Source organism: Pseudomonas sp. PvP089 (genome assembly GCF_017875165.1).
GTDB classification, from domain to species: domain Bacteria; phylum Pseudomonadota; class Gammaproteobacteria; order Pseudomonadales; family Pseudomonadaceae; genus Aquipseudomonas; species Aquipseudomonas fortuita.
Genome location: NZ_JAGGME010000001.1, coordinates 1,874,556 through 1,989,379 on the forward strand (window position 1 = coordinate 1,874,556; position 114,824 = coordinate 1,989,379).

The 114,824-nt window shown below is 62.1% G+C and carries 104 protein-coding genes and 1 pseudogene (2 of these 105 cut by a window edge); 85 read left to right on the forward strand and 20 right to left on the reverse strand.

Going from position 1 to position 114,824, the window contains the following annotated elements:
• From flgE to J3A71_RS09045, 63 genes are all read left to right on the forward strand, one after another.
• Positions 1–689: the 3' portion of a flagellar hook protein FlgE gene (flgE, locus tag J3A71_RS08735; RefSeq protein ID WP_095117252.1), read on the forward strand. 634 nt of this gene lie to the left of the window's left edge; only the last 689 of its 1,323 coding nucleotides appear in the window; its start codon lies beyond the left edge, outside the window; the stop codon is at positions 687–689.
• A gap of 74 nt (positions 690–763) precedes the next feature.
• Complete coding sequence (locus J3A71_RS08740) at positions 764–946, forward strand: hypothetical protein (protein ID WP_096426600.1); 183 nt, start codon at positions 764–766, stop codon at positions 944–946.
• Between the two features lie 160 nt (positions 947–1,106).
• Positions 1,107–1,847 carry a flagellar basal body rod protein FlgF gene (locus tag J3A71_RS08745; protein WP_016488461.1) on the forward strand — a complete coding sequence of 247 codons (741 nt, stop codon included), beginning with the start codon at positions 1,107–1,109 and terminating at the stop codon, positions 1,845–1,847.
• 47 nt (positions 1,848–1,894) lie between these two features.
• Entirely contained in the window at positions 1,895–2,680 is a 786-nt protein-coding gene (flgG, locus tag J3A71_RS08750) for a flagellar basal-body rod protein FlgG (protein WP_012273525.1), read from the forward strand.
• A 36-nt stretch (positions 2,681–2,716) separates the two neighbouring features.
• A complete protein-coding gene (gene flgH, locus J3A71_RS08755; protein WP_016488460.1) occupies positions 2,717–3,412 on the forward strand; it encodes a flagellar basal body L-ring protein FlgH in 696 nt (231 codons plus the stop codon).
• A gap of 6 nt (positions 3,413–3,418) precedes the next feature.
• Positions 3,419–4,534, forward strand: a complete 1,116-nt coding sequence (locus J3A71_RS08760; protein WP_016488459.1) for a flagellar basal body P-ring protein FlgI — start codon at positions 3,419–3,421, stop codon at positions 4,532–4,534.
• Between the two features lie 11 nt (positions 4,535–4,545).
• Positions 4,546–5,697: a flagellar assembly peptidoglycan hydrolase FlgJ gene (gene flgJ, locus J3A71_RS08765; RefSeq protein WP_096426599.1), complete on the forward strand. Its 1,152-nt coding sequence runs from the start codon at positions 4,546–4,548 to the stop codon at positions 5,695–5,697.
• Between the two features lie 12 nt (positions 5,698–5,709).
• Entirely contained in the window at positions 5,710–7,752 is a 2,043-nt protein-coding gene (gene flgK / locus J3A71_RS08770; RefSeq protein WP_096426598.1) for a flagellar hook-associated protein FlgK, read from the forward strand.
• Between the two features lie 13 nt (positions 7,753–7,765).
• Positions 7,766–9,328 (forward strand): flagellar hook-associated protein 3, encoded by a 1,563-nt coding sequence (locus J3A71_RS08775; RefSeq protein WP_209952825.1) that lies wholly within the window; start codon positions 7,766–7,768, stop codon positions 9,326–9,328.
• Positions 9,329–9,732: 404 nt separating this feature from the next.
• Positions 9,733–10,662: a ketoacyl-ACP synthase III gene (locus tag J3A71_RS08780; RefSeq protein ID WP_016488455.1), complete on the forward strand. Its 930-nt coding sequence runs from the start codon at positions 9,733–9,735 to the stop codon at positions 10,660–10,662.
• A 399-nt stretch (positions 10,663–11,061) separates the two neighbouring features.
• Positions 11,062–12,504, forward strand: a complete 1,443-nt coding sequence (locus tag J3A71_RS08785) for a flagellin (protein ID WP_016488454.1) — start codon at positions 11,062–11,064, stop codon at positions 12,502–12,504.
• 76 nt (positions 12,505–12,580) lie between these two features.
• Entirely contained in the window at positions 12,581–12,931 is a 351-nt protein-coding gene (locus tag J3A71_RS08790; protein ID WP_016488453.1) for a flagellar protein FlaG, read from the forward strand.
• A gap of 83 nt (positions 12,932–13,014) precedes the next feature.
• Positions 13,015–14,403, forward strand: a complete 1,389-nt coding sequence (gene fliD / locus J3A71_RS08795; RefSeq protein WP_209952827.1) for a flagellar filament capping protein FliD — start codon at positions 13,015–13,017, stop codon at positions 14,401–14,403.
• Positions 14,404–14,530: 127 nt separating this feature from the next.
• A complete protein-coding gene (fliS, locus tag J3A71_RS08800; protein WP_016488451.1) occupies positions 14,531–14,932 on the forward strand; it encodes a flagellar export chaperone FliS in 402 nt (133 codons plus the stop codon).
• Positions 14,933–14,948: 16 nt separating this feature from the next.
• Complete coding sequence (locus tag J3A71_RS08805) at positions 14,949–15,242, forward strand: hypothetical protein (protein ID WP_024717756.1); 294 nt, start codon at positions 14,949–14,951, stop codon at positions 15,240–15,242.
• 168 nt (positions 15,243–15,410) lie between these two features.
• Positions 15,411–16,886: a transcriptional regulator FleQ gene (fleQ, locus tag J3A71_RS08810; protein WP_016488449.1), complete on the forward strand. Its 1,476-nt coding sequence runs from the start codon at positions 15,411–15,413 to the stop codon at positions 16,884–16,886.
• Between the two features lie 406 nt (positions 16,887–17,292).
• Positions 17,293–18,063 (forward strand): glucose-1-phosphate cytidylyltransferase, encoded by a 771-nt coding sequence (gene rfbF / locus J3A71_RS08815; protein WP_016488448.1) that lies wholly within the window; start codon positions 17,293–17,295, stop codon positions 18,061–18,063.
• Positions 18,054–19,121: a CDP-glucose 4,6-dehydratase gene (gene rfbG / locus J3A71_RS08820; protein WP_096426596.1), complete on the forward strand. Its 1,068-nt coding sequence runs from the start codon at positions 18,054–18,056 to the stop codon at positions 19,119–19,121. Before rfbF ends, rfbG begins: the two co-directional genes overlap by 10 nt.
• Positions 19,114–20,439 (forward strand): lipopolysaccharide biosynthesis protein RfbH, encoded by a 1,326-nt coding sequence (rfbH, locus tag J3A71_RS08825; protein WP_096426595.1) that lies wholly within the window; start codon positions 19,114–19,116, stop codon positions 20,437–20,439. Before rfbG ends, rfbH begins: the two co-directional genes overlap by 8 nt.
• Positions 20,439–21,968, forward strand: a complete 1,530-nt coding sequence (locus tag J3A71_RS08830; protein ID WP_016488445.1) for an N-acetylneuraminate synthase family protein — start codon at positions 20,439–20,441, stop codon at positions 21,966–21,968. Before rfbH ends, J3A71_RS08830 begins: the two co-directional genes overlap by 1 nt.
• 1 nt (position 21,969) lies before the next feature.
• Complete coding sequence (locus tag J3A71_RS31730; protein WP_016488444.1) at positions 21,970–23,799, forward strand: thiamine pyrophosphate-binding protein; 1,830 nt, start codon at positions 21,970–21,972, stop codon at positions 23,797–23,799.
• Positions 23,799–24,434, forward strand: a complete 636-nt coding sequence (locus J3A71_RS08840; RefSeq protein ID WP_016488443.1) for an HAD hydrolase-like protein — start codon at positions 23,799–23,801, stop codon at positions 24,432–24,434. The genes J3A71_RS31730 and J3A71_RS08840 overlap by 1 nt, the downstream gene beginning before the upstream one ends.
• 47 nt (positions 24,435–24,481) lie before the next feature.
• On the forward strand, positions 24,482–25,465 hold the full coding sequence (locus J3A71_RS08845; protein ID WP_231995285.1) for a class I SAM-dependent methyltransferase: 984 nt from the start codon (positions 24,482–24,484) through the stop codon (positions 25,463–25,465).
• Positions 25,452–26,495 carry an NAD-dependent epimerase/dehydratase family protein gene (locus J3A71_RS08850; protein WP_060519398.1) on the forward strand — a complete coding sequence of 348 codons (1,044 nt, stop codon included), beginning with the start codon at positions 25,452–25,454 and terminating at the stop codon, positions 26,493–26,495. Before J3A71_RS08845 ends, J3A71_RS08850 begins: the two co-directional genes overlap by 14 nt.
• Positions 26,492–27,835, forward strand: a complete 1,344-nt coding sequence (locus J3A71_RS08855) for a polysaccharide pyruvyl transferase family protein (protein WP_023047010.1) — start codon at positions 26,492–26,494, stop codon at positions 27,833–27,835. The genes J3A71_RS08850 and J3A71_RS08855 overlap by 4 nt, the downstream gene beginning before the upstream one ends.
• 74 nt (positions 27,836–27,909) lie before the next feature.
• Positions 27,910–29,076 (forward strand): class I SAM-dependent methyltransferase, encoded by a 1,167-nt coding sequence (locus J3A71_RS08860; RefSeq protein ID WP_224372372.1) that lies wholly within the window; start codon positions 27,910–27,912, stop codon positions 29,074–29,076.
• Positions 29,077–29,081: 5 nt separating this feature from the next.
• Entirely contained in the window at positions 29,082–30,023 is a 942-nt protein-coding gene (locus J3A71_RS08865; protein WP_224372370.1) for an FkbM family methyltransferase, read from the forward strand.
• The gene (locus tag J3A71_RS08870; RefSeq protein WP_023047007.1) at positions 30,020–31,423 is read left to right on the forward strand and encodes a glycosyltransferase family 2 protein; all 1,404 of its coding nucleotides are present in this window, start codon (positions 30,020–30,022) and stop codon (positions 31,421–31,423) included. The genes J3A71_RS08865 and J3A71_RS08870 overlap by 4 nt, the downstream gene beginning before the upstream one ends.
• A 78-nt stretch (positions 31,424–31,501) precedes the next feature.
• Positions 31,502–36,364, forward strand: coding sequence for a glycosyltransferase (locus tag J3A71_RS08875; protein ID WP_231995284.1), 4,863 nt, complete (start codon positions 31,502–31,504; stop codon positions 36,362–36,364).
• Between the two features lie 211 nt (positions 36,365–36,575).
• Positions 36,576–37,793, forward strand: a complete 1,218-nt coding sequence (locus J3A71_RS08880) for an ATP-binding protein (RefSeq protein ID WP_060519401.1) — start codon at positions 36,576–36,578, stop codon at positions 37,791–37,793.
• Entirely contained in the window at positions 37,793–39,148 is a 1,356-nt protein-coding gene (locus J3A71_RS08885; RefSeq protein ID WP_095117238.1) for a sigma-54 dependent transcriptional regulator, read from the forward strand. Before J3A71_RS08880 ends, J3A71_RS08885 begins: the two co-directional genes overlap by 1 nt.
• 229 nt (positions 39,149–39,377) lie before the next feature.
• Positions 39,378–39,710 (forward strand): flagellar hook-basal body complex protein FliE, encoded by a 333-nt coding sequence (gene fliE / locus J3A71_RS08890; RefSeq protein ID WP_003254438.1) that lies wholly within the window; start codon positions 39,378–39,380, stop codon positions 39,708–39,710.
• A gap of 15 nt (positions 39,711–39,725) precedes the next feature.
• On the forward strand, positions 39,726–41,504 hold the full coding sequence (gene fliF / locus J3A71_RS08895) for a flagellar basal-body MS-ring/collar protein FliF (RefSeq protein WP_096426594.1): 1,779 nt from the start codon (positions 39,726–39,728) through the stop codon (positions 41,502–41,504).
• Positions 41,497–42,516, forward strand: a complete 1,020-nt coding sequence (gene fliG / locus J3A71_RS08900) for a flagellar motor switch protein FliG (RefSeq protein WP_016488432.1) — start codon at positions 41,497–41,499, stop codon at positions 42,514–42,516. Before fliF ends, fliG begins: the two co-directional genes overlap by 8 nt.
• A gap of 164 nt (positions 42,517–42,680) precedes the next feature.
• Positions 42,681–43,475 carry a flagellar assembly protein FliH gene (gene fliH / locus J3A71_RS08905; RefSeq protein ID WP_095117236.1) on the forward strand — a complete coding sequence of 265 codons (795 nt, stop codon included), beginning with the start codon at positions 42,681–42,683 and terminating at the stop codon, positions 43,473–43,475.
• The gene (gene fliI / locus J3A71_RS08910) at positions 43,465–44,820 is read left to right on the forward strand and encodes a flagellar protein export ATPase FliI (protein ID WP_060519404.1); all 1,356 of its coding nucleotides are present in this window, start codon (positions 43,465–43,467) and stop codon (positions 44,818–44,820) included. Before fliH ends, fliI begins: the two co-directional genes overlap by 11 nt.
• A 6-nt stretch (positions 44,821–44,826) precedes the next feature.
• A complete protein-coding gene (fliJ, locus tag J3A71_RS08915) occupies positions 44,827–45,276 on the forward strand; it encodes a flagellar export protein FliJ (protein ID WP_016488429.1) in 450 nt (149 codons plus the stop codon).
• A 220-nt stretch (positions 45,277–45,496) separates the two neighbouring features.
• Positions 45,497–45,802: an STAS domain-containing protein gene (locus tag J3A71_RS08920; protein ID WP_023049336.1), complete on the forward strand. Its 306-nt coding sequence runs from the start codon at positions 45,497–45,499 to the stop codon at positions 45,800–45,802.
• 8 nt (positions 45,803–45,810) lie between these two features.
• Positions 45,811–47,502, forward strand: a complete 1,692-nt coding sequence (locus tag J3A71_RS08925; RefSeq protein ID WP_016488427.1) for a fused response regulator/phosphatase — start codon at positions 45,811–45,813, stop codon at positions 47,500–47,502.
• 48 nt (positions 47,503–47,550) lie between these two features.
• Positions 47,551–47,898 carry an Hpt domain-containing protein gene (locus tag J3A71_RS08930; RefSeq protein WP_016488426.1) on the forward strand — a complete coding sequence of 116 codons (348 nt, stop codon included), beginning with the start codon at positions 47,551–47,553 and terminating at the stop codon, positions 47,896–47,898.
• A gap of 72 nt (positions 47,899–47,970) precedes the next feature.
• Entirely contained in the window at positions 47,971–49,227 is a 1,257-nt protein-coding gene (locus J3A71_RS08935) for a flagellar hook-length control protein FliK (protein ID WP_096426592.1), read from the forward strand.
• Between the two features lie 158 nt (positions 49,228–49,385).
• A complete protein-coding gene (gene fliL, locus J3A71_RS08940) occupies positions 49,386–49,883 on the forward strand; it encodes a flagellar basal body-associated protein FliL (RefSeq protein WP_016488424.1) in 498 nt (165 codons plus the stop codon).
• A 9-nt stretch (positions 49,884–49,892) separates the two neighbouring features.
• Positions 49,893–50,861: a flagellar motor switch protein FliM gene (fliM, locus tag J3A71_RS08945; RefSeq protein ID WP_013973595.1), complete on the forward strand. Its 969-nt coding sequence runs from the start codon at positions 49,893–49,895 to the stop codon at positions 50,859–50,861.
• A gap of 47 nt (positions 50,862–50,908) precedes the next feature.
• Complete coding sequence (fliN, locus tag J3A71_RS08950; protein WP_023048288.1) at positions 50,909–51,376, forward strand: flagellar motor switch protein FliN; 468 nt, start codon at positions 50,909–50,911, stop codon at positions 51,374–51,376.
• Between the two features lie 12 nt (positions 51,377–51,388).
• Positions 51,389–51,823, forward strand: a complete 435-nt coding sequence (gene fliO, locus J3A71_RS08955; RefSeq protein ID WP_033734953.1) for a flagellar biosynthetic protein FliO — start codon at positions 51,389–51,391, stop codon at positions 51,821–51,823.
• Positions 51,823–52,578 (forward strand): flagellar type III secretion system pore protein FliP, encoded by a 756-nt coding sequence (gene fliP / locus J3A71_RS08960; RefSeq protein WP_016488421.1) that lies wholly within the window; start codon positions 51,823–51,825, stop codon positions 52,576–52,578. Before fliO ends, fliP begins: the two co-directional genes overlap by 1 nt.
• Positions 52,579–52,599: 21 nt before the next feature.
• Entirely contained in the window at positions 52,600–52,869 is a 270-nt protein-coding gene (gene fliQ / locus J3A71_RS08965) for a flagellar biosynthesis protein FliQ (RefSeq protein ID WP_016488420.1), read from the forward strand.
• A 7-nt stretch (positions 52,870–52,876) separates the two neighbouring features.
• Entirely contained in the window at positions 52,877–53,653 is a 777-nt protein-coding gene (fliR, locus tag J3A71_RS08970) for a flagellar biosynthetic protein FliR (RefSeq protein WP_016488419.1), read from the forward strand.
• Positions 53,654–53,655: 2 nt separating this feature from the next.
• The gene (gene flhB, locus J3A71_RS08975) at positions 53,656–54,798 is read left to right on the forward strand and encodes a flagellar biosynthesis protein FlhB (RefSeq protein ID WP_096426591.1); all 1,143 of its coding nucleotides are present in this window, start codon (positions 53,656–53,658) and stop codon (positions 54,796–54,798) included.
• Positions 54,799–54,997: 199 nt separating this feature from the next.
• The gene (gene flhA / locus J3A71_RS08980) at positions 54,998–57,127 is read left to right on the forward strand and encodes a flagellar biosynthesis protein FlhA (protein WP_016488417.1); all 2,130 of its coding nucleotides are present in this window, start codon (positions 54,998–55,000) and stop codon (positions 57,125–57,127) included.
• 11 nt (positions 57,128–57,138) lie between these two features.
• Positions 57,139–58,446, forward strand: a complete 1,308-nt coding sequence (gene flhF / locus J3A71_RS08985; protein ID WP_016488416.1) for a flagellar biosynthesis protein FlhF — start codon at positions 57,139–57,141, stop codon at positions 58,444–58,446.
• Positions 58,447–58,539: 93 nt separating this feature from the next.
• Positions 58,540–59,373, forward strand: a complete 834-nt coding sequence (fleN, locus tag J3A71_RS08990; RefSeq protein ID WP_016488415.1) for a flagellar synthesis regulator FleN — start codon at positions 58,540–58,542, stop codon at positions 59,371–59,373.
• Positions 59,370–60,110 carry an RNA polymerase sigma factor FliA gene (gene fliA / locus J3A71_RS08995; RefSeq protein WP_209952830.1) on the forward strand — a complete coding sequence of 247 codons (741 nt, stop codon included), beginning with the start codon at positions 59,370–59,372 and terminating at the stop codon, positions 60,108–60,110. Before fleN ends, fliA begins: the two co-directional genes overlap by 4 nt.
• 120 nt (positions 60,111–60,230) lie before the next feature.
• Entirely contained in the window at positions 60,231–60,605 is a 375-nt protein-coding gene (locus J3A71_RS09000; RefSeq protein WP_161775562.1) for a chemotaxis response regulator CheY, read from the forward strand.
• A gap of 20 nt (positions 60,606–60,625) precedes the next feature.
• The gene (locus J3A71_RS09005) at positions 60,626–61,414 is read left to right on the forward strand and encodes a protein phosphatase CheZ (protein WP_016488412.1); all 789 of its coding nucleotides are present in this window, start codon (positions 60,626–60,628) and stop codon (positions 61,412–61,414) included.
• Between the two features lie 12 nt (positions 61,415–61,426).
• Positions 61,427–63,670: a chemotaxis protein CheA gene (locus J3A71_RS09010; RefSeq protein ID WP_096426590.1), complete on the forward strand. Its 2,244-nt coding sequence runs from the start codon at positions 61,427–61,429 to the stop codon at positions 63,668–63,670.
• 46 nt (positions 63,671–63,716) lie between these two features.
• Complete coding sequence (locus J3A71_RS09015; protein ID WP_060519418.1) at positions 63,717–64,841, forward strand: chemotaxis response regulator protein-glutamate methylesterase; 1,125 nt, start codon at positions 63,717–63,719, stop codon at positions 64,839–64,841.
• Positions 64,841–65,581 (forward strand): flagellar motor protein, encoded by a 741-nt coding sequence (locus tag J3A71_RS09020; protein ID WP_096426589.1) that lies wholly within the window; start codon positions 64,841–64,843, stop codon positions 65,579–65,581. The genes J3A71_RS09015 and J3A71_RS09020 overlap by 1 nt, the downstream gene beginning before the upstream one ends.
• Before the next feature lie 3 nt (positions 65,582–65,584).
• The gene (gene motD, locus J3A71_RS09025; protein WP_016488408.1) at positions 65,585–66,442 is read left to right on the forward strand and encodes a flagellar motor protein MotD; all 858 of its coding nucleotides are present in this window, start codon (positions 65,585–65,587) and stop codon (positions 66,440–66,442) included.
• Between the two features lie 203 nt (positions 66,443–66,645).
• The gene (locus J3A71_RS09030) at positions 66,646–67,434 is read left to right on the forward strand and encodes a ParA family protein (protein WP_016488407.1); all 789 of its coding nucleotides are present in this window, start codon (positions 66,646–66,648) and stop codon (positions 67,432–67,434) included.
• A complete protein-coding gene (locus tag J3A71_RS09035; RefSeq protein ID WP_060519422.1) occupies positions 67,434–68,327 on the forward strand; it encodes a CheW domain-containing protein in 894 nt (297 codons plus the stop codon). Before J3A71_RS09030 ends, J3A71_RS09035 begins: the two co-directional genes overlap by 1 nt.
• Before the next feature lie 43 nt (positions 68,328–68,370).
• Positions 68,371–68,850, forward strand: a complete 480-nt coding sequence (locus J3A71_RS09040) for a chemotaxis protein CheW (RefSeq protein WP_003254393.1) — start codon at positions 68,371–68,373, stop codon at positions 68,848–68,850.
• Position 68,851: 1 nt separating this feature from the next.
• Positions 68,852–69,247, forward strand: a complete 396-nt coding sequence (locus J3A71_RS09045) for a DUF2802 domain-containing protein (RefSeq protein ID WP_016488405.1) — start codon at positions 68,852–68,854, stop codon at positions 69,245–69,247.
• An 83-nt stretch (positions 69,248–69,330) separates the two neighbouring features.
• On the opposite strand, the gene J3A71_RS09050 is transcribed toward J3A71_RS09045, so the two are convergent.
• The 4 genes from J3A71_RS09050 to J3A71_RS09065 all read right to left on the reverse strand — a co-directional run bounded on the left by J3A71_RS09050 (position 69,331) and on the right by J3A71_RS09065 (position 76,982).
• Positions 69,331–72,126: a DUF6543 domain-containing protein gene (locus tag J3A71_RS09050; protein WP_102667875.1), complete on the reverse strand. Its 2,796-nt coding sequence runs from the start codon at positions 72,124–72,126 to the stop codon at positions 69,331–69,333.
• A 175-nt stretch (positions 72,127–72,301) separates the two neighbouring features.
• Positions 72,302–75,025: a DUF6543 domain-containing protein gene (locus tag J3A71_RS09055; RefSeq protein WP_096426587.1), complete on the reverse strand. Its 2,724-nt coding sequence runs from the start codon at positions 75,023–75,025 to the stop codon at positions 72,302–72,304.
• A gap of 59 nt (positions 75,026–75,084) precedes the next feature.
• Positions 75,085–75,429: an EscU/YscU/HrcU family type III secretion system export apparatus switch protein gene (locus J3A71_RS09060; RefSeq protein ID WP_023049037.1), complete on the reverse strand. Its 345-nt coding sequence runs from the start codon at positions 75,427–75,429 to the stop codon at positions 75,085–75,087.
• Entirely contained in the window at positions 75,426–76,982 is a 1,557-nt protein-coding gene (locus J3A71_RS09065) for a flagellar hook-length control protein FliK (protein WP_016488401.1), read from the reverse strand. The genes J3A71_RS09060 and J3A71_RS09065 overlap by 4 nt, the downstream gene beginning before the upstream one ends.
• A gap of 203 nt (positions 76,983–77,185) precedes the next feature.
• On the opposite strand from J3A71_RS09065, the gene ccmA reads away from it, so the two are divergent.
• The 17 genes from ccmA (at position 77,186) to J3A71_RS09150 (ending at position 90,425) form a co-directional block, all read left to right on the forward strand.
• A complete protein-coding gene (gene ccmA / locus J3A71_RS09070) occupies positions 77,186–77,818 on the forward strand; it encodes a cytochrome c biogenesis heme-transporting ATPase CcmA (RefSeq protein WP_016488400.1) in 633 nt (210 codons plus the stop codon).
• The gene (gene ccmB / locus J3A71_RS09075; RefSeq protein WP_012273477.1) at positions 77,815–78,483 is read left to right on the forward strand and encodes a heme exporter protein CcmB; all 669 of its coding nucleotides are present in this window, start codon (positions 77,815–77,817) and stop codon (positions 78,481–78,483) included. The genes ccmA and ccmB overlap by 4 nt, the downstream gene beginning before the upstream one ends.
• A 46-nt stretch (positions 78,484–78,529) precedes the next feature.
• Positions 78,530–79,297, forward strand: coding sequence for a heme ABC transporter permease (locus tag J3A71_RS09080; RefSeq protein WP_012273476.1), 768 nt, complete (start codon positions 78,530–78,532; stop codon positions 79,295–79,297).
• A complete protein-coding gene (gene ccmD / locus J3A71_RS09085) occupies positions 79,294–79,470 on the forward strand; it encodes a heme exporter protein CcmD (protein WP_012273475.1) in 177 nt (58 codons plus the stop codon). The genes J3A71_RS09080 and ccmD overlap by 4 nt, the downstream gene beginning before the upstream one ends.
• The gene (gene ccmE / locus J3A71_RS09090; protein ID WP_016488399.1) at positions 79,467–79,922 is read left to right on the forward strand and encodes a cytochrome c maturation protein CcmE; all 456 of its coding nucleotides are present in this window, start codon (positions 79,467–79,469) and stop codon (positions 79,920–79,922) included. Before ccmD ends, ccmE begins: the two co-directional genes overlap by 4 nt.
• Positions 79,919–81,907 carry a heme lyase CcmF/NrfE family subunit gene (locus J3A71_RS09095; RefSeq protein ID WP_096426586.1) on the forward strand — a complete coding sequence of 663 codons (1,989 nt, stop codon included), beginning with the start codon at positions 79,919–79,921 and terminating at the stop codon, positions 81,905–81,907. Before ccmE ends, J3A71_RS09095 begins: the two co-directional genes overlap by 4 nt.
• Positions 81,904–82,440, forward strand: coding sequence for a DsbE family thiol:disulfide interchange protein (locus J3A71_RS09100; protein ID WP_016488397.1), 537 nt, complete (start codon positions 81,904–81,906; stop codon positions 82,438–82,440). The genes J3A71_RS09095 and J3A71_RS09100 overlap by 4 nt, the downstream gene beginning before the upstream one ends.
• The gene (locus tag J3A71_RS09105; RefSeq protein WP_023048719.1) at positions 82,437–82,913 is read left to right on the forward strand and encodes a cytochrome c-type biogenesis protein; all 477 of its coding nucleotides are present in this window, start codon (positions 82,437–82,439) and stop codon (positions 82,911–82,913) included. Before J3A71_RS09100 ends, J3A71_RS09105 begins: the two co-directional genes overlap by 4 nt.
• Positions 82,906–84,102 (forward strand): c-type cytochrome biogenesis protein CcmI, encoded by a 1,197-nt coding sequence (gene ccmI, locus J3A71_RS09110; RefSeq protein WP_095117223.1) that lies wholly within the window; start codon positions 82,906–82,908, stop codon positions 84,100–84,102. The genes J3A71_RS09105 and ccmI overlap by 8 nt, the downstream gene beginning before the upstream one ends.
• A gap of 12 nt (positions 84,103–84,114) precedes the next feature.
• Complete coding sequence (locus tag J3A71_RS09115) at positions 84,115–84,531, forward strand: hypothetical protein (RefSeq protein WP_016488394.1); 417 nt, start codon at positions 84,115–84,117, stop codon at positions 84,529–84,531.
• A 660-nt stretch (positions 84,532–85,191) separates the two neighbouring features.
• Positions 85,192–85,488, forward strand: coding sequence for a hypothetical protein (locus tag J3A71_RS09120; protein WP_210021990.1), 297 nt, complete (start codon positions 85,192–85,194; stop codon positions 85,486–85,488).
• A 28-nt stretch (positions 85,489–85,516) separates the two neighbouring features.
• Entirely contained in the window at positions 85,517–86,455 is a 939-nt protein-coding gene (locus J3A71_RS09125; RefSeq protein ID WP_023047692.1) for a 2-hydroxyacid dehydrogenase, read from the forward strand.
• Between the two features lie 51 nt (positions 86,456–86,506).
• Positions 86,507–87,295: a PhzF family phenazine biosynthesis protein gene (locus J3A71_RS09130; RefSeq protein ID WP_095116897.1), complete on the forward strand. Its 789-nt coding sequence runs from the start codon at positions 86,507–86,509 to the stop codon at positions 87,293–87,295.
• 193 nt (positions 87,296–87,488) lie between these two features.
• Positions 87,489–87,896 (forward strand): GFA family protein, encoded by a 408-nt coding sequence (locus J3A71_RS09135; RefSeq protein WP_096426584.1) that lies wholly within the window; start codon positions 87,489–87,491, stop codon positions 87,894–87,896.
• An 82-nt stretch (positions 87,897–87,978) separates the two neighbouring features.
• Positions 87,979–88,317 (forward strand): FKBP-type peptidyl-prolyl cis-trans isomerase, encoded by a 339-nt coding sequence (locus J3A71_RS09140; RefSeq protein WP_016488389.1) that lies wholly within the window; start codon positions 87,979–87,981, stop codon positions 88,315–88,317.
• Between the two features lie 207 nt (positions 88,318–88,524).
• Entirely contained in the window at positions 88,525–89,187 is a 663-nt protein-coding gene (locus J3A71_RS09145) for a hypothetical protein (RefSeq protein ID WP_016488388.1), read from the forward strand.
• A 44-nt stretch (positions 89,188–89,231) separates the two neighbouring features.
• Positions 89,232–90,425, forward strand: coding sequence for a D-amino acid dehydrogenase (locus J3A71_RS09150; RefSeq protein WP_102668045.1), 1,194 nt, complete (start codon positions 89,232–89,234; stop codon positions 90,423–90,425).
• A gap of 58 nt (positions 90,426–90,483) precedes the next feature.
• Here the strand turns inward: J3A71_RS09150 and J3A71_RS09155 are convergent, their stop codons facing one another.
• From J3A71_RS09155 to J3A71_RS09165, 3 genes are all read right to left on the reverse strand, one after another.
• Positions 90,484–91,212, reverse strand: coding sequence for an aspartate/glutamate racemase family protein (locus J3A71_RS09155; protein WP_096426583.1), 729 nt, complete (start codon positions 91,210–91,212; stop codon positions 90,484–90,486).
• Positions 91,213–91,228: 16 nt separating this feature from the next.
• Positions 91,229–92,761, reverse strand: coding sequence for an NCS1 family nucleobase:cation symporter-1 (locus tag J3A71_RS09160; protein ID WP_060519372.1), 1,533 nt, complete (start codon positions 92,759–92,761; stop codon positions 91,229–91,231).
• A gap of 555 nt (positions 92,762–93,316) precedes the next feature.
• Positions 93,317–93,754, reverse strand: a complete 438-nt coding sequence (locus tag J3A71_RS09165; protein WP_019473363.1) for an Lrp/AsnC family transcriptional regulator — start codon at positions 93,752–93,754, stop codon at positions 93,317–93,319.
• Between the two features lie 133 nt (positions 93,755–93,887).
• Here J3A71_RS09165 and J3A71_RS09170 point away from each other — a divergent pair, with 133 nt between their 5' ends.
• Together J3A71_RS09170 and J3A71_RS09175 are read left to right on the forward strand one after the other, a co-directional pair.
• The gene (locus tag J3A71_RS09170; RefSeq protein ID WP_095116901.1) at positions 93,888–94,784 is read left to right on the forward strand and encodes a DMT family transporter; all 897 of its coding nucleotides are present in this window, start codon (positions 93,888–93,890) and stop codon (positions 94,782–94,784) included.
• A 146-nt stretch (positions 94,785–94,930) separates the two neighbouring features.
• Positions 94,931–95,857, forward strand: coding sequence for a class I SAM-dependent methyltransferase (locus J3A71_RS09175; RefSeq protein ID WP_016488382.1), 927 nt, complete (start codon positions 94,931–94,933; stop codon positions 95,855–95,857).
• A gap of 119 nt (positions 95,858–95,976) precedes the next feature.
• On the opposite strand, the gene J3A71_RS09180 is transcribed toward J3A71_RS09175, so the two are convergent.
• The 3 genes from J3A71_RS09180 to J3A71_RS09190 form a co-directional block, all read right to left on the reverse strand.
• On the reverse strand, positions 95,977–98,001 hold the full coding sequence (locus J3A71_RS09180; RefSeq protein ID WP_070086967.1) for a mechanosensitive ion channel domain-containing protein: 2,025 nt from the start codon (positions 97,999–98,001) through the stop codon (positions 95,977–95,979).
• Positions 98,002–98,174: 173 nt separating this feature from the next.
• Positions 98,175–99,173: a sulfate ABC transporter substrate-binding protein gene (locus tag J3A71_RS09185; protein WP_016488380.1), complete on the reverse strand. Its 999-nt coding sequence runs from the start codon at positions 99,171–99,173 to the stop codon at positions 98,175–98,177.
• Between the two features lie 217 nt (positions 99,174–99,390).
• Entirely contained in the window at positions 99,391–100,212 is an 822-nt protein-coding gene (locus J3A71_RS09190; RefSeq protein WP_095116905.1) for an ion transporter, read from the reverse strand.
• Between the two features lie 208 nt (positions 100,213–100,420).
• Between J3A71_RS09190 and J3A71_RS31345 the strand changes: the two are divergent.
• Positions 100,421–100,654: pseudogene (locus tag J3A71_RS31345) on the forward strand (RHS repeat-associated core domain-containing protein); the annotation flags it as partial.
• Positions 100,655–101,100: 446 nt separating this feature from the next.
• Here J3A71_RS31345 and J3A71_RS09200 read toward each other — a convergent pair.
• From J3A71_RS09200 to gcl, 6 genes are all read right to left on the reverse strand, one after another.
• Complete coding sequence (locus J3A71_RS09200) at positions 101,101–101,976, reverse strand: urea transporter (protein ID WP_016488378.1); 876 nt, start codon at positions 101,974–101,976, stop codon at positions 101,101–101,103.
• A 195-nt stretch (positions 101,977–102,171) separates the two neighbouring features.
• Entirely contained in the window at positions 102,172–103,587 is a 1,416-nt protein-coding gene (pyk, locus tag J3A71_RS09205; protein WP_060519360.1) for a pyruvate kinase, read from the reverse strand.
• Positions 103,584–104,858 (reverse strand): glycerate kinase, encoded by a 1,275-nt coding sequence (locus J3A71_RS09210; protein WP_024717675.1) that lies wholly within the window; start codon positions 104,856–104,858, stop codon positions 103,584–103,586. The genes pyk and J3A71_RS09210 overlap by 4 nt, the downstream gene beginning before the upstream one ends.
• A gap of 178 nt (positions 104,859–105,036) precedes the next feature.
• Entirely contained in the window at positions 105,037–105,930 is an 894-nt protein-coding gene (locus tag J3A71_RS09215) for a 2-hydroxy-3-oxopropionate reductase (protein WP_016488375.1), read from the reverse strand.
• An 89-nt stretch (positions 105,931–106,019) separates the two neighbouring features.
• Positions 106,020–106,844 (reverse strand): hydroxypyruvate isomerase, encoded by an 825-nt coding sequence (hyi, locus tag J3A71_RS09220; protein WP_016488374.1) that lies wholly within the window; start codon positions 106,842–106,844, stop codon positions 106,020–106,022.
• Between the two features lie 54 nt (positions 106,845–106,898).
• Positions 106,899–108,674: a glyoxylate carboligase gene (gene gcl, locus J3A71_RS09225; RefSeq protein WP_016488373.1), complete on the reverse strand. Its 1,776-nt coding sequence runs from the start codon at positions 108,672–108,674 to the stop codon at positions 106,899–106,901.
• A gap of 257 nt (positions 108,675–108,931) precedes the next feature.
• Between gcl and J3A71_RS09230 the strand changes: the two genes are divergently transcribed.
• The gene (locus tag J3A71_RS09230; RefSeq protein ID WP_016488372.1) at positions 108,932–109,372 is read left to right on the forward strand and encodes a heme-binding protein; all 441 of its coding nucleotides are present in this window, start codon (positions 108,932–108,934) and stop codon (positions 109,370–109,372) included.
• A 135-nt stretch (positions 109,373–109,507) separates the two neighbouring features.
• Here J3A71_RS09230 and J3A71_RS09235 read toward each other — a convergent pair whose 3' ends face one another.
• Entirely contained in the window at positions 109,508–110,119 is a 612-nt protein-coding gene (locus J3A71_RS09235) for a TetR/AcrR family transcriptional regulator (protein WP_010955036.1), read from the reverse strand.
• A 132-nt stretch (positions 110,120–110,251) separates the two neighbouring features.
• Here J3A71_RS09235 and J3A71_RS09240 point away from each other — a divergent pair, with 132 nt between their 5' ends.
• Complete coding sequence (locus J3A71_RS09240; protein WP_016488371.1) at positions 110,252–111,166, forward strand: DUF808 domain-containing protein; 915 nt, start codon at positions 110,252–110,254, stop codon at positions 111,164–111,166.
• A 130-nt stretch (positions 111,167–111,296) separates the two neighbouring features.
• Here the strand turns inward: J3A71_RS09240 and J3A71_RS09245 are convergent, their stop codons facing one another.
• The 3 genes from J3A71_RS09245 to J3A71_RS09255 form a co-directional block, all read right to left on the reverse strand.
• Positions 111,297–113,240 (reverse strand): LTA synthase family protein, encoded by a 1,944-nt coding sequence (locus J3A71_RS09245; RefSeq protein ID WP_016488370.1) that lies wholly within the window; start codon positions 113,238–113,240, stop codon positions 111,297–111,299.
• Between the two features lie 258 nt (positions 113,241–113,498).
• Positions 113,499–114,281 carry an outer membrane protein OmpK gene (locus tag J3A71_RS09250; protein WP_016488369.1) on the reverse strand — a complete coding sequence of 261 codons (783 nt, stop codon included), beginning with the start codon at positions 114,279–114,281 and terminating at the stop codon, positions 113,499–113,501.
• Positions 114,282–114,634: 353 nt separating this feature from the next.
• Positions 114,635–114,824: the end of an outer membrane protein OmpK gene (locus tag J3A71_RS09255; RefSeq protein ID WP_023047851.1), read on the reverse strand. The gene runs 596 nt beyond the window's last position; 190 of the gene's 786 nt are visible here — the last part of the coding sequence; its start codon lies off the right edge, out of view; it ends in the stop codon at positions 114,635–114,637.

The window sequence follows — 114,824 nt, forward strand, 5'->3', positions numbered from 1 at the left end:
GCAACTCCTGGACCATGTACACCACCATCGACGGGCGCAACCCGGCCAACCCGGCCTCGACCACGCCGCTGGCCAACAATCTGCCGTTCAAGTCTGACGGCACCCTGGATTCTGCCTCGATGACGGCAGGCCCGGTGGCCGGTGGCATGACCATCGCGGCCAACAAGACCTTCACCCTCGACAACTGGATCCCGGCACAGAAGAACGCCGCCGGTGTGTGGAGCGCCAACGGCGCTACCGCCAACGTCGCCGGGGTGAACCTGGACATGCTCGGTACCACCCAGTACAACGCAGCCTCCGCCACCACTGCCAAGAGCCAGGATGGCTTTGCCACGGGTGAGCTCTCGGGCCTGACCATCGACGAAAGCGGCAATATGTTCGCCAACTTCACCAATGGCCAGGACAAGGTGATCGGCCAGGTGGCGATCGCCAACTTTGCCAACCTGCAGGGCCTGACCCCGGTGGGTGGCACCAGCTGGAAAGAATCCTATGGCTCGGGTGTGCCGGTGATCGGCGCCCCGGATACTGGTACCTTGGGCCAGATTACTGGCGGTGCGCTGGAAGACTCCAACGTCGACCTTACCGGTGAGCTGGTCAACCTGATCAAGGCGCAGAGCAACTACCAGGCCAACGCCAAGACCATTTCCACCGAAAGCACCATCATGCAGACCATCATCCAGATGACCTGATGGCCGCCTGCTAGGGTGGTTTTGTCTGTAATTGGGGCCGCAAAGCGGCCCCAGGTTCTTCAAGGTTCACGCCCATGAAACGGCTAATGCTCACCGCCCTCCTGGCCACGGCCTTGCCGCTCTCGGCCGCTCCCGCCCCGTTCTACCAATGGCAAAGCCTGGCCACCGGCCGCTACCTGTGCTCTGCCAACAACCCGGGCGAGGGCTGGGTACGCCATTCCGGCCCTTACAACAACGCCGCTTGCCGCACCTTCTGAGCACGCCCTTGCCGCAGGCGGCAAACTTCCGCCGACAAACTGACGTTTGTTGCCCCTTGCTGCGCTGGAGCCCCTGTAAACAGGCGGTTTCAGACTTGGTTCGATTATTGCTTCGGACCTGGCCAGTGACAGCGCGGCAGCGACGCGCAGAGGAGATACTGTGGACAAGTTGCTTTATGTGGCCATGACCGGCGCCAGCCAGAACGCGCTGGCGCAAAAGGCCCACGCCAACAACCTGGCGAACATTTCCACCAACGGTTTTCAGCGTGACCTGGAGCAGGCCCGTTCGATGCCGGTGTTCGGCGACAGCTTTCCGGCGCGCGCCTTTGCCATGACCGAACGCCCGGCCACCGACTTCAGCGAGGGCCCGTTGGTCGAGACGGGGCGTGACCTGGATGTCGCCGTGACCGGCAAGGGCTTCATTGCCGTGCAGGCCCCGGACGGCAGCGAAGCCTACGTGCGTACCGGTAGCCTGAACATCGACGCCCTCGGCGTGCTGCGTGCCGGCAACGGCATGCCGGTGATCGGCAACGGTGGCCCGATTGCCATCCCGCCAGAGCAGAAGGTTGAGGTGGGTGCCGACGGCACCCTCAGCATTCGCTCCATGGGTGAAGACCCCCGCGTAATGGCCGAGGTCGACCGGATCAAGCTGGTCAACCCAGACACCAAAGGCCTGCAAAAAGGGCTGGATGGCTTGATCCATACCGCTTCTGGCCAACCGGCCGATGCCGACGTCAACGTTCGGGTGGTGTCGGGCTTCCTGGAAGGCAGCAACGTCAATGCTGTCGAGGAAATGACCTCGGTGCTGGCGCTGTCTCGCCAGTTCGAACTGCACGTCAAGATGATGAATACGGCCAAGGAAGGCGACGAAGCCATGGCTCGGGTTTTGCAAATCGGCTAATCACTTTTGAACGGGTGCCGTAAAACAGGCGCACGAGGAGAAACTACATGCTTCCGGCTCTTTGGGTCGCTAAAACCGGCCTGTCCGCCCAGGACACCAACCTGACGGTCATTTCCAACAACCTGGCCAACGTCTCCACCACCGGCTTCAAGCGTGATCGCGCCGAATTCGCAGACCTGCTCTACCAGATCAAGCGTCAGCCTGGCGCGCAGTCGACCCAGGACAGCGAGCTGCCTTCGGGCCTACAGGTCGGTACCGGTGTGCGCATTGTCGGCACGCAAAAAAGCTTCGTCGCTGGCAGCCTGCAAACCACCGAGAACCCGCTGGACATGGCGGTCAACGGCCGTGGCTTCTTCCAGATTCTGCAGCCGGACGGCACCGTGTCGTACACCCGTGACGGCACCTTCCACCTGAACTCCGACGGCCAGATCGTCACCGCCAATGGCTACGCCCTCGAGCCTGCCGTTGTGGTGCCGAACGACGCGCAAACCTTCACCGTCGGCCAGGACGGCACCGTATCGATCACCACCGCCGGCAACCCGGCTGCGCAGGTGATCGGCAACATCCAGACCGCCGACTTCATCAACCCGGCTGGCCTGCAGGCCATCGGCGACAACCTGTTCCTGGAAACTGCCGCCAGTGGTGCGCCGCAAGTCGGCACACCGGGCTTGAACGGCTTCGGTACCACCCAGCAGCAGACCCTGGAAAACTCCAACGTCAGCACCGTGGAAGAGCTGGTGAACATGATCACCACCCAGCGCGCTTACGAGATGAACTCCAAGGTCATTTCCACCGCCGACCAGATGCTGTCGTTCGTGACTCAACAGCTCTAAGCCCTGTCGCTTCGTTACACCCGTGAGGTATGCACCATGAATCGTCTGTTGTCCGTGTTCGCCCTGGGGGGGGCGGTGTTGCTGGCAGGTTGCGTCGGCCCGACGCCCAAGCCCAACGACCCGTACTACGCGCCGGTACTGCCGCGCACCCCGTTACCGGCAGCGGCCAACAACGGTTCCATCTACCAGGCCGGTTTCGAGCAGAACCTGTACAGCGACCGCAAGGCGTTCCGGGTGGGTGACATCATCACCATCACCCTGAACGAGAAAACCTCGGCCAGCAAGAACGCAGGTTCGCAGATCCAGAAAAACAGCAAGGCCGATATCGGCCTGACCTCGCTGTTTGGCAGCACACCGAACACCAACAACCCGTTCGGCGGTGGTGATCTGTCGCTGGAGGCCGGCTACAACGGCGAGCGTGCCACCAAGGGCGACAGCAAGGCCACCCAGGGCAACACCCTGACCGGTTCGATTACCGTGACCGTGGCCGAAGTGCTACCCAACGGCATTATCGCCGTGCGCGGCGAGAAGTGGCTGACCCTGAACACCGGCGAAGAGCTGGTGCGCATTGCCGGCATGATCCGCGCCGATGACATCGCCACCGACAACACCGTGCCGTCCACCCGGGTGGCCGACGCGCGCATCACTTATTCCGGTACCGGCTCGTTCGCCGATGCCAGCCAGCCCGGGTGGCTGGACCGCTTCTTCATCAGCCCGCTTTGGCCTTTCTGAGTACGGATGACCATGTTCAACGTGAGGCAGCTGATTGCCGCAACCCTGCTCCTGTCCTGTGCCTTCGGTGCCCAGGCAGAGCGCCTGAAGGACATCGCCAGCATTTCTGGCGTGCGTTCCAACCAGTTGATCGGTTACGGCCTGGTGGTGGGCCTGAACGGCACGGGTGACCAGACCACCCAGACGCCGTTCACCCTGCAAACCTTCAACAACATGCTGTCGCAGTTCGGCATCAAGGTGCCGGCCGGCTCCGGCAACGTGCAGTTGAAGAACGTCGCGGCGGTGTCGGTGCATGCCGACCTGCCAGCGTTCGCCAAGCCCGGCCAGGTGGTGGACATTACCGTGTCGTCGATCGGTAACTCCAAGAGCCTGCGTGGCGGCAGCCTGCTGATGACCCCGCTCAAGGGTATCGACGGCAACGTCTACGCCATCGCCCAGGGCAACCTGGTGGTGGGTGGCTTTGACGCCGAAGGCCGTGACGGCTCGAAGATCACCGTCAACGTTCCGTCGGCGGGTCGTATTCCGGGCGGTGCCAGCGTTGAACGGGCTGTGCCGAGCGGCTTCAATCAGGGCAACAGCCTGACCCTGAACCTGAATCGGCCGGACTTCACCACGGCCAAGCGTATCGTCGACAAGGTCAACGAGCTGCTTGGCCCGGGTGTGGCCCAGGCCGTGGACGGTGGTTCGGTGCGGGTCAGTGCGCCTATGGACCCCAGCCAGCGCGTGGATTACCTGTCGATCCTCGAGAACCTCGAAATCGACCCGGGCCAGGCGGTGGCCAAGGTCATCATCAACTCGCGTACCGGCACCATTGTCATCGGCCAGAACGTCAAGGTGTCGCCCGCGGCGGTGACCCACGGCAGCTTGACCGTGACCATTACCGAAGACCCGATCGTCAGCCAGCCGGGGGCCTTCTCCAATGGCCAGACGGCCGTGGTGCCCCGCTCGCGGGTCAACGCCGAGCAGGAAGCCAAGCCGATGTTCAAGTTCGGCCCGGGCACCACGCTGGATGAGATCGTCCGCGCGGTGAACCAGGTGGGCGCGGCGCCCGGCGACCTGATGGCCATTCTCGAAGCCCTGAAACAGGCCGGCGCCTTGCAGGCCGACCTGATCGTGATCTGAGGACGGCGCGGATGAATATCAAAAGCCAGGTCTCCGGCAGTGCCGACAGCGGTGCCTATACCGACCTCAACCGCCTGAGTGCTCTGAAGCACGGTGATCGCGACAGCGAAGCCAACGTGCGCAAGGTGGCCCAGGAGTTCGAGTCGCTGTTCATCAGCGAAATGCTCAAGGCCTCGCGCAAGGCCAGCGACGTGCTGGCCGATGACAACCCGATGAACACCGAAACGGTCAAGCAGTACCGCGACATGTACGACCAGCAGCTGGCCGTGAGCATGTCCCGCGAAGGTGGCGGTATCGGCCTGCAGGATGTGCTGGTGCGCCAGCTGACCAAGGGCCGCAGTGCGTCGATCAACACCAGCCCGTTCCCGCGTGCCGACGCCAGTGGCCCGGCGCTGTGGGGCAACAAGGTGGCGGAGCCGGTGCATGCCACGGACTCGGTCAGCACCCGCAACGACGTCGCTGCGCTCAACTCGCGGCGCCTGGCCTTGCCGAGCAAACTCACCGATCGCCTGCTGGCCGGTATCGTGCCATCGGCCGCCAGTGCCAATGCCGCCGCCGTGCCTGCCCGTGACGGCCAGCAGGTGGCCAAGGCTTTCGCTGTGCCGGACAACGGCCTGCGCATTGTCGGCCGCGCCGTGGCCCAGCCCCCGCTGGCGCCGAACAAGGCCTTCGACAGTGACGAATTCGTTGCCACCATGCTGCCGATGGCCGAGCAGGCCGCCAAGCGCATTGGCATCGACCCGCGTTACCTGGTGGCCCAGGCCGCACTGGAAACCGGCTGGGGCAAATCGGTGATGCGCAATACCGATGGCAGCAGCAGCCACAACCTGTTCGGCATCAAGGCCACCGGCAACTGGCAGGGTGAGCAGGCACGGGCGATCACCAGCGAGTTCCGTGATGGCCAGTTCGTCAAGGAAACCGCAGCCTTCCGCAGCTATGACTCGTACCAGGACAGCTTCCACGACCTGGTAAACCTGCTGCAGGGCAATTCTCGCTATCAAGATGCGTTGGCCTCGGCCGATAACCCTGAGCAGTTTGCAAGAGAGCTGCAAAAGGCAGGTTATGCGACCGACCCGGGCTATGCGAAGAAGATCATCAGCATCGCCCAGCAAATGCAGACAACCCCGCAATACGCCATGGCTGGCAGAACCACGAATCTATAAAAGGACTAAATCATGTCGAGCCTGATTTCCATCGGCCTGAGTGGCCTGAGTGCCAGCCAGGCGGCCTTGTCGGTAACCAGTAACAACATCGCCAACGCCGCGACCAGTGGCTATTCGCGCCAGCAGACGATTCAGGCGGCGGGGCCTTCGCACAACATCGGCGCGGGGTTCCTGGGTACCGGTACCACGCTGTCGGACGTGCGTCGCATCTACAGCTCCTACCTGGACAACCAACTGCAGACCGCGACTTCGCTGCAGGCGGACTCGGTTGCCTTCCAGGACCAGATCACCAGCATCGACAAACTGCTGGCCGATCGCGATACCGGCATCAGCTCGGTCCTCACGGCGTTCTTTTCGGCCCTGCAGACGGCAGCGGCCAAGCCCGGTGACGTTGCCTCCCGGCAGCTGTTGCTGACCCAGGCACAAACCCTGAGCAACCGTTTCAACGCGGTGAGTACCCAGCTGACCCAGCAAAACGAAACGATCAACTCCCAGCTCGACACCATGGCTGGCCAGGTCAACAAGCTCACGGCCAGCATTGCCGAGTACAACAAGCAGATCGCGGCGGCCTCGGGCACTGGCAACACGCCGAACAGCCTGCTGGATGCGCGCAGCGAAGCGGTACGCCAGCTCAACGAGCTGGTTGGCGTGACCGTGCAGGAGCGAGACGGCAACTACGACGTGTACCTGGGCAGCGGCCAGTCGCTGGTCACCGGCAATAAGGCCAACACCTTGTCGGTGCAACCGGGTACTGCCGACAAGAGCCAGGCCAGCCTGCGTATCAACTACGAGTCGTTCAGCTCCGACGTGACCTCGGTCGTGACCGGTGGCGCGATCGGCGGCCTGGTGCGCTACCGCCAGGACGTGCTGACACCGTCCATGAACGAATTGGGCCGTGTAGCCCTGGTGGTTTCGGACAGCATCAACAGCCAGCTGGGGCAGGGCCTGGATGCCAATGGCCAGTTCGGCAGCTCGCTGTTCTCCAGCATCAACAGCGCCACTGCCGTTGCCCAGCGCAGCCTGGCCTCGTCGAGCAACAGCACCGGCTCCGGCAACCTGGACGTGACCATTGCCAACAGCGGCGCGCTGACCACCTACGACTACGAGGTGAAGTTCACCAGCGCCAACCAGTACAGCGTACGCCGCTCCGACGGCACCGACATGGGTAGCTTTGACCTCAGCACCGACCCGGCGCCGGTCATCGACGGCTTCAGCCTGTCGCTGAAAGGCGGTGGCCTGGCGGCAGGCGACAGCTTCAAGGTCATCCCCACTCGTGCCGCAGCAGGCAGCATCACCACAACCCTGACCGATGCCAACAAGCTGGCCTTTGCCGGGCCGATCAGCGCCGCCTCGGGTAGCGGCAACAGCGGCACCGGCACCATTACCCAGCCTACCTTGAGCCAGTCGCTGGATATCTATGGCGGTGCCGACACCGCACTGATCCAGCAGTCTATTCGCGACTCGATGCCGGTGCGCGTGGTGTTCGACGCTGCCAGTGGTGGCTCACAAGGCTACAAGCTGTTCGATGCCAAGGGCACCCAGATCGGCACCGGCAGCGTGGTGCCGGGTACGGACAACAAACTGTCGGTGGCCGTGCCAATGCTCGATGCGGCTGGGCAGCCGATTCTCGATGGCAGCGGCAACCCGCGCACGTTCAGCGTCGAGACCACCATTGGCGGCAGCCCGGCGGCCAACGACAGCTTTACCCTGTCGTTCAATGCCGACGGCAAGGCCGACAACCGCAACGCAACGGCGCTGCTGGGCCTGCAGACCAAGTCGACGGTGAACACTGGGTCCGGCGGTGGCACCAGCTTCACGTCGGCCTATGCCTCGCTGGTGGAGCGCGTGGGTGCCAAGGCCAACCAGGCGACCATCGACACCACGGCGACCGAGGCGGTACTCAAGTCCGCCAGCGAAAGCCGCAGCGCGGTGTCTGGCGTCAACCTCGATGACGAGGCGGCCAGCCTGGTGAAATTCCAGCACTACTACACGGCTTCGTCGCAAATCATCAAGGCGGCGCAAGAAACCTTCAGCACCCTGATCAATGCCTTGTAAGGAGTAGACTCTCGTGCGTATTTCCACTGCTCAGTTCTATGAGGCCAGCGCCAGTAGCTACTCCAAGAACTTCTCCACCATGAACAAGACCAACGATCAGGTCACGTCGGGTATCCGTATCCAGACGGCCGCCGATGACCCGGTCGGCGCGGCGCGACTGCTGCTGCTGCAACAGCAGCAGTCGCTGCTGGACCAGTACAGCGGCAACATCAACACGGTGAGCAACGCCCTGCTGCAGGAGGAGAGCGTGCTCTCCACCATCAACGACACCATGCAGCGCGCCAGCGAGCTGGCGATCCGTGCTGGTGGCCCTGGGGTTACCGACTCTGACCGTGTGGCCATCAGTACCGAGCTGAAAGAGATCGAGGCCAACATCTTTGGCCTGCTCAACTCGCGCGATGCCAACGGCGACTACATGTTCGGCGGCTCCAAGAGCACCACGCCACCCTATGTGCGCAACTCCGATCGCACCTACAGCTATCACGGTGACCAGACCCAGCTGAGTCTGCAGGTCTCCGACACGCTGAATCTGGCCACCAACGACACCGGCTTCACCATCTTTGATTCCGCCAGCAACAAGAGCCGCACGCAGTCGGCCCTGGTGGTACCGGCAACTGACGATGGCGTTGTCGGGGTATCGTCTGGCCTGATGACCTCAAGTACCACCTACAACAACAGCTTTACTGCCGGCCAGCCGTACAAGCTGACCTTCACCAGCGCGACCCAGTACACCATCACCGATGCAAGTGGCAGGGACATCACGTCTGAAACCGCCACCAACGGTACCTTCGACAGCAAGACCGAGGGCGCCAACAGCATTGCCCTGCGTGGCGTCGAGTTTGAAATCACCGTTACCGTGGAGGAGGGCGCCGACGCCGACGCCGCGGTGGCAGGGCGCGAGTTTTCCCTGGCGGCGCGCCCGGACTCGTTCAACGCTACCCGCAACGCCAGCAATACCTCCAGCGCCCAGATCACCAGCAGCACCGTGACCGACCAAGCGGCGTATCGCAGCACCTTCCCCAGTAACGGGGCTGTGATCAAGTTCACCGGGCCCGGCGCCTACGAACTCTACGCCCAGCCGCTGACGGCTGACAGCAAGGCCGTGGCCACGGGTACCTACACCGCGCCAGCCTTGACGGTTGCAGGTGTGACCTACCAGGTAACCGGTTCGCCGGAGGCGGGTGACCAGTTTGCGGTCACCGCCAATACGCACCAGAACCAGAATGTTCTGGAAACCCTCAGCCAGCTGCGTGCTGCGCTGGATACGCCGGTAACGGGAGTAGGCCAGGCCAATGCGCTGAAGGATGCAGCGGCCTCGGCGATCGCCAACCTGGCCAGTGCCCGTGAGCAGGTCGATATCACCCGTGGTTCGATCGGCGCCCGTGGCAACTCGCTGGAGATCCAGCGCCAGGAGAACACCAGCCTGGGCCTGGCCAACAAGACCACCCAGAACGCCATCGGCAACACCGACATGTCGCAGGCGGCCATTACCCTGACCTTGCAGCAGGCCATGCTGGAGGCGTCACAACTGGCCTTCTCGCGCATTTCGCAACTGAGCCTGTTCAACAAGCTCTGATCTGTCTTGCTGCTCCATCAGGCTGGGAATGCCCTGTGGGAGCGGCCTTGTGCCGCGAAAGGGCTGCGAAAGCAGCCTTGGCATTCTGCATTAACGCTGAGATCGCCGGGGCCGCTTTGCGGCCCTTTCGCGGCACAAGGCCGCTCCTGCAGGGATTTGTGCCCGCCTGGTCATTCCCCGAATTCCCCAGTCTCCACGCCCTCGCCACGGCTTTCGTAGCATTTCAATGTGACCAATGAGTCAAAACGATCATCTTCCCTGTATTCTATGCAGCAGCTGTTGCAGCATTTTGTTACCGGTGCGCAGGTGAGCTCTGCCTTCAACCCCTGGCGGTGACGCCCCGGTATTTGGCGCCCTCAATTCATCGAGTGGTGGTCTTTGGCTGTTTTCATTGGGAAGCCAGAATGATTGGCATCAAAAGCATCGCGAGTTACGTGCCTACCGCTGGCCTGGACAACTACGTCCAGGGTGCGAAGTTTGGCAAGGACGAAGAGTTCATGTTCGGCAAGATCGGCGCGTCGTTCCTGCCGCGCAAGGCCGAAGAGCAAGAAACCTCCGATCTGTGCGTAGAAGCCGCCCGGGCCCTGTTCGCCAGCAACCCTGATCTGGATCCGCAGTCGATCGATGCGCTGATCGTGGTCACCCAGAACGGTGACGAAGAAGGCCTGCCGCACACCGCAGCCATCGTCCAGAGCAAGCTCGGTCTCTCTACCCGCGTGGCGGCGTTCGACGTGTCGCTGGGCTGTTCCGGCTATGTGTATGGCCTGTATGCGATCAAAGGCTTCATGGAAGCTGCAGGGCTGAAAAACGGCCTGCTGATCACCGCCGACCCGTATTCGAAGATCGTCGACCCGGAAGACCGCAACACCACCATGTTGTTCGGCGATGCCGCCACAGCCACCTGGATGGGTGAAGGCGCCGTATGGAACCTGGGTCAGGCGCGCTTCGGCACTGACGGCTCCGGTGCCGAGCACCTGAAAGTGACCGACGGCAAATTCTTCATGAACGGCCGCCAGGTGTTCAACTTCGCGCTGGTCAAGGTGCCGGCGCACCTGCACGAGCTGCTGGATGCCAGCGGCCTGAAGTCGTCGGATATCGATGCGTTCTGCATCCACCAGGGCAGTGCGGCGATTGTCGACGCCGTGGCGCGGCGCTTCGAAGAGCAACACCCGGAGAAGTTCGTCAAGGACATGCTGGAAACCGGCAATACCGTGTCCTCCAGCGTGCCGCTGCTGTTGCAGAAGCACATGCTCGACGGCAGCTGGAAGCGTGTGGCGATCAGCGGCTTTGGCGTGGGCCTGTCGTGGGGCTCGGCCATCCTGTACCGCGACTGATCCCTCAGCAGTCCCCCGAAGCGCCCGGCGGCCACCGCCTGGCGCTTTTTTTTGCCTGCAAAATGCTGTGGCATGGCGCAGCTTCTGTGGGAGCGGGCATGCCCGCGAAGCAGGCGACTCGGTGTATGGCACCGGCTTTGCCGGTGTTCGCGGGCGCGCCCGCTCCCACAGGTGGAGGCTGGTAGGTGATGCTCAGTGTGCTTGAGAGTGGAATTTGACGCCAATAAAATGCCCTTAACCCCTTGATTTCTCGGGGCTGGCCCCATGCCAGCATTTTTTTTTCGAAAAACCCCTCAAGCATCCCGCGCACCCGACGATAACTATTACGAAGGTTCTCTAGGCCAGTCCGGCGGTTGCCAAGGCCGGAAGCCGCAGTACCCATCCAACGAGGATTTCGTCATGGCTTTAACTGTAAACACCAACATTGCGTCGATCACCACTCAGGGCAACCTGACCAAGGCTAGCAACGCTCAGACTACTTCGATGCAGCGTCTGTCCTCGGGTCTGCGTATCAACAGCGCTAAAGACGACGCTGCAGGCCTGCAGATCGCCAACCGTCTGACCAGCCAGATCAATGGCCTGGGCCAGGCTGTCAAGAACGCCAACGACGGTATCTCGATCGCCCAGACCGCTGAAGGTGCAATGCAGGCTTCGACCGACATCCTGCAGAAAATGCGTACCCTGGCCCTGTCCTCGGCTACTGGCTCCCTGAGCGCCGACGACCGTAAGTCGAACAACGACGAATACCAGGCTCTGACCGCTGAGCTGAACCGTATCTCGGAAACCACCACCTTCGGTGGCCAGAAGCTGCTGGACGGCTCCTACGGCACCAAGGCCATCCAGGTCGGCGCCAACGCCAACGAAACCATCAACCTGGCGCTGGACAACGTTTCGGCCAAGAGCATCGGCTCGCAGCAGATCAAGTCGGGCACTATCGCGCCGAGCGCTAGCGGCGTGGCAGCAGCAGATCTGGTTGTAACCGGCAACGGCCAATCCAAGACTGTCAGCTATGATGAAGGCGCTTCGGCCAAAGATATTGCTGCCAAACTCAATGGCGCAATCGGTGGCCTGACTGCCTCTGCCAGCACCGAAGTGAAAATGACCGTTGCAAGTGGTGCCGCAGCCACCCCTGCCAACTTCGAGCTGACCGTTGGTGGCAGCACCGTAAGCTTCATTGGTGTTACTGACACTGCGAGCCTGGCTGATCAATTGAAGTCCAACGCCGCCAAGCTGGGTATCAGCGTCAACTACGATGAATCGACCAAGAGCTTGTCGGTGAAGTCGGACACTGGTGAGAACCTGAAATTCACCTCCAAGGCTGGCGCTGATGCCATTTCTGTCGGTGCGCGGGATGGTAATGGTGATTTCCCGAACTCTCTGACCACGCTTTCCGCTACTGCTGATGACACATCGGTTGTAACTGGCCAGATTTCCCTGGACTCTGCCAAAGGTTACTCGGTAGCCGATGGTACAGTCGGTACTGGTGCTACCGACCTGTTCGGTTCAGCTTCCAAGTCTTCGGCCAAGACCACCATCGCCGACACCGATGTGACCGACGCCGTCAACGCCCAGAACGCCCTGGCCGTTATCGACAAGGCCATCGGTTCGATCGACAGCGTCCGTTCGGGCCTGGGTGCTACCCAGAACCGTCTGCAAACCACCGTCGACAACCTGCAGAACATCCAGAAGAACTCCACCGCTGCCCGCTCCACCGTGCAGGACGTGGACTTCGCTTCGGAAACTGCCGAGCTGACCAAGCAGCAGACTCTGCAGCAGGCTTCGACTGCGATCCTGTCGCAGGCTAACCAGCTGCCATCTTCGGTCCTGAAACTGCTCCAGTAATTCAGGCGCCTGAGTAAAGGGTGAAAGGGCGCGTTTACGTGCCCTTTCACCCTTTTTGACATGAGGAGTTCGAAACATGGACATGAGTGTCAAGCTGAGCCAGGTGTATCCGTCTGTGTTACCCCAGGCGCCAGTCGCTGACCGGGACCCGGTAGTGCCTGCCAAGGTGCAGGAGGCTGCTGCCCCCGATAGCCAGCCGCACTCGCGCGAAGACCTGGAGAAGGCGGTTGGCGAGATTCGTGATTTCGTCCAGTCGAGCCAGCGTCAGCTGGACTTTTCCATTGATGATTCCACGGGGCAGGTTGTGGTCAAGGTGATCGCCACCCAATCAGGTGAAGTGATTCGCCAGCTCCCGTCGGAAACGGCGCTGAAGCTTGCACAAAGCCTCAGTGAGGCCAGTAGCCTGCTGTTCGATGATCAGGCATAGGCTGGCATGATTTTTGTTGCTGCTGGCCCATTGATGGATTTATCCGCCAAGGATCCGGCAGCTACTGAACAAGGAGAGCAATGATGGCAGGTACAACAGTCAGCGGTATTGGCTCGGGCATTGATACCCAGGCGATCGTCGATTCCCTGGTGGCCGCGCAGAAGGCGCCCAAACAGGCGCAGATCAATACCCAAACGCTGAAGGCAACCACCACGTTGTCCTCTATCGGCAAGATTCAGTCGGCGCTGGATGCCTTCCGTGGCGCCTTGACCAACATGACCGACACCAACAGTTTCGGTGGCCTTAGCCTGAAGTCTTCGGATGAGAAGGTGGCGACCGTCACCATGGGTACCGGGGCTGCCAACGGTTCGTTCAAGTTGATTGTCGACAAGCTGGCGACTGCGTCGAAGGTGTCAACGAAGTTCTACGCAAATGGCGCGGGCTCTGTAGTCAACGCCACTGGCAGTCCGACCACGTTGACCATGACCCAGAATGGCAAGGCCTACGATCTGAGTGTTCCTGCTGGCGCAACGCTGCAGCAGGTGCGCGATAGCATCAACAGTCAGTTCAGTACGGCAGGCCTGAGCGCCAACGTACTGACCGACGCCACGGGTTCGCGTCTGATCATCACCTCGACCAAGATGGGTGACGGCTCCGACATCACCCTTTCGGGCAATTCGGGCATTGATACTGGCTATACCGTGGTCGACGAGCCGGCGGACGCCGAGTACACGCTTGACGGTATTGCCATGAAGTCCAAGACCAACGACATCACCGATGCCGTGAGTGGTCTGAACATCAAGTTGCTGGGTACTTCACCGAAAAACGCTACCAGTGGCGAGGTTACAGCCACTGTTCTCTCGCTGACTACCAGCTCCACTACTTTGAAGTCGGGCCTCAAGGGTTTCATCGATACCTACAACGCCCTGCTCAAAGTCATGAATGCCGAAACCAAGGTCACCAAAAACGCTGATGGCACAATGACGTCGGCGGCGCTGACCGGTGATGCCACGATGCGCACGTTGATGTCCTCCATTCGTGAAGAGCTCAATGCGGTGTCGGGCAACGGTACCTTGAAATCGCTCGCTGCCTTTGGCGTCACTTCTGCCCAGGATGGCGGTACGCTGAGCCTGGATGACAAGAAATGGGACAAGGTCGCCTCCACCAATGCGGCGGACCTGACCAGTATCTTCAATGGCAAGGATGGACTGTTGGCACGCCTGCAAAAGGTGACCGAACCGTTTGCCAAGGCCAGTACCGGTACTTTGGCCGAGCGCTCCAAGGTGCTGAGCGAAAGCCTGACCAAGCTCAAGAGCGAGCAAGATACCCTGGACACCCGCATGGAAGCCCTGCAGAAGAGCCTGCAGGACAAGTACAACAACATGGATACCCTGGTCACCCAGCTGCGCCAGCAGCAGAGTTCCGTGCTGAGTACGCTCAACGCGCTGAACAAGTCGAGCAGTGACGATTAAACCGTGAACATTGCATGAAGTGCGGGCATGATGCCCGGCTTCATGTCATCGGCCGGTAAAGTTTTTCACCGTCTGCCCGATACAAGGAATATCTCTCCCTTAAGCCTGCCCGTCACGAGGTCGCAAGATGAATCCCATGAGAGCCCTTCGTCAGTACCAGAAGGTCAATTCCCATGCCCAGATTTCCGAAGCCACGCCGCACCGCCTGGTGCAGATGCTGATGGAAGGCGGCCTTGATCGCATGGCCCAGGCCAAGGGTGCCTTGGCGCGTGGCGACATCGCGGAAAAGGGCCTGATGCTCGGCAAGGCGATCGACATCATCATCGGCCTGCGCGATGGCTTGCAGCCTGAAAAGAGCGAAAACCCGGAATACGTCGAAAAACTAGACGCCCTTTATGTCTACATGACCAACCGCCTGATGCAGGCCAATGTCGATAACGATGCCGGCATTATCGACGAAGTTGCTCAGTTGCTGATTACCGTTAAAAGCGGTTGGGACGGCATTGCCGACGCCCAGCCTGCCAGCTGACGGCAAGGAGATTACCGTGACCGCACTGCAACGCCTCGATGACACCTGCGATGCCTTGGTTGGTGCCTTGGGTGAGCGTGACTGGGATGCCATTGCCAAGTTGGATGTGGCCTGCCGCGCGTGCATCGACGAGGTGCTGGAAACCCATGCGATGGACCAGGCGTTGCTGCGCGAGAAGCTGGAAGGGGTGCTGCTGGTCTACCGCAACCTGATCGAAGTGACAACCGGTGAGCGCCAGGCAATTGCCGAAGAGATGATGCAGATCAACCAAGCGAAAAATGCTTCGAAGGTTTACCATCTGTTCAGTTAAGATGCACACAACTTGACAAAAGGCGCCATAAATTTGACTGTGCGGGCCTTTTTGACTTTACTAGTGGCTGTTCTCGAATTTCAGACGTCCGAACACTGACCATTCAGTCGGAATGATGTCGAGCATGCCCCTGCAGGGCGCCGATATGACTAGGGAAGTTGCTATTGCATGTGGCGTGAAACCAAGATTCTGCTGATCGATGACGACAGCGCGCGCCGCCGCGACCTTGCGGTGGTGCTGAATTTTCTCGGCGAAGAGAACCTCGCTTGCTCGAGCCAGGATTGGCAGCAAGTGGTCGAGCCGTTGTCCTCGAGTCGTGAAGTGCTGTGCGTACTTGTCGGCGCTGTAGACGCTCCGGGTAATCTCCTGGGGCTCATTAAGACACTGGCTGGGTGGGATGAGTTCCTTCCAGTGATGCTTTTAGGTGAAATTTCTTCTGCGGAGTTCCCGGAAGACCTTCGTCGTCGTGTGCTGTCCAACCTGGAAATGCCGGCAAGCTACAGCCAGTTGCTGGACTCGCTGCACCGTGCCCAGGTCTATCGCGAGATGTACGACCAGGCGCGCGAGCGCGGCCGCCAGCGTGAGCCCAACCTGTTCCGCAGCCTGGTCGGCACCAGCCGTGCCATCCAGCACGTGCGGCAGATGATGCAGCAAGTGGCCGATACCGACGCCAGCGTGCTGATCCTGGGTGAGTCGGGCACCGGCAAGGAAGTGGTGGCGCGCAACCTGCATTACCACTCCAAGCGCCGTGAAGCGCCGTTCGTGCCGGTCAACTGTGGCGCGATCCCGGCCGAGCTGCTGGAAAGCGAACTGTTCGGGCACGAGAAGGGCGCCTTTACCGGGGCGATCACCAGCCGTGCCGGGCGTTTCGAGCTGGCCAATGGCGGTACCCTGTTCCTCGACGAAATCGGCGACATGCCATTGCCGATGCAGGTCAAGCTGCTGCGCGTGCTGCAGGAGCGTACCTTCGAGCGTGTGGGTAGCAATAAAACCCAGAGCATTGACGTGCGCATCATTGCTGCAACGCACAAAAACCTCGAGACCATGATCGAGGACGGCACCTTCCGTGAAGACCTGTACTACCGCCTGAACGTGTTCCCCATCGAGATGGCGCCGCTGCGTGAGCGGGTGGAAGACATCCCGTTGCTGATGAATGAACTGATTTCACGCATGGAGCACGAGAAGCGCGGTTCCATCCGCTTCAACTCCGCCTCGATCATGTCGCTGTGCCGCCACGGCTGGCCGGGGAACGTGCGTGAGCTGGCCAACCTGGTAGAGCGCATGGCGATCATGCACCCGTACGGGGTGATTGGCGTGTCCGAGCTGCCGAAAAAATTCCGCTACGTCGATGACGAAGACGAGCAGATGGTCGACAGCCTGCGCAGCGATCTGGAAGAGCGCGTGGCCATCAACGGTCACACGCCAAACTTCAGCAACCCTGCGATGCTGCCACCTGAAGGCCTGGACTTGAAGGACTACCTCGGTAGCCTGGAACAAGGCTTGATCCAGCAGGCGCTGGACGATGCCAGCGGTGTCGTTGCACGCGCGGCTGAACGTTTGCGTATTCGCCGTACCACTCTGGTCGAGAAGATGCGCAAGTACGGCATGAGCCGACAGGGCGGCGAGGACCAGGCGGAGGATTGACGCCGAGGTCTGGGTGTTCGCCTCGGCCTTTCTGGTGTCTGTGAGATCGAGCGCCGCCCGCGCGGCGCATCGCGAGCTGCGCTCGCTCCTACGTTTTTTTTCGGGCCAGTTATGCCTGTGACAGGCGCGCGCGGCCGCCTGGTGAGTACGACGCTATCTCGCGCCCTGTGCCAAGGCATTCGCGCGCAAATCCCCCAGGAATAATTGGCCCGAAACAAACGTAGGAGCGAGCGCAGCTCGCGATGCGCCGCGCGGGCGGCGCTCGATTTGCGCCCCCTATAAATCTCCAGTCATGCATTGCGATTGCCACCCTAAAGCAGGCATGCGTTTTGCTTTGCCTAGCATAAAGGGCCCGGGGCCAGTTTTTTGTCGCCGCCCCCTCCGACCAATGCGGACCAACAGTACAATGAAAGCAGTCATTCTGGCCGGTGGGCTGGGCACACGCATCAGCGAAGAATCTCACCTGCGCCCCAAGCCGATGATCGAGATAGGCGGCAAGCCGATCATCTGGCACATCATGAAGATCTACTCGCACTACGGCATCAACGACTTCGTCATTTGCCTTGGCTACAAGGGCTACGTGATCAAGGAGTACTTCGCCAACTATTTCCTGCACATGTCGGACGTGACCTTCGATATGGCGGAAAACCGTATGGATATCCACAATCGCCACGCGGAGCCGTGGCGGGTGACGTTGGTGGACACCGGGGAAAACACCGCCACAGGTGGTCGTCTAAAGCGTGTTCGCGATTATGTCGGCAATGAAACCTTCTGCCTGACTTACGGCGATGGTGTGTCCGACGTCGATATCCCGCGCCTGGTCGAATTCCACCGCCAGCACGGCAAGATGGCCACGGTTACCGCCGTACAACCGCCGGGCCGTTATGGCGCCCTGGATGTGCAGGGCGAGCAGGTGCGCGGCTTTCAGGAAAAGCCGGCGGGCGACGGTGGCTGGATCAACGGTGGCTTCTTCGTGCTTGAACCGGCTGCGCTCGAGTACATCGAAGGCGATGCTACCACCTGGGAAGACGAGCCCATGCGTCGCCTGGCCGAAGACGGCCAGCTCATGAGCCACCTGCACCGTGGCTTCTGGCAGCCGATGGATACCCTGCGTGATCGCACGTTGCTCGAAACACACTGGAAGAACGGCGAAGCAGCATGGCAGCTATGGCGTTGAGCCCGGCATTCTGGGCGGGCCGCCGAGTCCTGCTGACCGGGCACACTGGCTTCAAGGGTGGCTGGCTGGCTGTATGGTTGCGCCAGCTTGGCGCTGAGCTGCGTGGCTTGGCCTTGCCTGCCGCGACCACGCCATCGCTGTGGCAGGTTGCACACTTGCAACAGCAGGTGCCCGGCGAGTTTGCCGATATTCGTGACGCCTCGGCCGTGGCCCGTGCCGTGCAGGCGTTCCAGCCCGAACTGGTGCTGCACCTGGCGGCTCAGCCACTGGTGCGCGAATCCTACCGGGCGCCGGCCGACACCTACGCCACCAACGTCATGGGCACGCTGAACCTGCTGGAGGCCGTGCGTGCCACGCCCTCGGTACGTGCGGTGCTGGTGGTGACCACTGACAAGTGCTACGACAACCGCGAGTGGCCCTGGCCCTACCGCGAGCAGGATGCCCTGGGCGGCTTCGACCCCTATAGCAGTAGCAAGGCCTGTGTCGAACTGCTGTGCGCAAGCTACCGCGACGCTTTCCTGCGTTCCGCCGGCGTGGCCCTGGCCACGGCGCGCGCAGGCAACGTATTGGGTGGCGGGGACTGGTCTGCCGAGCGCCTGCTGCCGGATATCTTGCGCGCCTGGCAGGACGGTGAAGAAGTGGTCTTGCGCTATCCCCATGCCACGCGCCCCTGGCAGCACGTGCTAGACCCGCTGATGGGCTACCTGCAGCTGGCGCAGGGCTTGCTCACGGACGCCGAGCGGTACGCTACAGCCTGGAACTTCGGCCCGGACAGCGCAGGGCTGGCCACCGTCGGTGAAATCGTCCGGCGTCTTGCCCAGCGCTGGCCAGGCGAGGCGCGCTGGTCGGTTGCCGCCGATGCCCAGCCGCACGAAGCCGGTTTGCTGGCACTGGATTCCAGCAAGGCACGGCAAGTGCTTGGCTGGTCGCCGCGCTGGTCGCTGGATGACACCCTGAACCACACCCTGGACTGGCACCTGGCCTGGCGCGCAGGGCGTGACATGAACATCGTTACCCGCGAGCAGATCGCGGCTCACCAAGGCGGAACCCATGAGTGACAGTACGGCGCAGCAGTTGCGCCAACAGATTGCCGAACTGGTCGGGCGCTATGCCGAGCTGCAGATGGCACCCAAACCTTTCGTGGCGGGGCAGAGCAACGTGCCGCCTTCCGGCAAGGTGATTGGCGCCGGCGAGCTGCAGTCCATGACCGAAGCCGTGCTGGATGGCTGGTTGACCACCGGCCGCTTCAACGAGGCGTTCGAGAAGCGCCTGGCCAAGTACCTGGGGCGTCGCTGCGTACTCACCACCAACTCCGGCTCGTCGGCCAACCTGCTGGCGTTTTCCGCGCTGACCTCGCCGCGTCTCGGCGACCGTGCGATCAAGCCAGGTGACGAGGTGATCGGGGTTGCCGCCGGTTTCCCCACCACCGTCAACCCGATCCTGCAGTTTGGTGCGGTACCGGTGTTCGTCGATGTCGAGATGGGCACCTACAATATCGACCCCGCGCTGATCGAAGCGGCCATCGGCCCGAAGACCAAGGCCATCATGCTGGCCCATACGCTGGGCAACCCCTTCGACCTCAGCGTTGTGCGCGCCCTGTGCGACAAGTACGGCCTGTGGCTGATCGAAGACTGCTGCGATGCGCTGGGTTCCACCTACCAGGGCCGCATGGTTGGCGGCTTCGGCGATATCGGCACCCTCAGCTTCTACCCGGCGCACCACATCACCATGGGCGAGGGCGGTGCGGTGTTCACCGACTCGCCGTTGCTCAAGCGCATCATCGAGTCGTACCGCGACTGGGGCCGCGATTGCTACTGCGCACCGGGCGAGGACAACACTTGCAGCAAGCGCTTCTGCTGGCAAATGGGTGACCTGCCGCAAGGCTACGACCACAAGTACACCTACTCGCACCTGGGCTACAACCTGAAGATCACCGACATGCAGGCCGCCTGCGCGCTGGCGCAGATGGACCGGGTTGAAGATTTCGTTGCCGCGCGCAAGCGCAACTTCGCCTGGCTCAGCGACCGGCTGGCCGGTTGTGCGGACAAACTGATCCTGCCGCAGGCCACCCGCGAAAGCGACCCTTCCTGGTTCGGCTATCCGATCACCCTGCGCGATGGCTGCGGCATCAATCGCGTCGAGCTGGTGCGCTACCTGGATGAACAGGGCGTGGGCACGCGCTTGCTGTTTGCCGGCAACCTGACGCGCCAGCCCTACATGCAAGGGCTGAATTACCGTGTTTCCGGCGAGCTGTCGGTGACTGACAAGATCATGAGCGACACGTTCTGGATCGGCCTCTGGCCGGGCTTGAGCGACGACCATCTGGAACATGCGGCCAGTCACATCGAAGCCTGGCTCAACCGAGGATCCCACTGATGAGCACAGCCCCTACCGCCAACGCGGGAACGTTGTTCGACAAACCGCTGTTCATTCTGGAAATGGCGAACAACCACATGGGCGATGTGGCGCATGGCGTGGCGCTGATTCGCGCTTTTGCCGAGGTGTGCAAGGCATTCCCGTTCCGCTTCGCTTTCAAGCTGCAATACCGTGATCTGGACACCTTCATTCATCCGGCCATGCGCGGCCGTGACGATGTCAAGTACATCAAGCGCTTCAGCGAGACGCGCCTGTCCCGTGAGCAGTTCGATAGCCTGGTGGCGGAAATCCGTGCCAACGGTTTCCTCTGCCTGTCCACGCCGTTCGATGAGGCATCGGTGGAGGTGATCGAGCAGCAGCAGCTGGATGCGATCAAGATCGCCAGTTGCTCGATGAGCGACTGGCCATTGCTGGAGCGTGTGGTGCAGACTCAGCATCCGCTGATCGTTTCCACTGCCGGTTCGACCCTGGAAGAGCTCGATCGCCTGGTCAGCTTCCTTGCCCACCGGGAAAAGAATTTCGCCATTCTGCATTGTGTTGGCGAGTACCCGACCGCCGATGCCAACATGCATCTGTCGCAGGTGGATTTTCTGCGTCGGCGTTATCCGGGCGTGCGCGTGGGCTTTTCAACGCATGAGAACCCGGACAATACCGATATCGTCAAGATTGCACTGGCCAAGGGCGCGCGCATCTTCGAAAAGCACGTTGGTTTGCCCACCGAGCAGTTCCCTCTCAACGCCTATTCGGCAAGCCCTGAGCAGGTTCGACGCTGGCTGGAAGCCGCGCAGTATGCCTTGCTGCTCTGCGGTGAAGGCGAGCAGCGCTTGCCGGTAAACGAGAGTGAAGTCGCCAGCCTGCGCTCCCTGCGTCGTGGTGTATTTGCGCGCAGGGCCATTGCCGCAGGCGAGGTAGTACAGGCTGACGATGTGTATTTCGCTTTCCCGCCGCAGGACGGGCAGATCACTGCCAACGACTGGTCGAAATACGCCACCTTTACTGCCCAGGCGGACATTCCCGAGCATGCAGCGCTGAGCACACAGAACAGCACGCGGCGCGATGTGCGTGACAAGGTCTGGGAGATCGTCCAGCGCGTTCGCGCCCAGCTGAGCAGCAGCCACGTGGTGGTGCCGGGCCGGGTCGATCTGGAAATATCCCACCACTATGGTCTGGACCATTTCGACGAGATCGGTTTGACCATGCTCACCGTGGTCAACCGGGGTTACTGCAAGAAACTGCTGATGCTCCTGCCGGGTCAGCAGCACCCGGAGCAATATCACCAGCGCAAGGAAGAAACCTTCCACGTCCTGCATGGCGAGCTGACGCTGCAGCTGGACGGTGTGAATCGTGCCTGCCGTCCGGGGGATGTGGTCACCGTCGAGCCGGGTGTTCGCCATGCCTTCCACAGTCAGGAAGGGGCAATCATCGAAGAGCTGTCTTCCACGCATTTCAGCAATGATTCGTTCTATACCGACGAAGCGATCAATGCCAATCGCGACCGTAAAACCCTCTTGAGCTATTGGATGGACTGACGTGCCAAGCCCTTATCGTGTTGCCGACTACATTGCTGACTTCATCGCCGATCTGGGCGTGGAGCATGTCTTCCTGTTGCCAGGCGGAGGTGCCATGCACCTCAACGACGCAGTCGGCAAGCACCCCGGCCTGGAGGTAGTGGCCTGCCACCATGAGCAGGCTGCCGCGATTGCTGCCGAAGCCTACTGCCGCATCAACGAGAATATCGGTGTGGCCATGGTCACAACCGGGCCGGGTGCGACCAATGCCGTGACTGCCGTCGCTGGCGCCTGGATCGAGTCGGTGCCGTTGCTGGTTATCTCCGGCCAGGTCAAGCGTGCCGACCTGTTGCGTGGTGCGCCACTGCGGCAGAAGGGCGTGCAGGAAGTGGATATCGTCAGCGTGGTCGAGCCGATCACCAAGTACGCGGTAACCATCCAGCAGCCAGAAGACATTCGCCGAGCGTTGGAGCGGGCTGTCTTTGTGGCACGAGATGGCCGTGCCGGCCCGGTATGGATTGATGTACCGCTGGACGTGCAGGGCGCGCCGATTGATCCCGACAACCTGGTGGGTTGGGACGAGGCCGCTGCACCTGTTGCAGCGCTGGAGGCGCAAACGCTGACGCAGATCCGCAGCTTGCTTGAGGGGGCCCAGAGACCGCTGATCCTCGCCGGCCATGGCGTTCGCTTGAGCGGAGCGGCAGCAGCTTTTCGTGATCTGATCGAATCCATGGGCGTGCCGCTGGTGACGACCTGGAATGCAATGGACCTGCTGCCTCATGAGCACCCGTTGTATGTGGGGCGGCCAGGTGTGGTTGCACTGCGTGCGCCGAACTTCGCGGTACAGAATGCCGACCTGCTGATCACCCTCGGCTGTCGTCTGGACAACATCATCACTGCCTATGCTCCACGCGACTTTGCCCGCAATGCACGCAAGGTCGTCGTGGATGTGGATGCCAACGAGATCGCCAAGCTCGACATGGATATCGATGTCGCCGTTACCAGCGACGCCGCCAGCTTTGTCGACACACTGGCTGCCTCTCTGAAAGGCGCTTCGTTCAGCCGTCCACAATGGTTGGAGCGTTGCCGCGACTGGAAGTCACGCTATGGCGTCAACGACGGCAAGCCCTTCGCCGCCAGCGGGCCGATCAGCCACTTCCAGTTTGCTGACTCGCTTTCCAATGCGGTGCCGGAAAATACCTTGGTCAGCACCGGCAGCTCCGGGCTGGCGGTCGAAGTGTTTTACACCGTATTCCGCAATCGTCCAGGCCAGCGTGTGTTCCTGACCTCGGGTCTGGGTGCGATGGGTTACGGCCTGCCAGCTGCGATTGGTGCTTGCTTCGCCAACGGCTGCAAGCCGATGGTGGCGGTGGAGAGCGATGGCAGCCTGCAATTGAATATCCAGGAGCTGGCCACGCTACGCGGTTTCAACCTGCCGATCTGCCTGGTGGTGATGAACAACGGCGGTTATGCCTCGATCCGCAATACCCAGCGCAACTACTTCGAAAGCCGCTATGTGGGCACAGGCCCTGAAGCTGGCTTGTGGATGCCGGACCTGGAAGAACTGGCGCGTGCCTACCATTTGCCGTTCAAGCGTATCAGCGATGCCGCCGAATTGGATCAGGGCCTGGCCGAGGCGATGCAAATGCCGCGGCCGATGATTCTGGAAGTCCTGTTGATGAAAGATGAGGCATTGAGCCCGAAAGTCGCCGCGATTCCGCAGGCCGATGGTTCGATGACCTCCATGCCGCTTGAGGATATGTCGCCCTTGCTGCCGCTGGCAGTACTGGAGGAAGAAATGGCTGGCAACATCGCCCCGGTATCGCGCCAGGTTCGGCAGCAGGTCAAGTGATGAAGCGCCACGTCCTGTTCGACTTCGACGGCACCTTGGTTGACTCCGCGCCGGCCATTCTGGCCTGCTTTGCCCGTGTGCTGAAGGCACACGGCCTGCACGCCATGTGCCCGATAGACGCCAGCCTGATCGGGCCGCCTTTGCGCCAAACGCTGGCGACACTCAGCGGTAGTAGCGACGCAGCATTGCTGGATGCCCTGAGCGCTTCGTTCAAGGACATCTACGACGCGGAAGCCTGCCTGGAAACGGCCGCTTATGAAGGGTGTCAGGCGGCCTTGGAACAGCTGCGCGCGCAGGGCTTCAATCTGTCGATCGCGACCAATAAACGGCTGCTGCCAACCCAGCGCATCATTGCGGCATTGGGGTGGCAAGGGCTGTTCAGCGAAGTGTATGCCAGTGACTCCTACCCTGGTCGCTATTCAGACAAGAGCGGCATGATCGCTGCCTTGCTGGAAGACGGCGGCATTGCAGCGCAATCGGCCATCTACATTGGCGATACTGTAGCGGATGGTCGCGCAGCGGCTGCCAATGGTGTCGAGTTCTGGCCAGTCGTTTGGGGCTATGGCCAGTTTGCCAGCGATGAGCAGCCGTTGCCTTCGCCGCAACAACTGTTGGAACGCCTGGTACGCGCATGATGACAACCACTACAGCCAGTGCATGCCCCTGCTGCGGATCCATCGAGATGCTGTTGCCCAGCCCGGAGTACACACCTTGCCGGCTGTGTGGCCATCGCTGGCGGATGCCGTTGGACCAGGCGGGCTACTATGAGACGTTGGTTGCACGTAACGATCTGAACACACCCTGGTTCAAGCGCAAGATGCGTGAACGCGTCGCTGCGGTATCTGACCTGCTGAAGACGGGTAAGGAGCGCGTGCTCGAAGTCGGCTGTGCGGAGGGTGAGCTTGGGCGCGAGATCAAGGCGCGCTTTGCCGTCACCTATGAGGGTGTGGAGTTGTCGCAAGACAGGGTGCTGGCCGAGCAAAAGCTTGACCGTGTCTTCCATACGCCGACCAGTCAGATCGAGGCAGCGCCGTACCAGTTGATCGTGTCCTTTCATGTGCTGGAGCACATCGCCCGACCCGAGCAGGAGCTTGTGGCCTGGTCGAGTCTTCTTGGTGCGGACGGGCGTGTGCTGATCGAGGTACCGAACCAGGCCGGGCATCCACTGCTGGCCAGTGATCGCAATCTTGAGCACTTGCACCAGTTCACCCCGGCTTCGCTGACCCTGCTACTTGCACGTTGCGGGTTTAGCTGTGATGGGGTGTCCGTGGGGCATTACGAATCACCGGTCTACTCGGACTCGATCCGCATCGTCGCCCGCCTGCAACTTGGGGCAGAGCGCCGCGAGCAGCTGCTGCTGCAGCGTTTTCGTGAAAGAACCGGTGGCCCGTTCCTGGTGTACGGAATTGGCGGCGACTACCTCAATTACCTGGCACCGTTAGCCGAGTCGCTGGATATTCACGCCTTGCTGGACTCATCCGAAGCGAAATGGGGGCAACGCCTGGGTAAACACGTGGTGTGTGCCTACGACCCGCAAGCGCATGCGGAATTACCCATCGTCATCTGCTCCATCCGCTTCGCCGCAGAAATCCGTCAGCACCTGCTCAACCTCGGGATTGCAGCGCAGCGTATCATCGGTCTGGACAGCATTTATGAAGACGCCTGATTCCATTCTTGCGGGGGATTTGAGCGGTATGCTCGCCGCCCCGTTGCCTTGGGAGGCCCTGTACGGTCGTCACATCCTGGTCACTGGGGCCTCGGGTTTTATCGGTGGGCACGTAGTCGAGGCCCTGGCCTGGCTCAATCGCCTTCAGCCCCAGGCGAACCTGCAGGTGTATGCCTTGGCTCGGGACCTGGAAAAACTGCGTCAACGCATGCCCTGGCTGGATATGCCTGGTGAAGTGACGCCCCTGATCCAGGATGTCACCCAGCCCTGTGGCCTTGCTGCACCACTGGATTTCATCATCCATGCCGCCAGCCCTGCCAGCCCCAAGGACTATCTGCAGCGGCCGGTCGATACGATTCGCGCCAATACCGATGGCACCCGGGCACTGCTTGAGCTGGCCCGGGACAAGCAGGCACGTGTTCTGTTTCTCAGCAGCGGTGCGGTGTACGGCGATAATCCCTGGCAAACCGATGCAATCGCGGAAGGTGATTTTGGCCGTGAAGACCCGTTGGCTCCTCGGGCCTGCTATGGCGAGAGCAAGCGCCTGGCCGAAACCCTGTGCCGGGCCTACCACACCCAGTACGGCGTGGATGCCAGGATTGCGAGGATTTCCCATTGCTATGGGCCGGGTATGCGTCTGGACGATGGCCGGGCGATTTCCGATCTGCTTGCCGATGTACTTCACAACCGGGATATCCAGCTGGATTCCGATGGAAGCGCCTCGCGTCCGTTCTGCTATGTCTCCGATACCGTGCTCGGGCTGTTCCACATCCTGTTCCGGGGCCAAGCGGGCCATGCCTACAACGTCGGTGAAACGCAGGAAACCAGTATCCTGGAATTGGCCGAAAAGTTGATTGCCTCAGCCGGTAAGGCTGGGCAGCTCAAAGTCAGGCCGAAGGCGCGCAGTGGTCCGGCGCCCGCCGTGCGAAGCGCCGGGCATTTCAATATCGACAAGATCCGCGCTTTGGGGTGGGTGCCACTCACATCTCTGGATGTGGGTCTAACCAGACTCTTGCAGGCCAATACATGAACGCTCCCGATTCGCGTCCGACTCTGATTGGTTACCTTCCCCCGCCTGAGGGGATTAAAAAGACAGGGGCCAATTACCAGTATCATTCCCAATTTATCAACATTGGGGATATTGTTTACGCCCATGCCGGCGCGCTGTTGACTTCGGGGCGCAATTTTGAGGCCTGGAACTTTCGGATGACCGCAGAAGAGGTCAATGAACGATTCTCCAAGGTGATATTTTTCATCCCTTGCAGGATTGCGCCGCCTCCGTATGACCAGGATGGTTATCCTTACGCCTACGTTACGGACTTTATCGAAAAACTGAAGATTCCTTTTTTCAGCCTTGGCGAATCCATTCAAGCCAGGGAGTACGATTATCAGCCTGGGTTCCACAAGCAGCTTTCGCCTGCGGTGGTCCGCTATCTGAATGTGATCGCTGATAGGTCGCCGGTGGTGGGGACGCGCGGTTATTATTCAGCGGATGTGCTGAATAGCCTCGGGATCAAGAATGCCGTTCCCTTAGGCTGCCCATCCCTCTACTTGAATGGCCCTGCGCTGCGCACGTCCTTGCTGGAGGTGCCGAGCAACCCTGAAAAGGTTGCGGTGTGCTACTCGAATTATCAGGGCAATCGGCATAGCCGGATCGACGACTTTCTTCGCCTTGCGAGTGAGCAGAATTATTACTATGTCGAGCAGGTCTTTGGCCTGCTTACGCAGGCACTCTATTACCCCGGGAAGGTCAGCGGGGCCGATATCCATGCGGCGCGGCGGTTCTATAAAGACTTGGCGCCTGTGCTTGCCTTGTTGAAACAAAAGCGCGTTCGCTACTTTACAAACTACAGCCTGTGGAAGGAATTCCTCGGGTCGATGGATTTTGTGTTCGGGGCCAGAATGCACGGTTTGACGCCGGCGATCCATGCCGGAAAACCTGCCGTTTTCATTGCGCACGATTCAAGGGTGCGGGAAATGTGCGAGTTCTTTTCACTGCCGTTTGTGGCGGAACATGAACTGCCCGCATCAATGGATATCAACTTCTTCTTGTCACGCTGTGACTACACCGCAACGCTTTCGCAGTATCAGGACACGTATGCGCGATTCGTTCAGACGCTGCGCGCGCTTGGGCTGGACGGCAATATCGATGCAGCGGGTTCGATTATTGACTGCTGGGAGCCCGCGCCTGACGTGCAGGTGGCCGGCGAGGAGCGAATCCCCCGTTACTCACCCGAAGAAATGTTTAACCTGGAGCAGCAACTTGCCATTTGCGCCGGGATTCCGGACGAGGCCTTTGTGAGGCTTGCCCAGATCCGTGATATTTCTCAAAGTTGGTACCGTTCTCGCCTCAATACACAGGCGGGCTAAGACCGCTTTTTTGGCCAGTTATTGTTGCGTCTTCTGTTTTGGCAAGGCCGTTCGTAAAGTTCAGGGTAGGCGATATGAGAGCGTGTGAAATTTGTGGCGCAAGCCATCCGGAGCAATTGCACCGTCAGCATTTTCTGTTCCCGGGGCTTCCCCAGGCAGTCCATTACGATGTGGTGGCCTGTCGGAACTGCGGTTTTGCCTACGCCAGCGACATTCCGGATCAGTCGGCGCTCGATCAGTTCTATCAGAACGTCGAGCATCACCTGCATACTGACCTGCCGCCCGGATTGGCGCGGATTCATGGGGATTTTTTCCACTTCGTCGAGCAGTATGCAGACTTGGCAAGCGACGCTCGCATCCTCGATATCGGTTCGGGCATGGGGCATTTCCTTGCACATTTCCAGCAGGCCGGCTTCCAGCGGCTACTCGGTATGGAACCTAGCCCGGCTGCTGCCAAGCTGGCGCGCGAAATCTACGGGGTGGAGATCAGAAGCGCGACCGTGGATGCTTTCGTCACTGAAGAGCGCTTCCAGTTGATCAGTCTTTGCGGCGTGCTGGAGCATATTGCCGACCTGCGCAACAGCCTGGCGAAGATTGCGGCGCTGCTGGCGGATGACGGCTATCTGTTCATCGCTGTTCCCGATGCCGAAGCCTTCGGCAAGACGCCGCCGGCTGAGCCCTTCCTCGAGTTTGCACTGGAACACATCAACTTCTTCAGTGCTGCCAGCCTCGACAACCTGCTGGCGGCTAACGGCTTCGAGAAAGTGACGGTGATCTCCCAGCACAACGATTTCTACGACAACCATTACCTGCTGGCCATGTACCGCAAGACCAGCCCGGCCGCGAAGCGTTTCACGGTTGATGCTGTGGCGGCTGCCAGCCTGCTCAGTTATGTCGAGCTTTCACGGCAGGTATTGCGCCCGGTGGAAGCGCTGGCCCAGCAACTGGAGGCCAGTGCTGAGCCGGTGCTGATCTGGGGTGCTGGCGCGCTTACCAGCCGGTTGCTCTGCGATACCCGGCTGGGCAAGGCCAATATCTGCGGCATCGTCGACCGGAACAGGAACCTGCAGGGCAAATCCCTGCTCGGTTTGACCATTACCGGCCCCGATGAGCTGGCGCAGCACCAGGGGGCCACGGTCTTCATTGCCAGTACCACTTACGCTGCAGAGATCCGCGACACACTGACCCAGCAACATCACTGGCGCGGCAGAATCCTCAGCCTCGCAACCGGAGCCCGGTAATGCCGATGAACACGCTCAACCACATCCGTACGGCCTATGAGGCCGGGGGCTCTGCCAAGCAGGATTACATCGAAGCCATTCACGCGCGGCACACCAGCCTGTTCGAGTACCCTGAGTTTATCGCCGGTACCGATGTGGAGTCTTTGCGCATTCTGCCAGAGGGCATCTTCGTGCGTTCCCGCTCGCAGCAGATCGAGTTGTTTGTGGACCCCCAGGACCAGCATCTGGTGCCCTGCACCCTGATGAACTTCCGTGCCTATGAAACACAGGAAACCGAGTTCCTCAAAGCCATAACCCAGGAAAACGCGGTGATTCTGGACATCGGCGCCAATTGCGGCTGGTATGCCCTGGCGCTGGCTCGGCATTGCCCGTCGGCGCGGATTTACGCCTTCGAACCGATCCCCCATACCCATGAGATTCTCGAGCGCAACATCCGCCACAACGGCTTGTTCAACATAGAGGCGCACCGGCTGGCCTTTTCCAACCAGCAGGCGACGCTGGAGTTTCTTTACACGCCCAACTGCTCCGGCGCCACTTCCCAGGTACTGGCCGGGCAACCCGGCCGCCAGGAAAGTCTTCAGAAGGTATGCTGCCCGGCCACGACGCTGGATAGCTTTTGCGCCCAGCATGAGCTGGCGCCCCAGCTCATCAAGTGCGATGTGGAAGGGGCGGAGTTGATGGTGATCCAGGGCGGCGAGGCGATGCTCGCCCAACACAAGCCTGTGATTCTGATCGAACTGTTGAGGAAGTGGGCCAGGAAGTTTGACTACCACCCCAATGAGGTCGTGGAACGGCTTGGTCGTCTTGGCTATCAGGCCTATACCCTGAGCAACGAGGGACTACGTCCATGCCCGGGCATTGACGAGCAAACCCAGGAAACCAATTTCGTCTTTCTACACGGGCAGAAGCACCGTGATATTCCTGACCTGGTGCGCGCCTTACCATGAAACCCGCCATTCCGCCGCTGACTGTTGCCCTGCTGACTTACAATCGGGTGCACTACTTGGAGCAGTCCATTGCTGCCGTGCTCGGGCAGAGCTATGAGCATTTTGAACTGCTGGTTCTCGACAATAACAGCAGTGACGGGACTGCGCAGTTCATCCTCGGCTTGCAGGACCCGCGAATCCGTTATGTCAGGAACGCCAGCAATGTTTCCACCGTGGAGTTCAACTGCCTTTCGGCTTATCACCTTGCCTTGGGGCATCGGGTGATTGTGACCCACGACGATGACATCATGGAGCGCGATATGCTGGAGCGGCAGATGCGTTTCATGGACTGCCACCCTGAGGTGCGGATGGTATGGACGCGCGTCAGCGACATCGATCAGGATGGCCATGCGCTGGTCGACGGCAGCGCCATGCTCGGCTCGGAGCGGGTTTTCGCGCCCGGGGAATACGTCAGCAGTTTCCTCAAGGAGCGGCTGTGGCCGATGCCCAGCGGCGTGATGCTGGAGCGGGCCGTACTGCCCAAGTCCTATGCGGTACACCGCTACCTCGGCGACGCTCCTCGCAAGCAGACAAAGGACGCGGCGGGCATCGAGGACGTGCTGTTACCGGCGCGCATCAACCGCCGGCATGCCATAGGCTACCTTGACCAACCATTGCTGCGCCGTCGCGTGCATACCAAGCAGTTCTCCCATGTGGCAAGCCTGTCGCTGCCAGGCGTCGCCCTCTATCAAGGGCTCAAACGCATCGCCAAGGGTGTGCCCGGTATGCAGGCAGAGGCTCTGCATTTCGATGCCTGCACAGCGCGCTTCGAAATTCAGGAGGCGATTACCACCCAGCCGGGCAGGGCAATCAGCAAGGGCGTTCTGAGCAAAACCGGCAAAGCTGCCGCGAACCTGCAGCGCAATATGCAGCAAGCACCCGACGCCTTTCTGGCGGGCTTGCCTGTGGTTCTGCTTGCCCAGTTTCTATCGTTGACTGAACAAACAAGCCAGCTGGAGAAACTGTCGGTCTGCGGACATGCCGGCGCAACCCAGAAACTCCTGAGCTGGGCGCGCAGAGCTAGTGAGAGTCCATCGGCGAGCATTCTCGCCAGCCTGGAGGGGCGCCGAATCATCATCTTTGGCAGCGCCTTCATCGCTGCGCTGCTGATTCTTGAAGCCGAGAAGAGCAGCAGCCAGGTCGTTGCCTGCATCGATTCCAACCTCAACCGCCAGGGCAATCAAATGCTTGGCGTACCCATTCAGCCGCTGGCCTGGATAAGCGAACAGGTCGGGGCGGACGATGTCGTGATCATCAGTTCCGAGCGCGACCATGAACATTACATCGAAGCGATCATTCGCCAACATCTCAGGACGCAGGCGCGCATCGTGTCCTGGAAAGAACTGGCTGAATCCGCGTGATTCAGGGCATACCGGCTGCGTGCCGACAGGCGCCGCATTGCCTGCAGCAAGCGAGCAACAATTTAGGGGAGTGACAGCATGACGAATTGGGCTTTGATCGCGGGTGGTCGTTGTATCGGGCAACCTTGGCGGGTACGGGTTGCCGGCTATTGCCTGGGCGATCAGCAGGCATTCCTGCTGTCCGATGCTGATTGGCAAGCACTGAAGGGGCAATTGCCGCTGGAGCCCCTGGCGGTCTATGGCGTCAGCAACGGAATCTGGTTCGAACGGGCTACCAGTGCCGAAGATGAGGCCGATGCTGTCCTGCTGATTGCCCATCCGCGCCAGGCTCAGTTGCCGTTGCAGTTGCCAGCGCAGGCGCAACGGTATCTGCTCCTGCGTAATGCCGAGCAGTCGGAGGCGCTGCAAGAAGACGCGTCTTTCAGTAAAGTGTTGGTCCAGGCATGGTCAGGGCGTACGGCTCATTCGCGGACCTACATCGGCAGTTTGAGGCTTGCTGATGGCGATGGGCTCGAATTGCAAGCGTGGCCAATTACGCGGGAAGCGCAAGACCGTGATCACTCCCGCAATTACCACTGCTCGGCAGACTACTGGCTTTATCAGGTAACCTGCGCCATCGCCGATGATGCGGCCGCCGTACGCCACGTCGAGCCGCTGCTGAGCGTAGTCATCCCCACCTACAACTACGGGCGTTATCTGGCCCAGTGTGTTCAGTCGGTGCTCGATCAGGGTGTGGACAATATCGAGATCCTGGTCCTGGACAACGCTTCCACGGACGATACCGCTGAGGTAATGGCGGCATTCGCGAGCAACCCGAAAGTGCGTTACATCCGTAACCGATACAATTACGGCCCGGGTTACAACTGGCGAAATGGCTTGCGTATCGCACAGGGGCGTTATTTCACGTTCCTTTCCGCCGATGACTATTTCAACCCGGGGCACCTGACGCGTTTGCTGCCCACGCTGGAAAACAATCCCAACGTTGCAGTGGGCTATACCGGCATTCGCTGGGTCGATGGTGCCGGGCAGCCCTTGAACCGGTCTCGCCATCCGGGATACCGCAATGGCGATTACGTAGGCGAGCGCAATGAAGTCGCTGATCTGTTGATCCACGACCTTTACATGACGCCCTCGGCGGTAATCTACCGGCGTGAAGCGTTTTGCAGTGTCTGGAAGCCGGGGAACACCTACGGTGCTGGTGACTGGGAAATGGTCGTGCAGATGGCGGAGCGTTACCCCGATTTCGCCTACGTCGACATGCCGGGTGTCAGCTATCGCTGGCATGGTGCGCAGTATTCGAGCGGGTTTTATGCCTCCAGCGAGCCATTGATGGGGCACCTGGCCATTGTCGAAGGCGTATTCGAGCGCAATGCGCAGCATCACCTTCACGGGCGTGAGCGCGAGGTGGCGGGGCACCTCAAGCGGCGTCTGGATCTGTATCCTGACGAGCAGGGTTCCGAGCTGGGGGCCCGGGCGCGCCGGCTTTGCGAGCGCCTGGAAGAACAGGCGCGGCAGCAAGATGAGACGTTGTTCTCTGTTATCCTGACCACCTACAACCGCCCGCAATTGCTCAAGGATGCGCTGGACAGCATTGCTCATCAGTCCTTCAAGGACCTTGACGTCATCCTGGTCAATGACAACGGTGACCCGGTCGAGTCGCTGCTGGCTGAGTACGATTTCCCTGTCACGTACATCCGCCAAGGCCGTAATCGCGGCCCTGCCGCAGCCCGTAATACCGCGTTGCACGTGGCCCGGGGTCGGTACGTCGTGTATCTGGACGACGACGACCTGTACCTGCCTGACCATCTTGAAACATTGGCCAAAGCGCTGGATACCCACCCCGACAGTGTGGTGTACACGGATGCAGTCTTCATTCAGGAAACCATTGCGGCAGGCAAGCGGACCGAGGTGTCGCGTGAACAACGCTATCCACACGAGGCCTACTCGCGAGAGCGTTTGCTTGTAAACAACTACATCCCGATCAACACCTTTGCCTGCCCACGCGCGCTTGCCCTCGCCGTGGGGGACTTCGACGAGTCGCTGGCAGGGCTGGAGGATTGGGATTTCCTCATGCGCCTGAGTGCGCGAAGCGCTTTCCATCATGTGCGCAGCGAGACGGTGGAAGTCCGTATGCGCCGGGACGACAATGCACCTGCACGACGCTCCGAGCAGGCACTGAAAGATTACCCAGCGCTTTATCGCGAGTTGTATGCGCGCCATGGCGACCTTGGCAGTGAAGAAGTACAGCGTGGGCGCCAGCAAATGCTGGAGCATCTGGGTGGCAAGCCCAAGGCGTTGACACTGCAAACCTGGCTGGCCGAACGCGTTCCGGATGCCATGCAAAGCCGCCTGATCCAACAGCGTCTGCTCGGTAACCAGGGCGGCCCTGTGATCGGCATTATCGTAGTGGACGCTGATGGGCGCGCAGATTCATTAAAGGCCTCTCTGCAAAGCCTGAATAGTGATCACTGCCTTTATCACTCGTTGAAAATTGTGGCGCTGACGCCGGGCGAGGCACCCGCGACTTCGGCGCAGGACAAGCTGCATTTCATGCGTTTGACCGATGCCAGTCTGGGCGATCAGCTGAACCAGGCAGTTCAGGCGGGTGAGTTCGACTGGTTCATGCTGGTAGAGGCGGGGAGTGAGTTCACTGCGAGCGGCTTGCTGATTGCCGCGCTTGATCTGTTGGCGGCGCCAGGCTGTCGTGCCGTATATGGCGATGAAGGGTTGCGTTTCGATGGGGCGGAAATGGGCGCCGCGCTGCGCCCTGATCTCAACCTTGATCTGCTGCTCAGTTTGCCGGCAAGCCTGTCACGCCATTGGCTGTTCAACCGTCAGGTGTGGCTGGAGATGGGGGGCTTCCGCCAGGAGGCCGGCCAGGCATTCGAGCTGGATTACATTCTGCGCCTTATCGAGTCTGCCGGTTTCGAGGGGTTGGGGCATATCAGCGAGCCGTTGTTGGTCTGTGATGCCCCGTCGCTGCGCGACTGCCCGGACGAGCGTGGTGTCATTCAGCGCCATCTGCAGACCCGCGGCTTTGCCCACGCCCGCGTCGGGTCTCGTCTGCCCGGTCGTTATGATCTCGACTATGGCGCCCCCGGTGACGCACCGGTCAGCATCCTGATTCTGCTCCAGGGCAACAGCACCGAGCGGGTGCAGCGTTGCATGGAAACCATTCTGGAGAAGACAACCTATCGAAACTACGAGGTGCTGCTGCTGGCGCGTGATAATGCCAGCCCGGCAGTAAACAGCTGGCTCGACAACGTTGCCCGGCTTGGCACCGATGCCATTCGTTGCATGCGATTCCCGGCAGGCATGGCGCCTGTGCAAATGCGCAACCAGGCTGCCGGGCAGGCCCGTGGTGATTTCTTGCTGTGGCTGGACGAAGGCGCAGCGGTGCTCGATAACGATTGGTTGCAGCAGATGCTCAACCACGGCATGCGCCAGGAAGTCGGCGTAGTGGGGGCCAAACTGGTGGCGGGGGACGCCACCATCAGCCATGCCGGTTACGTGCTTGGCCTGAATGGCCCTGTTGGCGAAGCCTTTGCTGGTCAGCCGATGGACGCGTCCGGCTATCTGCAGCGCCTGCAAATCGATCAGAACTATGTCGCAGTCAGCGGCAAGTGCTTGCTGGTGAGCAAAAGCCTGTTCCTGGAGGCAGGCGGTTTCGACGAGGCGCCCGAGTTGCAGCGCTGGACGGATGTTGATCTGTGCCTGCGCCTGCACCGTGGCGGCTACCTGAACGTGTGGACGCCGCGTGTGCAGTTGCTGCTCAGTGAGGATGCTGTAACGCCGGCCACCGCCGCAGAAGAAGATGCGTTGTATGACCGCTGGCTGCCTGTATTGGCACGCGACCCGCTCCACAACCCGAATTTCTCGCTGTCTTCCAACAATGGCCTCGGCCTGGCGCCCTCCGGTCTGAGCTGGCGACCGTTGTCGTCCTGGAAACCGCTGCCGACTGTCCTTGCCCATGCGGCGGACAGAGGGGGGTGTGGCAACTACCGGGTCATTCAGCCGCTGGATACGCTCAACCGCGAGGGGCTGGCCGAGGGGGTGGTGGCGTGGAATTATCTGGCGCCAGCGGAGCTTGAGCGCTATCAGCCGGACAGCATCATCCTGCAGCGCCAGGTGGGCGACGAGCAGATTGAGCACATGCGCCGGATGCACGCATTTTCGCGGGCCTTCAAGGTCTTCGAGCTGGACGACTATCTGCCCAACCTGCCACTCAAGAGCGTGCACAGGGCGCACATGCCCAAGGACATTCTGCGCTCTCTGCGTCGCGGCCTGGCCTATGTGGACCGCTTTGTCGTCTCCACCCAGCCGCTGGCCGAGGCCTTCGCAGGCCTGCATGGCGATATCCGGGTGGTGCACAACACGCTGGACACCCGCTACTGGAAAGACCTCAAAGCCCTGCGCCGGCAGTCGCGCAAACCGCGTGTCGGCTGGGCGGGTGGGGCGAGCCACACGGGCGACCTGGAAGTGATCGCGGACGTGGTCAAGGAATTGGCCAATGAGGTGGAGTGGGTGTTCTTCGGCATGTGCCCGGACAAGCTGCGGCCTTATGTTCATGAGTTCCACCCGAGTGTCTCGATTGAGCAATACCCCGCGACGCTGGCCAGGATGAACCTGGACCTGGCCCTGGCGCCCGTCGAACAGAACCTGTTCAACGAGTGCAAGAGCAACCTGCGCCTGCTGGAGTACGGCGCCTGTGGTTTCCCGGTGATCGCCAGCGACCTGCGTTGCTACCAGGGCTACAGCGATTTGCCGGTCACACTGGTGAAAAACCGTTTCCGAGGCTGGGTAGATGCCATTCGCATGCACATCTCGGATCTGGACGCCACGGCCAAGGCCGGTGATGCGCTGCGCGATGCAGTGCTGGGCGGCTGGATGCTCGAAGGTGACAACCTGAGCAACTGGCGCAAGGCCTGGCTGCCGGACTGATACATCGCCGTAGGCTTGGGCCGGCCTCTTCGCGGGCTTGCCCGCTCCCATAGGTACAGTACAGGGCTTAAACCCATGCTGGCCCCGTGGGAGCGGGCAAGCCCGCGAAGAGGCCGGCACAGGCAACTCAAATCCCCATCTCCGGCACGGCTATTGCTACACCGCTGGCAACACACCGTTTTTATGACGGTCAGCCACGCGAGAGAGCACGATGCCCCAGGCCGCCCACGTAACCCGAGCCCCCAATCAGCAGGGGCATGCCCCGATCGAGCAGGACAGCCACCAGGGTATCGAGCACGCCTTCGCCCTGTTCAACCAGGTGTCCAGCCAACTCAGCCAGTCCTACAGCCTGCTCGAAGCCCGGGTCAGTGAGCTGAAAGGCGAGCTGGCGGTGGTCAGTGCGCAGCGCATCGAAGAACTCAGCGAAAAGGAACGCCTGGCCAACCGCCTGCAGAACCTGCTGGACCTGCTGCCTGGCGGGGTAATCGTGATCGATGGTCATGGCCTTGTACGTGAAGCCAACCCGGCTGCCTGCGAACTGCTCGGCGAGCCGCTGATCGGCGAATTGTGGCGCCAGGTAATCGCCCGCAGCTTTGCGCCGCGCAAGGACGACGGCCATGAAATCTCGCTGCGCGATGGCCGCCGCCTGTCGATCTCCACCCGCTCGCTGGATGCCGAACCCGGCCAACTCGTGCTGCTCAACGACCTGACTGAAACCCGTCGCCTGCAAGACCAACTGGCCCGCCACGAGCGCCTGTCATCGCTGGGGCGGATGGTCGCCTCGCTGGCCCACCAGATTCGCACGCCGCTGTCGGCAGCCATGCTCTATGCCAGCCACCTGGCCGATAGCGAGCAAGCGTTGAGCGCGGAAACCCGCCAGCGTTTCGCCGGTACCTTGAAGGAGCGCCTGCACGAGCTGGAGCATCAGGTGCGCGACATGCTGGTGTTCGCCCGTGGCGAGTTGCCGCTGGGTGACCGGGTTACCCCAAAAGCCCTTTTCCAGGCCCTGCAGCAGGCGGCCCAGGCCCATGTGCAGGGGCACGCTGTGCGCTGGCAGTGCGACAGCCATCTGGGTGAGCTGTTGTGCAATCGCGATACCTTGGTCGGTGCCTTGCTCAACCTGATCGAGAATGCCCTGCAGGCCAGCGACAGCCCGGCGCGGTTGAAGGTGCACCTGTTCCGCCGCGAGCGCACCTTGCAGCTGTGCGTAAGTGATGCGGGCAGTGGTATCGACGCCGGGTTGTTGGCGCGTCTGGGTGAGCCGTTCCTGACTACCAAAGCCACTGGCACCGGCCTTGGCCTGGCGGTGGTCCAGGCTGTGGTGCGTGCCCATCAGGGCCGTTTGCATCTGCGCTCGAAAGTGGGCCGTGGCACCTGCGTGCGGGTAGAGCTGCCGTTGATCGACGGGCAATTGGCGGAGGGGGTGTAATGGCAATCAAGGTGCTGCTGGTCGAGGACGACCGCGTATTGCGCCAGGCGCTGGGCGATACCCTGGAAATCGGCGGTTTCGCCTACCAGGCGGTGGGCAGTGCTGAGGAAGCGCTGGAGGCGGTGCTGGATGATGCTTTCAGCCTGGTGGTCAGCGATGTGAACATGCCCGGTATGGACGGGCACCAGTTGCTGAGCCAGTTGCGCCGTCAGCAGCCCCAGTTGCCGGTGCTGTTGATGACGGCGCACGCCGCCGTCGAGCGTGCCGTCGAGGCCATGCGCCAGGGGGCTGCCGACTATCTGGTCAAGCCGTTCGAGCCCAAGGCGCTGCTCAGCCTGGTCGAGCGGCATGCCGCGGGGCGGGTGGTCGCCGAAGAAGGCCCGGTGGCCTGCGAGCCGGCCAGCCGCCAGTTGCTGGAGCTGGCCGCGCGCGTGGCGCGCAGTGATTCGACTGTGCTGATTTCCGGGGAATCCGGCACCGGCAAGGAAGTGCTTGCACGTTACATCCACCAGCAATCGCCGCGGGCAGCGCAGCCCTTCGTGGCAATCAACTGCGCGGCCATCCCCGACAACATGCTCGAAGCCACCTTGTTTGGCCATGAAAAGGGTGCCTTCACCGGTGCTATCGCTGCCCAGGCCGGCAAGTTCGAGCAGGCCGAAGGGGGCACCTTGTTGCTCGACGAAATTTCGGAAATGCCAATGGCCTTGCAGGCCAAGCTGCTGCGCGTGTTGCAGGAGCGCGAGGTGGAGCGGGTCGGCGGGCGCAAGCCGATCAGCCTGGACATCCGTGTGCTGGCCACGACCAACCGCGACCTTGCTGGCGAAGTGGCCGCCGGGCGCTTCCGTGAAGACCTGTACTACCGCCTGTCAGTGTTCCCCCTGGCCTGGTGCCCATTGCGTGAGCGCCCGGGCGATATCTTGCAACTGGCCGAGCGCCTGCTGGCGCGCCACGCGGCCAAGATGAAACACGCCCCGGTGCGCCTGTCGCCGCAGGCCCGGGCTTGCCTGCAGGCCTATGCCTGGCCGGGCAACGTGCGCGAACTCGACAACGCGCTTCAGCGGGCGCTGATCCTGCAGCAGGGCGGGGTGATCGAGGCGGCGGATTTCTGTCTGGCAGGCGCCATTCCATTGTCAGCTGGCACAGAGCCATCACCTGGAGTGTCAGTCGAGGCCAGCGGGCTGGGCGATGACATGCGTCGCCATGAGTACCAGATGATCATCGACACCCTGCGCGCCGAGCGCGGTCGGCGCAAAGAGGCGGCCGAACGGCTGGGCATCAGCCCACGCACCTTGCGCTACAAGCTGGCGCAGATGCGCGATGCCGGGTTCGACGTCGAGGCCAGCCTGTTCGGCTGACACTGCGCCCCGCTGTGAATGGATACCACCCTGTGGGAGCGGGCATGCCCGCGAAGAACCCCACGCGGTGGCTGGCACCGGCTGCGCCGGTGTTCGCGGGCTCGCCCGCTCCCACAGGGGCCGCACCAACCCGTGAAGGTGATTGCCAAGGCTGGCACCTTTGTTGCTTTACGTAGGCTATTCGCCGCATGAGTGTCAAAAAAATGCGGCCGCAGGAGAGAGAAGGGTCATGAGCCAAGGTGTTGAATTCAATCGTCTGATGCTGGACATGCGGGCCATGCAGGCCGATGCCATGTCGCTGCCTAAGGTCACCGCAGCCCCCGAGCTGGCACCGGGGCAGAGTACCTTTGCCGACATGCTTGGCCAGGCCATCGGCAAGGTGCATGAGACGCAGCAGGCATCGACCCAACTGGCCAATGCCTTCGAGATCGGCAAGAGCGGCGTCGACCTGACTGACGTGATGATCGCTTCGCAAAAGGCCAGCGTGTCGATGCAGGCCATGACCCAGGTACGCAACAAGCTGGTCCAGGCGTATCAGGACATCATGCAGATGCCGGTTTGAGGACGGACGTAAACCATGGCTGAAGCAGTCGTCGACAACGCCCCCGCCAAGACGGGCCCGGCAGCGGCCAAGCGCCCGCTGCCAGGTATGTCGTTCCTGGAAAACATCGCGCAGATGCCCATGCTGCGCCAGGTCGGCCTCATGGTCGGCCTGGCGGCCAGCGTGGCGATCGGCTTTGCCGTGGTGCTGTGGTCGCAACAACCCGATTACCGTCCGCTGTACGGCAGCCTGTCGGGCATGGACACCAAGCAGGTCATGGACACCCTGGGTGCCGCTGATATCCCTTATAACGTTGAGCCCAACTCCGGTGCTCTGCTGGTCAAGGCCGACGACCTCTCCCGTGCGCGCCTGAAACTGGCGGCTGCCGGCGTAGCGCCCAGCGATGGCAATGTTGGCTTCGAACTGCTCGACAAGGAGCAAGGCCTGGGCACCAGCCAGTTCATGGAGGCCACGCGCTACCGCCGCAGCCTGGAAGGCGAGCTGGCGCGTACCGTTTCCAGCCTGAACAACGTGAAGGCCGCGCGCGTGCACCTGGCCATCCCGAAAAGCTCGGTGTTCGTGCGTGACGATCGAAAGCCCAGCGCCTCGGTGCTGGTCGAGCTGTACCCGGGCCGTGCCCTGGAGGCCGGTCAGGTGTTGGCCATCGTCAACCTGGTGGCGACCAGTGTGCCGGAGCTGGATAAATCCCAGGTCACCGTGGTCGACCAGAAGGGTAACTTGCTGTCCGAGCAGTTGCAGGACTCTGCCCTGACCGAAGCCGGCAAGCAGTACGACTACAGCCGCCGCATGGAAAGCATGCTCACCCAGCGCGTGCGCAACATCCTGCAGCCCGTGCTGGGCAATGACCGCTACAAGGCCGAAGTGTCTGCCGACCTGGACTTCAGTGCCGTCGAGTCGACCGCCGAGCAGTTCAACCCCGATCAGCCAGCATTGCGCAGCGAGCAGTCGGTTGAAGAGCAACGTGCCAGCAGCCAAGGCCCGCAAGGCGTGCCTGGTGCGCTGAGCAACCAGCCGCCAGGCGCCGCTTCGGCACCGCAAACCACCGGTGGCGCCGCTACCCCGGCCGCCGCCATTCAGCCTGGCCAGCCGCTGGTGGATGCCAACGGCCAGCAGGTCATGGACCCGGCCACCGGTCAGCCGATGCTCGCGCCGTACCCGTCGGACAAACGCCAGCAAAGCACCAAGAACTTCGAGCTGGACCGCTCCATCAGCCACACCCGTCAGCAGCAGGGGCGCATGACCCGCCTGTCGGTGGCGGTGGTCGTGGACGACCAGGTCAAGATCGACCCGGCCACCGGCACCACCAGCCGTGCGCCGTGGGCTGCCGAAGACCTGGCGCGCTTCACTCGCCTGGTGCAGGACGCGGTCGGCTTCGACGCCAGCCGTGGTGACAGCGTGACGGTGATCAACGTGCCATTTGCCGCCGACCGTGGCGAAGAAATCGCCGATATCGCCTTCTACCAGCAGCCGTGGTTCTGGGACATCGTCAAGCAAGTGCTGGGCGTGGTGTTCATTCTGGTGCTGGTGTTCGGCGTGCTGCGGCCGGTGCTTAACAACATCACAGGGGGCGGCAAGCAGGCGGCTTCCGATAGCGACATGGAGCTGGGCGGCATGGTGGGGTTGGATGGCGAACTGGCCAACGACCGCGTCAGCCTGGGTGGCCCGACAAGCATTCTGCTGCCTAGCCCGAGCGAGGGTTACGAGGCACAGCTCAACGCAATCAAAGGCCTGGTGGCCGAAGACCCGGGCCGTGTAGCCCAGGTCGTCAAAGACTGGATCAACGCCGATGAGTGATAACAGAGCCGTTACCGCCAAGCTGAGCCGCGTCGACAAAGCGGCAATCCTGTTGCTCTCGCTGGGCGAGACCGATGCGGCCCAGGTACTGCGGCACATGGGCCCCAAGGAAGTGCAGCGGGTGGGTGTGGCCATGGCGCAGATGGGTAATGTGCACCGTGACCAGGTGGAGCAGGTGATGAGCGAGTTCGTCGACATTGTCGGCGACCAGACCAGCCTGGGCGTGGGGTCCGATGCCTATATCCGCAAGATGCTCAACCAGGCGCTGGGCGAGGACAAGGCCAACGGCCTGGTCGACCGCATCCTGCTGGGTGGCAACACCAGCGGCCTGGACAGCCTGAAGTGGATGGAGCCGCGCGCCGTCGCCGACGTGATCCGCTACGAGCACCCGCAGATCCAGGCCATCGTGGTCGCTTACCTCGACCCTGACCAGGCGGGTGAAGTGCTGAGCAACTTCGACCACAAGGTGCGCCTGGACATCGTCCTGCGCGTGTCGTCGCTGAACACCGTGCAGCCGGCGGCGCTCAAAGAGCTGAACCAGATTCTGGAGAAGCAGTTCTCGGGCAACTCCAACGCCGCGCGCACCACCTTGGGCGGTATCAAGCGCGCTGCCGACATCATGAACTTCCTCGACAGCTCCGTGGAAGGTGCACTGATGGATGCGATCCGCGAAGTCGACAGCGACCTGTCGGAGCAGATCGAAGACCTGATGTTCGTCTTCAACAACCTGGCCGACGTCGACGACCGGGGTATCCAGGCGCTGCTGCGCGAAGTGTCGTCCGACGTGTTGGTGGTGTCGCTCAAGGGCGCCGACGAGCGGGTCAAGGACAAGATTTTCAAGAACATGTCCAAACGTGCCTCGGAACTGCTGCGCGACGACCTGGAGGCCAAAGGGCCGGTGCGGGTCAGCGACGTGGAAACGGCGCAGAAGGAAATCCTCACCATCGCCCGCCGCATGGCCGAGGCCGGCGAGATCGTGCTCGGCGGCAAGGGTGCCGAGGAAATGATCTGAGTCACTAGCGGCGGGCCTTGAGGGTTCTGTGTAGGAGCGGGCTTGCCCCGCGAACACCGGCAACGCCGGTGCCATGCACCGCGGCGCCTGCTTCGCGGGACAAGCCCGCTCCCACAGGGGCCAGACCTGTATCCCTTTGAACAGGGTTGTGAGTACCTGAAAACATGTCCAGCAAAGAACATCACCCCAGCGACCTGATCCGCGCCCGCGACCTCGAGGGCGTGGACGTGTGGACGCTGCCCAGCTTCGACCCGGAGCCAGAGCCCGTACCCGAGCCTGAGCCGGAACCCGAGGCGGTCGAGGAAGAAATCGAGGAAGTGCCGCTGGAAGAAGTCCAGCCACTCACCCTGGAAGAGCTCGAGGCGATCCGCCAGGAAGCCTACAACGAAGGTTTCGCCACCGGCGAGCGAGAGGGCTTTCACAGCACCCAGCTCAAGGTCCGCCAAGAGGCCGAAGCGGCCCTGAAGGCCAAGCTCGACAGCCTCGAGCAACTGATGACCCACCTGATGGACCCGATCGCCGAGCAAGACACGCAGATCGAGAAAACCCTCGTTCACCTGGTGGCGCACATGACCCGCCAGGTGATTGGCCGCGAATTGCGCAACGACTCCAGCCAGATCACCCAGGTGCTGCGCGAAGCACTGAAGCTGCTGCCCATGGGGGCGGACAATATCCGCATTCACCTCAACCCGCAGGACTTCGAGCTGGTCAAGGCCCTGCGCGAACGCCATGAGGAAAACTGGCGGTTGCTGGAAGACAGCGCACTGCTACCGGGGGGCTGCCGTATCGAGACTGCCCATAGCCGCATTGATGCAACCATGGAAACGCGCATCGAGAAAACCGTGGCGCAGCTGTTCGACCAGTTGCACGATCATTCTCTGCACCCGGCGGCGCCAGACATGTCGGTAGACCTGGACGCCCCCGTCGAGCGTTCGGTGGAAAGCCCTGATGCACCTTAAGCGCACCAGCTTCGGCAAGCGCCTGGGCAGTTATGCCGAGGCCATCGCGCTGCCGACCCAACCCATCGTCGAAGGCCGCCTGCTGCGCATGGTCGGGCTCACCCTGGAGGCCGAAGGCCTGCGCGCCGCCGTGGGTAGCCGCTGCCTGGTAATCAACGACGACAGCTACCACCCGGTCCAGGTGGAAGCCGAAGTCATGGGGTTTGCCGGGCCCAAGGTGTTCCTCATGCCGGTCGGCAGCATTGTCGGTATCGCCCCCGGCGCCCGGGTGGTGCCGCTGGACGACGGCGGCCGATTGCCCATGGGCATGAGCATGCTCGGTCGGGTGCTGGATGGCGCCGGCCGTGCGCTGGATGGCAAGGGCGGGATGAAGGCTGAGGACTGGGTGCCGATGGATGGGCCGGTGATCAACCCGCTCAACCGTGACCCTATCAGCAAGCCGCTGGACGTGGGCATCCGCAGTATCAATGGCCTGCTGACCGTTGGTCGCGGCCAGCGCCTGGGCCTGTTCGCCGGTACCGGCGTGGGTAAGTCGGTGTTGCTGGGCATGATGACCCGCTTTACCGAAGCCGAAATCATCGTGGTTGGCCTGATCGGCGAACGGGGCCGCGAGGTGAAGGAATTCATCGAGCACATCCTGGGTGAGGAGGGCCTCAAGCGCTCGGTGGTGGTGGCTTCACCTGCCGATGATGCGCCGCTGATGCGCCTGCGTGCTGCCATGTATTGCACGCGCATTGCCGAGTATTTCCGTGACAAAGGCAAGAACGTGCTGTTGTTGATGGACTCGCTCACCCGTTTCGCCCAGGCCCAGCGGGAAATTGCCCTGGCCATCGGTGAGCCGCCGGCCACCCGTGGTTACCCGCCGTCGGTATTTGCCAAGCTGCCCAAGCTGGTGGAGCGGGCGGGCAATGGCGAGCCGGGCGGTGGCTCGATTACCGCGTTCTACACCGTATTGTCCGAAGGTGATGACCAGCAAGACCCCATCGCCGACTCGGCGCGCGGTGTACTCGACGGCCACTTCGTGCTGTCGCGCCGGTTGGCCGAAGAGGGCCATTACCCAGCGATCGACATCGAAGCCTCGATCAGCCGGGTCATGCCCCAGGTGGTCGACGCCGACCACTTGCGCCAGGCGCAAAAGTTCAAGCAACTGTGGTCGCGGCTGTCGCAAAGCCGCGACCTGATCAGCGTGGGCGCCTACGTGGCCGGCGGCGACCCGGAAACCGACCTGGCCATTGCCTTGCAATCCAGGCTTGTGGATTTTCTGCGCCAAGGCCTGCAGGAGAATGTGGGCATGGCGCAGAGCCGCGAACAGTTGGGGGCGATCTTCACGCCCCCGGCAGGCTGATAGGGCATGGCCCTGCCTGGGCGCGCGGCGCGCCTGACGCCGGTGGTGGGCATGGCCGAAGAGGCCGAGCGCAAGGCCGCCCAGCGCCTGGGGCATTTCCAGCAGCAAGTGGCCACGGCTCAGGCCAAGCTGGCCGAACTGGAGCGTTTTCGTGAGGATTACCAGCTGCAGTGGATCAACCGTGGCGGGCAGGGGGTAAATGGCAGCTGGCTGGTCAACTACCAGCGTTTTCTGGGGCAGCTGGAAACGGCCATGACCCAGCAGCGTCAGAGCCTGGTCTGGCACCAGAACAACCTCAACAATGCCCGTGGCATTTGGCAGCAGGCCTATGCCCGGGTAGAGGGGTTGCGCAAGCTGGTGCAGCGCTACATGGACGAAGCCCGGCGCGCCGAAGACAAGCGTGAGCAGCGGTTGCTGGATGAGTTGTCGCAGCGCTTGCCCCGCCAAATCCTTTAGCCAAAGCCTTGCGCTGTGCCTTGTAGGAGCGGCCTTGTGCCGCGAAAGGGCCGCAGAGCGGCCCCGGCGATATCTGCTGCGAAGCTGAAAATCTGGGGCCGCTACGCGCCCCTTTCGCGGCACAAGGCCGCTCCTACAGGGGGCGCGTTCTTGCGACCCATGCCATCGCCTGCTAAACCTTACTGGAGTTGCATTCGCCATCATCGAAGGAATCGCTAGCATGGCAGTCGAGACTGATTTTTCGCAGGAAGGGAAAAAGCTGACAATCAAGATCAAGGGGCGCTTCGATTTCGGCAAGCATCAAGAATTTCGTGACGCCTACGAACGCCAGCCCGACCGGCCCGACTCGGTGATCGTTGACCTGAAAGACACCACCTACCTCGACAGTTCCGCGCTCGGCATGCTGCTGTTGCTCAGGGACCACGCGGGCGGCGATGAGTCGGACGTGCGCGTGGTGCATGCCAGCTCTGATGTGCGCAAGATCCTTGCGATCTCCAATTTCGAAAAACTCTTCGACATCAGTTGAGCGTCGACATGCCCGCCGAACAGGCGTTGACAGTGCTGGTCGCCGAAGACGGAGCCGCCGACCGACTGCTGTTGGCGCAGATCGTGCGGCGCCAGGGCCATCAGGTGGTCACCGCAGAAAATGGCGAGCAGGCGGTGGCGCTGTTCGTCGAGCGGCGCCCGCAGCTGGTGCTGCTGGATGCACTGATGCCGGTGATGGATGGCTTTGAGGCGGCGCGGCAGATCAAGGCCCTGGCCGGCGAGGCGCTGGTGCCGATCATTTTCCTGACGTCGCTGAATGAAGAAGAGGGCCTGGTGCGTTGCCTGGAGGCCGGGGGCGATGATTTCATGGCCAAGCCTTACAGTGCGGTGATCCTCGGCGCCAAGATTCGCGCCATGGACCGCCTGCGCCGGCTGCAGGCTACCGTGCTGGAGCAGCGCGACCAGATCTCCCGGCACCACCACCACCTGCTCAACGAGCAGCGGGTGGCCAAGGCGGTGTTCGACAAGGTGGCTCACTCCGGATGCCTGTCTGCCCCCAACATCCGCTACCTGCAATCGCCCTATGCGCTGTTCAATGGCGACCTGATGCTGGCCGCGTTCACGCCGGCCGGTGACATGCGCGTGCTGCTCGGCGATTTCACCGGCCACGGCCTGCCGGCGGCGGTGGGGGCCATGCCACTGGCAGAGGTGTTCTACGGCATGACTGCCAAGGGCTACGGCATGGCGCAGATCCTGCGCGAGATGAACGCCAAGCTCAAACGCATCCTGCCAGTGGACATGTTCTGCTGTGCGCTGCTGCTCGACCTCAGCTTGCAGCGTGGCGCAGTAGAGGTGTGGAATGGGGGCATGCCCGATGGTTATCACTTGTCGATTGATGGCCAGGTGCTATCATCGCTGAGGTCGCGGCACCTCCCACTGGGCATCCTGGCTGCGGAGCGTTTCGATGACAGCACCGAAGTGTTGCCATTGGCGCCGGGTGAGCGGCTGTTATTATTGTCGGACGGCGTGCTGGATACCGCCGATGACCAGGAGCGGTTATTCGGCGTGCGGCGCCTGCGTACGGTGCTGGCCGACAATCGCGACCCGGAGCGGCTGTTCGATGAGGTGATGCAGGCATTGAAGCGCTTTGGCGGGCGCCCGCGGGACGATATCAGCCTGTGCGACATTCGCATGTTCAGCGCTGAGGAGCGGGTGCCGGCGCCGATCATCTACTCTGATAGCGGCCGCTCCAGCCCGCTGGACTGGTCGCTGGGGTTCGAGGTGCGGGGCGAAAGCCTCAAGCGCTTCAATCCGGTGCCGTACCTGGTGCAGTTGTTGCAGGAAATTCACGGCCTGCGCGCACGCACCGGCAGCCTGCACGCAGTGCTCAGCGAACTGTATTCCAATGCGCTGGAACATGGGGTGCTGGGCCTGGATTCGCGGCTCAAGCGCGATGGGCAGGGGTTTGCCGACTATTACCAGGAGCGCGCCCGGCGTCTGGGTGCGTTGACCGACGGGTTCGTGCGCATCGACTTTACGGTTGAACCGCACGCCGATGGCGGGCGTCTGATAGTTGAGGTGCTCGACAGCGGGGCCGGGTTCGACGTGCAGCGTGTGCTGTCGCGGCCTTCGCTGGCGCAAGGCCTGAGCGGGCGTGGCCTGAACCTGGTCCAGCGGCTGGCCAGCAACGCCCGCTGGAGCGAGGACGGGCGTCGCGCGCATGTGGAGTTCATATGGTGAGCCACAGGTTGGCTCGGGCATAATCTGGCTTGATCAAGGAGTGAGCAAGTGACTGACATGCATATTGACCACAAGGTCCTCAGTGACCTGCGTGAAGTCATGGAAGATGGCTTCCTGCAGTTGGTGAAGACCTTTCTCGACGATTCCGAGCGGCGCTTGAGCCAGTTGCACGCGGCCAAAAGCGCCGAAGAGCTCGGTGCTGCCGCCCACAGTTTCAAGGGCAGCAGCAGCAACATGGGCGCAGTGGCCCTGGCTCGCTTGTGTCAGCAACTGGAAGACCGCGCCCGGCAGCGTCCACTGTATGGTATCGAAGACCTGATCAACCGTATCGATCTGGAATATGGCGTGGTGCAGCGCTTCTACCGTGATGAGCAGCAGCGTATTTCTGCAGGCTGATGCGTGAGTTGGCGCGAGTCTTGCTTTTCTCTGGCTGGATGATTTTACTGTTCCTGGCGCGGAGACCGCTCAATGCCTGTCGCACCCAACCCTTTGTTGCAAGCCAACGCCATTAAAAGCACCTCGCGTTCGGCCACCGCGCAGGCGGATAAACCGCTGCAGGCGTTGGGTGACAAGGGTGACGGCTTTGGCCAGGTGATGGCCAGGCAGGGGCGTGACAAGGCCGCTGGGCAAAATGACAAGGTGGCCCCGGCCCAACCCAAGGACAAACCTGAGGCGGCAGCGGGGGGCAAGAAAGAGCCCGCCGAGAAAACTGCGGTTGCCGATGACGGCAACAAGTTGCCAGCTGATGACGCTGCCCAGGCCGATACCGCGCTGCGTGATGCCAGCCTGGTGGCCGGCCAGGTCACCGACGCCCAGCCTGGCGCCCAGCTGATCCAGGCGCAGGCCGAGGCTGTCGCGCCGGTGCTGCAGGCGGCCACGGCGCAGGCTGCGGCACTGCCCGAAGCGCCATCTGCCGAAGAAGCCTTCGACCCCGATGCCGACCCGTTGGCCAACCTGCCAACCTTGCGCCTGGCGCTGGAGCACAGCGCCCAGGCCAAAGGCGCTACCTCGGCGCATGCCCTGGACCCGTCCCGCGCCCAGGGCGAAGATGGGCAGGCAACCGTCAATACCTTGGCGAACCTGGTGGAGCATGCCGAGGGTGAAGCGGGTGAGTCGGGTGACAAGGCTTTTGGTGCCCTGCTTGAAGATGGCCTGAAAGACACCAAGAGCGCCGATAGCGACACTCGCATCGATGATTTTGCCAACCGCCTGGCCAGCCTGACCCAGGCTGCCACGGCCAAGACCGCCAACGCCGTACCGGCCAATGCCGGCCCGCTGCACCAGCCATTGCCGATGAACCAGGGCGCCTGGGCCGAGGGCTTGGTCAACCGGGTCATGTACTTGTCCAGCCAGAACCTCAAGTCGGCGGATATCCAGCTGGAGCCGGCCGAGCTGGGCCGTTTGGATATTCGCGTCAATGTTGCGACGGACCAATCGACCCAAGTCACCTTCATCAGCGGCCACGCCGGTGTGCGTGATGCACTCGACAGCCAGGTGCACCGCTTGCGCGAACTGTTCGCCCAGCAGGGGCTGGCGCAGCCAGATGTCAACGTGGCCGACCAGTCGCGCGGGCAGCAACAGCAGCAGGGGCAGGCGCAGGGCAGCAACCTGTCCGGGGTGGCGGCACGGCAGGCGGAGCAGGGTGGGGCCGAGCCAGTCGAAAGCGCCCGACCTGTGGAACAGCAAGTGGTTATCGGCGACAGTGCGGTTGATTACTACGCGTGATGCATGGCTGGGGGGGGGTGGCGCCTACTTAGATCGAGCGCCGCCCGCGCGGCGCTCGATCTCACCGCCGTAAAATCCCTGAAGCCGAATTCTGGCATAACACTTGCTCAAGCCAAGCCATCCACCTTTGAACCCCCGATGGACGACGGATTATTGGCATGGCGAAGAGCGAAGCAGTCAAAGACCCCGCCACTAAAGGCAAACTCAAGCTGATCCTGCTGGCGGTCGTAGGCCTGTTGCTGGCGATCGGCCTTTCGGTGGGCGCTACCTGGTTCATCATGCACAAGAGCGAGTCGGCCCCGGCCGCCGAGCCTGCCGCCGGCAACGTCAAGCCTGCGGCGATCTACGAGGCGCTGACCCCGGCATTCGTGGTGAATTTCAACCAGAACGGCCGCCAGCGCTACATGCAACTGAGCATCACGATGCAGGCGCGTAACCAGGCTGACCTGGATGCCCTGAAGGTGCACATGCCGGTGATCCGCAACAACCTGGTGATGATGTTCTCCGGGCAGGGTTTCGACACCCTGGCCAGCAGCCCGGTCGGGCAGGAGATGTTGCGCCAGAAGGCTACCGCAGTGGTCCAGGAAGTGGCGCAGAAGGAAGTCGGCAAGCCGGTCATCGACCAGTTGCTGTTCACCAATTTCGTATTGCAGTAGGAGTCCGCAATGGCCGTACAGGACCTGCTGTCCCAGGATGAAATCGATGCCCTGTTGCACGGCGTCGACGACGGGCTGGTGCAGACCGAAAGCGCATCCGAGCCTGGCAGTATCAAAAGCTACGACCTGACCAGCCAAGACCGTATCGTACGGGGTCGCATGCCGACCCTTGAAATGATCAACGAGCGCTTCGCCCGTTACACCCGTATCAGCATGTTCAACCTGCTGCGCCGTTCTGCCGACGTGGCCGTGGGCGGTGTGCAGGTGATGAAGTTCGGCGAATACGTGCACTCGCTGTACGTGCCGACCAGCCTCAACCTGGTGAAGATCAAGCCGCTGCGCGGCACCTCGCTGTTCATCCTCGATGCCAAGCTGGTGTTCAAGCTGGTAGACAACTTCTTCGGTGGCGATGGCCGCCACGCCAAGATCGAAGGCCGCGAATTCACCCCTACCGAACTGCGCGTGGTGCGCATGGTGCTGGACCAGTGCTTCGTCGACCTCAAGGAAGCCTGGCAGGCGATCATGCCGGTCACCTTCGAGTACATGAACTCCGAAGTCAACCCGGCCATGGCCAACATTGTCGGGCCCAGCGAGGCAGTGGTGGTGTCCACCTTCCACATCGAACTGGACGGCGGTGGCGGCGACCTGCACGTGACCATGCCGTACTCGATGATCGAGCCGGTGCGGGAAATGCTCGATGCCGGTTTCCAGTCCGACCTGGACGACCAGGACGAGCGCTGGGTCAAGGCCCTGCGCGAGGACGTGCTGGATGTGGCCGTGCCCCTGACTGCCACGGTCGCCCGCCGCCAGCTGAAGCTGCGCGACATTCTGCACATGCAGCCTGGCGACGTGATCCCGGTGGAGCTGCCCGAGCACCTGGTGCTGCGTGCCAACGGCGTGCCGTCGTTCAAGGCGCGCCTGGGTTCGCACAAGGGCAACCTGGCCCTGCAGATCATCGACCCGATCGAACGCCGCTGACGGCGTGCCGGTCGCTCATAACGAATTGAATGCCTGTAGAGGAAACCATGGCTAACGAAAACGAGATCACCTCCGCAGAGGACCAGGCGCTGGCCGATGAGTGGGCTGCGGCCCTTGAAGAGACCGGCTCGGCGGGGCAGGCCGACATCGATGCGCTGCTGGGCGGTGACACCGGCAGCAGCGGCGGCCCCGGCCGCATGCCGATGGAAGAGTTCGCCAGCTCGCCGAAGCCGAACGAAAACGTCAGCCTCGAAGGCCCGAACCTGGATGTGATCCTGGACATTCCGGTGAACATTTCCATGGAAGTGGGCAGCACCGAGATCAACATCCGCAACCTGCTGCAGCTCAACCAGGGCTCGGTGATCGAGCTTGACCGCCTGGCCGGCGAGCCGCTGGACGTGCTGGTCAACGGCACACTGATTGCCCATGGCGAAGTGGTGGTGGTCAACGAGAAGTTCGGCATTCGCCTGACCGACGTGATCAGCCCCAGCGAACGTATCAAGAAGCTGCGCTGAGTGAAGGGCACGATGCGCGCCTTTGCGGCGTTCGCTGCGCTGCTGGCCAGCCAGGCCTGTCTGGCTGCAGCCACGCCGGCGGCAACCCCGGCGACGGCGCCTGGCAGCCTTGGCGGTCAGTTGGCGCAGATGGTCTTCGGTCTGCTGCTGGTGGTGGGCCTGATCTTCTTTCTGGCCTGGGTGCTGCGGCGCATGCAGAGCACGGCGGTGAAGGGCGGGCAGGTGATCGAGATCGTCGGCAGCCGGGCCATCGGCCCGCGTGACCGCCTGCTGCTGGTGCAGGTGGGCAAGGAGCAGATCCTGATTGGCCACACCCCCGGTAGCATCGAGGCGCTGCATGTGCTGGCCGAACCCGTGGAAGTGCCGGCTGGCGCACGTCAGGCTACGCCGGAATTTGCCCAGCGGTTGATGGAGCTGATGGGCAAGGACCCTAAGGACAAGAAGTGATGAGCGGCCCGCTGCGTATGTTGTTGACTTTGGCGCTGCTGCTGGCTGCGCCGCTGGCCCTGGCCGCCGACCCGTTGTCGATCCCGGCCATTACCCTGTCCAACGGGGCGGACGGGCAGCAGGAGTATTCGGTCAGCCTGCAGATTCTGCTGATCATGACGGCGCTCAGCTTCATCCCGGCGTTCGTCATCCTGATGACCAGTTTCACCCGCATCATCATCGTGTTCTCGATCCTGCGTCAGGCCCTGGGCCTGCAGCAGACGCCGTCCAACCAGATCCTGACCGGCATGGCGCTGTTTCTGACCATGTTCATCATGGCGCCGGTGTTCGACCGGGTGAACCAGGACGCCCTGCAGCCATACCTCAAGGAGCAGATGACTGCCCAGCAGGCCATCGACAAGGCCCAGGTGCCGCTCAAGGACTTCATGCTGGCGCAAACCCGGCAAAGCGACCTGGACCTGTTCATGCGCCTGTCCAAGCGCACCGACATCGCCGGCCCCGATCAGGTCCCACTGACGATTCTGGTGCCGGCATTCGTTACCTCCGAGCTGAAAACCGCGTTTCAGATCGGCTTCATGATCTTCATCCCGTTCCTGATCATCGACATGGTCGTGGCCAGTGTGCTGATGGCCATGGGTATGATGATGTTGTCGCCGCTGATCATCTCGCTGCCGTTCAAGATCATGTTGTTCGTGCTGGTGGATGGCTGGGCGCTGATCATGGGCACCCTGGCCAGCAGTTTCGGCGGCGTCTGACGCCGTCAAGGAGAGCCGCCGATGACACCCGAAGTAGCCGTCGACCTGTTCCGTGACGCCCTGTGGCTGACCACCCTGATGGTCGCTGTGCTGGTGGTGCCGAGCCTGCTGGTGGGCCTGGTGGTGGCGATGTTCCAGGCCGCCACGCAGATCAACGAACAGACCCTGAGCTTTTTGCCGCGCCTGCTGGTAATGCTGGTTACGCTGATCGTTGCCGGGCCATGGCTGGTACAGAAGTTCATGGAGTACATCACCACCCTCTACACCAACATCCCGCAGCTCATCGGTTGACGCTGACATGCTGGAGCTGACCGACGCGCAGATCGGCACCTGGGTCGCCACCTTCATCCTGCCGTTGTTCAGGGTGACTGCGGTGCTGATGACCATGCCGATCTTTGGCACTCGCATGCTGCCGGCGCGGGTGCGCCTGTACGTGGCGGTGGCCATTACCGTGGTGATCGTGCCGGCGCTGCCGCCGCTGCCCGAATTCGACCCGCTGAGCCTGCGAGGCCTGTTGCTGTGTGGCGAACAGATCATCGTCGGCACGCTGTTCGGCCTGGCCCTGCAGTTGCTGTTCCAGGCTTTCGTGATTGCCGGGCAGATCGTCGCGGTGCAGATGGGTATGGCCTTCGCCTCGATGGTCGACCCCGCCAACGGCGTGAACGTCACGGTGATCAGCCAGTTCATGACCATGCTGGTAAGCGTGCTGTTCCTGTTGATGAACGGCCACCTGGTGGTGTTCGAAGTACTGACCGAAAGCTTTACCACCTTGCCGGTGGGCAATGCGCTGGTGGTCAACCAGTTCTGGGAACTGGTCGGGCGAGTGGGTTGGATGTTTGCGGCCGGCCTGCTGCTGATCCTGCCGGTCGTCGCCGCCTTGCTGGTGGTGAACATCGCCTTTGGCGTGATGACCCGAGCCGCGCCACAGTTGAACATCTTCTCCATTGGCCTCCCGTTGACCCTGGTCCTGGGCATGCTCATTTTCTGGGTGGGTCTGGCCGATGTGCTGTCCCACTATCAGGCATTGGCCAGCGAAGCGCTGCAATGGCTGCGTGAGCTGGCGAGGGCGCGCTGAGCATGGCAGAAAGCGAGAGCGGTCAGGACAAGACAGAAGACCCCACCGAGAAACGCAAGCGCGATGCCCGCGAGAAAGGCGAGATCGCGCGCTCCAAGGAGCTGAACACGGTGGCGGTGACCTTGGCTGGCGCTGGAGGCCTGCTGGCGTTCGGCGGTCACATGGCCGAGACGTTGCTGAGCATCATGCGCATGAACTTCAGCCTCACGCGCGACATCATTGTCGACGAGCGGGCAATGGGCGCCTTCCTGCTGGCCTCGGGCAAGATGGCGATATGGGCGGTGCAGCCGGTGCTTATCCTGCTGTTCGTGATTTCCTTCGTTGCGCCCATTGCCCTTAGCGGTTTCCTGTTCTCGGGCAGCTTGCTGCAGCCAAAATTCAGCCGCATGAACCCTCTGGCGGGGATCAAGCGGATGTTCTCGGTGAATGGCTTGACCGAGCTGCTCAAGGCGCTGGCCAAGTTCTTCGTGATTCTGGCGGTGGCGGTGGTGGTGTTGGTCAGCGACCGCCAGGCGTTGTTGTCGATCGCCAACGAACCGCTTGAGCAGGCGATCATTCACAGCCTGCAGGCGGTGGGCTGGAGTGCGTTGTGGATGTCGGCCGGGCTGCTGCTGATTGCGGCGGCGGACGTGCCCATCCAGCTGTACCAGACGCACAAGAAAATGAAGATGACCAAGCAGGAAGTGCGCGACGAGTACAAGGACAGCGAGGGCAAGCCCGAGGTCAAGCAACGTATTCGCCAACTGCAGCGCGAGATGTCGCAGCGGCGCATGATGGCGGCGGTGCCGCAGGCCGATGTGATCATCACCAACCCGACGCACTATGCGGTGGCCCTGCAGTACGACCCGGAGAAGGGCGGGGCAGCACCCTTGCTGCTGGCCAAGGGCACCGACTTCATGGCCCTGAAGATTCGTGAGATTGGTGTGGAGCACAAGATCCAGATCCTCGAATCGCCGGCCCTGGCGCGGGCGATCTACTACTCCACCGAGCCTGAGCAGGAAATCCCTGCCGGCTTGTACCTGGCCGTGGCGCAGGTACTGGCCTATGTGTTCCAGATCCGCCAGTACCGCGCTGGCAGGGGCAAGCGGCCAGAGCCGTTGAAAGAAGACCTGCCGATCCCGCCGGACCTGCGCCGCGACAGTTGACCTTGTGTCAGGGCTTCTGGCCCTTTCGCGGGCACGCCCGCTCCCACAGGTATTGCGGGGGCCTGTGGGAGCGGGCATGCCCGCGAAGAGGCCAGCACAGGAAACATAAATCTCCCACCGAGCAAAGTTGGAAGGCTTCTTGCAAAGCCACGCCCAGGCGCCCCCTGGGCGTCAAAGTTTTGCATCAAGAGGACTCGCGGTGGATCGCACTCAGTTAATCAGCAACGCCCGCAACAACCTGGCCGGCCTCGGCCGGGGCAATCTGGGTGTGCCGTTGCTGCTGCTGGTGATGTTGGCAATGATGATGTTGCCGATACCGCCGTTCCTGCTCGACGTGTTCTTCACCTTCAACATCGCCCTGTCGATCGTGGTGCTGCTGGTCTGCGTGTACGCCCTGCGCCCACTGGACTTTGCCGCCTTCCCCACCATCCTGCTGGTGGCCACGCTGTTGCGCCTGGCCCTGAACGTGGCGTCCACCCGTGTGGTCATGCTGCACGGCCAGGAGGGCCATGGTGCTGCCGGTAAGGTAATCCAGGCCTTCGGTGAGGTGGTGATCGGCGGCAACTACGTGGTCGGTGCCGTGGTGTTTGCCATCCTCATGATCATCAACTTCGTGGTGGTGACCAAGGGTGCCGGGCGTATTTCGGAGGTGAGCGCGCGTTTCACCCTCGACGCCATGCCCGGCAAGCAGATGGCCATCGACGCCGACCTCAACGCCGGCCTGATCGACCAGGCCCAGGCCAAGCACCGCCGTGCCGAGGTGGCGCAGGAGGCGGAGTTCTACGGCTCGATGGACGGTGCCAGCAAGTTCGTGCGCGGTGACGCCATTGCCGGCCTGCTTATCCTGTTCATCAACCTGATTGGCGGCATGCTGATCGGCATGCTGCAGCACGGCATGAGTTTCGGTGATGCCGGCAAGGTGTACGCCTTGCTGACCATCGGTGACGGTTTGGTGGCGCAATTGCCATCCCTGCTGCTGTCCACTGCCGCCGCAATCATGGTTACCCGTGCCTCGGGCTCCGAGGACATGGGCAAGCTGATCAACCGGCAGATGTTCGATTCGCCCAAGGCGCTGGCGGTGTCCGGCGCGCTGATGATCGTCATGGGGCTGGTGCCTGGCATGCCCCACGTGGCCTTCCTCGGCCTTGGCCTGCTGGCCTGTGGCGGTGCCTACCTGGTGTGGAAGAAGCAGCACAAGGCCAAGCTGGACGCGCAGCAGGAGGCGCAGCGGCAGCAAGACCTGCTGCCCTCGCCGCAGCGCGCGCTTGATACCAAGGAACTGGGCTGGGACGACGTGACGCCCATCGACATGATCGGCCTGGAAGTCGGCTACCGGCTGATCCCGCTGGTCGACCGCAACCAGGGCGGCCAGTTGCTGGCGCGGATCAAGGGTGTGCGCAAGAAGCTGTCCCAGGACCTGGGTTTCCTCATGCCCACCGTGCATATTCGCGACAACCTCGACCTGCAGCCCAGCGCCTATCGCCTGACCCTGATGGGGGTAATCCTGGCCGAAGCGGAGATTTACCCGGACCGGGAGCTGGCGATCAACCCTGGGCAAGTGTTCGGCACCCTCAACGGCATTGCCGCACGCGACCCGGCGTTTGGCCTGGAGGCGGTGTGGATCGATGTCGGCCAGCGTTCACAGGCGCAGTCGCTGGGCTACACCGTGGTCGACGCAAGCACCGTGGTGGCCACCCACCTCAACCAGATCTTGCAGAAGCACTGTCACGAGCTGATCGGCCACGAAGAGGTTCAGCAACTGCTGCAGGTACTGTCCAAGGCATCGCCTAAACTTGCAGAAGAGCTGGTGCCCGGTGTCATTTCCTTGTCGGGCCTGCTCAAGGTGCTGCAAGCGCTGTTGTCGGAACAGGTGCCGGTGCGCGATATTCGCAGTATTGCCGAAGCCATCGCGAACAACGCCGGCAAGAGTCAAGATACCGCCGCGCTGGTGGCGGTGGTGCGCGTCGGATTGTGTCGCGCCATCGTGCAAAGCATTGTCGGCGTTGAGTCGGAGCTGCCAGTGATTACCCTGGAGCCAAGGTTGGAACAGATTTTGCTCAATAGTCTGCAAAGGGCCGGGCAGGGTCAGGAAGATGGTGTTCTTCTGGAGCCGAGCATGGCCGAGAAGCTGCAACGTTCGCTGATCGAAGCGGCCCAGCGTCAGGAGATGCAGGGCCAGCCGGCCATCCTGCTGGTCGCCGGCCCGATCCGCGCCATGCTGTCGCGTTTCGGTCGCCTGGCTGTACCGAATTTGCATGTGCTGGCGTATCAGGAAATACCGGACAACAAGCAAGTCACCATCGTTGCCACCGTGGGCCCTAACGGCTGAGGTAGTGGATAATGCAAGTTAAGCGATTTTTCGCCGCCGATATGCGTCAGGCCATGAAACTGGTCCGTGACGAGCTGGGCGCCGATGCCGCGATCATTGGCAATCGCCGCATTGCCGGTGGTGTCGAACTGACGGCCGCGCTGGACTACAAGCTGTCCGCCCTGGCCCCGCGCGTGCCTAACGCCGAGCTGGAACAAGAGCTGCGCAAGACCCACACGCGCATCGCTACCGCCCAGGCCGAGCTGGACCACCGCCAGGACAGCAGCGACAACAACCGCCAATTGTTTGCCGGGCAGTCGCTGACGGCCGCCGAGCCGTTGATCGAGCCGCACGTCGATGCCCCTGAGCCCGCCGCTGCCCCGGCTGCCGCGCCGGTCGACCCGCGCCTGTTCGATGCGATGCGCTCCGAGCTGTCGGGCCTGCGCGAGTTGCTGGAAGTGCAGCTCGGTTCGCTGGCCTGGAACCAGCTGCAAGGCAGCAAGCCACAGCAGGCCAATCTCTGGCGCCGTCTGCAGCGTATCGGCCTGTCCGGGCCGATCGCCCGTGAGCTGCTGGACCTCACCACCGAGATCGAAGAGCCTCGCCAGGCTTGGCGCATGCTGCTGGCGCACCTGGCGCGGATGATCGAAATGCCGGAAATCGAGCCGATCGAAGAGGGCGGGGTGATTGCCATGGTCGGCCCTGCCGGCATGGGCAAGACCACTACCCTGGCCAAGCTGGCTGCCCGCTACGTGCTCAAGTACGGCGCGCAGAACCTGGCGCTGGTGAGCATGGACAGCTTTCGTATCGGCGCGCAGGAGCAGCTCAAGACCCTGGGCCGCATCCTCAACGTGCCAGTGACCTACGTCGACCCGGGCCAGTCCCTGGCCGCGGCGCTGGAACCGCTGTTGCGCAAGCGCGTTGTGCTGATTGATACCGCCGGCCTGCAGGCCAGCGACCCGGCACTGCGCATGCAGCTGGAAACCTTGGCCGGGCGTGGCATTGCCGCGAAGAATTACCTGGTGCTGGCCACCACCAGCCAGAAACAGGTGCTGACCGCCGCCTACCACAGCTACAAACGTTGTGGTCTGGCCGGTTGCATCCTGACCAAGCTGGATGAAACGGCAAGCCTTGGCGATGTGCTGAGCCTTGCCATCAGTCATGAACTGCCCGTGGCCTACCTGACCGATGGCCCGCGCATTCCTGACGACCTGCACCTGCCGCGCGGCCACCAGCTGGTCTCCCGTGCGGTCAATGTGCAGCAGCAGGACGAGCCCAGCGAAGAGGCCATGGCCGACATGTTCGCTGATCTCTATCACAACCCCCGGCGAGCGGGTTGACCATGAAGCGTGTGCAAAGTAGCTATGCCAAGGGGTACGCAGAATTGCCCCACGTGTGGCCTGAGTCCCAGCGAGACAAGGTAAAGAACAGACATGGGTAGCATGCATCCCGTACAGGTGATCGCCGTGACCGGTGGCAAAGGTGGCGTCGGCAAGACTAACGTTTCAGTGAACTTGTCCCTGGCGCTGGCCGAGCTTGGCCGCAGGGTCATGCTGCTGGACGCCGACCTGGGCCTGGCCAACGTCGACGTGTTGCTGGGCCTTACCCCCAAACGTACCCTGGCCGATGTCATCGAAGGGCGCTGTGAGCTGCGTGACGTGATGTTGCAGGGCCCTGGCGGCGTGCGCATCGTCCCCGCAGCCTCGGGCACCCAGAGCATGGTGCACCTGGCCCCGGCCCAGCATGCCGGTCTTATCCAGGCGTTCAGTGAAGTCGGCGACAACCTCGACGTGCTGGTGATCGACACTGCAGCGGGGATTGGTGAGTCGGTGGTCAGCTTCGTTCGCGCCGCCCAGGAAGTGCTGCTGGTAGTGTGTGACGAGCCCACCTCGATCACCGATGCCTACGCCCTGATCAAACTGCTCAACCGCGACTACGGGATGAATCGTTTCCGTGTGCTGGCCAACATGGCGCAGAGCCCGCAGGAAGGGCGCAACCTGTTCGCCAAGCTGACCAAGGTCACCGACCGCTTCCTCGATGTGGCCCTGCAGTACGTGGGTGCCGTGCCGTACGACGAGTGCGTGCGCAAGGCGGTGCAGAAGCAGCGCGCCGTCTACGAAGCGTTCCCACGCTCCAAGTGCGCGCTGGCCTTCAAGGCGATTGCCCAGAAGGTTGACAGTTGGCCGCTGCCGGCCAATCCGCGCGGTCACCTGGAGTTCTTTGTCGAGCGTCTGGTGCAGCCCACCAGCGCGGGACCCGTGCTATGAATGCCAGCGGCTTCAAGATGTACAGCCGGGCAGCGAAAGACGGCCAGTACGAGCTGATCGAACGCTACGCCCCGCTGGTGAAGCGCATTGCCTACCACCTGTTGGCGCGGTTGCCGGCCAACGTGCAGGTCGAGGACCTGATCCAGGCCGGCATGATCGGCCTGCTTGAAGTGGCCAACAAGTATGACGCCAGCAAAGGCGCCAGCTTTGAAACCTATGCCGGCATCCGCATCCGCGGGGCCATGCTGGACGAGGTGCGCAAGGGCGACTGGGCACCGCGTTCAGTGTACCGCAATACCCGCATGGTCAGTGACGCGATGCGTGCCGTTGAAGCCAGAACCGGTCGAGACGCTAAAGATCATGAAGTTGCTGCCGAACTCCAGTTGAGTCTCGATGATTACTACGGGATCTTGAACGATACCTTGGGCAGCCGCCTGTTCAGCTTTGACGACCTGTTGCAGGACGGCGAGCACGAAGGGCTGCATGAGGATGGCGCCAGTGGCCACGTCGAACCTGCACGTGGCCTTGAGGACGAACGCTTCCAGGCTGCCCTGACCGAGGCCATTGCCAACCTGCCGGAGCGTGAGCGCCTGGTATTGGCGCTGTACTACGACGAAGAGCTGAACCTCAAGGAAATCGGCGAGGTGCTTGGGGTCAGCGAATCGCGGGTCAGCCAGTTGCACAGCCAATGTGCCGCGCGCCTGCGTAGCCGCCTGGGGGAATGGCGGGCACGTTGAGCCCGGGGTCGTTGCAGTCGTTTTCCACGTGCGTTTTCCACGTTGTACCGAATTGAATGAGTGCGTGCCCGGTCGGCCGGGCGCGTTTGAGACTGCTTGGAGGTCTAATTGGACAAGAACATGAAAATCCTCATCGTTGACGACTTTTCGACGATGCGGCGGATCATCAAGAACCTGTTGCGTGACCTGGGCTTCACCAACACCGAAGAAGCCGACGATGGCACCACGGCGCTGCCGATGCTGGAAAACGGCCACTACGACTTCCTGGTGACCGACTGGAACATGCCCGGCATGTCCGGTATCGACCTGCTGCGTAAAGTGCGTGCCAGTGAAAAGCTGAAAACCATGCCGGTACTGATGGTGACTGCCGAGGCCAAGCGCGACCAGATCATCGAAGCGGCCCAGGCCGGCGTCAATGGCTATGTGGTCAAGCCGTTCACCGCCCAGGTGCTCAAAGAAAAGATCGAGAAGATCTTCGAACGCGTCAACGGCTGAGTCACGTCAGGGGGCGCGCCATGGATTCATCACAAACGTCTTTGGGGGAGTTCGAATCGACCCTGAAGAAACATGCCCAGGAGTTGGTCGAAAGCCTGGAGCGGGGCCGTTTCGGCGAGGCGGTACAGCTGATTCATGAGCTGAACCAGACTCGCGACCGTGGCCTGTACCAGGAGGTCGGCAAGCTGACCCGCGAGTTGCACAGCGCTATCGTCAGCTTCCAGATCGACCCGACCATGCCACAGGCCGAGGAGGTGTCGCAGATAACCGACGCTACCGAGCGCCTGTCGTACGTGGTCAAGCTGACCGAGGGTGCGGCCAACCGCACCATGGACCTGGTCGAGGAAAGCACCCCGGTGCTCAACGACCTGGCCAGCGAAGCGAAGGCCCTGAGTACCGACTGGCAGCGCTTCATGCGCCGCGAAGTGGCAGCGCCGGAGTTCCGTGACCTGGTCAAACGCGTCGACAGTTTCCTCACGCACAGCGCTGAAGGTAACCGCAAGGTTGCCGGCCACCTCAACGACATTCTGCTGGCTCAGGACTATCAGGACCTGACCGGGCAGGTGATCAAACGCGTCACCACGCTGGTGACCGAGGTGGAAAGCAACCTGCTCAAACTGGTGCTGATGGCCAGCCAGGTCGACCGCTTTGCCGGTATCCAGCATGACCACGATCAACTGCGCGCAGAAAAAGATCTAGAAAAACATCCGACTCGGGGTGAAGGTCCGCAGATTCATGCCGATAAGCGTGAAGACGTTGTGTCCGGTCAGGACGATGTCGATGATTTGCTGTCCAGCCTGGGTTTTTAAGGAGCACGTTTGATGAGCTTCGGCGCCGATGAAGAAATCCTCCAGGATTTCCTGGTAGAAGCCGGCGAAATTCTTGAGCAACTGTCCGAGCAACTGGTCGAGCTGGAAAGCCGACCCGACGATGCCGACTTGCTCAATGCGATCTTTCGCGGTTTCCACACTGTAAAAGGGGGCGCCGGCTTCCTTCAGCTGAACGAGCTGGTGGAGTGCTGCCATATCGCCGAGAACGTGTTCGACATCCTGCGCAAAGGTGAGCGCCGGGTCGATGCGGAACTGATGGATGTGGTGCTTGAGGCACTCGACACGGTCAACAGCATGTTCGGGCAGGTGCGCGAGCGTGCCGAGGTTACCCCGGCCACGCCCGAGCTGCTGGCGGCCCTGTCGCGGCTGGCCGAACCCGGTGGCGCCGAGGTTGCCCAAGCGCCTGTTGCAGCGGCACCGTCAGCCGAGGCGCCGGTTGCGGCCACGGCCCCTGCCGATGAACAGGACATCACCGACAGCGAGTTTGAGCAGTTGCTCGACTCGCTCGATGCGGTCAAGGCGCAAGCCGCGGTCGACGAGCAGATGCAGGGCGAGGCTGGCAGTGGCGAAGGTGACGAAATCACTGACGCCGAATTCGAGTCGCTGCTCGACCAGTTGCACGGCAAAGGCCAGTTCAGTGTCGAAGTCGCGGTACAGCCGGTCGCCGTGCCTGCAGACGCGGCAAGCGACGAAATTACCGACGAAGAATTCGAATCGTTACTCGACCAGTTGCATGGCAAGGGCACATTCCAGGCCGATGCCTTGCCTGCCGCCAGCGCGCCGGCGCCGGTCGCGGTTGACAACAGCGCCGCCAGCGACGAAATCAGCGAGCACGAGTTCGAGGCCCTGCTGGACCAGTTGCACGGCAAGGGCAAGTTTGGTGGTGACGTTGCTGCGGTCGAGGCCCCGGCTGTTGCCAAGGTGCAAGCGCCTGCTCAAGCCAAGGCCGACAGCCAGCCGGTCGCCAAGCCAGCCCCTGCTGCCCCCGCACCCGCGGCCACCAGCAAGCCTGCGCCGGCCCCTCGTGCACCGGCTCCGGCAGCAGAGAAGCATGCCGTCAGCGAAGCGGAAACCACTGTCCGCGTTGACACCGCGCGCCTGGACGAAATCATGAACATGGTCGGCGAACTGGTGCTGGTGCGTAACCGCCTGGTACGCCTGGGCCTGAACAGCGGCGACGAGGCCATGTCCAAGGCCGTGTCCAACCTCGACGTGGTCACTGCCGACCTGCAGACGGCGGTGATGAAAACCCGCATGCAGCCGATCAAGAAAGTGTTCGGCCGCTTCCCGCGTCTGGTGCGCGACCTTGCCCGCCAGTTGAAGAAAGAGATCAACCTGGAGCTGGTCGGCGAAGAGACTGACCTGGACAAGAACCTGGTCGAGGCCCTGGCCGACCCGTTGGTGCACCTGGTGCGTAACGCCGTCGACCATGGTGTCGAGATGCCCGATGAGCGTGAAGCCTCTGGCAAGGCCCGCACCGGCCGTGTGGTGCTGTCGGCCGAACAGGAAGGTGATCACATCCTGCTGTCGATCTCTGACGACGGCAAGGGCATGGACCCGAACATCCTGCGTGCCAAGGCCGTGGAAAAAGGCCTGATGGACAAGGATGCCGCTGAGCGCCTGAGTGAATCGGACTGCTACAACCTGATCTTCGCCCCGGGCTTCTCGACCAAGACCGAGATTTCCGACGTGTCTGGCCGTGGCGTGGGCATGGACGTGGTGAAAACCAAGATTTCCCAGCTCAACGGATCGATCAATATCTACTCGGCCAAGGGCCAGGGCTCGAAGATCGTCATCAAGGTGCCGCTGACCTTGGCGATCATGCCCACCCTGATGGTGATGCTGGGCAACCAGGCGTTTGCCTTCCCGCTGGTCAACGTCAACGAAATCTTCCACCTCGACCTGTCGCGCACCAACGTGGTCGACGGCCAGGAAGTGGTGATCGTGCGCGACAAGGCGCTGCCGCTGTTCTACCTCAAGCGCTGGCTGGTACAGGGCCAGGTGCACGAAGAGCAGCACGAGGGCCACGTAGTGATCCTGTCGGTTGGCACGCAGCGCATCGGCTTTGTCGTCGATCAACTGGTGGGCCAGGAAGAAGTGGTAATCAAGCCGCTGGGCAAGATGTTGCAGGGCACCCCGGGCATGTCCGGGGCCACCATCACCGGTGACGGTCGTATCGCGTTGATTCTCGATGTCCCGAGCATGCTCAAGCGTTACGCCGCACGGCGTATTTGATTTCGGTGGCGCACCCTGGCGGGTTGCGCCGCCTAATGGAGTGTTTATGGCAGTCAAGGTCCTGGTGGTGGATGATTCCGGTTTCTTCCGCCGCCGCGTCTCGGAAATCCTCTCGGCGGATCCGACGATCCAGGTAGTGGGTACCGCGACCAATGGCAAGGAAGCAATCGACCAGGCGCTGGCGCTCAAGCCCGATGTCATCACCATGGACTACGAGATGCCCATGATGGACGGCATCACCGCGGTGCGGCATATCATGCAGCGCTGCCCGACGCCGGTGTTGATGTTTTCCTCGCTGACCCACGAAGGCGCTCGCGTCACCCTCGACGCGCTGGATGCTGGCGCGGTGGATTACCTGCCGAAAAACTTCGAGGACATTTCGCGCAACCCCGACAAGGTCAGGCAAATGCTGTGCGAGAAGGTGCATACCCTTTCGCGCAGCAACCGCCGCCTGGGCAGCTATGCCAGGACGGCACCGGCCGCCGCGCCGGTGCCGGCCAGCAGCCCTGCGCCCGCCAGCAGTTTCGCCAACCCCGCGCCAGCCCGTCCTGCGGCGCCGGCCCGTGCAGCTGCCCCGGCGGCGTCGCACTCGCCAGCCCCCAAGCGCAAACCCTACAAGCTGGTGGCCATTGGCACCTCCACGGGCGGCCCCGTGGCCCTGCAGCGGGTATTGACCCAGCTGCCTGCCAACTTCCCGGCGCCGATCGTGTTGATCCAGCACATGCCGGCGGCGTTCACCAAGGCCTTTGCCGAACGCCTGGACAAGCTGTGTCGCATCAACGTGAAGGAAGCCGAGGACGGCGACGTGCTGCGCCCAGGCCTGGCCCTGCTGGCCCCCGGCGGCAAGCAGATGATGATCGACGGCCGTGGCACCGTGAAGATCCTGCCCGGTGACGAGCGCCTGAACTACAAGCCGTGCGTGGACATCACCTTTGGTTCGGCAGCAAAGTCTTACGGCGACAAGGTGCTGTCGGTGGTGCTCACCGGCATGGGCGCCGATGGCCGTGAAGGTGCACGCCTGCTCAAGCAGGGCGGCAGTACCGTGTGGGCCCAGGATGAAGCCAGCTGCGTGATCTATGGCATGCCCATGGCCATCGTCAAGGCCAACCTGGCCGATGCGGTCTACAGCCTGGACGAAATCGGCAAGCACTTGGTGGAGGCCTGCGTCTGATGGACGTCCTCAGCCTGATCGGCCTGATTCTCGCCTTTGTCGCCATCGTCGGTGGCAACTTTCTGGAAGGTGGCCATGTCGGCGCGCTGGTCAATGGCCCGGCGGCGCTGATCGTGCTGGGTGGCACCCTGGCGGCAGCCTTGTTGCAGTCGCCGCTGTCTTCCTTCAAGCGCGCCTTGCAGATCTTGCGCTGGATACTGTTCCCGCCGCGGGTAGACTTGGCGGGTGGTATCGACCGTGTGGTGAACTGGAGCCTGACCGCGCGCAAGGAAGGCCTGCTGGGCCTTGAGGGCGTGGCCGATGCAGAGCCCGACCCGTATGCGCGCAAAGGCCTGCAATTGCTGGTGGACGGCGCTGAGCCAGAAGCCATCCGCAGCATCCTTGAAGTCGACTTTCTGACCCAGGAGAGCCGTGACATCCAGGCTGCCAAGGTATTCGAGAGCATGGGCGGCTACGCGCCGACCATCGGCATCATCGGTGCGGTGATGGGCCTGATCCACGTGATGGGCAACCTCGCTGACCCTTCGCAGCTGGGCAACGGCATTGCCGTGGCCTTTGTCGCCACCATCTACGGCGTGGCCAGCGCCAACCTGATCCTGCTGCCGATCGCCAACAAGCTCAAGGCCAACGTCATGCGCCAGTCGCGCTACCGCGAGATGCTGCTCGAAGGCCTGTTGTCGATTGCCGAGGGTGAAAACCCGCGCTCGATCGAGTTGAAGCTGCAAGGCTTCATGGAGTAACCCATGCGTCGCCGTCGTCATACCGAGGAACACGAAAACCACGAACGCTGGCTGGTGTCGTACGCTGACTTCATCACCTTGCTGTTCGCCTTTTTCGTGGTGATGTACTCGATTTCCTCGATCAACGAGGGCAAGTACAAGGTCATTTCCCAGGCCTTGCTCGGGGTGTTCAACGACCCTGAGCGCAGCATGAAACCGATCCCTATTGGCGATGAGCAGCCGTTGAGCGTGCGCCCGGCAGAGCCGCTGGTCAAAGACAGCGAGCAGACCGAAGCGGGCTTGGCGGCGACCCAGGTCGACCCGTTGAAAACCATCAGCGATGACGTGCGCGATGCCTTTGGCGACCTGATCAACAGCAACCAGATGACCGTGCGCGGCAACGAGCTGTGGATCGAGATCGAGCTGAATTCATCGCTGTTGTTCGGCAGTGGCGATGCCATGCCCAGCGACAAGGCGTTTGCCATCATCGAGAAGGTGGCAAACATCCTCAAGCCATTCGCCAACCCGGTGCATGTCGAAGGCTTCACCGACAACCTGCCGATCCGCACGGCACAGTACCCGACCAACTGGGAGCTGTCGTCGGCACGGGCGGCGAGCATCGTGCGCCTGCTGGCCATGGAAGGGGTCAACCCGGCACGCATGGCATCGGTGGGTTATGGCGAGTACCAGCCGGTGGCGGGCAATGACACCGCCGACGGTCGCGCGCGTAATCGCCGGGTGGTGCTGGTGATTTCCCGTAACCTCGAAGTGCGCCGCAGCCTGACGGGCTCGGGCAGTGCCAATGCAACGCCGGATGCCGCATTGCGCCGGGCTGGCACACAAAGTGCACCGGCAACGTCAGCAACGGTGGCGGGGCAGTGATCCGTCAATTCCCCGTCGCGCCATTGTATTGAAAGCGACTCCGTCCCCTGTGGGAGCGGGCATGCCCGCGAAGCAGGCGACGCGGTGAACGGCACCGGCTGCGCCGGTGTTCGCGGGCTCGCCCGCTCCCACAGGGGTCGTGCCGGCTCTTGGATAGTTGTTTCTACAGTGTCCCTGCCAAATCAATAGATAGAGTTTGCTTGATGAGAGTCTGGGCAGTAGCCAATCAAAAAGGTGGCGTCGGCAAGACCACCACAACCATCGCCCTGGCTGGCCTGCTGGCTGAGGCTGGCAAGCGCGTGGTCGTCGTCGACCTCGATCCGCACGGGTCGATGACCAGCTATTTCGGGCACAACCCCGATGCGCTGGAGCACAGCTGCTACGACCTGTTCCTGCACAAGGGCGCAGTGCCAGACGGCCTGCCCGGGCAGTTGTTGCTGCCTACCAGCGACGAGCGCATTTCGCTGTTGCCGTCGAGCACCGCTTTGGCAGTGCTGGAGCGCCAGTCACCCGGGCAAAATGGCCTGGGCCTGGTGATCGCCAAGAGTCTGGCGCAGCTGTGGCAGGATTTCGACTATGCCGTGATCGACAGCCCCCCCTTGCTGGGTGTGCTGATGGTCAATGCCCTGGCCGCCAGCCAGCAGTTGGTGATACCGGTGCAGACCGAATTTCTGGCAGTGAAGGGCCTGGAACGCATGGTTGGCACCTTGGCCATGATCAACCGTTCGCGCAAGCAGGCGCTGCCGTACCAGATCGTACCCACCCTGTTCGACCGCCGTACCCAGGCCTCCCTGGGCACACTCAAGCTGCTGCGTGATACCTACGGCCAACAGGTGTGGCAGGGCTACATCCCAGTCGATACGCGCCTGCGCGATGCCAGCCGCAAGGGCGTCACGCCCTCGCAGTTCGACAGCAAGAGCCGCGGTCTGATTGCCTATCGGGCGCTGCTCAAGCACCTGCTGACTTACAAGACCGCAGTGCAGGTGGCCTGATGACCCAGACCCGACACACCAGCACCCGGCCGCAGATGGCCCTGCAGTCGTACCTCGACGGCCTGTTGCAGGAGGCCACCGAAGCCCAAGAGCTGTTTGAGCCGCCAGCGGCGCCAGACGAGTTCGCCGAGGCGGTGCGCGAGGAGCAGGCACGTGATGCGCGTCAGCCCGCCGGGCCGATGCCAGCCCAAGCCCCTGCCAGCCTTGCCCAACGGCCGTTTGCCGAACCCAAGGTGGCGGTATTGCCCAGCGTCATGCCGATAGAAGCGCCGGTGGTCACGGTGGTCGAGCAGCAGGTGATCGCCGAGGCCGCCATCCCGGTGCTGGTCGAAGAACAAACCGTGGAACCCGCAGTGCCGCTGGTCGACGTGCACCTCCCGGCGCCGAACCTGCCGGTGCCGCCGGCCACCGTGGACGGCCGCCCGGTGTGGGCGGCCGAGCCATTCGAATGCCTGTTGTTCGATGTCGCCGGCCTGACCCTGGCGGTGCCGCTGGTGTGCCTGGGCTCGATCTACAACCTGGCCGGCCAGGAGCTGACCCCGCTGTTCGGCCAGCCGGACTGGTTCCTCGGCATCCTGACCTGCCAGGCCGGCAACCTGAAGGTGCTGGACACGGCGCGTTGGGTAATGCCCGACCGCTACCGCGACGATTTTCGCCAAGGCCTGAATTATGTGATTTCCGTGCAGGGCTACGAATGGGGGCTGGCCGTACATCAGGTCAGCCGTTCGCTGCGCCTGGACCCGTCCGAAATCAAGTGGCGCAGCCAGCGGGGCCAGCGCCCGTGGCTGGCTGGCACGGTGATTGAACACATGTGTGCATTGCTCGACGTCGCCGCACTGGCCGAGCTGATCGCCAGCGGCGCGGTCAAGCAGATGCACGCCAAACAGAAATGACACAGAACACAACCGCCAAACAGCGGATTTTGAGGGTAGGGGAATGAAAAAGTCGTCTGCACAAGGTTCCGAAGATCCGATCCTGCAGTGGGTTACCTTCCGTCTGGACAACGAGTCCTACGGCATCAACGTGATGCAGGTGCAGGAAGTGCTGCGCTACACCGAGATCGCCCCGGTGCCGGGTGCGCCAAGCTACGTGCTGGGTATCATCAACCTGCGCGGCAACGTGGTGACAGTGATCGACACCCGTCAGCGTTTTGGCCTGATGCCGACCGAGGTCACCGACAACACCCGTATCGTCATCATCGAAGCCGATAAGCAAGTGGTCGGCATTCTGGTCGACAGCGTGGCCGAGGTGGTTTACCTGCGCCAGTCCGAAATCGAGACCGCGCCGAATGTGGGTAACGAAGAGTCCGCCAAATTCATTCAGGGCGTGTGCAACAAGAACGGTGAACTGCTGATCCTCGTCGAACTGGACAAGATGATGACCGAGGAAGAGTGGTCCGAGCTGGAGAACATCTGAGTTGATCCTAGAGGTTGCTGTCATCTTCCTGGCGCTGGTCTGGGCGCTGAGCCTGTGGTTCTTCCTCAACTACAGCAAGCGCCAGCGCGAGCTGGCTGCGCAGCAGGCCGAGGGCGATGCCCTGCGTGACCAGCGCATCAAGGACCTGGCCAAGCGCCTGGACGACTACCAGAACGGTACCGTGCGCATGGGCGAGGCCCTTCACGAGCTGCGTGTGTCGGTGGCCAGTGTGCCTGACCGGCTGGAGCGGCTGGAGCAACGCGACCCCAGTAGTGTCACGTTCAGCCAGGCGGCCAAGTTGGTGGGGATGGGCGCGAGCGTGTCGGAGTTGACCGAAACCTGCGGGCTGACGCGGGCCGAGGCAGAGTTGATGAGCAAGTTGCATCGCAGCGAATAACGTGAAAAGGCGACCTGAGGTCGCCTTTTTCTATTGCCGCGATTGCTTGCTCAAGCCTGTCGGGCCCTAGCTGGACGTGCCGCTCAGGGCCTGGCCCAGGAGTTGTATCCCCCTATCCTGGCAATGCGGTTGAGTGGCAGCAGTTGCCGTTGCACCGCCTGAAACTCAGGAAGGCTGACGAACTGCCAGGAGTTAGTGCGGGGGAACGCATACAGGTTGATGATCTGACGCATCATGCGGAGCTCAGGCAACAGACGGTCGACCACGTCGGTGAGCAACTTCGGCCCGGTGAGGTGGCTAAGGGCCTGGGCATAACCATAGAACGCTTGCGGGTCGGTTTGTAGGGATGGCTTGCTTTGATAGAAGTTTGGCGCTTGTTCGTAGCGCGCCTGCATTTCTTCCAGGATTGCCTTGAGCGTCGGATTACTCGCGTGGCTGCCTACCAGGCTGCCGTTGTACAGGCAGTTCATGCCCAATTTTTCGTTGGACACCGCCGAGTGCAGCAGCAGGCCGTTTTCAGAGGTGGCAAGTGCTACGTCATCAAGGCGCTCTCCCGGCGTGCCTCTGGGGGCGCCATCGATGAACACAGGGTACTCACCAGGCGCCAGCAGCGTGTCGTCGACATCCATGTACAGGCCACCTTCCTGTTCAAGCAGGGCATAGCGCAAAACGTCCGACGCCGACGAAAAGTTGCTGGCCACCCCACCGTTACCGTGGATCGCTGCCTGGTATTGGGGGAAGTTGGCACTCTCCTTGAAACGCGCATAGAACGGCTGGTCCTCAAGTGGCAATACTTCTACCCCGGGCGCATGCTCCGCCAAAAGCTGCAGGTTGGCCTGGAACGCAGCCGGCTCGGCCCTGGAGAGATACAGGCGATGAACATACTGAGTCTCCTGCAGCGTGCGGGCGTTGCGGGCGATATTGTCGATCAGGGTTTGCTCAATGACCTTGTCGCCTACCCAGATATTCAGGACGTGTTTAGGGATTGGTCGCAGTCCTTCGGTAGGTACGACCGGTAGCGCAATGGGCAGGTTCAGATCAACGCCCAATGCACGCAAGGTCGCCATGCGCATGTCATCGGTCACCTGACGCGCTCGGGCATCCACCTCGACCAGATTGAGCGAGCCTGGCGTTGCGATGTAGCAGCTTGGCTCAACCTCATTGAGGTCGCTTTCCAGGCGAAAGGCATCGAGTTCCATGTCGTAGAGCACATGCTCTTGATAACCGCCGATCATCGTCGTGAGCAGGTCGGGCGAACCGTCGTAGCGAGGCGTCCTGACAACGGCACCGGCCACACCGTCGTCGGCACCTGGCAGAGGCGCGATGGGGTCTGGAGTATGGAAATAATCTGCCACGTCGGCCAGCGGCAGCTCAGGGGGGGTGATGGGGCTCAAGGGGTAGCCGATTTGTTCGTTGACCCGGCTGGGGATCACAAAACCTTCATGCTTGAAGCGCAGCAGCACAGGTGCCTTGGACACCCCGGCAGCCACCAGCGGTAGTGCATTGAGCACCCCAAACACCGACGTGCCGATGCCTTCGGCGCTTTGCTGGGCGTTTTTGGCGTGGATGGCCTGGTCCAGGCCCAGGCCGAACTGGGCGATGCCGCCCAGGGCGAACAGCGGGGCCAGCTCGGGCACTACCAGGGCCAAAGGGCCCAGCACGTTGATTGCCGAGTTCAAGTAGCCGCGCCATTTGGCCTTGGTCACTTCGCTGTCGCTGGTGATGATGAAATGAGCGTCCTGGTAACTGCGCTGTTTCTGGCGGCGGGCCAGGGAAAGGAACAGGTCGCCTTCTATCAGGGGGCTGTAGTCCTTGACCTTGTAGTTGATGTAGTCCTGTGGGGGCCAGATGCCCTGCGCCGTGAAGCCGGGGCGGTTGCTGTCGAGGTGGTAGGGAGCTGGGTAGCTGCCCAGGCCGCACAGGGCAGTGTGAAGGCCGCTGTAGCTCAAACCGTCTTCGCGATCGGCCAGGGCGAAGTGGCCCTGCAGGGCGTCGCGCGTGCGCGGGGTACGGCACTGGTTGGCGAACCAGTCCAGCATGGCCTTTTTGTCGCTGAACTCGTGCAGGGGCGAGGCATTACCCGGAATGTAGAGTAAAACCAGGCCGCTGACGCCGTCGTGCAGGCACAGCAGGTCAGTGGCGGTGTAGCCGTACACATTTAGCCACCTGGCGCGCAGCCTCGGTTTGCTGCCCGGCTTTTCGTCACCGGGCGTTACCGACGTTGAGGCTTGCAGGCCGCATGCCTGCCAGGCCAGCTTTCTGCCGGCATCACTGAGGCTGCCCTCGGTGACTTGCTTGTTGCAGGCGGCGATGAAGTTGATCTTTGCGCTGATACGGTAGCGTTCCAGGTTGGCATCCCAGTAGCTGTCGAGCATCGACTTGTACTGCACCTGCAAGTCCAGGCCCCAGATAAACGACTGGAACTCCTCAGCTGCCAGCGGGACGTGCGTGTCTGCGTTGTATAGCGGGTGGTCGCTGTGCCTGAACAACCCGTTGTAGACGCTATAGGGTGCGTGATGGTCAAACAGGTTTTGCTCGCGCAGTGTCTGGACAATGGTCAGTGGCCCTTCGGGTAACTCGCCGGCCCAAGGAGCATCGATCGCCGCGCCTAACCAGTTGTTGGCCGACTCACCCTGCCAGTTCGAGAGCACGGCCTGGGTCAGTGTCATCTTCTGCGCGACGAGCGCAATCCAGCCGAGCTTGGGGCTGAACTGGTAATGCAGGGTGACCGCGTCGACGCGGTCTGGGTCCAGGTCGATGGAGCGTTCCTGGGCCCACTGATGGATGGCACTGGCTGCCGCACGGTCCGGGCGCGGAAAACCGGCGAGGCTGTCACGCACAAATTGCACGCCCTTGGCATTGACGTATTGGGTTGTCATGGCGGTCACCTTTGAGTCTGTATGGGCTGGCAAAGGTGACCTGCATACGGGGGGCGGTGGCACTACATATGTAGGTGGGTGTCGCAGGCGTTGCGCATCCTTGGTAAACCAAGCCGTGCGCGACGACGAAACCCGTCGATTGCCCCCAGCTTGTACCTGGCCCGCCGCGACCGTTTCAGGTATAGGCCCAGCTGTGCTCGTGGCCCATGCGGGCCACCCTGTCGAGCGGTACGTGTTGTTGCAGCACGGCATGGAACATATCGAAGTTCAGCGTTGCATGGATGTCGTAAACCGGTGACACCAGCAAATGACAGATTTCACGCAGTTGTTTGAGGAGCGGCAGTCGTTGGTCTACTACGGCATTGAGCACACCTGGGCCGGTCAACAGGCTCAGACGCCGGGCGTACGCCTGGAACGGCAACGGCGCCAGGCGAGGGTCCGGGCGGCTGTTGTAGAACTCGGGTTCCATGCCGTAGCGACGCAGGATCTCATCGGACACCGCGTCCAGCGTCGGGTTACCGGGGAGGCTGCCGATCATGCTGTTGTTGAACTTGACGTACATGCCCAACTGGTCGTTAGACACCGGCGGCGAGAACAGCAGGCCATCATCCGTGGCCTGGAGCATCACGGTGGCCAAGGGTGGGTTGAGCTCACCTCTGGTGGTGTCCAGCAGCCGATCGTCGGCATCCAGATAAAGCCCGCCATAGTGCTTGAGCAAGCGGTAGCGCAAGATGTCGCACGCAGAGGCAAGGTTGCGGCCGAGCCCGCCGTTGCCTGCGATGGCGGCCTGGTATTGCGGGTAATAAGCTGATTGGGTGAACGCCTGAAAGAAACCTTGAGTCTCCAGAGGGAGCAGCTGCGCGCCTTCAGCCCTGGTGCGGAGCAGACGCATATTGCGTTCAAAAACCAGTGGGTCTTGCTGCGATAGCAAAATCTGGTAGCGATACCCGCTGAGGCGGGCGATGCGCGTGTTGTGGGCCAATGCTTCGAGGAATTCACCTTGCAGCACGCTGTCACCCACCCAGACGCTGCTGATCAGTCTGGGAATCGGTGTGCGCACCAATTGCCCGTAAAGGGCGTAGTCGATGGGCATCTCCACGTCGATCCCCAATGCCCGAAGCGTCGTGTTGCGCTGCTCATCGGTGGCGTTGAATCGCCTTCTGGACAGCGTCAGCGAGGTGTCGCTGGTATTGGCGAGCCGCCAGCGCGGTGGCACGATCATGTGTGTGTCACGGGAGCGGACGAAGCTGTCGCTGGCAAACTCGTACTCGACCCATTCGCTGACCACGCCCTCGGGTGTTTGCAGCCATGCCATGAAGCGGTGCTCGAGGTTTTCGTCGACACGCGTCACCACAGCCGCGAGGCTGTCGGAGGACAGGGTCGCTTGCTCACGGAATGCCAACTCTACCGAGTCGCTCGCCTGGGCGATGGGGGCGGCGCCAACCGGCATACCCAGCACATTGGAGAGGCGTGACGGGGTGAAGAACCCGGGGCGGCTGCAACGAAACACCGACGCCTCCCTGGCAAAGCCCTGGCCGGCCAGGGGGAGCGCGTTGAACAAGCCGAATGTCTGGTCGGCGACGCCTGCGCTTCGGCTCTCCAGGCTCTTGCCATTGATGGCCTGATCAAGGCCAAGGGTGAATTGGCTCAGGCCACCGATCACCAGCAACGGAGCCAGTTCGGGCAAAAGGAGGGCAAACGGGGCAAGCAGCGCAGTGGCCACAGAGAGGTAGTTGCCCCAGCGGGACTTGTCGATGTCATGATTGCTGGTGATCAGGCTGTCGGTATCGGCATAGGTGCGGCGCTTGCGCTGCAAGCTCAGGTGCTCGAACAGGTCGCCGATGATCGGGGGGGAGTAGGTGTCGGGGCGATAGTCGATGATCTCTTGCGGGTCCCAATGCCCGCTGGTCGCAAAACCCGGGTGCTGGGGGTTGAAATGATGCGCAGCAGGGTACAAGCCCAAGCCGATCAAGGCCGTACGCAAGCCGCTGAAGTCCAGGCCGTCGGGCCAGTCGGCACGGGCGAAGTGGACCAGCATTGCATTGCGCTTGTTGGGGACCTTGCATTGTTCTGCGAACCAATCCTTCATGGCGGACGCATCGGTGAACGCATGAAGCGGCGAAGCATTGCCTGGAATGTACAGGACAACCCCTGGGTCGCTGGTTTGTTTGATGTACAGAATATCGGTCGCGGTATAACCGTAGACGTTCAGCATCGAAATACTGAGGTCGCCCTGAGGTAACAACCCGCAAACTCGCCAGACCAGCTGGCGCTGAGGCTCGGACAGGCTGCCCTCTATTACCTGACGGTTGCAGGCGGCAATCAAGGCAAGGTGAATGGCCTGCCGATAATCGTCATTGTGTTGAGCCCAGTAGTTGTCGAGTTGTTGTTTGAACAGGGTGTGAAAATTCAGCCTCCAGTTAGCGGCCTGAAAGTCTTCTGCGCGTATCGGCAGGCGCGTATCCGGAGCGTAGCGGGGAGGCTCTGTGCGTTTGTACAGGCCGTTGAACACCTGATAGGGCGAAGCATTGGATAACGGGCTCAGTGGCGCAAGCCGTTCAACGATGGTCAATGGGTCCTGTGGCGGCAGGCCTGCCCAGTCGCCATAGTGGAAACCGTCATAGCCTGCGGCCGGTTCGCCCTGCCAGTTGGCAAGCAATGCTTCGACCAGGTTCATCTTCTGGGTGATGACGGCCTTCGTACTGCCCTGTGAACGCCCTTCTCCCGCCGGTTCTATCCGGTAGTGGAAGGTGACCACGTCGTTCAGCAAAGGCGACTGCGCCACCCCCTTCGAGGTAAGCCATTCGGAAAGTGTCTGTTGTGCCAGCAGGTCGGGGCGGGGAAAGTCCTGCAGTGCCTGGCGGATACGGGCCAGGCTGTGGTGCGGAATGGGGCGCATTGAGTAACCCTTCTATCGATGAAGGGCATCAGGGTAGTGTGAGGGTGCAACTCACGGCGTCAGGTAACGCTGCCGGGAGGGGGCAGCCCCAGCAGCGCTGGCGTGATGTCACGGGGCGTGGCGGTGTCGTCGGCGAAGCCCGCCGGGACGCGGCCGCGCAGTTGCCAGGCGAAAGCAATGATCTCGGCGATGGTCAGGTACAGTGCTTCGGGAATCTGTTCGCCCAGCTCCAGGCGCGCCAGCAGGCGCACCAGCTCGGCATTTTCGTAGATCGGCACCTCGTGCTCGCGGGCCAGGGCCAGGATGGCCTCGGCCAGCGCATCGTCACCCTTGGCGCTGAGGGTAGGGGCCTGCTGGCCGTCGTAGGTCAGGGCGATGGCCTGGCGTGTTGGTTGCTGTGTCATGCGTTTTCGTCTACCCAGCGTTGCTCCACCCGTGTGCGCGGGCCTTGAGGGGGGATGCCCGGGTGGCATTCCAGGTCGCCAACGTCCAGGCCGCGGTCCAGCAGGCGCTGGCGCAAGGCACCGAGCTGGCTGTCGATCAGCCTTGCGGTGGGTTCACGTTCTGCCCACAGATGCCCGCTCAGGCGGCCTTGGCTCAACTGCGCCTGGACTTGCAGCGGGCCAAGGGGTGACAGGTCGAAGGCCAGCTCGATGCGCCACAGGGCTTGCAGCGGGTCTTGCGCTTCATGTTGGCGGTCGGCCTGCTGTTGCGGTGTTTCCTCGCGCTGGATTTTGACTTGCAGCGGGATGAACTCCTGACCGTGGCGGATCGGCACTTCGGTTTGCCAGGTGGTCTGCAGGTTGCCGTTTTCCAGTGTGCCGGTTTGTTGCAGGCTGCTCATGGCATGGTTTTGCAAGCGTGAAACGGCAGCTGCGGCCAGGCGCAGCAGCTGTTGCAGGTCGCCTTCGTCTTCCAGGGCCTTGAGCAGGCGCGACGGCAGGGGGAACGCCCCTGGCTGCGGCTTGGGGCTGACCCGTTCGAGCATGCCCAGTGCGCTGCGGGCCAGCGCCGGCATGGTCACGGCCAGGCTGGCGGGCGCCAGGTTGGGCATGCCTGGTGTGCTGACCGGGGCCTGGGTGATCAGGCGCAGCAGGTGTGCCTTAAGGTCAGTGGCCACGCTGGCAGGAAAACCGCCCAGCAGTTTCGCTTCAAGGAAGGCGCCGCTGTTGTTCAGCGCCTGGGCCACGCCTTTGGCGTCGCCCAGTTGCCGCGCGTCCGGCAGGCCGGCCAACAGGCGTTCGGCACTGGCGCGCAGGTCGCCATCGGCGCTCGGGTCGCGGGCGAGCTGTTGCAGCGCGTTGAGCACACCGGGCAGGGAGGCTTGGCGGTTTTGCTGGGTCAGCAGTTGCTGGGCAATGCTCAGTTGGTCCTGTCTGCCACTAAGCGGCACGAAACGCAGCGACTGGTCGCCTTGCACCAACGCGCTGAGCAGGCTGCCAATGGCCAGGGGGCGTGGGCTGTCGACGCTCAAGGTGGCGCCGGCCTGTGCACTGTTGAGCAGGCTGACCAGCGCCCGGTAGATCGGCGGTTGGCCGGGCGCCTGGGCCAATGCCTGGTTGGTCAGGACCTTGCCTTGCAGCAGGGTGCCGACGGGCACTTTGCTGGTGTCCAGGCGGGTGAGGGTGGCGATCTGGCTGGTATTGGCCTGCTGCAGCATGATTGCCAGTCGGTTGCTTTCGGTTTGGCTGACGGTGACCTGGCTGCCTTGGGGCAGTGGCTGGCTGGCGCTGGCTTGCAGCTGGGTCTGCACGCCGTTGGCCTGTATCAGGCGCAGTACCAACTGGAACTCCTGGCCCGTCTGGCGCAACGACACGACTTCGGCCTGCGCGGTCTCGCCGGGGGCCAGCAGACCCGGCTGCGCCTGGATCAGGCGCAGCAGTTCACCGGTCATGCCTGCCTTCATGGCTTGGCTGTTGATCGCGGTTTGTGCGCCGAGACTATTGATTTCAGTCATGATTGTATACAACCTGTCGAGCCCGGCCTCTTGGCAGCGCGGCGGCGCGTGTAATAATGCCGGGCGCCCGTGGTTGCCAGTATAACGGCAGCGCGCGGGGCGACTTGAGACACAAGGGTTCTGGAGCGGCGTCGCCTGCTTCGCGGGCAAGCCCGCGAAACAGGCGACGCCGGCCCGAAGCCCTACAAAGATAAGGCGAAACCGTGACCCTTCACCTCCAAGCCGCAGGCCTGGCCTGCGAGCGCGACTGGCGCTTGCTGTTCGAGCAGCTCGATTTCGAGCTGGGCGCCGGCGACATGCTGCAAATCAGCGGCCCTAATGGCAGCGGCAAGACCAGCTTGCTGCGCCTGCTGGCCGGCTTGATGCAGCCGACCGCCGGGCAGATTCTGCTGGGCGGCAAGCCACTGGCCGAGCAGCGCCATGCGCTGGAAAGCATCCTGCTGTGGATTGGCCACGCCGCAGGTATCAAGGACCTGCTCACCGCCGAGGAAAATCTCACCTGGCTGTGCGCCTTGCACCAGCCGGCCAGCCGCGAGGCGATCTGGGCGGCGCTGGAGGCGGTCGGCCTGCGCGGTTTCGAAGACGTACCCTGCCATACCCTGTCAGCTGGTCAACAGCGCCGCGTGGCCCTGGCCCGGCTGCACCTGGCTTGCCCGCCGTTATGGATTCTCGACGAACCGTTCACCGCGCTCGACAAGCAAGGCGTGGCCCAGCTGGAAGCGCACCTGGCGGCACACTGCGAACAGGGCGGCACGGTGGTGCTGACCACCCACCACACGCTGGAACGCAAGCCCTCCGGTTACCGTGAACTGAACCTGGGGCAATGGGCGGCATGAGCGTATTCATTTTGTTGTTGCGTCGCGAAGCGCGGCTGCTGTTCCGTCGCCCTGCCGAGCTGGCCAACCCGCTGGTGTTCTTTGCCATCGTCGTGGCGCTGTTCCCTTTGGCGGTCGGCCCAGAAAGCCAATTGTTGCAAACCTTGTCGCCGGGCCTGGTCTGGGTGGCGGCACTGCTGGCAGTGCTGCTGTCGCTGGACGGCTTGTTCCGCAGCGATTTCGAGGACGGCTCGCTGGAGCAGTGGGTGCTGTCACCGCACCCACTGGCGTTGCTGGTGCTGGCCAAGGTGTTGGCGCACTGGATCTTTTCCGGGCTGGCACTGGTATTGTTGGCGCCGCTGCTGGCGCTGATGCTGGGGCTGCCGAGCCATTGCCTGCCGGTGCTGCTTGGCTCCTTGCTGCTGGGCACGCCGGTATTGAGCCTGCTGGGTGCGGTGGGCGCCGCCCTGACGGTCGGTCTGAAGCGCGGTGGTTTGTTACTGGCGTTGCTGATTCTGCCGTTGTATATCCCTGTATTGATCCTGGGCAGTGGTGCGTTGCAAGCGGCATTGCAAAATATGCCCGCAACCGGCCACCTGCTCTGGCTCGCCAGCCTGACGGCCCTGGCCGTGACCCTGGCACCCTTTGCGATAGCGGCCGGCCTGAAGATCAGCGTCGGCGAATAACGAGTCCCGGGCTCTCAAGCCCGGCAAATACCCTGGATGTACCCTGATGAAAATAAGCTGGACGTGGTTCCACAAGCTGGGCTCCCCGAAATGGTTCTATGCCATCAGCGGCCGCATGCTGCCATGGCTGGCCGGCGCTGCCGTGCTCCTGCTGCTGGTCGGTATCACCTGGGGCCTGGCGTTTGCCCCCCAGGACTACCAGCAAGGCAACAGCTTCCGCATCATCTACATTCATGTGCCGGCGGCGATGCTGGCGCAATCCTGCTACGTGCTGCTGGCCGTCGCCGGTGTGGTGGGGCTGGTGTGGAAGATGAAACTGGCCGACGTCGCCCTGCAATGTGCCGCGCCCATCGGCGCCTGGATGACCGCCGTGGCGCTGGTTACCGGCGCTATCTGGGGCAAGCCGACCTGGGGCAGCTGGTGGGTGTGGGACGCCCGCCTTACGTCCATGCTCATTCTGCTGTTCCTGTACTTCGGCATTATTGCGCTGGGCCAGGCGATCAGTAATCGTGACAGTGCGGCCAAGGCCTGCGCGGTGCTGGCGATTGTCGGCGTAGTCAACATCCCGATCATCAAGTACTCGGTGGAGTGGTGGAACACCCTGCACCAGGGCGCCACCTTCACCCTCACCGAAAAGCCGGCGATGCCCGCCGAAATGTGGCTGCCGTTGCTGTGCACGGCGTTGGGTTTCTACTGTTTCTTCGGCGCCGTGCTGTTGCTACGCATGCGCCTTGAAGTGCTCAAGCGCGAGGCGCGCGCCAGTTGGGTCAAGGATGAAGTGTTGAACAGCCTGGGGCGGAGGGCCGCACAATGAGCTTTGCCACCTTCGGTGATTTTCTCGCCATGGGCCACCATGGCCTGTACGTGTGGTCGGCCTATGGCATCTGCCTGGCAGTGCTGGCGCTGAATGTCGCCGCGCCGCTGCTGGCCCGTCGTCGCTACCTGCAAGAAGAGGCGCGCCGTTTGCGCCGGGAGAACAACCAGTGAATCCGCAGCGCAAGAAACGCCTGTTGCTCATCGTCGGCCTGCTGGTCGGTGTCGGGGTTGCCGTCGGCTTTGCCTTGAGCGCATTGCAGCAGAACATCAACCTGTTCTATACGCCCACCCAGATCGCCAATGGCGAAGCGCCGCTGGACACCCGCATCCGTGCTGGCGGCATGGTCGAGAAAGGCTCGGTGCAGCGCTCGTCCGACTCGCTGGACGTGCGCTTTGTGGTCACCGACTTCAACAAGTCGGTGCCGATCACCTACCGCGGCATCCTGCCTGACCTGTTCCGCGAAGGGCAGGGCATTGTTGCCCTGGGCAAAGTCAACGCCGACGGCGTGGTGGTGGCCGATGAAGTACTGGCCAAGCACGACGAGAAGTACATGCCGCCCGAGGTCACCAAGGCCCTGAAGGAAAGCGGCCAGGCCGCCACAGGAACGGAGGCCAGGCCATGAATGCGGCGCTGGTTATACCCGAACTCGGCCAGTTGGCGATGATCCTGGCCATGTGCTTTGCCACCGTGCAGGCCAGTGTGCCGCTGCTTGGCGCGTGGCGTGGCGACAGCCTGTGGATGAGCCTGGCACGGCCGGCGGCCTGGGGGCAATTCGCCTTCCTGGCTTTTGCCTTCGCCTGTTTGACCCATGCCTTCATGACCGACAACTTCTCGGTCGCCTATGTGGCCAGCAACTCCAACAGCGCCTTGCCCTGGTACTACAAATTCAGCGCCGTGTGGGGCGCCCACGAGGGTTCGCTGCTGCTGTGGGCGCTGATCCTGGGCGGCTGGACCTTTGCCGTGTCGGTGTTTTCGCGGCAGTTGCCGCAGGTGATGCTGGCCCGCGTGCTGGCAGTGATGGGCATGATCAGCGTCGGCTTCCTGAGCTTTTTGATCATCACCTCCAACCCATTCCAGCGCCTGCTGCCGCAAGTGCCCACCGACGGTCGCGATCTAAACCCGTTGCTGCAGGACTTCGGCCTGATCGTTCACCCGCCGATGCTGTACATGGGCTACGTGGGCTTCTCGGTGGCCTTTGCCTTCGCCATTGCCGCCTTGCTCGGCGGCCGTCTGGACGCTGCCTGGGCGCGCTGGTCGCGGCCCTGGACCATCGTCGCCTGGGCTTTCCTGGGGGTCGGCATCACCCTGGGCTCCTGGTGGGCCTACTATGAGCTGGGCTGGGGTGGCTGGTGGTTCTGGGACCCGGTGGAAAACGCCTCGTTCATGCCTTGGCTGGTGGGCACGGCGCTGATCCACTCGCTGGCGGTGACTGAAAAGCGCGGGGTGTTCAAGAGCTGGACCGTGCTGTTGGCAATTGCCGCATTCTCGCTGAGCCTGCTGGGTACTTTCCTGGTGCGTTCCGGCGTGCTGACCTCGGTGCACGCATTTGCTGCCGACCCATCGCGGGGCATTTTCATCCTGTTCTTCCTGTTGTTCGTGGTCGGTGGTTCGCTGACCCTGTTCGCCCTGCGCGCACCGGTGGTCAAGAGCCAGGTCGGTTTCGCCCTGTGGTCGCGCGAGACGCTGCTGCTGGCCAACAACCTGGTGCTGGTGGTGGCCGCATCGATGATTCTGCTCGGCACCCTGTACCCGCTGGTGCTTGATGCCCTGACCGGGGCCAAGCTGTCGGTGGGGCCGCCCTATTTCGATGCCTTGTTCCTGCCGCTGATGGCACTGCTGATGGTGGTAATGAGCGTGGGCGTGGTGGTGCGCTGGAAGGACACCCCGGGCAAATGGCTGGTCAGCATGATGACCCCGGTGCTGATCGGCAGTGCCATTCTTGCTCCGGTTGCCGGTTTTATCGTTGACGACTTCGACTGGCCGACCCTGACCGCCTTCGCCCTGGCTGCCTGGGTGGTACTTGGCGGGCTGCGCGACATCCTCGACAAGACCCGTCACAAAGGCCTGCTCAAGGGCCTGCCGGGCCTGGGCCGCAGCTACTGGGGCATGCAACTGGCACACCTGGGCCTGGCGGTGTGTGCGCTGGGTGTGGTGCTGTCGAGCAACAACAGCGCCGAACGCGACCTGCGCATGGCCCCGGGCGAAAGCGTGGAGCTGGGTGGCTACCAGTTCCTGTTCCAGGGCGCCAAGCACTTCGAAGGGCCGAACTTCATCTCCGACAAGGGTACGGTGGTCGTCAGCCGTGGTGGCCGTGAAGTGACGACCCTGCACCCGGAAAAGCGCCTGTACACCGTGCAGCAATCGATGATGACGGAAGCCGGCATCGACGCCGGCTTTACCCGCGACCTTTACGTTGCCCTTGGCGAGCCGCTTGAGAACGGCGCCTGGGCCGTGCGTGTGCACATCAAGCCTTATGTCCGCTGGATCTGGCTGGGCGGTCTGCTGACCGGCCTGGGCGGGTTGCTGGCGGCACTCGACCGGCGCTACCGCGTCAAGGTCAAGACCCGGGTGCGTGAGGCCCTGGGCGTGTCTGGAGCAGCTGCATGAAGCGTTGGATCATGGTAGTCCCCCTGGCAGTGTTCCTGCTGGTGGCGGTGTTTCTCTACAAGGGGCTGTTTCTCAAGCCCGACGAGCTGCCTTCGGCAATGATCGGCAAACCGTTCCCGGTGTTTTCCCTGGCTTCGACCCAGGGCGACCGGACCCTGACCCAGGCCGACTTGCAGGGCCGCCCGGCATTGGTCAACGTGTGGGCCACCTGGTGCCCGTCGTGCAAGGTCGAGCACCCCTACCTGAACCAGCTGGCGCAGCAGGGCGTGGTGATCCACGGCGTCAATTACAAGGACGACAACGCCGCTGCGCAGAAATGGCTGGCCGAATTCCACAACCCTTACCAGCTGGACATCCGTGACGAGCAGGGCAGCCTTGGCCTGGATCTCGGGGTGTACGGCGCGCCGGAAACTTTCCTGATCGACGCCAAGGGCATCATCCGCTACAAGCATGTGGGCATTGTCGATGCCACGGTGTGGCGTGAGCAGCTGGCACCGCTGTACCAGGGCCTGGTCGATGAGGCCAGGCAATGAGGCGCTGGCTGGCAGCTGCCGTGCTGGGCATGAGCCTGGGCAGTGTGGCCAAGGCGGCCATCGACACTTACCAGTTCCGCGATGAAGCCGAGCGCGAGCGCTACCAGCAGTTGACCAAGGAACTGCGTTGCCCCAAGTGCCAGAACCAGGACATCGCCGATTCCAACGCACCGATTGCTGCCGACCTGCGCCGAGAGATCTTCCGCATGCTTGGCGAAGGCAAGAGCAACCAGCAGATCGTCGACTTCATGGTGGACCGCTACGGTGACTTCGTGCGCTACAAACCGGCGCTCAGCGGGCGTACCTGGCTGTTGTGGTTCGGCCCGGGCATCCTGTTGGCCGGTGGTTTCGTGGTGCTGGCGGTGATCGTGCGCCGACGCCGTGGTACGGCTTTGCCGGGCAACAACGAGCTTTCTGTCGAAGAACGCGAGCGACTCGCCAAACTGCTGGAAAAAGAACAGACCCATGATTGAATTCTGGCTTAGCGCGGGCCTGCTGCTGCTCGCCGCCCTCAGCTTTTTGCTGATCCCGATCCTGCGTGGCCGCCGTCGCCAGCAGGAAGAAGACCGCACTGCCCTGAACGTGGCCCTGTATCAGGAACGCGTTGCCGAACTGGCTGCCCAGCAGGCTGCCGGTGTGCTCGATGAGGCACAGTTGGCCAAGGGCCGTGACGAGGCTGCCCGCGAATTACTGGCTGATACCGAAGGCGCCGATGCCCCACGCCAGGGGCATTTGGGCAAAGCCCTGCCGCTACTGGCTGCCGTGCTGGTACCGCTGATGGCGCTGGGGCTGTACCTGCATTTTGGTGCGGCCGACAAGGTGGCGCTGACCCAGGAATTCGCCGAAGCACCCAAGTCGATGGAAGAAATGACCACGCGCCTGGAGCGTGTGGTGCAGGCCCAGCCTGAGTCGGCCGAGGCCGTGTATTTCCTGGGCCGTGCCTACATGGCCGAGCAGCGCCCGGCCGATGCTGCGCGTACTTTCGAGCGGGCGGTGGCCTTGGCTGGCCGCCAGCCCGAGCTGCTGGGCCAGTGGGCCCAGGCCCTGTACTTTGCCGCCGACAAGCGGTGGAGCCCGCAGTTGCAGGCACTGACGGATGAAGCGCTGAAGGCCGACCCCAACGAGGTGACCAGCCTGGGCCTGCGCGGTATCGCGGCCTTTGAAGGCGAGCGTTACCAGGAAGCCATCGACTACTGGAAGCGCCTGTTGGCGCAGTTGCCGGAAGGCGATGCATCGCGCGATGCCCTGCAAGGCGGCATCGACCGCGCTGCCGAACGCCTGGGTGGCCCGGCAGGGCAGGCTGCAGAGCCCGCGCCGGTGGCTGCGCGGATGAAAGTGCGGGTGGAACTGGCGGCGGCACTGAAGGACAAGGTAAAACCTGACGATACGGTGTTCATCTTCGCTCGCGCCAGCAATGGTCCGCCGATGCCCCTGGCAGCCAAGCGGGTGACGGTGGCGCAGTTGCCGATCGAAGTGGAGTTGTCCGATGCTGACGCGATGATGCCGCAGATGAAACTGTCGCAATTTGCCGAAGTCCAACTGGTTGCACGGGTTTCCCGCGCTGGTCAGCCTACCCGCGGCGAGTGGATTGGCCAGGGCGCGCCGTTGCCCAGCACCACCCAGGCTACCCAGCACCTGACCATCGACAGCCCAGACCTGTAAGAGAGCAAAGCCATGCACAGCACCGTCCGCCTGACCCTGATCACCCTGGCCCTGGGTTTGTCTGCGTGTACGGTGCATCAGCCGTATGAACAGCCGGCACCCCCGATCGAGCGCGTGCCGCCGCAAGGGCCGGTGGTCAAGCCGTTGCCGGGTGGGCAACCGTCCACCCAGCCGAGCAAACCGGCGGCGATTCCCAAGCCGATGCCGCGTACCTCGGCCAGCTTTGCGCCACCGCCTGGCGGTGCCAGCCACTGGGACCCCAAGCTGGGTGTATATGTATTGGAAAAGCAGCCCAATACGTTCTACCGGCAGCGTACGTACTACCGGTTTGATAACGGCTGGAGCTGGTCGCTGAGCCCGAATGGGCCTTGGCAGGACACTGACAGCAGTGGCGTGCCGGGTGGGTTAGGGCGAGCGTTCGCCCAGTAACCCTGCTTCGGCTTTTGCTTTCGCTTTCGCTTTTGCTTTTGCTTTTGCTTTTGCTTTTGCTTTTGCTTTTAAGCGCGCGGTAGCTCAGGCGACGCAGATTGCGACTTCAGGAGGCCGAGCGCAGGGCTTGCGGAGGGAGGTGACGGGCATGGATGCCCGTCAAGCGCTGGGCCCCAGGATGGGGCCTGCAGCGCGGTCCTCCCGGGAGCAAGCCCGGAGCGAGGGGACCCCGGAGCGCAGCGTAGGGGCCGGATGATGGGAGCCAGCGTTTTTTGGTTACTTTTTGTCGCGTTTGACAAAAAGTGACCCGCCGTAAGGGCGGAAAGGTGACTTGACGCCACCTTCGAAAATGAATGTTAGCCTCCTCATCGATGCCCACGCCTCCAAGCGACAAGCGACAAGCGACAAGCGACAAGCGACAAGCGAAACGGTGCTGGTTTTTAGCTCGCGCATAGGCCATTTGCGATGGCGACGCACACTCACCTTTTCGCCCTTACGGCGAGTCACTTTTTGTCAAACGCGACAAAAAGTAACCAAAAAACGCTGCGCTCCCATCATCCGGCCCCTGCGCTGCGCTCCGGGGTCCCCTCACTCCGGCCTCGCTCCCGGGAGGACCGCGCTGCAGGCCCCATCCTGGGGCCCAGCGCTTGACGGGCATCCATGCCCGTCACCTCCCTCCGCAAGGCCTGCGTTCGGCCTCCTGAAGTCGCGAAGAGCAAGATCAAGATCAAGAGCAAGAGCAAGAGCAAGAGCAAGAGCAAGAGCAAGAGCAAGAGCAAGAGCAAGAGCAAGAGCAAGAGCAAGAGCAAGAGCAAGAGCAAGAGCAAGAGCAAGAGCAAGAGCAAGAGCAAGAGCAAGAGCAAGAGCAAGAGCAAGAGCAACGGCTACAGCGGAGCAGCACAGTACAGTTTTGCCTTGTTATTTCAATTGACTGTACTGGCTGGTGACTCCGCATAATGACGCCTCGAATTGACCCGGAGGTGGCATGCGCAAGACAGTCCTGGTACTGGTAGAAACCGTCGACGATTACCTGCCCATGCTGGAGCAGGCCGGTTACCGCCTTATCCGTGCCCCCTCACCGCAACTGCGCGCCGAGGCCATTCAGCGCCACGCCAGTGAAATCGATGCCGTGCTCACTCGCGGCCCGCTGGGGCTGACTGCCGCCGAAATCGACGCATTGCCCAAGTTGCAGATCATCTGCGTGATCGGCGCCGGCTACGAGCAAGTCGACCTGGTTGCCGCCGCCGCCCGCGGCATCACCGTAACCAATGGCGCTGGTGCCAATGCCAGCGCAGTCGCCGACCACACCCTGGCCCTGTTGCTGGCACTACTGCGCGACATTCCCCGTGCTGATGCCAGCACCCGGCGCGGTGAATGGAACCGGGTGATCAGCCCCTCGGTGAGCGGCAAACGCCTGGGTATTCTTGGCCTCGGGGCGGTGGGCCAGGCCATTGCCAAGCGCGCCAATCTGGGCTTCGACATGTCCATCAGCTATCACAGCCGCACGCCGCGCGAAGATGTACCTTACACCTGGTACGACAGCCCGCTGCACCTGGCCGCTGCTGTCGACATCCTGGTCGTGGCCACTCCCGGTGGCGCCAATACCCAGCACCTGGTCGATGCTCAGGTACTGCAGGCGCTGGGCGCAAATGGCTATCTGGTGAATATTGCCCGGGCCAGCGTGGTCGACACGCAGGCTCTGATTACCGCATTGCAGCAGGGTCAGCTGGCGGGCGCCGCGCTGGACGTGTTCGACGACGAACCGGCAGTACCCCAAGGCCTCAAGGCTTTGGCCAATACCGTGCTCACGCCCCACGTTGCCGGCCAGTCACCGGAGGCTGCGCGCGATACCGTGACCCTGGTGCTGCGCAACCTGCAGGCCTTCTTTGCCGGCGAGCCAGTATTGACCCCGGTACGCCCGTAACCCCTTTTCAGACATCTGCCTGGCAAGGCCCGGGCAACAAGGAGTGTGTGCATGCAACTCGAAATCTTCCAGGTCGATGCCTTTTCCGCTGAACCGTTCGGTGGCAACCCGGCGGCGGTGATCCCGCTTGAGGCCTGGCTGCCGGACGATGTGCTGCAGCGCATCGCCGAAGAAAACAACTTGTCGGAAACGGCCTATTTCGTGCGCAACGGCGAAACCTTTGACCTGCGCTGGTTCACCCCGACCGTTGAAGTTGACCTATGCGGCCACGCGACTCTCGCGTCGGCCTATGTGCTGTTCGAGCAACTGGGTGAGCAGGCGCAGGTGCTGCGTTTCAATACCCGCAGTGGCGAATTGCGTGTCAGCCGTGGCGCTGACGGGTTGCTGGCCATGGATTTCCCGGCCAAACAACCGGGCATCGTGGAAACCCCGGCGGGCCTGTTGCAAGCGCTGGGCCTGAGCCAGGCACAGGCGGTGTACCGTAGCGATGACTACGTCGTCGTGATTGATGACGCCCTGTTGCTCGATACGTTAAAGCCTGACTTTGTGGCACTTTCGGCCTTCGACGTGCGCGGCATTGCCGTGACGGCTGCAGGGCGTGGCTTTGATTTTGTCACCCGCTGGTTCGGCCCGCGGGTCGGCGTGAATGAAGACCCGGTCACTGGCTCGGCACACACCTCGCTGGCGCCGGTGTGGGCTGAGCGCCTGGGCAAGCAGGTGCTCAGCTGCGAGCAGGGCGGTGCACGTAAAGGGCAGCTGCGGTGCGAAGTACCGGGCAATGGCCGGGTGATCATCAGCGGGCGGGCGGCGTTGTACCTGCGCGGCACTGTGTACATCTGACGCTTCACGCGATCCTTTGTGGGCGCGGCCTTGTGTCGCGAGCGGCGCAACGCGCGCCCCTCGGCTTTCGCGTAGATGCATCACCCAAGGGGCTGCTTTGCAGCCCGATCGCGACACAAGGCCGCTCCTACACCGACCGCGTTGCAGCTGGCATCTATAATTGCTGGCCCATCTTCCGCTCAAGGAGCCAGCCATGGCCCTGGAAAAACAAGGCACCTGCCTGTGCGGCGCCACCACGCTCAAGGTCACCGTCGACAACACCCATATCAGCGCCTGCCATTGCAGCATGTGCCGCAAGTGGACCGGCGGCCCGTTGCTGGTGGTGCATTGCAGCCAGCCGCCGGTCATCGAAGGGCATACCCCCAATGTCTACGATTCGTCCGACTGGGCGCAGCGAGGGTTTTGCGGCCAATGCGGCACGCACCTGTATTACCGGCTGAAGTCCAATGACTTCCATGCGGTGCCGGTCGGCCTGCTGGATGGGGATCAGGAGTGGGATTTCGATCTGCAGATTTTTGTCGAGCAGAAGCCCGCCTGGTACTGCTTTGCCAACCAGACCAAAGAGCTGACCGGTCAAGAAGTGTTTGAGCAGAGCAGTTAAAAGTGGCCTGTCGATCCTTCTTGCCAAACCCGTGCATTCCTGAGAAAAGGGCGGCTTTGTTTTTCAGCGTTGGAGTGTGCCTGTGAGCCAAGAACTGCAGATCATCGACCTGGTCGAGGGTGAAGGCAAAGCCGCCGTCAAGGGCGCCCTGATCACCACCCAGTACACCGGCTGGCTGGCTGATGGCAGCGAGTTCGACTCGTCCTGGTCACGCGGCAAGCCGTTCCAGTGCGTTATTGGTACCGGTCGAGTGATCAAAGGTTGGGATCAGGGCCTGATGGGGATGCGCGTTGGCGGCAAGCGCAAACTGCAGGTTCCAGCACACTTGGGCTATGGCGAGCGCAGCGTTGGGGCGATACCGCCTGGCTCGGACCTGACCTTTGAGATCGAATTGCTGGAAGTGCTGACGCGGGATGATTGAAGCACCGGACATAATTTAGCAACACCCATCCCCTAATCTAGGCTTGCCTAGGGAACGGCATCCACCTCCAGGGAGGAACCAAACGGGTTCAGGGCACTCTGACGCTCACTCGTTGCCAAGGATGGCATTTACTGCAAGGGCGCCCTGCAACCGATGGGGCGATGTGGCGGGTCAACCCGATTTTCTCTGCCACACGAGCCTGCCTTGATGAAGTTGCCCACATTCTTCCGTCGTCGTCGCCATCTGGTACTGAGCCTGGCACTCACGGTCGTCGGCGTACCGCTGGCGCTGGAGGCTGTCGACAGCCGGGCTCAACCGGTGGATGGCACACAGACCCTGGTGTTCCTGCGCCATGCGGAGAAGCCGGGTGAGGGGCTTGGCCAGTTGAACTGCCAGGGCCTCAATCGCGCACTGGACCTGGCAACCTTGCTGCCAGAGCGCTTCGGTAATGCCGACTACGTGTTTGCCGCCAACCCTTCGCGGCAGGTCGAGGAAGGCAGCAAGGACGAAAGCTACAGCTACATCCGCCCGCTGATGACCATCACCCCTAGCGCCATCCGCCTCGGCTTGCCGGTGAATATCGACTACGGCGCCAACGATACCGATGAACTGGCCGATGAATTACTGAGCGACAAATACCGCAACGCGACCATCTACACCGCCTGGTCCCACGGCTACCTGCCTGAACTGATCAACACGGTGGCCGGCAAGGCCTTGGGTGAAGAGCGGGTGATCACCCAGGACTGGAACGGCGATGACTTCGACACCCTCTATGTACTGACCCTGACCTGGCACGACGGCAAGGCTAGCCTGCTCAGCCGCAACGTGCGCCAGGGCCTGAATGACGGTGCGCATAGCTGCCCGACCTGATCCGCTGGTACTGTTTGGCCAGGAAGCCACCACAGGGAAGCGCGATGAAGCAGCGGGTAACGGTAATCGGGGGCGGGGTGGTTGGCCTGGCGACGGCTTACGCGCTTGTTCGTGAAGGGCGGTCGGTTGATTTGATCGAGGCCCGCGACAGCTTGGCGTCGGCGACCAGCTTCGCCAATGGCGGGCAATTGTCCTATCGCTATGTGGCGCCGCTGGCTGATGCCGGGGTGCCGTGGCAGGCATTGGGTTGGCTGTTGCAGGGCGAGTCGCCGCTGCGCCTGCGCTTGCGCCTGGACCCGGCGCAGTGGCGCTGGTTGTTGGCATTCACCCTGGCTTGCCGGCGCAGCGTCAATCGCCGAAATGCCGAGCAGCTGCTGGAGCTGGCGCTGCGCAGCCAGGCCGTGCTGGGGCAATGGCGCGAGGACCAGAACCTGGGTGATTTCAACTGGCGGCGCAATGGCAAGCTGGTGGCTTTTCGCAGCGAGCGGGCCTTTGCCCATGGCCGGGCTCAGTTGACGGACCCGGCCAGCCAGCGGGTGTTGGCAGCAGCCGAGTTGCGCGCGCTGGAACCCGCCCTGGAGGGCGCACCGTTTGTGGGTGGCGTGTTCACAGCGGATGAAGAGGTGGGCGATTGCCACTTGTTCTGCCAGCGCCTGGAGGCACTGTTGCGCGCTTCGGGGCAATGCCGTTTCCTGCTTGGGCGGCCAGTGACGCAGCTGGTACGGCGCCAGGACCAGGTCGTAGCGCTGCAACTGGGCAACGAGCAACTGGACGTGGAACAGTTGGTGCTGTGTGCCGGGCATCGTGGCCCAAGCTTGGCATTACCGGGGGTGCAGATACCGGTCTACCCGCTGAAGGGCTACAGCCTGACGGCACCGATCAGCACTGGGCATCGGGCACCGGAAGTGAGCCTTACCGACTATGAACGCAAGATCGTCTATGCCCGCCTGGGGCAGCAGCTGCGGGTAGCGGCGATGGTGGACATTGTCGGGTTCGACGAATCGGTGGAAAAGCGCAGGTTGCAGAGCATGCGACGGCTGGCGCTGGAGACATTACCGATGGCTGCGGATTATGGGCAGGCGGTGGAGTGGGCGGGCATGCGACCGGCGACACCGACCGGGGTGCCGATCATAGGGGGGACGGTGTATCGCAACCTGTGGCTGAACCTGGGGCATGGGGCGTTGGGGTTTACACTGGCCTGTGGCAGTGCGCAGCGCTTGGTCGAGATGATGGGTTGATAGTACCGGCCTCTTCGCGGGCAAGCCCGCGAAGAGGCCGGTACAGGCCAATGCAGGATCAGCGGCCTAGGCGCATCGGCCAACCCACCACTTTCTTCACCCGCGGTGTGGCATAGGTGCGCACCTTGGAGGTGCTCAAGCCCATGCGCACCAGCGATTCGGCAATGGTCACCGCTGCGCTCACCCCATCCACCACCGGCACGCCGGTGCGCTGGCGGATCTGCTCGTCCAGCCCGGCCATGCCGCCGCAACCCAGGCAAATCACTTCGGCCTTGTCGTCATGCACGGCGCGTTCGGCCTGCTCGACAATCGCCTCCACAGCCCGCTGCGGGTCGGCTTCCAGCTCCAGCACCGCCAGCCCGCTGGCCCGCACCGAGGCACAGCGGTCATAAAGGCCAGACAGCTTCAGACGGTCTTCGATCAGTGGCACGGTACGGTCCAGGGTGGTTACCACGGAGTAAGCATGCCCCAGGTACATCGCGGTGCTGGCGGCCGCATCGGTAATGTCCACCACCGGCACGTTCAGCAGTTCCTGCAGGCCTTCGCGGCCGTGTTCGCCGTAACCGGCCTGGATCACGGCGTCGTAAGGACCTTCGTAGGCGAGCACCCGGTCCATCACCGCAATGGCAGCCAGGTAGCTTTCGAAGTTGCCTTCCACCGACTCGGCGCCGAACCAAGGGGTAAGCCCCACGATTTCGGTACCGGGTGCGGCTACTGCACGGGCCTGTTGGGCAATGGCTTCGGTGATGGCTTCGGTGGTGTTGACGTTGACGATCAGAATACGCATGGGCAGTCCTCCCTGATCAATGGCTGCTGTGGTCGACGGCGATGCATTCGCCGCTGACGTCGTGGTAGTGGCGGTTGCGTGGTGCGATCAGCAGGTACAGGACGGCGGCGATGCCGGCACCGATCAGCCAGGAGAACGGGGCCACGCTGTGGAAATGGGGTACCAGGGCCAGCACGATGGCCAGCAACGCAGCAGGCACGAAGGCGGCCACGGCGCGCAGGTTGATGCCCTTGCTGTAGTGGTAGGCGCCGGTCGGGTGCTCGGTGTACAGCTCCGGCACGTTGATGCAGCCTTTGCGCAGCAACCAGTAGTCGGACATGATCACCCCGTACAGCGGGCCGAGCAGGGCGCCCAGGCCGGACAGGAAGTACACGATCACCAGCGGACTGTTGTAGAGGTTCCACGGCAGGATCAGCACCGCCAGCGTGGCGCTGATTAGCCCCGCGCGGCGGAAGTTCAGGTGGCGTGGCGCCAGGTTGCTGAGCACGAAAGCCGGGGCGACGAAGTTGGCCATGATGTTCACCGCCACGGTGACAATCAGGAAGGCTACGCAGCCCAGTACCAGGAACAGCGTGCTGGGGATGGCGGCGACGATCTGGGTCGGGCTGTCGATGATCTGGCCGTTGATCTGGAACTGCGCGCCGCACAGCACCACGGTGATCACGGCAAACACCAGTATGTTCACCGGCAGGCCCCAGAAGTTGCCGACGCGGATGGTCTTGCGGCACGGCGAGGAGCGGGCGAAATCACAGAAGTTCAGTACCAGGGTGCCGTAGATCGCCAGCCACAATGCGCCGCCAGCGAAGATGTTGCGCCACATATCAACGCCGGTCAGTGGCTCGGCGACCGACCAGGCGATGCGCGCGTCGGCCTTGACGTACATGAACACCGCCAGGGCGGCAACGGTCAGCAGGATCACCGGGCCGGCGAAGGCCTCGTAGCGGCGCACCATCTCCATGCCGTAGGCCAGGATCACCAGCTGCACCAGCCAGATCGACACGAAGCACGCCCAGCCCAGGCTCGACAGGCCGAGGATGCTGTCGTGGTCGTAGGCCGCCACTTGCGGCCACACGGCTGTAAGCAGCACACGCAGCACCACCGAGGCCAGGTAGGTCTGGATGCCGAACCAGGCAATGGCAATGACTGCGCGGATCAGCGCCGGTATCTGTGCGCCGTGGATGCCGAAGGCAATGCGGCTGATGACCGGGAACGGCACCCCGGTTTTCTGCCCCATATAGCCGGACAGGTTCATGAAGAAGTACACCAGCGCTGCGCCAATGGCCAGCGACAGCAAAATCTGCCAGCCACCCAGGCCGAGGGCGAACAAGCCCATGGCGAAGGAGTAGTTGGCAATATTGTGCACATCGTTTGTCCACAACGCGAAGATGCTGTAGCCACCCCAGCGCCGCCCTTCGGTGCGTGTTGGGGCAAGGTCGCGGTTGTGCAGGCGCGGGCTCAGCGCCAGTTGCGGCACCTCGCCAACAAGGTTGGAAGCGGGGTGGGTGCTGGCGACGGATAGTTCAGGGGCAAGGTCGAGGCTGCTACTCATTCCGGCGGGCTCCTGATGCACTTTGACTGCGATGAGCGGGCATGCGCACGGGCTCGCCACCTCGTCGGTGCAGCTTGGCATCACAGGGTTCTGGGCGCGGCGGCCGGCTTTGGACCGGCGTGGCGGGTTCTTGTGTGTTTATGTTTTGTTTAAGTTGTATACAAAACACGAGCACACAAAAGCGAGTTCCATGCCAGGGGAAAGCAAGTTGTAACAGATGGACATTTCGAACTTATCTTTTTGAAAGATAAGTTAATGAAATAAGTGAGGTATAAATTGACCGAATGAACAGGTTTAAATTTTCTGTCGACTATTTAGTTGATCGAATGGTCAAAATTAGTTGCGGGTAGTGTGTAACGCAATGGGGCGTTTCTGAAGAAAGTGCACACAAAAATGGCACTTATGGTGACATTTATGTGTACAAAAAATAGTCAGGTTTTTCTGCGCTGGCCTCTTCGCGGGTAAACCCGTTCCCACAGGGTTCATCACAAGCCCAAATCTGGTGCAGTACTTGTGGGAGCGGGTTTACCCGCGAAGAGGCCGGAACAGGCGAATTCATTCCATTGGCGGCAATCGCCGCTTCACCGGGCTTTTCTTGATGATGGCGGTGTTGGTCTCGGCCAGCACATTGATGCGGTCGAGCAGGGTGTCCAGTTGCTCCATCGAGCGCACATGCAACCGGGCAATGAAACAGTCCTCCCCGGTGACCTTGTCGCACTCGGTGAACTCGGGGATGGCGATGATTTGCCGTTCTACCTCCTGCAGCTGGCCCGGCAGTGGGCGGATGCGCACGATGGCCTGTAACTGGTAACCAAAGGCGCGCGGATCGACCTCCACGGTGTAACCGCGCAGCACACCGCGCTCTTCCAGGCGGCGCAGGCGCTCGCTGACGCTGGGCGCGGACAGCCCGCTGACTTGCGCCAGGGCTTTCAGCGAGCGGCGCGAGTCTTCCATCAGTGCATTGATCAACAGTTGGTCGATGGCATCGGTCATGGTCACCTCGTCAGGTAATTCGCGTAATTTGCCTTGATAGTAAAGGCAAGGATGCAAATCTGCCTTGGTTATCCGCTGGAAGGCTGAGCTGTAACCTTTGCATACTGTTGCCATCAACAACGGGAGGTGTGAGATGGACAGTTCGTTGCGCCGTGGCTCGCTGGAAATGGTCGCCGCCATGCTGATTTCCGGGACCATCGGCTGGTTCGTGCTGGTGTCGGGGCAGCCGGTGCTCGAGGTGGTGTTCTGGCGCTGCGTGTTCGGTGCCGTGACCCTGCTGGTGATTTGCGCCGCTTTCGGCTTTTTGCGGGCCGGAGTCATCAGCCGCACGGCGTTCCTGTTGGCGATCGCCAGCGGCGTGGCCATTGTCGGCAACTGGCTGCTGCTGTTTGCCTCGTATTCCCGTGCGTCGATCGCCATCGGGACCGCGGTGTACAACGTGCAGCCGTTCATGCTGGTGGGGCTGGCAGCGCTGTTTCTGGGCGAAAAGATCACACTGGCCAAGCTTACATGGCTTAGCGTGGCGTTCCTCGGCATGTTGGCCATCGTCAGCGCCCATGGTGCGGGGCAGGGCGGCGGTGAGGAATACTTGCTGGGCATTGCCCTGGCACTGGGTGCGGCGTTTTTGTATGCCATTGCGGCGTTGATCATCAAGCGGCTGAAAGGCACGCCACCTCACCTGATCGCGTTGATTCAGGTAACGACGGGTGTACTGGTGCTGGCGCCGTGGGTCAAGCTCGGCGGATTGCCGGGTGAAGTGCCAGCGCTGGCCAGCCTGTTGACGCTGGGCATCGTCCACACCGGCCTCATGTATGTGCTGCTGTACAGTGCCATTCAGCGTTTGCCCACGGCGTTGACGGGGGCGCTGTCATTCATTTACCCGATTGCTGCGATTCTGGTGGACTGGGTGGCCTTCGGGCACCGCCTTGCTCCGCTGCAATGGCTGGGGGTAGGGCTGATTCTGCTGTCAGCGGCGGGGATGCAGCAGGGATGGTGGTTCCGGCCAGCGCGGCTTGCAGTCAAGAATTGAAGTGACCTTGCCCGGCCTCTTCGCGGGTAAACCCGCTCCCACAGGATCACCTTAGCTCTGAATACTGTGGGGTCCCTGTGGGAGCGGGTTTACCCGCGAAGAGGCCCACAAGGTAGAATGCCGCTTTTGCCAGCCTGCGACCCACCATGACTTCCCCGATTCACACCTTGGAGCAGCACCTGCTCGCCGCCCTCGACCCTGCCCCGCAGGAAACCCGCCGCCTGTTCCATGGCCGTGGCCGCTGCTGGGCAGGCCTGGAGCAGGTCACTGTCGACTGGCTGCAAGGCGTGCTCTCGGTAGCCCTCTTCCGCGAGCTGCCCGAGGGCCAACTGGCCGAACTGGAAGCCATGCTGCGCAACCTGGCCCAGTGCCCGCAATGGGCCGGCCAAGCCATCCTCATCCAGCACCGCTACTTGCCCGACAGCCCTGGTCAGTGGCTGCTGGGCGAGCCGTGTCAGCAACGTGAGGTGGTCGAGGACGGCCTGTCCTACTTGCTGGACCTGGGCGTGCGGCAAAATATCGGCCTGTTTCTCGACATGCGCTACGGCCGCCGCTGGGTGCGCGAGCAGGCGGCGGGCAAGCGCGTGCTGAACCTGTTCGCCTACACCTGCGGCTTCTCGGTAGCAGCGATTGCCGGGGGCGCCGAGCAGGTGGTGAACCTGGACATGGCCAAGTCGGCGCTGGCACGGGGTCGGGACAACCACCGCCTCAATGGCCATGACGCATCGCGGGTGGCGTATCTGGGGCATGAGCTGTTCAAGTCGTGGGGCAAGGTGCGCAAGTACGGGCCTTACGACCTGATCATCATTGACCCGCCAACCTTCCAGCGTGGCAGCTTCGTGCTGACCCAGGATTACGCGAAGATCCTGCGGCGTTTGCCAGAGTTGCTGAGCGCCGGTGGAACGGTGCTGGCGTGTGTCAACGACCCGGCGATCGGGCCGGAGTTTCTGATCGAGGGGATGGCTGAGCAGGCGCCATCGCTGGCGTTTGTCGAGCGGCTGGAAAACCCGCCGGAGTTTCCGGATGTGGACCCGGCCGGGGGGCTCAAGGCCTTGGTATTCCGCCAGACCTGAAGTTGCCAGTACCGGCCCTATCGCCGGCAAGCCAGCTCCCACAAGGGGCAGCACAACCCTGAATGTGGTGGGGGCCTGTGGGAGCTGACTTGCCGGCGATAGGGCCAGTGCTGGCAGCATCAAGCCCCCAGGGCCTGCAGCGGCAGCGGGTACACCTGGGCAAAGCTGACGTTGTCGGTCTGGTCCACCCGCTTCTTCAGCCGCTCGTTGAACGCTCGGCTCACCGCATATTGCCCGCCGGAAATGGTGCGGAACTGCGCCGTCAGCACAAACCCGTTCAGGTCCATGCGGTCCACCCCGAACACCTGCAGCGGCCCTTGCAGGTTGATGCGTAGCAGCGGGTCTTCGCTGATCGACTTGCCCACTTCATGGATAAGTGCCAGTGACGCATCCACATCACTGTCGTAGGTGAACTGCACCGAGAAAAACGCATAGGCGAACTGCCGCGACTGGTTGGTAACCGCCTTGATCTGACCGAACGGCACCGAGTGCACAAAGCCTTTGCCATCGCGCAGGCGCAACGTACGGATCGTCAGGCTCTCGACGGTACCGGCATGGCCGGAGTCAAGCACGACCCAATCGCCGATGGAAATGGTGTCCTCGATCAGAATGAACAACCCGGTAATCACATCCTGCACCAGTTGCTGCGAGCCGAAGCCGATGGCCAGGCCGATCACCCCCGCACCGGCGAGCAGAGGCGCGACGTTGATCCCCAGGTTGGCCATGGTGGTGATGGTGCAGATGACGATGAGGATGACCTTGATGGCGTTGCGCAGCATCGGCAGGATGGTCCGTACCCGGGTACTCGGCTGGCGCGATGCGCGCCGCCCCACCGCAGGCTTGAGCGCTTCCTGAATGGCAGTATCGAGCACCACCCACAGCAGCCAGGTGACCAGCAGGATCAGGCCGATACTCGACAGCGAATTGCTGATGGCCTGACCGAGGCTGTTGCTTAGCGCAAAGCCGATCACCGAAACGCCCCAGATGCGCCCCAGCAGTTCGATGAAGGCCACTGCCATGGCGATGCGCAGCAGCGCGTGGGCCAGGCTGCGCAGCAGTTCCCTGTAGGGCCGTACCCGTTGCCCGGCATCTGCGTCGCGCGGTGCCAGCAGGTGTTGCAATAGTGTGCTGACAAACACCGTGGAGACCAGTAGCACTGTGGTCAGCAAGGCCTTCTGCAATGCTTTCTGGCTTTCTTCGCCGGCGCCGATCAGGTGAATGGCCGACACCAGGATCATCAGCAGGATCGGCAAATACCACAGCACCGAAAAGATCCGCAGGGTTTCCTGCACCGCGCGATGTTGCACGCGGTCCTTGAAGGCGCGGTTGCGGATCAGGTGCGCGACCGGGCGGCGCAGGCGGACCACCAGGCTGGCGAAGATGAAGGTGGCAATCAGGCCGGTGGCCACGGCGACGCTGGCGGTGATGTTGCCGCCAAGCTGGCGGGCAATCTGTGGGCTGGTCAGGGCATCGCTCCAGGCAGCGAGAAAGCCGATCATGAACAGCGGGCGGGGGGCCAGGCGTTTGATTACCGCCACAGCGGCGCGTTTGTGGCCGGCGTCGAACAGGGTCACCAGGCACAGGATGATCGAGGTCGAGAACAGGCCGCTGCTGGTGGCGTAGGCCAGGCTCAGGCCCAGTGCGCGCGCTACCGACGGGTCGAGAAAGCGGCTGGCGTACAGTGTCAGCGGTAAGCTGGCCAATGCCGGCAGGGTATAGGGCAGCAAGTAGCCGAGCAGGCTGCTGGCGCGCTTGCGTTCGCGTAGCCAGGGCTTGCCTGAAGCGCGGTTGGCGACCCACCGGCCGAGGCTTGTGAATGCGGCGAAGCTGGCGGCCCAAGTCAGGGTAAGCAGGATGAAGTTGCCGATCAGATGGAGCGAGTCGTCGGCCGAGTGCCGGTCAACCAGGCGCTCGACCTCCTTGGCGGCGCGGTCGGTGCGCAGGCGCCAGGCATCAACCAGATGGGCATCAAGGTCGAGTTCCTGTGCGGCGCTGTCCAGGCCGTCGGCCAGGGCGCCCAGCAGGCCGCCTTGCAAGACCGGTGCGGGTTCGGCGGGTTGTTCTTCGGTGGGGGCGGGGTCAGCGGCAAGCAGGTGGGTGCTCAGCAGGCAGCCGAGCAGCAGGGTTGAGAGAAAGCGCAGCACTGGAGTACTCCTTGGGCCGGGGTGAGCGGGGCAGGGTTACTCAAGGAACTGATTGTCGGTTGATGAAGAAAGTTCGAAGAAGTGTGTCAAAGCAACTGGCCCTATCGCCGGCAAGCCAGCTCCTACAGGCACTGCACACGCTGCGGGCATTGTGCAGTGCCTGCCTGCATCAATTACTGGCCGGTATAGATCTGGTCGAACACGCCACCATCGTTGAAGTGGGTCTTCTGCACGGTGCGCCAGTCACCGAAGGTCTTCTCCACCGACAGGAATTCCACTTTGGGGAAGCGGTCGGTGTACTTGGCCAGTACCGTCGCATCACGCGGGCGCAGGTAGTTGGTGGCGGCGATCTCCTGGGCTGCTGGCGACCACAGGTACTTCAGGTATTCCTCGGCCACAGCCTGGGTACCTTTCTTCGCCACGACCTTGTCGACCACAGTGACAGGTGGCTCGGCTTCGGCCGACACGCTTGGGTAGACCACTTCGAACTGGTCGCGGCCAAACTCGCGGGCGATCATTTCGGCTTCGTTCTCGAAGGTGACCAGCACATCACCAATCTGGTTGGTCATGAAGGTGGTGGTGGCGGCACGGCCACCGGTGTCCAGCACTGGCGCTTGTTTGAACAACTTGCCAACGAAATCACGGGCTTTGGCCTCGTCGCCGCCTTGCTTGAGCACATAGCCCCAGGCCGACAAGTAGGTGTAGCGGCCGTTACCCGACGTTTTCGGGTTGGGCACGATCACCTGCACGCCGTCCTTGAGCAGGTCGGGCCAGTCTTTCAGGGCTTTTGGGTTGCCCTTGCGCACGATGAACACAGTGGCCGAGGTGAACGGCGCGCTGTTGTTCGGCAGGCGGGTGACCCAGTTATCCGGCACCAGCTTGCCATTGTCGACCAAGGCGTTGATATCGGTGGCCATGTTCATGGTGATGACATCGGCTGGCAGGCCATCGATTACCGCACGCGCCTGTTTGCTCGAGCCGCCGAAGGACATTTGCACGTTGACCTTCTCTTTGTGCTCGGCTTCCCAGTGCTTCTGGAAGGCCGGGTTGTAGTCCTTGTAGAAGTCGCGCATCACGTCGTAGGAAACGTTCAGCAGGGTGGGGGCGGCCTGGGCGAGGTTGCCCAGGGCCAGGCCTGCGGCGAGCAGCGAGGCGGTGAAGAGTTTTTTCACGTTGCTTCCTTGTTCTTGAAGGGTTTTGGGGCAGAGTGCCAGCGACTATAGCGGGTGGCTTGAAGCGGGATAAAGAACAAAAAACACTTTGGTTATGCCGTTGCCAGTCCCGGCCTCTTCGCGGGCTCGCCCGCTCCCACAGGACCACCACAAACCTGAAAATTGCATGGTATCTGTGGGAGCGGGCGTGCCCGCGAAAGGGCCAGTACAGGCAGCATCATTGTTTAGGAAACAGCCCATTCCCACACCGGGAACAGAACGCCGCCCCATGCTCATGCGTCTTCTTGTGACACGTCGGGCAATCATGCTGCAACTGCTCCCCGCGCATGGCATTGGCCAGTTCGGCGGTAAAGATGCCGGTCGGCACAGCAATGATCGAGTAACCGGTAATCATCACCAGCGACGACAGCACCTGCCCAAGCGGCGTCTTTGGCACGATATCGCCAAAGCCCACGGTGGTGAGGGTGACGATGGCCCAGTAGATGCCTTTGGGGATGCTGGTAAACCCATGTTCCGGGCCTTCGATCACATACATCAGCGTGCCGAACACCGTTACCAGGGTCGATACGCTGACCAGGAACACGATGATCTTCTGCTTGCTACCGCGCAGCGCCTCCATCAGGTAGTTGGCCTGCTTGAGGTACGGGCTGAGCTTGAGCACGCGGAAGATCCGCAGCATGCGGATGACCCGGATGATCAGCAGGTACTGGGCGTCGCTGTAGTACAGGGCGATGATCCCGGGGACGATCGCCAGCAGGTCGACCAGGCCATAAAAACTGAAGGCATAGCGCAAGGGCTTGGGCGAGCAGTACAGGCGGGTGATGTACTCGGCCAGGAAAACGGCAGTAAAGCCCCATTCGATGGCCGCCAGCACGCCGGAGTAGCCCTGGTGCACTTCGTCAATGCTGTCGAGGATGACAGTGACCAAGCTGGCCAGGATGATCAACAAGAGGATTTTGTCGAAGCGGCGACCGGCTACGGTGTCGGTCTGGAAGACCATGATGTAGAGGCGTTCGCGCAGGGATAGCGGAGGGGGCATGGGTTGTGTTCCGAAAACGAAGCAGCAAGCCTAGAGGGTCTTTGCCCAAGGCTGCAACGAATGAGCTGTTAAAATTGCTAGTTTTCCGGATCGGATTGGCTGGACCAGAATAGCTTAGGGTCAGGGGGCATGAGGCGAGTATGAAATGAACAATGGACAGTTACCCGAGCAAATCGCTGTCGAGGGTGGTCAGGCGAAGTGGATACGGTCATACACAGCTTATGGGTATTCACTGAATTGGCCGATTCCTTCAGTAGGTTTCAATGGCGAAAGGCACGATGGTACCTTGCAAGCCTATGCGCTGGGCAATGGCCACCGATTTTATAGCCCCATTTTTATGCGCTTTCACAGCCCGGATGGTTTAAGCCCTTTTGGGCAGGGTGGGCTGAATGCTTACTGTTATTGTGAGGGTGATCCGATAAACAGCTCTGACCCGTCAGGTCAGATGAAAAGTATGAAAACTGGGCTAACTGCTGAGTTTAAGCGCTTAGGCATACCGAGCACTTTCAAACCAGGAGTGAAGAAATATTTCGAGAACAGCTCTGAAGCTTACAGCTTGGGTATTGGTAATGCTGGATACGAGATTTCCAAAGGGAAGGATGGACGGTTTACGGTGGCGAAGGTTGCTGGTCTGGGCGCTACTCGGAAACAGTTGGAGCGATCTCAAGCGGACAATGCTCGCCTTCAAGAACAGAATCTAGCGCTGCAGAGGAAGATCGATGAGCAGCTAGCGCTACGCCGTCTTCCGAAGCCTCTTCATCCTCTACCTCCGCCCTCGCCACCGCCCCCACTTCCGCCCCGGGGCCTACCAAAGAGGATGTCCTCGGCACCCGATCCAGCCCCCATTAGGCAGCCGTCAGAGACGGAGTGGATATCTGCAGCCCCCAGTCAGTTCGGTAATTGATGTGAGCTGTCTTTCTGTGTCCTGTGACCTAGGTGACCCGCTACATGCATCAGCCAACAGGCGGCGACAAAGGGCGCGGTCAGGCCAGGAACCGGCAGCAGCTTGAATAGCGGTTGCAGCAGCAAGGCCAGGGCAATCGCCAGCAGCGTCACCCACGGCTTTTCACCTTGTCTGCTGAAGGCCAGTGCCGCCAAGGCTGCGTTGAAACCGTATAGCCCCAACCAGGCACCTTGCGCCTGATCGGCGAGCAGCGCCACACCGCCACCGATGGCCGAGCCGATCACAGCCCACATTGCCGCATAGGGGTTGGCAATGAACATGCCGACAATGATCAGCAAGCCGGCCCAGGGCTGGTCGAGCAGGAAGATCTGACCCACACCACGCGCCAGGGCCTGCAGCGGGTCGGCTTCGACGAAGCCGCTGGGGGCGGGGCTGGTGATCAGCAGGGTGGCCCAGCCCAGCAGCACAAACGGCGCGGTGTAGGCGATCAGCAGTTTGCCGCCGCGCTTGCGCCACTGGTGGGTAATGATGCTGGACAGCCCGCCGGCAGCGATGATCAGCGGCGGCAGCATGACCGACCAGGGCAACACGGCGCTGATCAGGATGCCGATCAGCACGCCGTTGTAGCAGTACAGCCCGGCCTGGCGGTCGGCGCGGTCGTAGCCGCGGGCCTGGGCGGTGAGCAGGCCGGCCAGGGCGCCGAGCAGGGCGCCGCCGACCAGGTCGGGCGCGGTCAGCAGGATGGCCAGCAGGCAGCACAGGCCGCACAGGGGGTTGCGCAGCAGCAGCACCTGGCTGAAGCCGTTGAGTAACGCCGTGGCCCAGTCAGGGCACGGGTTGACGAAATTTTTGGTGTACATGGGGCAGTCAGTGAGGTTGATGGGGGAGCGGTGGGCCTCTTTGGGCCTCGTTTTTCCGCAGGTTTGTTGTCGTGGTGCAAGGGGAGGGCTTTGCCCTCCATTCGCGGGGCAGGCCCGCTCCCACAGGTAAAGCGCTTTCCTTGGGACAGCGGCGTACTTGTGGGAGCGGGCTTGCCCCGCGAAAGGGCCTTTGGATCAGATCAAAGTCTCGATCCGCAGCGTGTTAGTCGAGCCTGGCTTGCCGAAAGGCACACCGGCAGTGATCAGCAGCGTGTCGCCACGGCTGGCCATGCCTTGCGCCTGGGCAATCTCCAGGGCGGTGGAAACCACTTCGTCCACCTGACGCAGGCGGTCGTTGACCACCGAATGCACGCCCCAGGCCACGCTGAGGCGGCGCGCGGTGTTCAGGTTCGGTGTCAGGTTGAGGATCGGTGCCCGTGGCCGCTCGCGTGCAGCGCGCAGGGTCGAGGCGCCTGACTCGCTGTAGTTGACCAGCACCGCCACCGGCAGGATGCCGCTGATGCGGCGGATGGCGCAGCTGATGGCGTCCGACACGGTGGCCTCGGCTTTTGGCCGGCCAACGTCGAGCTGGGCCTGGTAGTCCGGGCCGTTTTCCACCTGGCGTATGATCTTGCTCATCATCTGCACGGCCTCCAACGGGTAGTCACCCGAGGCAGTCTCAGCCGACAACATGACCGCATCGGCACCTTCGGCCACGGCGTTGGCCACGTCGGTGACTTCGGCCCGGGTCGGCGCTGGGGAGAAACGCATGGACTCGAGCATCTGCGTGGCCACCACCACCGGTTTGCCCAGCTGGCGGCAGGTGCTGATGATGCGCTTCTGGATTTGCGGCACGCTTTCGGCCGGCACTTCCACGCCAAGGTCACCGCGGGCCACCATGATTGCGTCTGACAGTTCGGCGATGGCTTGCAGTTGTTCGACTGCCGACGGCTTCTCGATCTTGGCCATCAGGTAGGCACGGTCGCCAATCAGCTGGCGGGCTTCAACGATGTCCTCAGGGCGCTGTACAAACGACAGGGCCACCCAGTCCACGCCCAGTTCCAGGCCAAAGGCCAGGTCGCGGCGGTCCTTTTCGGTGAGCGGGGACAGGTCGAGTACTGCTTGCGGTACGTTGACGCCCTTGCGGTCGGACAACTCGCCACCGTTCAGCACTTCAGTGTCGATGGCGTCGTTGTGCTTGGCGGTGACGCGCAGGCGCAGCTTGCCGTCGTCCAGCAAAAGGTCCATGCCGGGCTCAAGGGCTGCGATGATTTCAGGGTGTGGCAGGTTGACCCGACGGCTGTCGCCCGGGGTCTTGTCCAGGTCCAGGCGCAGGGCCTGGCCGCGTTGCAGCTGCACCTTGCCTTCAGCGAAGCGGCCCACGCGCAGCTTCGGCCCCTGCAGGTCCATGAGGATACCCAGCGGGTAGTTCAGTTGCTGCTCCACTTCGCGGATCCACTGGTAACGCAGGGCGTGGTCAGCGTGTTCGCCGTGGCTGAAGTTGAGGCGGAAGATGTTCACCCCGGCTTCGACCAGTTGGCGGATGTCGTCGATGCCGTTGATCGCAGGGCCGAGGGTGGCGAGGATCTTTACTTTTTTATCAGGCGTCATGATTGGGCAGTCTCGAGGATCAGGATGGCGCGGAAGTCGTTGACGTTGGTGCGGGTCGGTTCGGTGACGATCAGCGCATCCAGCGCGGCGAAATAGCCATAGCCGTTGTTGTTGTCCAGCTCGTCGCTGGCCGACAGGCCCAGGGCCTCGGCGCGGGCGTAGCTGCCTGGGGTCATGAAGGCACCGGCGTTTTCTTCCGAGCCATCGATGCCGTCGGTGTCGCCGGCCAAGGCGTATACGCCCGCGAGGCCTTTCAGGCTTTCAGTGAGGCTGAGCAGGAACTCGGCGTTGCGCCCGCCACGGCCATTGCCGCGTACGGTCACAGTGGTTTCGCCGCCTGACAGGATCACGCAGGGTGCCTTCAGTGGCTGGCCATGCTGGACGATCTGCCGGGCGATACCGGCGTGCACCTTGGCCACCTCGCGTGATTCGCCTTCCAGGTCGCCGAGGATCAGCGGGCTGAAACCTGCCTGTCGGGCTTTTACCGCAGCGGCTTCGAGCGATTGCTGGGGTTTGGCAATCAGCTGGAAGTGGCTGCGAGCCAGGGCCGGGTCATCGGCCTTGACGGTTTCCGAAGCCGGGTTGTTCAGCCAGTCGATGACTGCTTTGGGCGCTTCGATGTTGTAGCGTTTCAAAATAGCCAGGGCGTCAGCCGACGTGCTCGGGTCGGCCACGGTGGGGCCAGAGGCGATCACGGTGGCAAGGTCGCCCGGTACATCGGAAATGGCATAGGTGTAGACCGTGGCCGGCCAGCAGGCCTTGGCCAGGCGGCCGCCCTTGATCGCCGAGAGGTGCTTGCGCACGCAGTTCATCTCGCCGATGGTGGCGCCGGATTTGAGCAGTGCCTTGTTGATCTGTTGCTTGTCGGCCAGGGTAAGGCCCTCGGCCGGCAGTGCCAGCAGGGCGGAACCACCGCCAGACAGCAGGAAGATGACGCGGTCGTCTTCATTGAGGTTGCTGACCAGCTCCAGCACGCGCTTGGCTACCGCCAGGCCGGCGGCGTCGGGGACCGGGTGGGCGGCTTCGACCACCTCGATCTTCTGGCAGTTGGCGCCGTGGCCGTAACGGGTCACGACCAGGCCGGAAACTTCGCCCTGCCAGCTTTTCTCGACCACTTCGGCCATGGCGGCTGCGGCCTTGCCGGCGCCGATGACGATGACCCGGCCGCTACGGTCGGCGGGCAGGTAGGGTTCGAGGACTTGGCGGGGGTGGGCGGCAGCGATGGCTGTGTCGAACAGCTCGCGGAGAATTTTTTGCGGATCGACCGACATGGCAGGCTCCCAGTTATTGTTGTTCTGCAAAACCAAAAACGCCCCTGGAACTGCCTCCGTGCAGGCCGAACCAGGGGCGGGTGTTGCTCGGTGCTCCCGCTGAACCTGTGGTCGCAGGTTCAGCGGTGTTGGCTTCTTCGCGCCGAACCGCCGCGAAGAGGCCGGTACGGTCTACAACTTACTTGTCGCCGCGGATCGAGAAGTTGGCCATGTGCTCCAGGCCTTTGATCAGCGCCGAGTGGTCCCAGTTACCGCCACCCAGGGCCTGGCAGGTGTTGAACACTTGCTGGGCATTGGAGGTGTTGGGCAGGTTGATGCCCAGTTCCTTGGCACCTTGCAGGGCAAGGTTCAGGTCTTTCTGGTGCAGGTTGATGCGGAAGCCTGGGTCGAAGGTGCCTTTGATCATGCGCTCTGCGTGCACTTCGAGGATTTTCGACGAAGCAAAGCCGCCCATCAGTGCTTCACGCACCTTGGCCGGGTCGGCGCCGTTCTTGGCGGCAAACAGCAGGGCTTCGGCCACGGCCTGGATGTTCAGGGCGACGATGATCTGGTTGGCAACCTTGGCGGTCTGGCCGTCACCGTTACCACCCACGCGGGTGATGTTCTTGCCCATGGCTTCGAACAGCGGCAGGGTGCGCTCGAAGGCTTTCGGGCAGCCACCGACCATGATGCTCAGGGTCGCGGCCTTGGCGCCGACTTCACCACCGGACACCGGGGCGTCCAGGTAGGCTGCGCCGGTTGCCTTGATTTTTTCGGCGAACGCTTTGGTGGCGGTAGGCGAGATCGAGCTCATGTCGATCACGACCTTGTTCGGGCCCACGCCTTCGGCAACGCCGTTTTCACCGAACAGTACGGCTTCCACCTGCGGGGTGTCCGGCACCATGACGATGATGAATTCGGCTTCCTGGGCAACTTCTTTCGGGTTGGCCAGGGCCACTGCACCGGCGGCGATCAGGTCGGCTGGCGCGGCGTCGTGGTGGGTGGAAACGAACAGGCTGTGACCTGCTTTTTGCAGGTTTTGGGCCATGGGCTTGCCCATGATGCCGGTGCCGATGAAACCGATTTTAGCCATGATAATGTGCCTCTTATATTTGTTGATACCTGACTGCGGGGCTGCCACAAAACCCTGTGGGAGCGGGCTTGCCCCGCGAATGCGATCGGTCAGGCAATGGAGGTGTCTTTGCGGGCGCTTTCGCGGGACAAGCCCGCTCCCACATGGGTTTTCAGCCAGCCCAGGCCCGCTTCGGTGGTGGTCTTGGGCTTGTACTCCGCGCCCACCCAGCCCTGGTAGCCAATGCGGTCCAGGTGCTCGAACAAGAAGCGGTAGTTGATTTCGCCAGTACCAGGCTCGTGACGGCCCGGGTTGTCGGCCAGCTGAATGTGGTTGATCAGCTGGAGGTTGGTTTCCATGGTGCGAGCCAGGTCACCTTCCATGATCTGCATGTGGTAGATGTCGTACTGCAGGAACAGGTTGTCACTGCCCACTTCAGCCTGGATTTCCAGCGCTTGCTGGGTGGTGTTCAGGTAGAAGCCCGGGATGTCGCGGGTGTTGATCATTTCCATGACCAGACGAATACCGGCAGCCTTGAGCTTGTCGGCGGCGTAGCGCAGGTTCTCCACGAAGGTCTTGCGCACGGTGGCGCAGTCCGGGCCTTGTGGGCGAATGCCGGCCAGGGCGTTGACCTGGGTATTGCCCAGCACCTTGGCGTACTCGATGGCCTTGTCGACACCGGCACGGAATTCTTCGATGCGGTCGGGGTGGCAGGTGATACCGCGCTCACCCTTGGCCCAGTCGCCAGCAGGCAGGTTGAAAAGCACCTGGGTCAGGCCGTTGGCTTCTAGCTGCTGCTTGATGTCGGCAGCGCTGAAGTCATACGGGAACAGGTATTCGACGCCGCTGAAACCAGCATCGGCGGCAGCCTTGAAGCGGGCCAGGAAGTCCTGTTCGGTGAACAGCATGGACAGGTTGGCAGCGAAGCGAGGCATGAGTTGTCTCCTTGCGTTGAAGGCCCCCAGGGCGTGCCTGGGGGCGTCAGGCGATCAGTCCAGCATCGAGATGGCGGTTGGCGCGTCGTTGCCGACCAGCGCCAGGTCTTCGAACTCGTTGACCGCGTTGATCTCGGTGCCCATGGAAATGTTGGTCACGCGCTCGAGGATCACTTCGACCACGACCGGCACGCGGAACTCTTCGGCCATCTTCTGTGCCTTGAGCAGGGCAGGGGCGATCTCAGCCGGCTCGAATACGCGAATGGCCTTGCAGCCCAGACCTTCGACCACTGCAACGTGGTCGACACCGTAGGTGGCGGCGTCGGTCGAGTTGATGTTCTCGAACGCCAGTTGTACACAGTAATCCATGTCGAAGCCACGCTGCGCCTGACGGATCAGACCCAGGTAGGCGTTGTTCACCAGTACGTGGACGTACGGCAGGTTGAACTGCGCGCCAACTGCCAGTTCTTCGATCATGAACTGGAAGTCGTAGTCACCCGACAGCGCGACCACCTTGCGTTTCGGGTCTGCTTTCACTACACCCAGTGCGGCAGGAATGGTCCAGCCCAGCGGGCCGGCCTGGCCGCAGTTGATCCAGTGGCGTGGCTTGTAAACGTGCAGGAACTGCGCGCCGGCAATCTGCGACAGACCGATGGTGCTGACGTAGGTGGTGTCCTTGCCGAATACCTGGTTCATCTCTTCGTACACGCGCTGCGGCTTGACCGGCACGTTGTCGAAGTGGGTCTTGCGTTGCAGGCTGGCTTTGCGCTGCTGGCAGTCTTCCAGCCAGGCAGCACGGTCTTTCAGTTTGCCAGCGGCTTTCCACTCGCGGGCCACTTCCAGAAACACGTCCAGGGCCTTGCCGGCGTCGGACACGATACCCAGGTCCGGGGTGAATACGCGGCCGATCTGGGTCGGTTCGATGTCGACGTGCACGAACTTGCGGCCTTCGGTGTAGACATCGACGGAGCCGGTGTGGCGGTTGGCCCAGCGGTTACCGATACCGAACACCAGGTCGGATTTGAGCAGGGTGGCGTTGCCGTAGCGGTGCGAAGTTTGCAGCCCGACCATGCCGACCATTTGTGCGTGGTCGTCCGGGATGGTGCCCCAGCCCATCAGGGTCGGGATTACCGGTACGCCGGTCAGTTCGGCGAACTCGACCAGCTTGTCGCTGGCATCGGCGTTGATGATGCCGCCACCGGCTACCAGCAGCGGACGCTCGGCGTCGTTGAGCAGGGCCAGGGCTTTTTCAGCCTGTACGCGAGTGGCGGACGGCTTGTTGACGGCCAGCGGCTCGTAGGCGTCGATGTCGAATTCGATTTCGGCCATCTGCACGTCGAACGGCAGGTCGATCAGTACCGGGCCTGGGCGGCCGGTGCGCATTTCATAGAAGGCCTTCTGGAAGGCGTAAGGCACCTGGCCTGGCTCCAGAACGGTGGTTGCCCACTTGGTCACCGGCTTGACGATGCTGGTGATGTCGACGGCCTGGAAGTCTTCTTTGTGCAGGCGTGCACGCGGGGCCTGGCCGGTGATGCAGAGGATCGGGATGGAGTCGGCCGAGGCGCTGTACAGGCCGGTGACCATGTCGGTGCCGGCTGGCCCGGAAGTGCCGATGCACACGCCGATGTTGCCCGGGTTGGCACGGGTGTAGCCTTCGGCCATGTGCGAGGCACCTTCGACGTGGCGAGCGAGGACGTGATCGATGCCACCGACTTTCTTCAGGGCCGAGTACAACGGGTTGATGGCAGCCCCTGGGATGCCGAACGCGGTATCTACACCTTCACGGCGCATGACCAGAACGGCTGCATCGATTGCTCTCATTTTGCTCATGGGTTGTGCCTCATCGATTTTGTAATTGTATACAACTTGCTTTGCGATAGAGTGTATTCACGGCTGGCGGCTCAGGTCAATGGGTTTTCATCGGGTGGGCCAGGATTCGTCAGAGCGGCCGTGAAAACGGCTATTTGCGCCATCGCATACGATCGTTTCAAAATATTGTATACAAAAATGCCTTTCGTTGTGTTCTATTTGCCCTATCGGTTTTCAACTGCCCTCAGGGCTTCTCACAACAAGAAGAGGACCTTTCCATGAACGTCTTGAACCTGAAAGTCGCTGTCAGCCTGGTGAACGCCGCACTGGCGGCGGGCCGCAAGATCAATGCCGCGCCACTGACCGTGGCGGTGCTGGATGCCGGCGGGCACCTGCTGGCGCTTCAGCGTGAGGACGGCGCCAGCCTGATCCGGCCTGAGGTGGCCACTGGCAAAGCCTGGGGGGCGATTGCCCTGGGCAAGGGATCGCGCTTGCTGGCGCTGGATGCGCAGCAACGGCCGGCGTTTTTTGCCGCATTGAACGGGATGGGCGAGCGGCCGGTGGTGCCGGCGCCGGGGGGCGTGCTGATCCGTGATCAGGACGGCAAGGTGCTGGGTGCGGTAGGGATCAGCGGCGATACGTCGGATATCGACGAGCAGTGTGCAATCAGTGCAATCGAGGAGGTGGGTATGAAGGCGGATGCGGGTGTAGCAGCCTAAATCGCTGTGGCCTGATCTGGCCACAGCGCCGGCAAGCCAGCTCCCACAGGTACACCACAGTGATCAGGAACTGTGGAAATCCTGTGGGAGCTGGCTTGCCGGCGATTGGGCTGCAAAGCAGCCCCACTGGCCCTGTCAGGCTGCTTCAGGCTCACAGCCTTTCAAGACCATGCGGATGATGGTCTCGGCTGCCGCGTCATAATCGCTGTCGGCCAGCTTGGCCTTGCCGGTCACCGCAGAAATCTGCCAGTCAAAATCTGCATAGGTCTGTGTCGCCGCCCAGATGCTGAACATCAGGTGGTGCGCATCCACGTGGGCGATCTGCCCGCGGTCGATCCAGCGCTGGATGCACTCGATGTTGTGCCGGGCCTGTTCGTTCAGCTGCTCTACCTGGTTCGGCGACAGGTGCGGGGCGCCGTGCATGATCTCGCTGGCAAAAACCTTGGAGGCGTGTGGCAGGTCGCGCGAAATGCGGATCTTCGAACGAATGTACGCACTCAATACTTCCTTCGGGTCGCCGTCGGCATTGAACGGCGTCGACGCCTGCATGATTGGCGCGATGATGCTTTCCAGGACCTCGCGGTAGAGGTTGTCCTTGGACTTGAAGTAGTAATACACGTTCGGCTTGGGCAGGCCGGCCTTGGCCGCGATATCGCTGGTCTTGGTGGCGGCGAAGCCCTTGTCGGCGAATTCCTCGCTGGCCGCGCGCAGGATCAGTTCCTTGTTGCGCTCGCGAATGGTGCTCATGGTCAGGGATCTTCCTCGTGTCTGGCCACCTCTAAGAGGGATCGGGCATGGTAGCACCGGGCTCGACGGGCGCTCAAGGCAGCGGCTTTGGGCTAGAATCCGTGGCACACACTTATCGGGATACAGGCAAACATGGCAGGAAGCAGTCTACTGGTACTGATCGACGACATCGCCACGGTGCTTGATGACGTCTCGCTAATGACCAAGGTGGCGGCAAAAAAAACTGCAGGTGTGCTGGGCGATGACCTGGCGCTGAACGCTCAGCAGGTTACCGGTGTGCGTGCCGAGCGGGAGGTCCCGGTGGTGTGGGCGGTGGCCAAGGGGTCATTCGTCAACAAGGCAATCCTGGTGCCGGCGGCGCTGCTGATCAGCGCGTTCATTCCGTGGGCAGTGACGCCGCTGTTGATGATCGGTGGTGCCTACCTGTGCTTCGAAGGCTTCGAGAAGCTGGCGCACAAGTTCTTGCACAGCAAGGAAGAGGACGACGCGCAGCACAAGGCGCGAAAGGAAGCCGTGGCTGATGCCAATGTCGACCTGGTGGCCTTCGAGAAGGCCAAGATCAAGGGCGCGGTGCGCACCGACTTCATCCTGTCGGCCGAGATCATTGCCATTACCCTGGGTACCGTGGCCGATGCGCCGCTGAGCCAGCAGATCATCGTGCTGTCGGGCATCGCCATCGTCATGACCATCGGCGTATACGGGCTGGTGGCGGGTATCGTCAAGCTCGATGACCTGGGGTTGTGGATGACCCAAAAGGCGTCTAGCGTGACCCAGGCCGTCGGCAACGGCATCCTGCGGGCTGCGCCCTACATGATGAAGAGCCTGTCGGTGATCGGCACGGCGGCGATGTTTTTGGTCGGCGGTGGGATTCTGGTGCATGGCATCGAGCCGCTGCATCACGCCATCGAAGCGTTCAGCGAGGGGCGCGGTGGCGCCCTGACCGGGGCGCTGCTAAACGGTCTTGTCGGGGTGGTGGCCGGTGCCGTGGTACTGGCGGTGGTAGCGATTGCCGGCAAATTGTGGCGGGCGATCCGGCCGGGCACATGAGGCTGCAGGGCCGGGGCTTTGCCCACAAGTACACTGCAAACCTCAGAAACAGCTTTAACCCTGTGGCAGCGGGCAAGCCCGCGAACACCGGCAAAGCCGGTGCCATATACCGCGTTGTTGGCTCACGGGTTTATTGTTCTACCACCGCACCTTGATCCTGTGGTTTCCAGGCCAGCAGCCCTTTGCTGAAGTCGTTTGCCGCACTCTGGTAGTACGCGATAGCCCGGCGGATCAGCGGGTTGTCGCTGGTGGCTGCCATTTCCCGGCTGTTGCCCAAGGCATCCTGGTGCACCCGCATGCCGCCGCGTGGGCTGAGGATCGCCAGGTCCTTGCCGTCGAACAGCCCCAAGTGCTGGTAGTTGCCGATCAAGACCCGTGGCGGCAAGGCATCCTCACCCAGCAGGTCGCGGCCAAAGAAGGTTGAGGTGTAGCTGAGGTTGAGCAGGCCGAGCAAGGTCGGTGCAAGGTCGATCTGGCTGGCCAGTTGTGCGTCTTCGCGCGGGGCGATCAGTTTGGGTGCATAGATCCACAGCGGAATCTGGTAATTGCTCACCGGCAAGTCTTCCACGCCGGCGCTACCGGCGGTGTGGTCGGCGACGAAGACGAACAACGTATTGTCAAACCACGGCTTGCCCTTGGCCTCGCGCAGGAACTGGGCGATGGCATGGTCGGTGTACTTCACGGCACCTTCGCGGCCGTCGCCCGAGGGGATGTCGATGCGGCCGTCCGGGTAGGTATAAGGGCGGTGGTTGGAGGTGGTCATCAGTTGTAGCAAGAACGGCTGCTGCTTGGCATGGTCGGCATCGGCCAGTTTCAGCGCCTGCCGATACAGGTCTTCATCGGCCATGCCCCAGGCATTCTTGAAGCCGATTTCGCTTTCATCCACGCTGCTTTGGTCGACGATGCGGTAACCGTTGCCGCTGAAGAAGGCGTTCATGTTGTCGAAGTATCCGCGCCCACCATAGACGAACACGGGGTCATAGCCGACTGCAGCCAGTTGCTGGCCGAGGCTGCCGTAGCCGCTTTCACGGCCGATGCGTTTGACAATGGAGCGCCCCGGCGTTGGCGGAATCGACAGGGTAATGGCCTCCAGGCCGCGATCGGTACGGGTGCCGGTGGCATAGAAGTTGTTGAAGTACAGGCTCTCGCGGCGCAAGGCATCCAGGTTGGGCGTGAGGTTGCGCGGGTCGCCGTTGCTGCCCATGTACTTGGCGCTGAAACTCTCGATGGTGACCAGGATGATGTTGGGCTTGCGTGGCTCGCCGCTGGCGCTGATGTGGCGGCGAATGTCCTCGGGCTCGCTGGCCTGGAACCGTGCGTTGGGCTCGGCCAGTTCCTGGTGCATCTGCGCACCGGCTTGTGCTGCGTCGAGGCTGGCATAGAACTGGGTGTAGTCGAGTTCGTTGTTACGGAACGCGGCAAAGAACTGATACGGTCCGTTACTGGCCAACTCGCGCTGGTAGGCATTGCCGCCCTGGCCGCGGGGGAACTGCTGGTCGACCAGCAGCGCGCTCAACCCGCCTAGCACTGCCAGCAGCGCAATACCGCCCAGGCGCTGGCGCAGGTTGGCGCTGGGCGCTGCCAGCGCCCGGGCCAGTGGTTTGTGCAGGATCAGGGCAAGCAGCACCGCAACCACGGCAATACAGCCCAACAGGGTCGGTAGCGGGTAGGACTCGCGGATGTTGTCCAGCACCTCCTTGGAGTACACCAGGTAGTCGACGGCGATGAAGTTGAAGCGTACCCCGAACTCGTCCCAGAACAGCCACTCGGCCACGGCGACGAACAGCATCACGAACAGGCTGACAACCAGCACCCCGCTCATCAGCCGGTGGTGCCAGCGTGTGCGCCACAAGGCGGCCGGGCACACTGCCAGGTACAACCCCAGCGGCAGTGCGGCGTAGGTGAGGAAGCTCAGGTCGTAAAGGGCCCCACTGAAGAGCAGTGAGAGGTAGTCGCCATGGACTTCATCCAGATGGGTAGCCAGCAATATCAGGCGGGTCAGCAGGAAAATGCCAAACCACAGTGAGCAAACTAACAGAAGATACCGCCAGGGGGCGGTGAGGGAGGTGCGCATTAAGTAGGCCTGTTTTCTTTTTTTGAATGCAGAAGACAAGCATGCTAAAGGGCGGAGTGCAAAAAAATTGTCAAAACAGAGGGGGCTATGGTGCTATTTGATGTGTTGTTGATTGTCTTGATGCTGTGTTTTTTTAAGGCGAGACTTAATGCAATTAAGAACTATCTGAATCCGCTGTAGGAAATTACTTACATGATGCGCATGGAATTGCACGTGACAACGCGTTAAAAATACAACGCGCTGTCACGTTTCAGCGCATCAGAAGTGCACTTTTACCAGGAAACTCATGGTGTTCTGGTCGGTGGTAAAGGCATCGCTGTCCTTGATGCCATATTTGTTTTTCCAGTAGTCGTATTCCACACCCACATACAGTTGTTTCTCGCCCAGGTGCAGCGCCTTGCCCAGGTCATACTTGATCTGCGGGTTGAAATGCAGGTTGGCGTGGTAGGTACCGCGGCGGTTTTCGTCGTTGTCCACCACCCAGTCCATGAAGCCATCAATCAGCACATCGGAATCGCCCACCGGGATGGTGTACGACCATACCGGGGTGATCTGCCATACGTTGTCGCCCGCGCGGCTGCCGTCGGTGGTGCGGTTGTAGAAGTTCAGCTGGAAGTAGTCGAAGCCGGGAATGGCCAGGTCGAAACCTGGGCCGATCAGGTACGACTCGGTGTCACCCTCGCCAAACTCGTAGGTCATCGCCAGCAGCACATCCTTGACCGGGCCGAACTCGACCTTCTGGTCGAAGATCTTGTTGAACGACAGGCGTGGGCTGATCTCACCGTAATAGGTGTTCGGGCCGTTGCCGGCATCTTTCTGGCCTTGGTAGAAGATCTTGTCGACAAAGATGAAGTTGTCGCCGTACTTCCAGCCATCGGCGTGTTCGAACGTGACGGTTTGCTGAATGGCCGGGTTGACCTTGAAGTTCTTGCCCCACAGGTAAGTCAGGCTGTTGTTCTGCCATTGCAGCAGGTCGCCGCCGAAGGTGGTGCCGCAGGCCAGCAGGCCGCCGGCGAGGATCAGGCTGTTGATGGTACGCATTGCGAGTGTCGCTCCCTTGATTGATCTGTTGTCAGCGCTCGTTGATGGCGCTTTTGTTGTCTTGCGAGTCAGCTTTTTTCGATAGGCCACAGCTGTTTGGCAAGGGTTGGGCCAACTTTTCCGGGTTGGCAAAACCTTCCTGCTCGACTTCGTTCTGAACGGATGAAAAGGGTCTTTCAGGCTGGCAACACGTTGGCCAACCGCCCGTATTCATTGACTGAGCGGTCAGTAAACGCAGGCAGAATCCGTTCTGCCCTGATCGAGGGGGCGCGCAGATTACTGGCTTGCGCGCCGCGCCTCAAGTGCTCCGTCCTGGAGCGTGCTGTATCAAACTTGTGCGTTTGGTCAGCTTCTTAGAAGTGTACTTTGATTAGCGCACTGGCGACACTCTGGTTGCTCTCCAGGTTGCCGCGGCTATCGATGCCATATTTGTCCTTCCAGTAGCTGTACTCAAAGCCCACGTACAGCTGCTTGGCGCCCAGGTTCAGCGCCTTGCCCAGGTCGTATTTGACCTGCGGGTTGAAGTGCAGGTTGGCGTGGTAG

Excerpts from the sequence above, each read along its gene's own strand:
- J3A71_RS08740 (WP_096426600.1), top strand. The coding sequence starts at position 764 with ATGAAACGGCTAATGCTCACCGCCCTCCTGGCCACGGCCTTGCCGCTC.
- flgG (WP_012273525.1), top strand. The coding sequence starts at position 1,895 with ATGCTTCCGGCTCTTTGGGTCGCTAAAACCGGCCTGTCCGCCCAGGAC.
- flgH (WP_016488460.1), top strand. The coding sequence starts at position 2,717 with ATGAATCGTCTGTTGTCCGTGTTCGCCCTGGGGGGGGCGGTGTTGCTG.
- J3A71_RS08760 (WP_016488459.1), top strand. The coding sequence starts at position 3,419 with ATGACCATGTTCAACGTGAGGCAGCTGATTGCCGCAACCCTGCTCCTG.
- flgJ (WP_096426599.1), top strand. The coding sequence starts at position 4,546 with ATGAATATCAAAAGCCAGGTCTCCGGCAGTGCCGACAGCGGTGCCTAT.
- flgK (WP_096426598.1), top strand. The coding sequence starts at position 5,710 with ATGTCGAGCCTGATTTCCATCGGCCTGAGTGGCCTGAGTGCCAGCCAG.
- J3A71_RS08780 (WP_016488455.1), top strand. The coding sequence starts at position 9,733 with ATGATTGGCATCAAAAGCATCGCGAGTTACGTGCCTACCGCTGGCCTG.
- J3A71_RS08785 (WP_016488454.1), top strand. The coding sequence starts at position 11,062 with ATGGCTTTAACTGTAAACACCAACATTGCGTCGATCACCACTCAGGGC.
- J3A71_RS08790 (WP_016488453.1), top strand. The coding sequence starts at position 12,581 with ATGGACATGAGTGTCAAGCTGAGCCAGGTGTATCCGTCTGTGTTACCC.
- fliD (WP_209952827.1), top strand. The coding sequence starts at position 13,015 with ATGGCAGGTACAACAGTCAGCGGTATTGGCTCGGGCATTGATACCCAG.
- fliS (WP_016488451.1), top strand. The coding sequence starts at position 14,531 with ATGAATCCCATGAGAGCCCTTCGTCAGTACCAGAAGGTCAATTCCCAT.
- fleQ (WP_016488449.1), top strand. The coding sequence starts at position 15,411 with ATGTGGCGTGAAACCAAGATTCTGCTGATCGATGACGACAGCGCGCGC.
- rfbF (WP_016488448.1), top strand. The coding sequence starts at position 17,293 with ATGAAAGCAGTCATTCTGGCCGGTGGGCTGGGCACACGCATCAGCGAA.
- rfbG (WP_096426596.1), top strand. The coding sequence starts at position 18,054 with ATGGCGTTGAGCCCGGCATTCTGGGCGGGCCGCCGAGTCCTGCTGACC.
- rfbH (WP_096426595.1), top strand. The coding sequence starts at position 19,114 with ATGAGTGACAGTACGGCGCAGCAGTTGCGCCAACAGATTGCCGAACTG.
- J3A71_RS08830 (WP_016488445.1), top strand. The coding sequence starts at position 20,439 with ATGAGCACAGCCCCTACCGCCAACGCGGGAACGTTGTTCGACAAACCG.
- J3A71_RS08840 (WP_016488443.1), top strand. The coding sequence starts at position 23,799 with ATGAAGCGCCACGTCCTGTTCGACTTCGACGGCACCTTGGTTGACTCC.
- J3A71_RS08845 (WP_231995285.1), top strand. The coding sequence starts at position 24,482 with ATGCTGTTGCCCAGCCCGGAGTACACACCTTGCCGGCTGTGTGGCCAT.
- J3A71_RS08850 (WP_060519398.1), top strand. The coding sequence starts at position 25,452 with ATGAAGACGCCTGATTCCATTCTTGCGGGGGATTTGAGCGGTATGCTC.
- J3A71_RS08855 (WP_023047010.1), top strand. The coding sequence starts at position 26,492 with ATGAACGCTCCCGATTCGCGTCCGACTCTGATTGGTTACCTTCCCCCG.
- J3A71_RS08860 (WP_224372372.1), top strand. The coding sequence starts at position 27,910 with ATGAGAGCGTGTGAAATTTGTGGCGCAAGCCATCCGGAGCAATTGCAC.
- J3A71_RS08865 (WP_224372370.1), top strand. The coding sequence starts at position 29,082 with ATGAACACGCTCAACCACATCCGTACGGCCTATGAGGCCGGGGGCTCT.
- J3A71_RS08870 (WP_023047007.1), top strand. The coding sequence starts at position 30,020 with ATGAAACCCGCCATTCCGCCGCTGACTGTTGCCCTGCTGACTTACAAT.
- J3A71_RS08875 (WP_231995284.1), top strand. The coding sequence starts at position 31,502 with ATGACGAATTGGGCTTTGATCGCGGGTGGTCGTTGTATCGGGCAACCT.
- J3A71_RS08880 (WP_060519401.1), top strand. The coding sequence starts at position 36,576 with ATGCCCCAGGCCGCCCACGTAACCCGAGCCCCCAATCAGCAGGGGCAT.
- J3A71_RS08885 (WP_095117238.1), top strand. The coding sequence starts at position 37,793 with ATGGCAATCAAGGTGCTGCTGGTCGAGGACGACCGCGTATTGCGCCAG.
- fliE (WP_003254438.1), top strand. The coding sequence starts at position 39,378 with ATGAGCCAAGGTGTTGAATTCAATCGTCTGATGCTGGACATGCGGGCC.
- fliF (WP_096426594.1), top strand. The coding sequence starts at position 39,726 with ATGGCTGAAGCAGTCGTCGACAACGCCCCCGCCAAGACGGGCCCGGCA.
- fliG (WP_016488432.1), top strand. The coding sequence starts at position 41,497 with ATGAGTGATAACAGAGCCGTTACCGCCAAGCTGAGCCGCGTCGACAAA.
- fliH (WP_095117236.1), top strand. The coding sequence starts at position 42,681 with ATGTCCAGCAAAGAACATCACCCCAGCGACCTGATCCGCGCCCGCGAC.
- fliI (WP_060519404.1), top strand. The coding sequence starts at position 43,465 with ATGCACCTTAAGCGCACCAGCTTCGGCAAGCGCCTGGGCAGTTATGCC.
- fliJ (WP_016488429.1), top strand. The coding sequence starts at position 44,827 with ATGGCCCTGCCTGGGCGCGCGGCGCGCCTGACGCCGGTGGTGGGCATG.
- J3A71_RS08920 (WP_023049336.1), top strand. The coding sequence starts at position 45,497 with ATGGCAGTCGAGACTGATTTTTCGCAGGAAGGGAAAAAGCTGACAATC.
- J3A71_RS08925 (WP_016488427.1), top strand. The coding sequence starts at position 45,811 with ATGCCCGCCGAACAGGCGTTGACAGTGCTGGTCGCCGAAGACGGAGCC.
- J3A71_RS08935 (WP_096426592.1), top strand. The coding sequence starts at position 47,971 with ATGCCTGTCGCACCCAACCCTTTGTTGCAAGCCAACGCCATTAAAAGC.
- fliL (WP_016488424.1), top strand. The coding sequence starts at position 49,386 with ATGGCGAAGAGCGAAGCAGTCAAAGACCCCGCCACTAAAGGCAAACTC.
- fliM (WP_013973595.1), top strand. The coding sequence starts at position 49,893 with ATGGCCGTACAGGACCTGCTGTCCCAGGATGAAATCGATGCCCTGTTG.
- fliN (WP_023048288.1), top strand. The coding sequence starts at position 50,909 with ATGGCTAACGAAAACGAGATCACCTCCGCAGAGGACCAGGCGCTGGCC.
- fliO (WP_033734953.1), top strand. The coding sequence starts at position 51,389 with ATGCGCGCCTTTGCGGCGTTCGCTGCGCTGCTGGCCAGCCAGGCCTGT.
- fliP (WP_016488421.1), top strand. The coding sequence starts at position 51,823 with ATGAGCGGCCCGCTGCGTATGTTGTTGACTTTGGCGCTGCTGCTGGCT.
- fliQ (WP_016488420.1), top strand. The coding sequence starts at position 52,600 with ATGACACCCGAAGTAGCCGTCGACCTGTTCCGTGACGCCCTGTGGCTG.
- fliR (WP_016488419.1), top strand. The coding sequence starts at position 52,877 with ATGCTGGAGCTGACCGACGCGCAGATCGGCACCTGGGTCGCCACCTTC.
- flhB (WP_096426591.1), top strand. The coding sequence starts at position 53,656 with ATGGCAGAAAGCGAGAGCGGTCAGGACAAGACAGAAGACCCCACCGAG.
- flhF (WP_016488416.1), top strand. The coding sequence starts at position 57,139 with ATGCAAGTTAAGCGATTTTTCGCCGCCGATATGCGTCAGGCCATGAAA.
- fleN (WP_016488415.1), top strand. The coding sequence starts at position 58,540 with ATGGGTAGCATGCATCCCGTACAGGTGATCGCCGTGACCGGTGGCAAA.
- fliA (WP_209952830.1), top strand. The coding sequence starts at position 59,370 with ATGAATGCCAGCGGCTTCAAGATGTACAGCCGGGCAGCGAAAGACGGC.
- J3A71_RS09000 (WP_161775562.1), top strand. The coding sequence starts at position 60,231 with ATGAAAATCCTCATCGTTGACGACTTTTCGACGATGCGGCGGATCATC.
- J3A71_RS09005 (WP_016488412.1), top strand. The coding sequence starts at position 60,626 with ATGGATTCATCACAAACGTCTTTGGGGGAGTTCGAATCGACCCTGAAG.
- J3A71_RS09010 (WP_096426590.1), top strand. The coding sequence starts at position 61,427 with ATGAGCTTCGGCGCCGATGAAGAAATCCTCCAGGATTTCCTGGTAGAA.
- J3A71_RS09015 (WP_060519418.1), top strand. The coding sequence starts at position 63,717 with ATGGCAGTCAAGGTCCTGGTGGTGGATGATTCCGGTTTCTTCCGCCGC.
- J3A71_RS09020 (WP_096426589.1), top strand. The coding sequence starts at position 64,841 with ATGGACGTCCTCAGCCTGATCGGCCTGATTCTCGCCTTTGTCGCCATC.
- motD (WP_016488408.1), top strand. The coding sequence starts at position 65,585 with ATGCGTCGCCGTCGTCATACCGAGGAACACGAAAACCACGAACGCTGG.
- J3A71_RS09030 (WP_016488407.1), top strand. The coding sequence starts at position 66,646 with ATGAGAGTCTGGGCAGTAGCCAATCAAAAAGGTGGCGTCGGCAAGACC.
- J3A71_RS09035 (WP_060519422.1), top strand. The coding sequence starts at position 67,434 with ATGACCCAGACCCGACACACCAGCACCCGGCCGCAGATGGCCCTGCAG.
- J3A71_RS09040 (WP_003254393.1), top strand. The coding sequence starts at position 68,371 with ATGAAAAAGTCGTCTGCACAAGGTTCCGAAGATCCGATCCTGCAGTGG.
- J3A71_RS09050 (WP_102667875.1), bottom strand. The coding sequence starts at position 72,126 with ATGACAACCCAATACGTCAATGCCAAGGGCGTGCAATTTGTGCGTGAC.
- J3A71_RS09055 (WP_096426587.1), bottom strand. The coding sequence starts at position 75,025 with ATGCGCCCCATTCCGCACCACAGCCTGGCCCGTATCCGCCAGGCACTG.
- J3A71_RS09060 (WP_023049037.1), bottom strand. The coding sequence starts at position 75,429 with ATGACACAGCAACCAACACGCCAGGCCATCGCCCTGACCTACGACGGC.
- J3A71_RS09065 (WP_016488401.1), bottom strand. The coding sequence starts at position 76,982 with ATGACTGAAATCAATAGTCTCGGCGCACAAACCGCGATCAACAGCCAA.
- ccmB (WP_012273477.1), top strand. The coding sequence starts at position 77,815 with ATGAGCGTATTCATTTTGTTGTTGCGTCGCGAAGCGCGGCTGCTGTTC.
- J3A71_RS09080 (WP_012273476.1), top strand. The coding sequence starts at position 78,530 with ATGAAAATAAGCTGGACGTGGTTCCACAAGCTGGGCTCCCCGAAATGG.
- ccmD (WP_012273475.1), top strand. The coding sequence starts at position 79,294 with ATGAGCTTTGCCACCTTCGGTGATTTTCTCGCCATGGGCCACCATGGC.
- J3A71_RS09095 (WP_096426586.1), top strand. The coding sequence starts at position 79,919 with ATGAATGCGGCGCTGGTTATACCCGAACTCGGCCAGTTGGCGATGATC.
- J3A71_RS09100 (WP_016488397.1), top strand. The coding sequence starts at position 81,904 with ATGAAGCGTTGGATCATGGTAGTCCCCCTGGCAGTGTTCCTGCTGGTG.
- J3A71_RS09105 (WP_023048719.1), top strand. The coding sequence starts at position 82,437 with ATGAGGCGCTGGCTGGCAGCTGCCGTGCTGGGCATGAGCCTGGGCAGT.
- ccmI (WP_095117223.1), top strand. The coding sequence starts at position 82,906 with ATGATTGAATTCTGGCTTAGCGCGGGCCTGCTGCTGCTCGCCGCCCTC.
- J3A71_RS09115 (WP_016488394.1), top strand. The coding sequence starts at position 84,115 with ATGCACAGCACCGTCCGCCTGACCCTGATCACCCTGGCCCTGGGTTTG.
- J3A71_RS09120 (WP_210021990.1), top strand. The coding sequence starts at position 85,192 with ATGCCCGTCACCTCCCTCCGCAAGGCCTGCGTTCGGCCTCCTGAAGTC.
- J3A71_RS09125 (WP_023047692.1), top strand. The coding sequence starts at position 85,517 with ATGCGCAAGACAGTCCTGGTACTGGTAGAAACCGTCGACGATTACCTG.
- J3A71_RS09130 (WP_095116897.1), top strand. The coding sequence starts at position 86,507 with ATGCAACTCGAAATCTTCCAGGTCGATGCCTTTTCCGCTGAACCGTTC.
- J3A71_RS09135 (WP_096426584.1), top strand. The coding sequence starts at position 87,489 with ATGGCCCTGGAAAAACAAGGCACCTGCCTGTGCGGCGCCACCACGCTC.
- J3A71_RS09145 (WP_016488388.1), top strand. The coding sequence starts at position 88,525 with ATGAAGTTGCCCACATTCTTCCGTCGTCGTCGCCATCTGGTACTGAGC.
- J3A71_RS09150 (WP_102668045.1), top strand. The coding sequence starts at position 89,232 with ATGAAGCAGCGGGTAACGGTAATCGGGGGCGGGGTGGTTGGCCTGGCG.
- J3A71_RS09155 (WP_096426583.1), bottom strand. The coding sequence starts at position 91,212 with ATGCGTATTCTGATCGTCAACGTCAACACCACCGAAGCCATCACCGAA.
- J3A71_RS09160 (WP_060519372.1), bottom strand. The coding sequence starts at position 92,761 with ATGAGTAGCAGCCTCGACCTTGCCCCTGAACTATCCGTCGCCAGCACC.
- J3A71_RS09165 (WP_019473363.1), bottom strand. The coding sequence starts at position 93,754 with ATGACCGATGCCATCGACCAACTGTTGATCAATGCACTGATGGAAGAC.
- J3A71_RS09170 (WP_095116901.1), top strand. The coding sequence starts at position 93,888 with ATGGACAGTTCGTTGCGCCGTGGCTCGCTGGAAATGGTCGCCGCCATG.
- J3A71_RS09175 (WP_016488382.1), top strand. The coding sequence starts at position 94,931 with ATGACTTCCCCGATTCACACCTTGGAGCAGCACCTGCTCGCCGCCCTC.
- J3A71_RS09190 (WP_095116905.1), bottom strand. The coding sequence starts at position 100,212 with ATGCCCCCTCCGCTATCCCTGCGCGAACGCCTCTACATCATGGTCTTC.
- J3A71_RS09200 (WP_016488378.1), bottom strand. The coding sequence starts at position 101,976 with ATGTACACCAAAAATTTCGTCAACCCGTGCCCTGACTGGGCCACGGCG.
- pyk (WP_060519360.1), bottom strand. The coding sequence starts at position 103,587 with ATGACGCCTGATAAAAAAGTAAAGATCCTCGCCACCCTCGGCCCTGCG.
- J3A71_RS09210 (WP_024717675.1), bottom strand. The coding sequence starts at position 104,858 with ATGTCGGTCGATCCGCAAAAAATTCTCCGCGAGCTGTTCGACACAGCC.
- J3A71_RS09215 (WP_016488375.1), bottom strand. The coding sequence starts at position 105,930 with ATGGCTAAAATCGGTTTCATCGGCACCGGCATCATGGGCAAGCCCATG.
- hyi (WP_016488374.1), bottom strand. The coding sequence starts at position 106,844 with ATGCCTCGCTTCGCTGCCAACCTGTCCATGCTGTTCACCGAACAGGAC.
- gcl (WP_016488373.1), bottom strand. The coding sequence starts at position 108,674 with ATGAGCAAAATGAGAGCAATCGATGCAGCCGTTCTGGTCATGCGCCGT.
- J3A71_RS09230 (WP_016488372.1), top strand. The coding sequence starts at position 108,932 with ATGAACGTCTTGAACCTGAAAGTCGCTGTCAGCCTGGTGAACGCCGCA.
- J3A71_RS09235 (WP_010955036.1), bottom strand. The coding sequence starts at position 110,119 with ATGAGCACCATTCGCGAGCGCAACAAGGAACTGATCCTGCGCGCGGCC.
- J3A71_RS09240 (WP_016488371.1), top strand. The coding sequence starts at position 110,252 with ATGGCAGGAAGCAGTCTACTGGTACTGATCGACGACATCGCCACGGTG.
- J3A71_RS09245 (WP_016488370.1), bottom strand. The coding sequence starts at position 113,240 with ATGCGCACCTCCCTCACCGCCCCCTGGCGGTATCTTCTGTTAGTTTGC.
- J3A71_RS09250 (WP_016488369.1), bottom strand. The coding sequence starts at position 114,281 with ATGCGTACCATCAACAGCCTGATCCTCGCCGGCGGCCTGCTGGCCTGC.